The following is a 113,231-nucleotide window of genomic DNA, read 5'->3' on the forward strand; positions in this document are numbered from 1 at the left end:
AGAACCGGTCGCTCACTCAAAGCTGACAGGAATATGAATCACTTCATAAACCTGACTTACTTTAGTGTGAGACTCTTGATACTTTCGCTATCTGATCCGAGGATCAGCTCGCTGCCATCAAGCGCCCACACTTATCGGCTGTTAATTTTTAAAGAGCATTCTGCGAGGAACTTCGTGTTTCCCGGCAGCGCTGCGTTTTCAGCAGCAGAGAAGCGAGATTATCAACCGTTTTTTTAAATCCGTCAACAACTTTTTTAACTACTTCGTTGCGACGACTGCGGTTTAATTTCGTCAGCACTGGAATCGATAAAACCGACTTCAACAGCACCGCTTCCCTTCTTTCCCCGCGCTGCGTTTCCGTTAGCGCGAAAGAGGCGTGATTCTAAGCACCTGCCTCAGTTTCCGCAACCCCTTTTGTGAAATTATTTTGACATGTGGTAGCGGAGGTCGCTGAACCTTTCCTCCGCTCATATATATGCGACACGGCGGGAGCAGCCCCGGTTGCCCGTGAACCGCCCCGCCGCATCGAGCGCAATCCTCCGCCGCTCACCGCCCCACCATCGCCCTCACCACACCGTCCCGCCGAATCAGCCCGTGATACAGCGCAGCGGCAAAGTGCGCGAGGAACGTCGCGAAGAACAGATACGCCAGCACCCGGTGCGCGACCCGAAGCCACGCGAACGTCACCGGATCAGCCGACACCAGCGCCGGCAGCTGCACACCACCGCCCAGCGTCACCGGATACCCGCCCGCCGACAGCATCGCCCAGCCGATCAGCGGCATCGCGAGCATCAGCGCATACAGCACGAGATGCGAACCGTGCGCGGCAACCTTCTGCCACCACGGCAGATCCTCCGGCAGCGCCGGCGGCTTCGACAGAACCCGCACCACGATCCGCACGCACACGAGCACCAGCACGGCAATGCCCAGCGGCTTGTGAATCGCCACCAGAAGCGCATGCCGCTCGGAAACGGACGCCACCATCCCCACCCCGATGAACAGCATCGCGATGATCATCGCGGCCATCACCCAGTGCAGCACCCGCGCCGGCAAGCCAAACGTCGTCGAAGCCTTCATCACCGTCCCTCCCCACTCAATCGCGCCACGCCCGCTACCCCGGCCTCTTCACTCGTCCTGCGCAGATACGAATCCGCATAAGCCGCCGACCGCGCCGCCAGCAACGGATCCCCCGATACCTGAATCCCCTGCGGCAGCACCGTCGGGTCGTAATTCACGTCGCGGCACGGCCCGCTGTCCTGCGCCTCCACGCGGTCGAGCACGAGCGTGCCCGCATCGATCGTCGTGCGCTGCGCGGGCCAGACCTTCGTCGCGTCGTCCACCGGGTCGCCAGGCTCCGCCAGCGTGACCAGCAGCTTCCACTTCTGCGGACCGGCCGCGATGCGCTGCGTCACGTCCTGCTGCAGCACGTTCGGGTCCGCCGCCGTGGCGACGTCGCCGGCGCCGGCCGTCTGCTCCGGCACGACGCGCCACCGCACCGCCTGGCGCTTGCCCGACGCGTCGACGAAGTAGAACGCGTTCAATCCGTAATAGCTTTCGGTGACGTAGCTCGCGCTCGGCTTCGCACCCTTCACCCATTCGCGGAACGCGGCCGTCTCCGGGTGCGCGCCGAAAAACGCCTTCACCTTCGCCGGATCGGGCTTGCCCGTCTTCGGATCGGCTCGCGTCGCCACCAATTGCGCGTAGAACGCCTGCGGCGTCGCGACAGGAAACACCGGCATCGCGTTCATCCCGGTTCGCCATTGCTCACCATCGGGCGCGGTGAGCTTCAGCGCGAGGCTGCGGATCGGCACGCTGCTGTCGGGCGCATACGGATTCCCGCCCGGCAACGCGAACCGCCCGACCACCGGCGTGCGCACCGCCTGGAAGAATGGCGCAACCGAATACGCGCTCGCCGCACCGTTGCCTTCGAAGTAACCGGTCACGCACACGCCCTTCGCGTGATTGCGCCGGAAACCCGGGTGAATGCCGCCGCCGGCCGTCTGCAATGCATCGACGATCCGGTGCGGGGTCAGACGCGCCGGTGCGAACCAGCCGCCGACGTATCCGAACGCCACGGCCACGCCGGCCACCGCGCCGCCGATCGCGGCCCAGCGCCACCACCCGCGCCCAGGCTCGCGCTGCGGCGAAGAAGAGGAAGAAGATCGCTCCATATATAGGCTCCCGACCATCAGGTCATTGTCGAACCCGCGTAGGACGCCGCCCGCGCCGCTTTATTCCACGAAAAGTTTTTTCGTATGCTGGTGGAATAAGCGGCGCCGACCGGCGTCCTACGTGGCATCTCGACCCTTTCGGCAACCGGCCCGGCCATGCCCTCCACCGCCCTCGACGACGAAGCACTGCGCGAACTCATCCCCAGGCTGCGACGCTTCGCGCTCTGGCTCGCGCGCGACGTCCACGCGGCAGACGATCTCGTCCAGTCGACGCTCGAGCGCGCGCTGTCGCGCTGGTCGAGCCGCCGCGACGACGCGTCGCTGCGCAGCTGGCTCTTCACGATCCTGTACCGGCAGTTTCTCGACGGGAAACGCAGCGCGAAGCGCTATGCGTGGCTGCTTGGGCGCATTAGCGATGACGACGAAGCGCACTGGCCGTCCGCCGAACGCGAATTCGCGGCGCGCGCGACGCTCGAAGCATTCGGTCGGCTCTCCGACGAGCAGCGTAGCCTGCTGCTGCTCGTCGCGGTCGAAGGCTTCACCTATCAGGAAGTCGCCGACCTGCTCGACATTCCGATCGGCACCGTAATGTCGCGGCTCTCCCGCGCGCGCCAGGCGCTGCGCCAACTCAGCGACGGTGAACTTCCCGCTCCTTCCTTGCGGTTGATGAAAAAATGAACACGCCTCCGAACGAACATGACCTCCAGGCCTACGTCGACGGCCAGCTCGACGACGATGCGCGCGCCGCGGTCGAGCGCTATCTCGCGCTGCATCCGGCGCGCGCGGAACAGGTGAAGCAATGGCAGCAGGACGCGCAGCGGTTGCGGGCCGCGCTGGAAAGCGTACGGATGCCGGCGGACAACCCCGCGCTGGATCCAGCCGCGATTCGCGGCCGGCGGGCCGATCGCGCGCGCATGCGGTTCGCGATGGCGGCTTCGTTCGTGTTCTGCGTCGGGCTCGGGACGTTCGGCGGATGGCAGGCGCGCGGGTGGAACGCGCCGCCGCCCATCGCGCCGATGAGCGATGCGGTCAAGGCTTACCAGATGATGGTGGTCGATCGGACGGCCAAGGTCGATTACCGGCCGACCGGTGCGGGCGATTTGCAGGGATGGCTCACCAGAGGCGTGGGCGCATCGGCGAAGCTGCCGGATCTGAGCGCGGCGGGGTTCAGGCCGGTCGGTGGGCGGCTGTTCACGACAGACAGCGGGGCGACTGCCGCGATGGTGCTCTATGAGGACGAGGCCGGACGGACGCTGAGCTTCTATCTCCGGCCGGCGGAATCGAAACATCGGCTGCTGCCGGCCGGGCAACGCGTGGATGGCGCGCTGCTCGCGCGGTATGGATCGGTGAACGGGCTCAACTATGCGGTGGTCGGGCCGACGGGGAGTCTTGGCGAAAAGGCAGTCGTGCAGGCGCTCGGCCAGCAGACTTGACGTGGCAGGATGCGCGCCCGGCCGGCGGTTGGTGGCGGCCGGCAGCGCCTTTGGTGGGGCGGCCCGGCGGGCTTGAACGAGCGCCCGCTCACCATTCGCCGGCACAGCGTTTCGACTGACTTTCCCCGACTGTTATGCACATCGCGCCACGCCGGCGCCCTCACCTTTGGAATCACAGAGTTTCGAGTCGCTGCGGAACGGGATATCCACATCGATCACGGATAAGCGATCTGGCTTCCAGTGCGGGCTACGATTCTGTCCGTCCAGGTAGCGTCGCCACGGGGACCTGGCTGCCGGCAAGCATCTTGTTCGTCCGGCGCACGAACACCCAGTGCCAAACCCAGAGGAAAACCGCGACACCGCCAGCGATCGAGCCAATGGCATTGGGTATCAACGAAAGAACCTGGGCAAGACACCATCCGATGCCGCTGATCCGGCCGAACGAGCGCAACCCCGACAGAGCCGGATTGATACGAGACTCCGCTTCCAGGGACTTCGCAACGTTGGAAATAATGAAGAAGTCCTCGATGAAGTTGTAGGGCAAGAGGAACATCAGCCAGACGCTGTTGGGTTCGGCCGCACGCGATCCTCGGTTGACCGATTTCAGTGTCGTCCGGAGGTCGCTCGCGTAGGCATAGACCAGCGCCAGGAAAACCGCGATGACGACGATGCTTCCGATCGTCCCAAGCACCGCTATCTCGCCGAGAACGCCTCCGTCTTCGGAGGGATGGACAAGCGGATAGGCAAGCCCAAAGGCAATGGGGATGCTCAGAATGGCTTTGAGAATGGTCCGTGCAGTTGCGCTCATATGTATCGCGGAGGGAATCGGTGCGTTGTCACCGGCAGCATAGCGAACGGGCATCCTCGCTGTGCGACTTTGTCATGGCATATGCCGCCTTCTCTCGCGACGCTTGTCGAGTCGGTGCCTGGAGCGCGTCGGGAATCGTGGAGTCGAGTTGTATGAAAGCGCGATAGCCACGACCCGTGAAGTAACGCGAACATCCTCGCCGAATTCGCGTACCCTCACCCGTTGAATGCACAGGGTTTCGAGTGCCTTGGCTGCTCGATATCCACAAGGCACTCCATCACTGCGGATCGCGCGAGCACGCTCCACATCGCCTGCGCCATTCCGGAAAATCCCTGTCAGACAAGGCGTTCGGGCTGATTCGCATGGTCGAATGCAGGGTGCTCACCTGTCCGACGCACAGCGATTCGACTGGTTGGGCGTGCGGGTTGTCCACATACGCGCTGTCGACACGCGCACGAAACGCGATGCACGTTCCGCATGCATCCCGTGCTCAGAGCTTGCTTCTCTCCGTCCAGTCGCGTGCTCGAACATTCCGATCGGCTTGTCGAGGCCAACATTCGCCGAGATCCGCGCCCAGCTTGTGATCCGGGCAAACGCTCACCTTGTGTCGGCACAGTGTTTCGCGTCGTTTTGGGCCGCAGTTGTCCACATGTCGATTCTCACGCAACGGCGCCCGCCGCATGCCCATCACGATTGCTCCGTTGCGTTCACGTCCGCGTGTCGTCCTTGCGCAGACCGCTACGTTCCAGCACCTCTCGCAGGCACACCGGACACACGAGCTCACCGGCGTCCCACATCTGCACGAACGTGGCCCGATCACCGATGCGAAACGTCGATTCAACGATGTCGATGTCCGGCCCGAGCACCTTCCGCAAGAACGCTTCGTCAAACCAATGCGTGGCCTCATGCTCCACGCTGGCATTGGTGACCCGCACGACGTGACAATCGCGGATCACGTCGATCGACAAGATAGCGGCCTCGATATCCGGTGAGGTCCGCGTCGGCCGGATCAAGCCGTGCAACTCGCAGCGCGCGAAGCCGCGCGGCCAATTCGCATTCGCCGCGACGACGGACGTGTCGAACGCCTGCTCTTTCGTCGTCGGTTTATAGGGCACCTCGCCGGAACGCACGAGCAACTCGTCCAGGCATGCCGAACACAGACGCTCCCGCAAGCGCTCCAGCGCCGCAATCTTCGGAAACGCCGTCACGTGCGCAACGTTGTCGATAAAGGTCGCATCGACCTCGTGCTCGGCAAGTTCAGCACGCAGCATCCACATTTTCAGGCTGTATTTCCGTCGGTCGAGCGAAACCTTCACGAGCTCGCCGGACATGAACTGCCCGCGCTGCCGGATGCGCGCGGCAATGCCCTTCGATGTCGTGATCCCGTTGTCGTGTCCGTGCCGACCGCAGTGAATGGGGCCCATTACTCGCTCCGGTTGCGGGCAGCGCTCGCGTCGCCCGGGTCTTGCTTCGGTTTCATCGTGTCGGTCGTCATCATCCCCTGGAGTCGAGATCGAACTTCACGTTGAATCGCTCGCCTTTGTAGCGGCAACACAGGACATCGGCTTCCGGCATCGACACGCGTTGCTCGAACACGATGTCGCACGGGTGTTGTTGCAACCGGCGTACGACGGCATCGATCTCGGGTGCGCCTAGCCGGACCAACGAAGAATTACTCATCTGTCGTGAACCTGTGCGCCAGGCCTTCGCACCCTGAATGCCGGCGATTCTACAGACACTACGGCTCGCGCATCGTCCGATGCCCTCACAGTTTGCCGTTTCGTTTATCCGATCACTGCACGCAGTGCATATCCTGCCCGGATCACAGTCGACGGACTGTGCTTATCCAAAGGTGTTAACAGAGTTCGTATACATACGTAGTGATAGTTAACAAACCCCGTGCCTCACAGTGGATAACGTCCCTAACCTCATGAATTCTCGACGGGAAGCAGAATGCATAACCCTGGGTGAGCTACGTGAACAGCGCCGGGAAGCACAGAACAACTTTTCGTCGATTCACAGCCGCGGCGACATATCCTCAATCGTTCCACTGTGAATCCAGAGGCTTGCCGGATGGTTATCCAGAGGGCAATGTGGATAACATCACAGCGCATCGACGCGTTTTGCTGTGATGCGAACCGGTGAAGCCAACGCTCCCGGCATCACGAGGCAACATCGATCGTCGCCCCTCATGCACGCCGATTCAAAAAAATTTCACGAAGGGGCTTGTGCTCCTCAAAAACCCTCTCTATAATTCGCGGCTTCTTAGGCTCGTAGCTCAGTTGGTTAGAGCACCACCTTGACATGGTGGGGGTCGTTGGTTCGAATCCAATCGAGCCTACCAACGAACAAATGAAGGGGTCTGGCAGCACAACTTGCCTACAGGCAATGCGGCTCGCCAACATACAAACGCCACGCGGCAACATCGCGTGGCGTTTTTCTTTTTCCGGCCGAAACAACGCATGTCGCCCCGATGCGTTGTGCGATCCACGGCATCGCATCCTTCCTCACCAGCACCTCGATTCGCCATACAACGGCCACTGCGCGGCGCGTAGAATCGTGTGCGCATCGAAGCGGCCGTTCCGACCGTCGCCCGATTTCCAGCACATCAAAACAACGACGCGCGATCCGCGCGACTGAGAGCACACGACCATGTCCGACGTCACGACCGCCACATCCTCCGCGAGCAACGACGAGATCGCCGCTTACGTCGGCAAGAAGGCCGCCTGGTTCGAAAAGAAGTGGGAGATCGCCGCGTCGCGAAAGAACCGGCAGTCGTGGAACTGGGCAGCCTGTTTCCTGGGCCCGGTGTGGATGGCGTATCGCTGCATGTACTGGCAGGCGGCGGCCGTCCTTGGCGCGACGCTCGCGATCACGCTGGTCGAGCTGCTGTTCTTCCCGAAATACTTCGAATCGAGCGCGCTCGACCCGATCACCATCGGGATCGCCGTCACGCTCGGCTGGTGCGGGAACAGCCTCTACAGGACGCACGTCGTACGCCAGATCGACAAACTGCGCCCGAGCGCGACGTCCCGCGAATCGTTGCTCGCGCTGCTGGAAGCGCAGGGCGGCACGAACTGGCTCGCGGCAGCCGGTTTCGCGATCGCGACGCCGTTGCTCGGCTTCCTGATCTACATCGTGGCCGGGACATATTGATCGCAGGAGCCGGCGGCCGGTAAAGCAGGGCGGCAGGACGGAGAACAGGGCGCATCGCGGCCACGCATGCGCACGGCACGCGACGCGTGATCTCGCTGCACTCAGTGCAGATGCCTCAACTTGTCAGGATTCCGCACGACATAGATCGCGACGATTTTCCCGTCATCGATCTCGAGCGCCGTGGTCTGCAACTCGCCGTCAGATTCCAGCGTGACGAAACCCGGCAACCCGTTGATGAACCCCGCACGTACGAGCTTCGACGCATGCGTGGCGAACAGCCCGGCCAGGAATTCGTGCACCTTCATCACGCGCTCGAAGCCGAACACCGGCTTGCCGGCAGCCGTGCGTTTGCCACCACCGTCCGAATGCAGGCTCACGTCCTCGGCGAGCATCGCGCCGAGCGCGCGCATGTCGCCGCTGCGTGACGCCGCAAAAAACGCTTCCGCCAATTCGATCCCACGCTGCTTCTCGACGTGAAAGCGCGGCCGCGCTTCGCGCACATGCGTGCGGGCTCGCGCGGCGAGCTGCCGGCACGCGGCCGGGTCGCGCTGGATCGTCGTGGCCACTTCGTCGAACTCCAGGCCGAACACGTCGTGCAGCAGGAAGGCCGCGCGTTCGAGCGGCGAGAGCCGTTCGAGCGCGAGCAGCAGCGGCAGTGTGACGTCCTCTTGTTCGTCTTCCTCGACGACCGGCTCGGGCAGCCACGGGCCGATATAGGTCTCACGCTGGTGCCGCGCGGACTTCAACTGGTCGAGGCACATGCGCATCACCATGCGGCGCAGGAACGCTTCAGGAACGCGCACCTCGGTGCGGTCGACGTCCATCCAGCGGATGAACGCCTCCTGCACCATGTCCTCGGCATCCGCGACGGAACCGAGCATCCGGTACGCGACGCGGATCAGCGTGCGGCGCAGCGGGTCGAAGCTCGCCGCCGCATCGGCCCGTGCTTCGGCGCTGTCCTTGGCCGGGTCGAGGTTCGGCATCAGGCCACCATCTTCGCGGCGGCGGCCTTTGCATCGGCCGGCTCGATCCACAGCCCGAAGCCGACCGCGAGCCGGTTCCAGCCGTTGATCACGTTGATCATCAGCGTGAGTTTCACCTGTTCCTCCTGGCTGAAGTGGTCGTTCAGCGCCACGTAGGCCGCCTCGTGCGCCGCGTGGCCCTCCGACAGCCGCGTGAGTGCTTCGGTCCAGCCGAGCGCCGCGCGTTCGCGGTCGGTGTAGCAGGGCGCTTCGCGCCACGCGGACAGCAGGTAGATGCGCTGCTCGGTCTCGCCTTGCTCGCGCGCCTCGGCCGCGTGCATGTTAATGCAGTTCGCACACGCGTTGATCTGCGATGCGCGGATCTTGACCAGCTCGACCAGTGTCGGTTCGAGGCTCTGCGCGGCGGCGACCGAGACGGTCATCCAGTGCTTCATCAGGGCGGGTGCGGCAGCAAACGGATTGAGCTTCGCAGTCATGGTCCTTCTCCTTTCGTGTGGGTTCCGCCGATATGACGAGCGAGCCCCCGCGTGTGTGACATCGACGCGAAATTTTTTTCGAAGCCGGCGAGCGGATCGGCGTAGAAGGCCGCAAGGCAACGGCGGGCAGGGTGCGCGTCGTACGCAATAAGCGCAGCGAGCATGCTTCGCGCGCGCCCGTGCTGGTCAGACGATTACGCATTCACGCCATGGTGATGATCGCAGTCGCGCGGACGCCCGCGGCGTGCGTCGATCACAACGGCCGACGCATGCCCCTCCGAATACCCCTCGATACGCGCTGATGTCAGCAATTGGCAGGTGATCGATTACTTTCATTTACATTTATCTGCTGTTTCGTCCGCATCTCGGTCAGCAACATTCACATTTCTGGACCATACTGTTCTGCACGGGCAGATGAAGTGATGCCGCATCCGCGGCCCGGCGCGCGCGCCGGCTGCCCACGACGCAGCAGCAGGTCGCACGTCAGCCGCGCGCATCACGCGCAAGGCTTTCCCTTTTCCGACAACACGCAACGCAGCGAATCGCGACGTGGACGGTAAACCGATGAGCCTTCTTGCATCGCAGCTTCAGCGCCGTTACCAGGACGTGCGCGCCCATAGCGTCGCGTTGACCGCGACGCTGTCCGCCGAGGACCAGGCCGTGCAGTCGATGCCCGACGCCAGCCCGACGAAATGGCACCTCGCGCATACGACCTGGTTCTTCGAAACCGTCGTGCTGATGCGCCGCGTGCCCGGCTACGCGCCGTTCGACGCGGCCTTCCAGTTCCTCTTCAATTCCTATTACGAAGCGCTCGGCCCGCGCCATCCGCGGCCGCAACGCGGGCTGCTCACGCGCCCGTCGCTCGACGAGGTGCATGCGTACCGGCAGCACGTCGACGACGCGATGCTGCGCGCGCTGGCCGGCGCCGACGCGGCGCTGCTCGAGACGATCGCGCCCGAGGTCGAGCTCGGCCTGCATCACGAGCAGCAGCACCAGGAGTTGATCGTCACCGACATGCTGCACGCGTTCTCGTGCAACCCGCTGAAGCCGGCGTTCCGGCCGCGCAACGGAACGGACGCGGGCGCGATGGCCGCGGGCGATGCCGGCGCCCTGCACTGGCTGCACCAGCCGGGCGGGCTCGTCGAGATCGGCCACGACGGCGATGCGTTCTCGTTCGACAACGAACGGCCGCGCCATACGGCGCTCGTGCGGCCATACGAGATCGCGGACCGCCTCGTGACGAATGCGGAATTCGCGGCGTTCGTCGCCGACGGCGGCTATACGCGCCCCGAGTTCTGGCTGTCGGACGGCTGGGCCACGGTGCAGCGGGAAGGGTGGCAAGGGCCCGCGTACTGGATGCCCGACGATGACGATGTGGCCGCCACGCGCGTGCGGCGCACGTTCGGCCTGCATGGCGTCGAGCCGCTCGCACCCGACGCGCCGGTGTGTCACGTGAGCTTCTACGAAGCGGCCGCGTACGCGGAATGGGCCGGCGCGCGCCTGCCGACCGAATTCGAATGGGAAGCCGCGTTTCCAGCCGAAGGCATCCGGCAGATGCTCGGGCACGTGTGGCAATGGACGCGCTCGTCCTACGAGCCGTACCCGGGCTTTCGGCCGCTCGCCGGGGTAGCTGCCGAATACAACGGCAAGTTCATGGTCGGCCAGCAAGTCCTGCGCGGCAGCAGCATCGCGACGCCGCCGGGGCACGAACGGCCGACGTACCGCAATTTCTTTCCGCCGGCCGCGCGCTGGCAATTCACGGGAGTGCGACTTGCGCGAGACGTCTGACCAGACGGCCACGAGCGGTGGCCAGCAACCCGCCCGCGATTCGCGGCCGAGCGCGTTCGAGCGCGACCTGATCGACGGGCTGTCGCGTACGCCGCGCAGCATTCCGCCGAAATACTTTTACGATGCGGCCGGCTCCACGCTGTTCGATCGCATCTGCGAGTTGCCCGAGTATTACCCGACCCGCACCGAGCTCGGCATCCTGCGCGATCGCGCGGCCGAGATCGTGCGGCGTGTCGGCCCGCATGCGGAACTCGTCGAATTCGGCGCGGGCTCGCTCGAGAAGATCCGCGTGCTGCTCGACGCGTTCGCGGGCAACTATGCGAACGCGCCGGCACGCTACGTGCCGGTCGACATCTCGGCCGACTACCTGCACGACGCGGCCGCGCGGCTGCGTGCGGCCTATCCGTGGCTCGACGTCGCGCCGATCGCGGCCGACTACACGAAGGCCGAGCAACTGGCCGCGCTGACCGCGACACCGGCGCGGCGCATCGGCTTCTTTCCCGGCTCGACGATCGGCAATTTCTCGCCGGAAGAAGCCGATGCGTTCCTGCGCGATGCGGCGCGGCTGCTGCGCGGCGGCGGCTTGCTGGTCGGCGCCGATCTCGTGAAGGACGAGCGCACGCTGCACGACGCGTACAACGATGCGCAGGGCGTGACCGCACAGTTCAACCTGAACCTGCTCGTGCGCGCGAACGCCGAGCTCGGCGCGAATTTCAACGTCGACGCGTTCTCGCATTGCGCGTTCTACGACCGCGTGCGGCAGCGCATCGAAATGCATCTCGTCAGCGACATCGCGCAGACCGTGCACGTGCGCGGCCACGCGTTCCGCTTCGATGCCGGCGAGCGCATCCATACGGAGAACTCGCACAAGTTCACGATCGACGGCTTCCATGCGATCGCGCGCCGTGCAGGGTTCGTGCCCGATACCGTGTGGACCGACGCGGACAATCTGTTCAGCGTGCACTGGCTGCGCAGCGTCGACGACATTCGCGCGTGATGCGCGCCGCTTGCGAACCGCTCGCGTAGGGTGCGGGCGGTTCGCTTTCAACGCATTCCGATGCACGTCGGCGCGTGCCGATCGCGCGGTTTCGTGCCGAAAATCCCTTTTTACCGGTCCGATGCACCGCCGCAACGGTGTTTGGAAGGCGGCCTCTTCCTTGTCCTGCAAGGCTTTGCGGGAGTCCGTAAACGTCCGTTACCTGTCTCGCATACCCGTTTCACCTGTGTCTGTGTCCGGTGCCTAGACTCCGAACCGTATTCACATGACGCACGACACGTGCAGGGAGTTGCGAGATGAACAAGAAACTCATTCTCGGTGCAGTTCTCGGTGTAGCGGCGCTGGCAGCTTCGGGCGTCGCCTCGGCCCACGTCGACCTGTCGGTCGGCATCGGTGTACCTGCCTATGTGGCGCCCGCGCCCGTCTACGTGGCGCCGTCTCCGCCCGTCATGTACGCGCCGGTCGGCTATCGCGATGACGGTTGGCGCGGCGACGGCTGGCGTGAGCGCGAATGGCGCGAACACGAGTGGCGCCGCCGTGAATGGCGCGAGCACGAATGGCGCGATCATGGCGGCTGGCGTGGCGGCCGTTGGGATTGAGCGAAGCGGCTCGATTTGATCGCCACGAGAGGAGAATGAAAACATGATGCCCATTCGACACATCAGGCTGTGTGCCACCGCGGCCATCGTTGCGCTCGCCACGATCGGCAGCGCGCACGCGGCGGGCTGCATGAAGGGCGCGGTGGTCGGCGGTGTGGCCGGCCACTACGCGGGGCACCACGCGGTCGTCGGCGCGGTTGGCGGCTGTATCGTCGGCCATCACATGGCGAAGAAGCAGGCGCAGGAGCAGGCCGCGCAGCACAAGGCCGCTGCGCAGGGCCTGCAGCCGGCGCAGTAAGCACCGTCGTCACCGGGGCGGCGCCGTGGCGCCGCGCCCGCCTGTCCCGTTCCCCGTTCACGCACGATCCGGATTGATCTGACGAATGCGCGTCGCGCACCTCGTTACGATCATTTACAACGTCGTGTGGCGCGAATTTTTCGCGTTCATAGAATGCAGTCACACGAACGCGCTCCAGGGAGCACAAGATGAAACAGCAACGATATCTGTCTGTACTGATGGCCGCGCTGCTCGCGCTCGGCACGGTTTCCGCGTATGCCGCAGCCGGCGGCAACGGCGGTGGAAACGGTGGCGGTGGGGGTGGTCATGGCGCAGGTGGCGTGGGCGGCAATGCCGGCGGCATGTCCGCCGGCCACATGAGCGGCGAGGCGTCGAGCAACTCGAACGGCATGCACGCGGGCGACCGCGACAAGGGCCTGTCGCGCGCGGCCGACCGCTCCGACACGATAGCTGATCGCGCCGGCACGCAGCCGGGCCGTGGCCACACGCACGCCCATGCGCTCGGCCACACGACACACGCGTCGACGTCCACGCATCGTTCGCATCACCACGCGTTGAGCCGCACGCTTTAAGCGCGGCATGCAAACGTGATGGAAGGGCGCTTCGGCGCCCTTTTTTCATCGTGGCAATCCAACGCCGCTGTCGCGCGAAAACATCGTGCCGACCCGATTTGCAACCAGCCGTAACCGCGCCGCCAACGGGCGCGTGTACGGATCGCTTACACGCGGTTGACAGACAGGAAATCGGTGCAAGGCGCGCGCATCACGAGCGCGCCCGGCCGCGTCGAGAAAGGCGATGAAAAAAGGGCGGCTCATCGCCGCCCTTAGCTTTACCGCCCGGCGCCCGCCAGCGGCGCCGCAGGTTCGAACAACGCATCGGCCTGCCTGACGCGCACGAAGCGCGCCGCACCGTCGCCGTCCACCAGCGCCCGGAAATGCGCCTCGCCGCACGCGAGCTTCGCACGCTCGTGCTCGCTCGGCACGTTGCCGTCCGCATTCGGCGTATCGACGACGAAGTACAGCCGCTCGCCGCCGTCCTGTTCCGCGAGCACGGCCCAGTCCGGGTGATAACTGCCGAGCGGCGTCTGCACGCGGAACCACGCGGGCAGCTTCGCGTACAGCTTCACGCCGTCGTGCGCCTCGAGCGCATCGGCGAACGCGCGCTCCGCGTCCGTCTCGCACACGACCGCCTCGTGGATCGATTTCTGCGCATCGGGCCGCAGGTTGCGCAGGTAGCCGGTCAGCGCCTCGCTCTCGAACGATTCCAGCGCATGCACATGGCGCTCGCCGAGCTTGCGGTACGCGATGCCCGCGACGAGCGCGTGGCGCTTGCAGCGGTTGATCGCATCGGCCGCGACCGCGATGAACTGCTGCGGATTCACGCGGAAATCCTCGAGCCGGCCGCTGTCGGCCAGGATCGTCGCGAGCGAACGGCGCGTGAGCTGCGTGCGGTCCTGCAGTTCGGTGAGCAGGTCGGGCAGCGGCAGCTCGCCTTCGTCGAGCAGCACCGTGCCGGCGCCGGCCACCTCGATCGCCTCGATGCCGGCCTTGCCGATGTCGATCTCGGCCTTGCGCCACTGCAGCCGTGCGCGCGCGATGTCTGGTGCGGCGTGCAGCGCGGCCGCGCAGTCGCGCACGAGCTTCGCGTTGTCGAACTCGACGCGGTACACCGTGCGATGGCGGATGCGGTCCCACAGTGCGCGGAAATCCTCGCCGAACACGACGGCCTTGCCCGACGCATCGCGCCGCAGCGCGATCGCACGGCGCTCGTCCGCGTTGCGCACGGCAAAGCGGCCCGACAGCTTGCGCAGCGTCGCGACGATCGGCGCGCGCAGCATCTCGAACGCCTCCGGCAGCACCAGCGCGCTCTGGCGCAGCGCATCCTTCAGCCGGTCGAGCACCTTGCCCTGCGCGTCGACGTAGCCTTGCTCGTGCAGGTGGTTCCACAGCACGCGCGACAGCTCGGTGCCGAGCGCATGCGCGGGTCCGTCGCTTTCCTGCACGGGCAGCGCCGCGAACTGGTGTTCCTCGACGATCCCGAAACGGATGCCCGTATCGGCCTCGATTTCCTTCTGCAGGTTCTCCGCGAACGATTCGTAGCGCTCGGTCGCGATCACGGTGAGCGTGTTCACGCCCGGATCGCGCACGCGTTCGCCGTCCTGGTCGACGGCGAGGCGCAGCCCGCGGCCGAGCGTCTGTCGGCGCTCGCGTTCGGTCTGGATGTCGCGCAGCGTGCAGATCTGGAACACGTTCGGGTTGTCCCAGCCTTCCTTCAGCGCCGAGTGCGAGAAGATGAACTTCAGCGGCGTGTCGAACGACAGCAGTGCTTCCTTCTCGCGCATGATCAGGCCGTACGCGCGCTCCGCGTTTTCGCGGGCCGCGGCGCTGCTTTCGCTCGTGTCGGTCCAGCCGCCCTTGCGGTCGATCGAGAAGTAGCCGTTGTGTGCGCGCCCGACTTCGAGCGCGACGTCCACGCCGTCGAACAGCGCGCGATAGGCCGGCACGCGCGCCGCTCGCGCATATTCCTCTTCGAAGATCAGCGCGTAGTCGCCCTTCACGGGCATGCCGTTCTCGTCGTAGCGGCGGTAACGCTCGACCGAATCGACGAAGAACAGCGACAGCACCTTCACGCCGCGTTCGGCCAGGCGCAGCTCCTTGTCGAGATGCTCGCGAATCGTGCGACGGATCATCTCGCGCTGCACGGCGAGCGTATCGATATCGCCGAACGCCTCGCCGAGCGACAGGAACGCCTCGCCTTCAGGATGGCGCAGCTCGACGTATTCCGCGCCCTTCACCGCATGGACTTCGCCGATCCGCAGCCCCGCGTACAGCGCCCGCTTGGTCAGGCGTTCGAGATCGTCGCCGTCGGTGGCCGACACGATCTGGCGCTTCACGCCGGCCGTGGTCGCGACGTCGAGCTCGATGCGCGCGCTGATCGCGCCGCGCCGGTTCGACACGCCGACGAGCCGCACGTACGGCTTGTTGTGCGCATCCTCGACGATCGCCGACGCGATCTCGATCTGCTTGACGAGCTTGCGCTCGTACGCGTCGACCGCGTCGAGCCGGTACACCATGTGGTGACGGTCGACGTGCGTGGCCGAATAGCGCAGCGTGCAGAGCGGCGCCATCGCGGCGAGCGCTTCGCGGCCACGGCCTTCGAGCCCGCCGTCGACGCTTTGCGGCTCGTCGACGATCACGATCGGCCGCGTCGCGCGGATCAGGTCGATCGGCTTCTCGCCGCCGGTCTTCTCGCTGTCCTTGTAGAGGTTGTTGATTTCCTTCTTGTTGATCGCGGCCACCGTCATCACCATGATCTGGATCGCCGCGCTCGCCGCGAAGTGGCGCACCTGGCCGAGCTTCGCGGAGTCGTACAGGAAGTAGTCGTACGGCACGCCCGCGTACAGCGCGCGGAAGTGATCCTCGGTGATCGCGAGCGTCTTGTGCACGCCTTCCTTGATCGCGATCGACGGCACGACGATCACGAACTTCGTGAAGCCGTAGCGGCGGTTCAGCTCGAAGATCGTGCGCAGGTACACGTAGGTCTTGCCGGTGCCGGTTTCCATCTCGACGGTGAAGTCGCGCGAGCCGGGCAGGCCGGACGGCGGCAGCCCGCCGCGCAGCTGCACGTCGGCGAGATTGCGCGCGAGCGCGTCGTCGGTCAGCGACAGCCGGTTGCCGACACCCTGTTCCGACACCGCGAAGCCGAGCGAGCCTTGCGCGGCGGCGGTCGTGCCGGGGGCGGCGTTCGCGAGCACGCTGAAGTCGCCGCGATACGATTCCTGGCCGCGGAACAGGTCGCAGACGGCGTCGATCGCCTCGCGCTGGTAGTCGAGATCCGCTTCGAAATGCAGCCGCATCACAGGCTCCGCACGCGCTTCACGCCGTGCTGTTCGAGCAGCGCGGCAAGATTGAGCTTCGCGACGTCGTCGACGAAGCCGCTGTCGCGGAACAGGCACGTGACGTCGTGCGTGGTGCCGGTCGCATCGAGCAGGTCGACGATGCCGTCGGCGAGCGGGCCCGCGTCGTCGCGCGAAATGCGCGCGTCGAAGCACGCGACGATCGAGCGGCCGATCAGGTGCACGGTCTTGCCGGCCACCTGGTGATGCTCGACCGGCGTGCACAGGTCGAGGCCGAGCTTCAGCGTCAGCTCGGCGAGCAGGTCGTCCTCGGTGCGGCCGGTCTTCACGTGCTCGACGGATGCGAAGAGGGCGTGGTCGAAGTCGTCGCGGCGCGGGTCCCACTCGATCACGTTGGTCGTGTCGAGCCGGTACACGCGAAAGCCGAGGTCGCCATAGCTTTCCGGATAGTCGCGCGCGACCTGCTGCGCGGCGCGGCGCAGGCGTTCCTTCGTGATCTCGGCGAGCGTCAGCGGCTTCTTCAGCTTCGCGCAGAAATCGGCGGCAGCCGTCTGCGTCTTGTCGCGCCGGTCGAGCGCCTCGGGCAGCTGCACGAGGATGTAGCGGCGCGCGCCGCCGTCGGTCGCGTTCACCTGCATCACCGCGTGGCCGGTCGAGCCGGAGCCCGCGAAGCAGTCGAGCACGATGTCGTCGCCGCGCGTGCACCAGCCGATCACGGCGGCCGCGAAGTCGACCGGCTTCGGCAGGTCGAACGGGATGCCGAGCGTCTTCAGCAGCGCGTCGTCGGAGCCCGCGAACGGCAGCACCGACGGCACGTTCTCGTACATGTTCTCGTCGAGGTAGTAGATCCGCTGCGGCTGCGTGGTTTCATCCGGGCCGAATTCGATCTGGCCGCGCTCGAGCAGCGCCTGCATCGTCGCGGGCGGGTTGCGCCAGCCGCGCGCCGGCATCGCGCACGGCTTGCCGGTGACCGGATGGATCAGCGGCGTGAAATATTCGTCCGGCGCCTTCTTCTTGTTCGGCCAGGCCATCGACACGAGGCGGTACACGCGGCCTTCCGCCGACAGCCGGTCGTACATCACCTCGCCGCCGGACAGGTTGGTCTGCGCCTTCATCCACGCGCGGTACGCCTTCTGCGCGTCCTTCGCGTTGCCGCTGCGGTACACGGCGTCGTGCGCGGCGTCGAGCATGCGCTGCGCGTTGCGCTTCGGGCGCTTGAGCGGCGCCTGTTCGAGCAGCGTCTCGGCGTTGCGCGCGAACAGCACCAGCGATTCGTGCTGGTACGCGACGCCGCGCGCGTCGCCCTTCGGGTTGCGCTTGTCCCACACGGCCACGCCGAGCTCGTTCTCCTCGCCGAAGATCTCGCGCAGCATCAGCACGAGCGCATGCACTTCATGCTCGTCGATGTGCACGGCGATCAGCCCTTCGTCGGACAGCAGCGCGTGCGCGAGCTTCAGGCGCGGATACATCATGTTCAGCCAGTCGGTGTGGAACCGGCCGTTCGCCTCGGTGTTGGTGCTGCGCTTCACGCCACCCTGGGTCTGCCCGGTCATCGCCAGGTAGTGGCGGATGCTGTCGCTGAAATCGTCCGGATAGACGAAATCGCTGCCGGTGTTGTATGGCGGGTCGATGTAGACGAGCTTCACCTTGCCGGCGTAGCTCTTGTGCAGCAGCTTCATCACGTCGAGGTTGTCGCCCTCGATCACCAGATGGCGCGTGTCGTCCCACGCGACGCTATCGTCGGGGCAGGGCCGCAGCGTGCCCGTCGACGGCGTGAGCGCCGCCTGGCGCGCGCTGCGCTTGCCGTGCCAGTGAAAGCCGTAGCGCTCGTCGGCGTCGCCGACCGTGCGGTCGCCGACCAGCGCCTTCAGCACATCGACGTCGACCGACGCGCCGCCGGGGCCTTCGGTCACGAGTTCGGGGAACAGCGCCTTCAGGCGCGCGACGTTGTCGGCGGTGAAATCCGTCGACATCGCCTGCGGGCTGGCCGCATCGAGTTTCTGCATCGTCTTTTCCATCGGAGCCCGGCCGCGCGCGCCAGGACGTCGGGCGCGCTCGCGGCACCGGCGGCAATGGCCGCCCGGGCAAACCCGAAACGCTATCGAGTCGGTCGGCGCAGGTCAAGCACCGATGTGGGCCGAACGTGCGGGTATCGGCCGCGATCGCCCGCCGGACGGGCCGCAAGCGGCTTCAGGCGGGTTGTCGCATGGCCGGCCGGCGGGGGGGCTGGCGAGCGTCCCGGGCGCGTTCGGAAAAAGACGAAAAAAAGGGCACGGTCGGCGCCAAGCGCCGGCGTGCCCGCACGGAGAATCCCGGGTGGAGGATGCGGCGGGGCCCGTCGGGCCCCGTTTCAGGTCAGAAGCGCGTGCGGATGCCCGACGTCAGTTCCAGCTGGTTCTTCGCGCCGAACGTCGACGACACCGTGTAGCCGCCATGCAGCTTCATGTAGTCGCCGGCCAGATACACCTCGGTGCGCTTGCTCAGGTGATAGAACACCGACCCGTAGATCGTTTCCTTGAAGCCGTTGGCGACGCCGTTGGTCAGGCTGAACGCGCCGAGGTTCGCATTCGGCGTGAAGCCGTCCGCGTTGTTCGCGGCGTTCTTGATGCGCATCTGCTGGTAGCCGAGCTCGTAGTCGAGCGCACCGGGCGGCGCCACCTTCACCGACACCGTCCACGAATCGTCGTGACGCTGGCCGAGCGGGCCCTGGTCGCCGTTGTAGCGGAAGTAGCCGGCATTCAGGCGCACGATGCTGAACGTGTAGTTGCCGCCGACCGAGAACGTCTGGTTCCGGAAGCCGTTGTGGTTCACGTGGTTGTAGAAGCCCGACACGTTGAACGGGCCGCCGTTGTAGCCGAGCGCGGCCTGATACGCGGAGCCGGTCGCGAACGAGGTCGAGTTGCTGAACTGGTAGCCGGCGCTCGCGAAGATGCCGTTGCTGAACAGCTTCTTCCACGCGACGCCGTTGTTGTAGCGCGTGCCGGTCGGGCCGGCCGCGTAGAAGATCATCTGCTTGAAGTTGTTCGAGTTGGTCCAGCCGCCTTCCTCGGTCGTGAGCTTCGCGGAGCCGTACGGATCGCCGTAGATCGCCGCCGAGTCGCGCGCGATGGTGTTCTGGAAGCCGGCCGTCAGCTTGCCGAAGCGCTCGTCCTCGACGCCGACCCAAGCATCACGGTCGAAGATCTGGCCTTCGTCTTCCATCTGGCCGTTCGCGACCACGAATTCGCTTTCGAGGCGGAAGATGACCTTCGTGCCGCCGCCGATGTCCTCGGCGCCGCGCAGGCCCCAGCGGCTGCCGCTGAACCACGGCTCGCCTTCGTTGCCCATGCCGATCACGTGATTGCCGTTCGCGTCGGCGTGGGTCCGGTAGGTCGGAAAGCTCAGGTCCATCAGGCCGTAGAGCTGCACGCTCGATTGCGCATGCGCCTGGGTGCCGGCGCACAGGCCAGCCGCCGCGATGGAAAGGGCAAGGGTTTTTCGTTTCAAGATCGTCTCCTCCGAGCTGCCGCATTGGAATCTGGTCGTTGGCAGTACGCAATGTATGCCGACTCTTGCCGGCCACAGCGAGAGGGCCGACGCATAGCATCGTAGAGGGGGCAATCCTTCACGACGCTTTCCCGGAGTAAAGAATCGGATCGGTGAAAACACCGAACGCGCAACGATCACGGATCGGGCAGGCGGGCGGAAGCAGGCAAGCCGGGGGCGCCGGCATGCGTCGATGACGTTTCGTGCTACGAATCGGTATTCAGGGCTCGCACCGGAGCTTGTCAGCCCGGCGCGCTCTTCATGCGCAGGATGTAACCCAGCCCGCGCAGCGTGATGATCTCGGCCGTGCTGCCCGCGAGATGCTTGCGCAGCCGGTGGATGTAGATGTCGATCGCATCGGCGCTCGGCTCGTCGTCGAGCGCGAACACGCTGTCCATCAGGCGGGCCTTCGACACCGTCTTGTTCTGCTGCAGCATCAGCGTTTCGAGGATCGCGTGCTCGCGGCGGCGCAGCGCGAGCACCGTTTCGCCGCAGCGGAATTCGCGCGTGCCGAATGCGTAGACGAGATCGCCGCACACGAGCTGCGTCGTGCCGACGCCGGCCTGCCGGCGGATCAGCGCGCGGATCCGCGCGACCAGCTCGCGCGATTCGAATGGCTTCACGACGTAATCGTCGGCACCCGCGCCGAAGCAGTCGACCTTGTCGTCGACCGAGCCGTGCGCGGTCAGCATCAGCACCGGCACGTTGTCGTTGCGGCGCCGCAGCCGCGCGAGCACCTCCTTGCCGCTGATGCCGGGCAGGCGCATGTCGAGCAGCACCGCGTCGTAGCGTTCGGTCTTCAGCACCGTATCGGCGCGCTCGCCGTCGCCGACGGAGTCGACCGCGAAATCCTCGCCGCGCAGCAGGTTCACGATCCAGTGCGCGAGCTCGGCGTTGTCTTCGACCAGCAGGAGTTTCATGACGGCCTTCTCTTCATTCGTAGGCGGGCAGCCGTACGGTTACGACGATACCGCGATTGCCGGCGCCCGGCGCGAGCGACGCGCTGCCGCCGTGCGCCTGCGCGATCTCGCGGACGATCGCGAGCCCGAGACCCGAGCCTTCGGTATCGGCCGACACGCGGTAGAACCGCTTGAATACGTGCGGCCGCGCTTCGGCCGGGATGCCGGGGCCGTTGTCGACCACGTCGAGCACGATCGCGTCGCCGTCACGGCGGGCGCAGACCGTCACGCAGCCGCCCGGCTGCGTGTAGCGCACCGCGTTGTCGACGAGGTTCATCACCAGCGCGGTCAGCAGGCTGTCGCTGCCCGCGACGTCGAGCCGCTCGCCGAGGTCGGCCCCGAGATCGATATTGCGCCGCTGCGCGAGCACGATCGTTTCCTCGAGCACGCTCGACACCACGGCCGCGAGATCGACGCGATGGGTCAGCAGCGTCGACGGCGTCGCTTCCGCATGCGCGAGCAGCAGCAGCTTGTCGGTCACGTCGGCCATCTTGCGGCTGCTGCGCTGCATGCTGTCGAGCACCGCTGCAAGCTCCGGGTCGTCGTGCCCGCGCCGCTGCGCATACTGGATCTGCGTGTCGAGCACCGCGATCGGCGTGCGCAACTGGTGCGCGGCATCCGCGATGAAGCGGCGCTGCGTGGCCGTGTGCGTGTTGAGCCGCGCGATGCACTGGTTGATCGCGTCGACGATCGGCCGCAGCTCGTTCTGCAGCCGCTCGGGGCGGATCGGCTCCAGCTCCATCGGCCCGCGGTCGGCCACGTCGTCCTTCAGCTTCATCAGCGGGCGCATCTCGAAAGTGAGGCCGAGGTACACGAGCCCCATCGCGAGCATCAGCATCAGCGACAGGCGCACGAGCTGCGGCCGCCAGATCGTCGCGACCATCGCGCCGTACGAACGCGTCGTCTTCGCGACGACCACCGTCACCGTCTCGATCTGCCCCTCGTCGTACAGCTGGCGATCGTAGGCCACCGCACGCAGCGGCACGCCGTCGAGCGACGTGTCGTACAGCGTCGGCTCGATGCCGTGCCGCGCGGGCACGTCGAGCGCCGGCGTGCCCGCGAGCAGGCGGTCGTGGCCGTCGACCACCTTGTAGAACACCGAATCGCGCGACGGCGATTCGAAGATCTCCAGCGCGGCCGGCGGCACGTCGGCCGCCGGCCGCCCGTTGCGCCATTCGACGTCCTCGCCGATCGTGCGCGCGGACGCGACGAGCGCGCTGTCCTGCACGAGCGCGGCCGTGGTCCGCGCGGTGTCGTACGACATCGCGCCGGCGATCAGCACGAACACCGCGAGCGGCAGCAGCAGCCACCACAGCAGCCGTCCGCGCAGGCTGTGCGCCATCCTGTTGCGCTCCTTCTCCGAAATGCCGAACCGCGCCGGGAGCGCCGGCGCGGTCGGGTGTGTCATGTCAGGCGTCCGTCTGCGGCGCTCAGAACGCCGCGGGGCGCCACTTCAGCAGCCGCTTCTCGAGCCAGGTCAGCAGGTAGTCGGCGGCCAGCGCGACCACCGCCAGCACGATCATCGCCGCGAACACGCCGCTCGCGTTGAACGCGCCCTGGGCGGTGGAGATTAGCAGGCCGATGCCCTGCTTGGAACCCAGGAATTCGCCGACGACCGCGCCGACCAGCGCGAAACCGAAGCTCACGTGCAGGCTGGCGAGAATCCAGCTCAGTGCTGACGGAATCACGACCGACGTGGTGATCTGCCGGCGCGACGCACCGAGGATCTGCGCGTTCGCGATCAGGTAGCGGTCGGCTTCGCGCACGCCCTGGAACGCGTTGCCGAACACGACGAAGAACACCATCACGACGGCCAGCGCGATCTTCGACGCCATCCCGAGGCCCAGCGCGATCACGAAGATCGAGCCGAGCACGACGCGCGGAATCGAGTTCGCGATCTGGATGTACAGGCCGAACACGTCGGCCATCAGCTTGTTGCGGCCGAGCACGATCCCGCAGATCACGCCGGCCACCGAGCCGATCACGAAGCCGATGCCGGTTTCCTCGAGCGTGACCCACACCTGCGTGAGCAGCGGGCCCTGCGACGTGCCGTTCACGAACCAGTCCTGGATCTGCGCGAAGATCAGCGTCGGCTGCGAGAAGAAGAACGGATCGATCCACTTCAGCCGTGCGGCGAGTTCCCACCCGCCCAGCACGATCACGAGTACGGCGATCCGCAGGCCGATGATCAGTTGCCGGCGGCGGCGCAGGCGGGTTTGAGCGGCGCGCGACTCGTCCTCGAGCGACGTTGCCGGAATGGCGGTGGGGGGAAGCGTCATGTCGGTCATGCTCCTGTCCTTGCGGTCCTTGCCTTGAGCGTATGCGTCAGCCGATCTGCACTTCTTCGCGCAGGTCGTGCCAGATGTCCTTGGAAATTTCGATGAAGCGCGTGTCGTAGCGGATCTCCGACGTGACGCGCGGGCGCGGCAGGTCGATCTCGTACACGCGCTTGAGCGTGGCGGGCCGCGCGGTCAGCACGAACACGCGGTCGGCGAGCGCGATCGCTTCCTCGAGATCGTGCGTGACGAACACGACCGAGCCCTTGTTCGCGGACCACAGCTGCAGCAGCTCGTCCTGCATCAGCGTGCGGGTCTGCATGTCGAGTGCCGAGAACGGCTCGTCCATCAGCAGGATTTCCGGCTGGTTGATGAAGGTCTGCGCGAGCGCGACGCGCTTCCTCATCCCGCCGGACAGCTGGTGCGGGTAGTGCTTCGTGAACTTGTCGAGGCCGACCTTGCGGATCCATTCCTCGGCCTGCGTGTACGCGACGTCCTTCGAGCGGCCGCGAAACAGCGGGCCGGCCGCGACGTTGTCGATCACGTTGCGCCACGGGAACACGGCGTCGGCCTGGAACACGAAGCCGATGCGCGGGTCGATCCCGTCGACCGGACGGCCCATCACGCGCACTTCGCCCGTCGCGGGCTTGAGCAGCCCGGTGATCAGGTTCAGCGTGGTCGACTTGCCGCAGCCGGTCGGGCCGACGATCGCGATGAACTCGCCGCGCGCGACGCTCATGCTGAAGTCGCGCAGCGCGACGGTGGCCTTGCCTTCCGGCGAAATGAAGCGGCACGACACGTTGCGAAACTCGATCGCCGGTGTGCTCGGGGAGACTGCCTGGTTCATCGCATTGATCCTGCGGGTGAGGAGGGCGTCGCATCGTGGCGACGCCGGGCCGGTCAACCGGGCCGGAACGGGGAACGCACGGCGGCGGGATCGCCGCCGCCGGCGCCGCTACCGGGTTCGCTTACTTCGCGTTCACGAAATCGTTCGTGAAGGTGCGTGCCAGGTCGATGTGCTTGCCTTTCACCGACGGGTTGAATGCCGACAGCACCTTCAGCACGGTCGCCGGGCCGTCGGCCGGCATCTTGCCGTCGGCCGTGTACATCGGCAGCGACGCCTTCAGCGCGCTCACGTACAGCGCCTTGTCCTTCTGGTAGTCGGCCGGCATCTTCGCGGCGATCTCGTCGGCGCTGTGCGTGTGGATGAACTGCATCGTCTTCGCGAACGCATGCGCGAGCTTGGTCGCCTGATCCTTGTGCGAATCGGCCCAGGCCGACTGCACGTACAGGCTCGCGGCCGGGTAGGTGCCGCCGAGCGCGGCGCGCGTGCCTTCCAGCGTGCGCAGGTCGACCAGCACCTTCGCGTCACCCATCTTCTCGAGCGCGGACACCGTCGGCTCCGTCGTCATCCCGGCATCGATGCGGCCCTGCTTGATCGCGGCGATGAAGCTCGCGTCGGCGCCGACCGGCAGCATCGTGTACTGGGTCGACTGCACGCCGTGCTGCAGCGCGAGGTATTGCGTGAGGAAGCTGGTCGACGAGCCGAGGCCCGTCACGCCGAGCGTCTTGCCCTTCGCGTCGGCCATCGACTTGAAGGTCGGCGCGGCCTTGGTCGACACCATCTCGACTTCGCCCGGCACCTGGCAGAGCACGGCGATCGCCTTCACGTCCTTGCCCTTGCTCTGCAGGTCGACCGTGTGGTCGTAGAAGCCGACCACGCCCTGCACGGCGCCTGCCAGCAGTTCGTTCTCGGCGTCGACGCCGGCCGGCTGCGACAGCAGCTCGACGTCGAGCCCTTCGGCCTTGAAGTAGCCGAGCTCCTGCGTGAGGCGTGCGGGCAGGTAGATGAGCTTCGCGATCCCGCCGACCATGATCGTGATCTTGCCGCCGTCGTCGGCGAAAGCGGGTTGAGCGGCAAGCGCGCAGCTCAGGCTGGCTGCAACGGCGAGGGTGCGCAGGATGGGTCGCATCGGGTCGTCTCCGTTCGTTGTATTCGTATGGCGCGATGCTTGCTGCATCGTCACGACGAGTATAGGGAGACGAAACCTTCCGCTACCTTTCGCGGGCGGGCGATTCCTTTAGGGGTTTTCCAGCAACGCGGGGCCGGAACAGGCGGGAGAACGGGGAAGGGGGCGCTCAGCGCCAGCCGCCCAGCACGCGGCCCATCGCGTCGAGCCCCATGTCGAAAAGGTGCGCCACGAACGGCACGAGGTTCGGGATCATCAGTTGCACGAGCAACAGCCCGACGAGCATCGTCACCGGAAAGCCGACCTGGAACACGCCGATCTGCGGTGCCGCGCGATTCAGGATGCCGAGCGCGAGGTTTGCGATCAGCAGCGCCGCAACCACCGGCAGCGCGAGCAGCAGCCCCATCTCGAACACCGTCGTGCCGAACGATGCGAGCGTGCGCCAGCCGGGCGCGTGCAGCAGGTCGGCCGACACCGGCAGCGACTGGAACGACGCGGCGAGCGCGGCGAACACCTGCAGGTGGCCGTCCACCGCGAGGAACGCGAGCATCGCGACCGCGTTCAGGAAGCGGCCCATCGCGGGCGTCGCGCCGCTCGTGTGCGGATCGAAGAAGGTGGCGAAGCCAAGCCCCATCGACAGCCCGATGAAGTCGCCGGCCGCCTCGACGGCCGCGAACACGATCTGCATCGTGAAGCCCATCGCGGCGCCGATCAGGAACTGCGTGACGAGGATCCAGATGCCCTGCGCGGAGAACACGGTGACGTCCGGCATCGCGCCGAGCGTCGGCGCCACGACCAGCGCCATGAACGCGGCGATGCCGATCTTCACGCGCACGGGCACCGACGCGTGGCCGACGACGGGCGCGGTCGCGACGAGCGCGAGCATCCGCACGAACGGCCACAGGAACGCCGTGAGCCAGCCGTTGAGCTGCGCGTAGGTAACCGAGAACATCGCCGCCGGGTGGTGCGCGCGGCTCAGCCGACGCCGAGCGTCGCGACGTGCAGCAGCGTCTGCCGCAGGTAGTCGAGCATCGTCGTCATCATCCACGGGCCGGCGATCACGAGCGTCGCGGCGACCGCGAGCAGCTTCGGGATGAACGACAGCGTCGCCTCGTTGATCTGCGTCGCGGCCTGGAACAGGCTCACGACGAGGCCGACCGCGAGCGCGACCAGCAGCAGCGGGGCCGCGAGCAGCAGGCCGACCATCATCGCGTGGTGCGCGAGCGTCATGACTTGTTCGGGCGTCATCGTGCGTGTTCCTCCGCGGCTTACGTAAAGCTCTGCGCGAGCGAGCCGATCAGCAGCTGCCAGCCGTCGACCAGCACGAACAGCATCAGCTTGAACGGCAAAGACACGGTGGACGGCGACACCATCATCATCCCCATCGACATCAGCACGCTCGCGACGACCATGTCGATGATCAGGAACGGGATGAACACCGTGAAGCCGATCTGGAAGCCGGTCTTCAGCTCGCTCGTGACGAATGCCGGCACCAGCAGCGACAGCGGCACGTCCTCGGGCCCCTGCATCGGCGCGGCCTTCGAGATCTTCGCGAACAGCGCGAGATCGGTCTCGCGGGTCTGCTTCAGCATGAAGGTCTTGAACGGCGCGACGCCGCGCTGCACCGCCTGCTCCATCGGCATCGAGCCGTCGGAGAACGGTTTGTAGCCGTCGTTGTACGCACGGTCGAGCACCGGCGACATCACGAAGAAGGTGAGGAACATCGCGAGGCCGACGAGCACCTGGTTCGGCGGCGTCGTCGCGGTGCCGAGCGCCTGGCGCAGCAGCGACAGCACGATGATGATGCGCGTGAAGCTCGTCATCATCAGCAGCATCGCCGGCAGGAACGACAGCATCGTGAGCAGCAGCATCGTCTGCACGCTCAGCGAATACGTGGTGCCGCCGTGCGGGCCCGGGCTCGCGTTGAACGCGGGCAGGCCGTTCGCCTGCGCATACGCGAGCCCGGGGGCGAGGCAGAGGATCAGCACGGGCGCGAAGCGCGCCGCGCGATGCAGGAAAGCGTGTTTCATCGGAATGCGGGGTCGGAAAGAGGGCGCGGCGCCATGTCAGCGGTCCTTGCCGCGACCGAGGCGCTTCGCGGCTTCGCCCGCGAGCGCGTCGCGAAACCGCGAGCCGAACGTGCCGGGCAGGCCGCCGTCGGACGCGGTGGCGCCGGCGGGCGCGTCGGCCGAGGCCGTCGTTGCGGTGGCCACCACCGAACCGGCCGGCAGCGTGTGCAGCAATCGCACGTTGCCCGGCGCGACGCCGAGCACGAGCCAGGTGTCGCCGATCTCGACGATCGTCGCGCTTTCCTTCGCGCCGACCGCGACGCTCGATACGACCTTCAGCGGGCCGCCGCGGCGTGCATGCTGGAAGCCGAAGCGGCGTGCGAGCCACGCGCACGCGAACACGAGACCGATCACGACCGCGAGCCCGACCAGCGTCTGCAGCACCGCACCGAAGCCGAGCGACGGGGCGGCCGAACCGACCATCACGCTCGAGGCAATCGCCCCCGCGTGGTTCACCGCGTTCATGTCGGCGGCGACGGCCGGCGCGCAGGCGAGCGATGCGGCGACGGCAAGCGTCACCGCCGCAATCGCGCTGCACATGCGGCGGCCAGGCTTCACGACGTTCACCGATTCAGCTTCCGGATGCGTTCGGCCGGCGTGATGATGTCGGTCAGGCGGATGCCGAACTTGTCGTTGACGACCACGACCTCGCCCTGCGCGATCAGGCAGCCGTTCACGAGCACGTCCATCGGCTCGCCGGCCATGCCGTCCAGCTCGACGACCGACCCCTGCGCGAGCTGCAGCAGGTTGCGGATCGCGATCTTCGTGCGGCCGAGCTCCACGGTCATCTTGACCGGGATGTCGAGGATCATCTCGATGTCGTTGTGCGTCGAGTTCGCCGCGGCCTTCGACAACGGCTGGAACACGCCGGCGCCGGTCGCACCGGCCTGCACCGGCTGCTCGTTCTGCTCGGCGAGCGCGGCCGCCCAGTCGTCCATGCCCGGATCCTCTTCCGCCGCGGCCGGTGCCGCCTGCGCGGCGGCGGCCGATGCCGCGAGGGCCGCGTCGGCCATCGCTTGTGCGTCGTCCTCGGGCGTCTGGTTCAGCTCACTCATATCCACCTTCCTTCATCGAATCGCCCGCGCCGATCATCTTCTGCACGCGCAACGCATATTGACCATTGAAAATTCCGTAGCCGCATTCCATCACCGGCACGCCGTCGACCTTCGCGGTGATCGTGTCCTCGATTTCCAGCGGCAGCACGTCGCCCGCGCGCAGGTTCAGGATCTTCTCGAAGTTCGACGAGATCTCGGCCAGGTTCGCGGTGAGCTCGACCTCGGCGGCCTGCACCTGCTGCGACAGCACGCGCACCCAGCGGCGGTCGACTTCGAGCGCCTCGCCCTGGATCGGCGACGCGAGCACGTCGCGGATCGGCTCGACCATCGAGTACGGCATGCAGATGTGCAGCGTGCCGCCGGTCGGCCCGAATTCGATCGAGAACTGCGTGACGATGACGATCTCGTTCGGCGTCGCGACGTTCGCGAACTGCGTGTGCATCTCCGAGCGCACGAACTCGAACTGCAGCGGCCGCACGCTCTTCCACGCGGTCGTGTAGTGCTCGAATACGAGGTTCAGCAGCTTGCCGATGATCCGCTGCTCGGTGGCCGTGAAGTCGCGGCCCTCGACGCGCGTATGAAAGCGCCCGTCGCCGCCGAACAGGTTGTCGACGACGAAGAACACGAGGTTCGGGTCGAACACGAACAGCGACGTGCCGCGCAGCGGCTTCACGTGCACCAGGTTCAGGTTCGTCGGGATCGGCAGGTTGCGGGTGAACTCGCTGTACTTCTGCACCTTCACCTGGCTGACGGAGATTTCCGCCGTACGCCGCATGAAGTTGAAGATGCCGATCCGCAGCAGGCGCGCAAAGCGGTCGTTGATGATCTCGAGGCCGGGCATCCGGCCGCGGACGATCCGCTCCTGCGTCGCGATGTTGTAGGGGCGGACGCCCGATGTGTCGCGCTTTTCGTCGACTGAATCGGCTTCGCCCGTGACGCCCTTGAGGAGGGCATCGACCTCCTCCTGGGACATGAACTCCTGGTGACCCATACGCGCTCCTTTCTCGGCCGCGTTACTGGACGACGAACTCGGTGAACAGCACGTCGTCGACCTTCGCGCGCTGGTTGCCCGGCTGCGTCGGCTGTTCGATCAGCTCCCGCAGTTCCTTCGCGAGCGAACGTTTGCCGTCCGGCGTCGCGAGATCCTCGGGATGCTTGTTCGACAGCGCGAGCAGGATCCGGCTGCGGATCTCAGGCATCCGCGCGGTCAGTTGCTCCTGCGCCTTCGGGTCGGTGAGCTTCAGCGACAGGCCGACGCGCAGGTAGTGCTGCGCGCCGTCGTCGGACTGCAGGTTCACGGTCAGCGCGTCGAGCGGGAAGAACACCGGCGCGGCCAGCGGCGCCGGCTCGGCGGGCTTGCTCGCATGGCCGACGCCTTCCTTGCTCAGGAACACGTACATGCCGCCGGCTGCGGCGGCCGCCGCGCCCAGCGCGATGACGGCGATGAGCGCGATGCGCTTGAACTTGCCGGAAGAAGCCGGCTTGTCGGCGGTCGGGTTTGCGGTCGTGGAGGCCATGTGAATGCGTGCGTGATGTCTCGTAGCATGCATTGTTCGGCATCCGGGCCGAGGCCGATGGGCGGAAAAGAGGGGGGATTTGCGGCTATCTCAGCCGATTGTCGGCCGGGTGTCGGCCGGATGCAGGGAAAGTGGGGGCGGAAAGGGCCGCCGGGATGGCGGCCGAACCGGGCGTGGCCGGGCGTGGGCGTCGTTCCTGCCTCGCGGAGCCTGCCGCGCCGAGGGCGGCAGGAACGATCGCGCCGGGCCCGCGCCTGACGGGCGTGCGCCGCCCGGTCAGATCGGCAGCAGCGTCAGGAGCGGTGCGATCAGCACCATCGCGACGCCCGCGATCATCATCGTCAGGCTCGACACGACGCCTTCCTCGCTGCCGATCTCACGCGCCTTCGCGGTGCCCACGCCGTGGGCGGCCGCGCCGAACAGCGCGCCGCGCGCGAGCCGCGTGCGCATCGGCACCAGCGCGAGCACCAGTTCGCCGAGCAGCATCCCGCAGATGCCGGTCGCGATCACGAACAGCGCGGTGAGATCCTTCGGCGCGTGGATCTTGTCCGACACGGCGAGCGCGAACGGCGTCGACACCGAGCGCGTCATCAGCGAGCGCTGCAGCTCGGGCGACAGGTGCAGCAGCTTCGCGAGCAGCAGCGACCCGCACACGCCCGCGCAGATCCCGACCGCGACGCCGACCGACAGCGACAGCCAGTGGCGGCGGATCAGGTCGCGATAGTCGTAGATCGGCACCGCGAACGCGATCGTCGCCGGGCCGAGCAGCCACATCAGCCAGCGCGTGTCGTGAAAGTAGACCGAATACGGGATGCCGGTCAGCAGGACGAGCAGCACCAGCACGCCCGGCACGAACACGAGCGGCGAGAACAGCAGCGTCTTCTTGTACGCGTAGAGCCGCTTCGACGCGAAATACAGCACGACGGTCAGCACGAAGCAGCCGAACGAGATCGCGGTGTTCGCCTGGTCGGCGGACAGGTTCGACAATGCGGCAAGCATGGCAGGCTCCGGCTCAGTGGGCGGACGCGGCGGTGAGGCGCGTGCGGCGGCGTTCGGCGAACACGCGCTGCGCGGCGAGCCGGCGCTCGAGCTTCGCGGCGAGGTCGACCGCGACGGCCACCGCAACCATCACGAACGCGGTGCCGGCGAGCATGACCAGCGCGATGCGCCAGCCGTCCTCGCGGAACAGCCCGCCGTACTGCACGGCCGCGACGGCGGCCGGCACGAAGAACAGCAGCATGTCGGACAGCAGCCAGTTCGCACCGTCCTTCACCCATGCGGGCGCGACGCGGCCCGAGAACAGCAGCACGAGGAGCACCGCGAGGCCGATCACGCCGGACGGAATCGGCAGCCCGATCTTGCGCACGGCCCAGTCGACCGCCATCCACAGCGCGCCGAGCGCGGCGGCCTGCAGCGCGATGCGGCCCGTGTGCGCCAGGCTGGGCGAAGCAGCGGGGCGGGCGGCGGGTGCGGCGGTCGGCTTGGTCATGGCGGGCTCCCTACAGATATTCCGTTGATGGTGGGAGTATAGGGTTTCCCCTAACCATAAATAAAATGACTTGTCTCTATCCTTGTCATTCCAATCCGGAATTCCTATTGGGATCGCCGCACCATTTTGGGGAGACATCGATGGAATTGCGCGCGTTGCGGTACTTCGTCGAGGTGGTTCGCCAGCAGAGCTTCACGGCGGCCGCCGACAAGCTGTTCGTGACCCAGCCGACCATCAGCAAGATGGTGAAGGCGCTCGAGGACGAAATCGGATCGCCGCTGCTGCTGCGCGACGGCCGGCAGATGGTGCTGACCGACGCGGGGCGGATCGTGTTCCAGCGCGGCCAGGACGTGCTCGCCGCGCAGGCGCAGTTGCAGTCGGAGCTGAACGATCTCGGCACGCTCGGGCGCGGCGAGCTGACGATCGGGATCCCGCCGCTCGGCGGCTCGCTGTTCACGCCGATCATCGCCGCGTACAAGCAGCGCTACCCGAACATCGAGCTGAAGCTGTTCGAGCAAGGCGCGCGGATGATCGAGGCCGCGCTGACGTCGGGTGAGCTGGAGCTGGGCGGGCTGCTGGAGCCGGTCGATCCCGGCACTTTCGAGCGGCTGCCGATGGTGCGGGCGCCGCTGTGGCTCGTCGCGCCACGCGAGTCGCGCTGGGAGGATCACGCGACCGTGCCGCTCGCGGATCTCGCGCGCGAGTCGTTCGTGTTCTACGCGGAAAGCCTCGCGCTGCACGATGCGGTGCTCGACGCGTGCCGGCAGGCCGGCTTCACGCCGTCGATCGTGAGCCGCAGCGGCCATTGGGATTTCATGGCCGCGCTCGTGCATGCGGGGGTCGGCATCGCGCTGCTGCCCGAGCCGTATTGCAGGCGGCTCGACGCGGGCCAGTTCACGTGCCGGCCGATCGTCGAGCCCGAGATCACGTGGGCGATCGCGCTCGGCTGGCTGAAGAAGGGGTATCTGTCGCACGCGGCGCGCGCGTGGCTCGACGTGGCGCGGGCGACGCTGCCGATCGCGCCGGGTGACGATCTGGCGTTCGGCGGGTTGCGGGCGAGGGAGTGACGTCCGGCGGGCCCGGCGATCAGCGGTTGCCCTCGAACAGCGTCCGAATGACATCGCGTCCCATCGAATCGAAGTCGGCCGGGACGTGGATCTGTCCTTTCATGAAGCCGATCCGACTCCGGGGAGCAGGCTTCGGCATGTCGATCGGTACGTGGATTCGCATTGCGCCTCCCCGATCAACCGAACTCAAACGTCCGGCCGGCCCGGTTTAATCGGAAGAGGCGTGCCAACGCGCCGACCTTTCATCCCGCCACCCCTGCTTCAATGCCCCATCGCCGGCCCCGCGCCCTTCCTCGGTTTCGTGACCCACACGAGCGCCGCGAGCGCGCCGAACATGAATGCCGACAGCAGGAAGAAGTCGTTGGTCGCCATCATGAAGCCCTGCTGCGTGACGAGCTGGTTGAGCTGCGCATTGGCCGTCTGGCCGACGATCCCGAGCTGCGACAGCGCGCCCTGGTAGTCGGTCGTGCTCTGCGCATACACGCTCACCGATTCCGAGAGCCGCGCGTGATGGTAGATCGCGTCGTTCTCCCAGAACGTCGAGCTCGCCGCGGTGCCGATCGCGCCGGACAGCGTGCGCAGGAAGTTCGACAGCCCCGACGCGCTCGCAAGCCGGTCGTCGGAGATGCTCGACAGCGTGATCGTCGTCATCGGCACGAAGAAGCATGCGACGCCGATCCCCTGCACGAGCCGCGGCAGGATCACGTGGTTGAACGGCACGTCGAGCGTAAACGTCGAGTTCCAGATCGACACGCCGGCAAACACGATGAACGCGAAGCTCGCGACCATCCGCAGGTCGAGCCGGTGCATGTTGCGGCCGATCAGCGGCGACAGCACGAGCGCGAGCAGCCCGACCGGCGCGGTCGCGAGGCCGGCCTTGCCCGCCGTGTAGCCCATCACCGTCTGCAGCCACAGCGGGAAGATCACGACCGAGCCGAAGAACGCCATGAAGCCGAACGAGATGATCATCGCGCCGAGCGCGAAGTTGCGGTCCTTGAACAGCGACAGGTCGACCACCGGCTCCTTCTCGGTCGCCTCCCACACGAGCATGAACGCGAGCGACACGACCGCGATCAGCGCGAGCGCGACGATGAACGTCGAGTTGAACCAGTCGCGGTCCTTGCCGAGGTCGAGCATCATCTGCAGGCATGACACGCCGATCACGAGCAGCGCGAGGCCGATCGCGTCGATCCGCTGCTTCGACGTCTTCGTCTCGCGGCCGCGCAGCAGGAAGTACGCGCAGGTCGCCGAGAAGATGCCGATCGGCAGGTTGATGTAGAAGATCCACGGCCACGTGTAGTTGTCGCTGATCCAGCCGCCCAGCAACGGGCCGAAGATCGGCGCGACGATCACCGTCATCGCCCATAGCCCGAGCGCGAGCCCGCGCTTCGCGGGCGGGTAGCTGCGCATCAGGATCGTCTGCGACAGCGGCACCATCGGCCCCGACACGAGGCCCTGCAGCAGCCGGAACGCGATCAGCGTCTCGAAGTTGGTCGCGAGGCCGCACAGCGCCGATGCGATCGTAAACGCGAGCACCGACAACGTGAACAGCCGCACCTCGCCGACCCGCCGCGCGAGCCAGCCGGTGAGCGGCACCGCGATCGCGGACGCCACCGAGTACGACGAGATCACCCAGGTGCCTTCGCTCGTCGCGACACCGAGGCTGCCGGAAATGGTCGGCACCGCGACGTTCGCGATCGACGTGTCGAGCACTTCCATGAAGGTGCCGAGCGCGAGCCCGACGGTGAGCAGCGCGAGCGCACCGCCGGACAGCGGCGCGGGTTCGGCGGCGGGGGCGGCGGATGCCGTGGTGGCGGACATCGGAATCTCCTAGACGCGGCGCGCGCGACGCGCCGGCACAACGCACGGGTGTGCGCCGCAGCGCCGCCCGGCCGGGTGGAACGGATAAAGGGAAAAGGGGAGCGCGTGCCCTGTCATCTTCTGCCCAGACAGATAAATAAACGAGTGCTTAACCTAGACATGGGGCCTCCGCGCACATCAGCTGTCCGCTTCTTCGTCGGGTTTCGGGCAACCGGTCGCACCGGGGCCGTTGGCGATGAAACGCTGCAGCAGGCCGGTGAGCGTCACGAGCTCGTCGGCCGAGAAACCCTCGAGCTGCGCGTTGAGCGCGTTCGCGATCAGCGACGGCAGCGCCCGGGCGGCTTCGGCGCCGCGTTCGGTCAGCGTCAGCTCGATCATCCGGCGGTCCTGCTCGCTGCGCGAGCGGGCGACCAGCCCCTTGCGTTCGAGCCGGTCGAGCATCCGCGTCATCGACCCGCTGTCGTACGACATCTTGCGGGACAGCTCGAACGGCGTGCGCGCATAGCCGCGCGACAGCAGCAGGATCACGCCGATCTGCTGCGCGGTGAGGTCGTGCGGCTCGAGTGCACGGTCCATCCGCTCGACGAGCGCCTGCTTCGCCTTCGACAGGTAATAGCCGAGGCTCGTTTCCAGCGCGATGTTCTCGGGATCGTAGAGGCCGCCGGTCATGCGATTGCGCGCGCAGCAATAGTGCGTTTCGGATTTGGACGCGCCCAGTATCTTGAAAATTGATTGCATAGTCAATATTATTTGAGGCAACCAGTTACGACGTGCATGTTGCACTGCCGGAGACTATGTTCTGACCGATGCGCCCGCGCTGCGGGCACCCCGAGGATGTTCGCGATGCTGTTCCTGAAAAATGCCGCCGGCGCGCTGCGCCGCAACCTGACCGATACCGCTCATCACGCGTTTTCCGGGCCGCACCGCGGCTGGAAGATCGCGCTGTATGTGACGATGCTGGTGGTCCCGGGCGGCTCGCTCGCGGCGCTCGGGTTCGCATGGTTCGATCATCGCCGGCAGCGCAACGCGAAAGACGGCGCGCGCCGCACGGGCCAGCCGGCCGCGACGGAGCCGTCGACATGGCGATCCGCCGCCGAACCGCTCCCGCTGCCCGCGCGCTGCCACTGACCGCGCGCGTCTCCCGCCTTCCTGACTGCCCCGGCCGAGCGCCGGCCGCGCCTCGCACGGCCGGCGGCGCGCCCCCGGCTTTCCGTCAGCGAGCCGTAATGGCCGGTAAACCGGCCGCGCGCACCGGTAACACATTCCTGTCCCCGCGCACCGTACCCTTGGGGCTGCGCAGCTTTCTCGCCGTCAGTTACCATTTGTCCGCCAGCGGCACGACGACCGCATCGCGCGACGCCGCTCGCCGGACGTCGCGCCCAGACAGGAAAACCACCATGCCGTACGCCTCCCTCCCGCGCGCCGTTCGCCCGCTGAGCGCCGCCGTCGCCGTTGCGACGGCCGTGCTGCTCGCCGGCTGCGCCGTCGGGCCCGACTATCACCGGCCCGACACGTCGATCCCCGCCGCCTACAAGGAAGCGCCGGCCGGCTGGAAGGTCGCACAACCCGCGGACCGCACCGACCGCGGCGCGTGGTGGACCGTCTACAACGATCCGCAGCTCGATGCGCTGATCGGCAGGCTCAACGCGTCGAACCAGACCATCGCGCAATCGGCGGCCGCGTACCGGCAGGCGCGCGCGCTCGTCACCGAAGCGCGGGCCGCCTATTTCCCGACCGTCGGGCTGACCGCGTCGGGCTCGCGCGCCCGCACGCCGCGCACGTCGGTGTCGTCGGGTTCGTCGTCGAGCTTCGGCGGCGGCTCGTCCGGCTCGATCAACAACAGCTACAGCGTCGGCCTCGACGCGAGCTGGGAACCCGACCTGTGGGGCAAGGTGAGTCGTACCGTCAGCGCGCAGCGTGCCGGCGAAGCGGCCGCCGCCGCCGATCTCGCGAACGCGCGGCTGTCGCAGCAGGCGCTGCTCGCGCAAACCTATTTCCAGCTGCGCACGTCCGATGCGCTGCAGAAGCTGCTCGACGACACCGTAAAGTCGTACGAACAGTCGCTGAAACTCACGCAGAACCAGTACGCGCAGGGCGTCGCCGCGCGCGCGGACGTGATCCAGGCGCAGACGCAGCTGCAGAGCGCGCAGGCCGCGTCGATCGACAACGGCGTGGCCCGCGCGCAGTACGAGCACGCGATCGCGACGCTGATCGGCGAACCGGCGTCGACCTTCTCGCTGCCGCCGAATCCGCTCACGGCCGAGCCGCCGATCACGCCGGTCGACGTGCCGTCCGCGATCCTCGAGCGCCGGCCCGACGTCGCGGCGGCCGAGCGCCGTGCGGCGGCCGCGAACGAGCAGATCGGCGTCGCGATCGCCGCGTTCTTCCCGACGCTCACGCTGTCGGCCACCGGCGGCTTCCAGAGCTCGGTGTGGTCGCAGCTGTTCACGCTGCCGGCGCGCTTCTGGACGGTCGGCCCGCAGCTCGCGGCCACGCTGTTCGACGCCGGGCTGCGCGCCGCGCAGACCGACGCCGCGCGTGCGACCTACGACCAGGACGTCGCCGCATACCGCCTCGCGGTGCTCACCGCGTTCCAGGACGTCGAGGACAACCTCGCGTCGCAGCGCATCCTCGCGCAGGAAATCGACGTGCAGCGGCAGGCCGTCGACAGCGCCGAGCATTCGCTGGCGATCGTCACGAACCAGTACAAGGCCGGCACGGTCGCCTACCTGAACGTGCTGACCGCGCAGACCACCGCGTTCACCGCGCAGCAGAAGCTCGCGACGATCGCCGGGCAGCGGATGACGTCGTCGGTCGGGCTCGTGAAGGCGCTCGGCGGCGGCTGGAACGTCGCGGAGATGGCGCGCGAGAACGGCGACATGGCGGCGCCGGCGCCGGCGTCCGCGAGCAACGCGGTGACTACGCCGGTCGCACAGAAATGAAAGTTGCGCTCGGTCGAACGACTGCCATATCGCTTAGCGAAAAAATGGCGGAAATGCCGTCTTTCGTTCAAGTCCTAAAAAATGATAATGAAATTCGACAAATAATAGATAAAACTTGATTTTTATCGTCCTTCAATTATCTCAAAATAAAATCGTTGAACTTATTAAGTGCGCAGCTTACGAATTCACTGCATCAACACCATGATGCAAATTCACCCTTAATAAGGAAACGACCAAAATGATCGCAAATATCGGAGAAAAATGCCCGCAGGGTGGTACGTGGCATCCTGTTGGAAATCCGAATGACACACGCTCCATCGGTATCGGCAATATCATGCCGCCCACGCCCAACGGCGAACGGCACTGGGTTCTGAAAACGCCGACGGGCGACAAATAAGTTGCTTGGGCCGGCTTTGCCGGCCCTTCGTTTCATTATCCGGCGCCTTTATTCGAATCGATGGCGGGGCCGGCGTATTGCAACACCAAAGGCGGCGATTTCAGTAAAGATCGTTCCAGACGATCGCACATTCGCGGGCATTTGAGCGCACTGCGCGCAATCAGCGCTGCGCGTCGCCGAAGATCAGCGACACCTCGTTGTTCCCGATCGGGTGGCCGAGCAGGTTCAGCAGCCCCGCGAGGTTCGCCTGCTGCTCGGGCGCCGAGTGCGCGGTGCCGCGGAACGAGCCCTGCCCGGGGCCGAAGCTGCCGTGGCCGTCGAGGAACAGCGGGCCCTGCGTCGTCGACAGGTCGAGATCGGCGCCGGCCCCCTTCGCCTGCAGCACCGCGCGGTACGAACCGAGCGGCTTCACGCGCGAGACGCGCGAACTCATCGAATCGATCGTTACCGTCAGCTGGCCGAACGCGTTGTTGCCGATCAGGCGCCAGTCGCTCCAGCCGAGCCGCACGTCGCCCTGCAGGTCGAGCGTGTTGAACGGCGTGCCGAGCCCGGCGAGCAGCGACGCGGGTACGGCCATCGTGCCCGCCGACAGCACCGCGCCGCGCCACGTCGCATCGAGCGTGACCGAGTCGGGCATCGCCTCGGTCTGCCGCATGCGCATCTGCACGCGCCCGGTCAGCAGCGGCCAGAAGCCCGTGGTCCATTCGACCCGGCCGGGCAGCAGCGTCGCCGCGCTCTGGTCGGCTCCCGGCGCCAGCATCAGCGTGCCCGAGCCGTGCCACAGCGACCCGTCGGGATCGACGAGATTCACGTGCCCGCCGGTCGCACGCGCGAACTGAGGCGCAATCCATGCGGCCGGCGCGAGCGCGACGAGCGTTACCGCCGTCGCCAGGGCACCCGCCAGTACCCACGGCAATGCGGTGGCGAGCCGCTTCAATCCCGGCCTCATCGGCCGACCGCCACTTGCTTCATCCACTGCGTCATTTCTGCGTAGACGGTTGCATCACGGCCGTCAGGTCGACCTGGCCGTCGTCCTTCAGCGCGGTGGCATGCGCCTCGCCGACCTGCACCTTGAACTGCCGGCGCGCATCGTCGAGCCACTGCGTCCACGCCGGGAACGACACGTTCTTCATCTGGATCTGCACGCCGTTGCCGACGATCTGCACCTGCGCACCCTGCAGCCCGTGATCGGACAGCGACGCGGTCAGCGCGTCCTTCAGCGCGAGGCCGGTCGGCGCCACGCCCTGCGCGGCGGCCGTCAGCGACTTCGCCTCGTTCGCCTGCGCGGTCATCTGCGCGAGCTCGCGGCGCATCGTCGGCAGCTCGCGCTGGATCCGCGCGCGGCCTTCCTGCGCGGGCGACCACAGCACCGAATACGCGATCGCGACCGCCAGCACGGCGCCGCCCCAGCCGAGCAGCATCTTTTCGCGCTGGGAGCGCTCGCCCCAGAACTGGGCCAGCGTCTGGTTCAGTTGTTCGGTCTTCATGAGCGGCTCCGGATCGTCCATTTGCCCGTATTGCTGTCGACTTCGCCGGACAGTCCGTTACGCGCGAGGCGCTGCGTGAAATCGGGATCGACCTTGACCTCCGGCTTGAAGCCGACGTCGAGCCGACGGTCGTGATAGTCGAGCGACGCGATGCCGTTCAGCGGCAGCGCGCCCATCGAACGCGACAGCCCGCTCGCCAGCGCGAGGAAATCGTTCGGCGACAGCTCGCCGGCCGCGAGGCGCAACTGGTCGAGCTGGCGCTGCATCTGCGCGGGCGGATCGAGCACCGTCGTCGTCTTCGGGAACGCGGACAGCAGTGTCTCGGTAATCTGCGCGGACAGCGCATCGCGCTCGCGCGACAGCTTCCACCAGTGCAGGTTCATCCCGATCACCGCCACGCCGAGCGTTGCCGCGACGAGGGCGAGCGGCACGCGCAGGCGCTTCACCGTCGCGCGGTCGAAGCGCCACGGCTGCGATTCGAATTCGAACTGGCACAGGTCGAATTTCTCGGTCAGCGCGCGCCGCGCGAACGCGTCGAACGACAGCGGCGCGGCGCCTGGCAGCAGCGGGCCGCCGTCGGTGCGCCCGACCGATGCGAGCCGCGGCTCCGCGCCCGGTTCGCCGAGTTCGTACAGTTCGACGTCGCCGCCACCCGCGAGCGCGGCCAGCGTGCCGGCCGCACGCGACGCGGGCGCCGCGAAGCCTTCGCCGAGCGCACCGCGCGCGACCGCGAGTTCGAGGCGCGGCGCACCGGCTGCAGCCGGCAGCGCGCCGGCCTCGACGAGTACCGGCTCGACCGATGCCGCAAGCCCGAGCACCGCGGCCACCGTCGCCGGACGGGCGGGCGGCGCCTCGACGGCGTCGGCAGCCACCGCGGCGGCGTCGACTTCGCTGTCGGCCGGCGCGGCGGCGACGCGCGGCGCCGGCAGGCAGCGGGTCGCGGGCACCGCGCTCAGGTGCCGGTGGCCGGCCGCGGTGAACGCTTCGCAGATCGTGCGGAACCACGCGCGATCGACGACGGCCAGCACGCGGCGCCCGTCGGGCAGCGCGTCCGGATCGAGCGCGATATGGCAGCCGAGCGGATCCTGGATCAGCTGATCCTCGACGATGTTGGGCAGCGCCTGGCGCAGCTTCGGTCCTTTCAGCGGCGGCACGGTCGCGGCCAGCAGCAGCACGTCGCGCGCGGCGACGATCAGCACCGTCGCATTCGCGCGCGGCAGCAACGCCAGCGCGGCGCGGCCGGCGCGCTGCACATGGCCGGCCTTGTCGACGAGCGTGAACGGCAGCTCGGGCCACTGCCATTCCTGCAACGGCACGGCAGGCTCGCGCGGCGGCAAAGAAACAATCAACGTGCTCACAAGAGCTCCTCTCCCGATTGGCGTCGTTATAGCTGGTCGCGAATGCGCACGACCCGTGTCGAGTGCGTGGTCGGATCACGATACACGAGCGAGGTGCGATCGACCTCCGCGCGTTCGTGCTGGATCCGGCCATGCACGATGAAATAGCTCGAATTGACGTCGATGACGCTCGAGTCGAGCGTCACGTTCGGCGCACCGGCGCCGCGCAGCGCGAGCTGCACGTCGGCGACGTTGCGGAAAAACACGGTCTCGCGGCGCGACACGAGCGCCTGCGCGGACGACACGCTCATCCCCGGCATCAGCGCCGCGATCACCTCGGCCGGCGCCGTGTTCATGTTCACGGGCGTCGTGGTCGGCAGCACGGTGACGAACGGGCGCAGCCGCGCGACCATCTCGGGCGTCACGCCGTCGACGTCGAGCAGGCTGTCGACGCCCGTCATCATCAGCGGCGCGGGCCCGCGATCGCCGCCCGTCATGCCGGGATCGTCGGTGAAGCCGCCGCCGCCTTGCTGATCGGTCGTCACCGGCGCGGTGACCGGCGGCGCCGTGCCGCCACCCGGCAGCGTCGGCATCTGGAAACGCGTCGCCGAATTCAGCAGGCTCGCGCGCACCTGCAGCGCGATGCGCTTCGCGAGCGCGCCGTCGTAGCCGAGCGTCGTCAGCAGGCGCTGGAACGCCTGGACCTGCGTGACGTTCAACTGCAGCACGCCGGGCGCCGGCGACGCCACGAGGTTGCGCAGGTTGAACTTCGCCTGCGCGTCCTCGATCGAGCCGGAGATATAGGTGTCTTCGCCACCGGTGTCGTTGGGCGCACCGATCCGGCCGAGGAAGTCCGACAGTTTCGTCTTCGCGATCGGCACGCCCCAGATCCCGCCGAGATACGTAATGCCGGGCGCCGTGTCGCCTTCGGAACGCAGGATCATCCGCGTCCAGTCGAGCGCGCCGCGCGCGACCCACTGCGCCTGCGCGATCACGCGCTGGTTCTCGATCCGGCGGATCTGCACCTGCTGGCGCCACAGCATCCCCGAGACGAGAATCGCCGACAGCGCGACGACCAGCAGCGCGGTGATGATCGCCGCGCCGCGCTGGCGGCCGCGTGGCCGTGCGCGACCGGCGACACGGGCAACGAGCAATGAGCGGTGAGGGCGCGCGCGCATGGTCATTCCCCGACGAGGAAGATGCGCGTGACCGGCACGCGCAGCGACGTCGCGCCGATGCTGACCTGCAGCCCCGTCACCGCGCGTGCGGGCGGCGCGTTGCCGATCTGCGGCACCTTGAGCGCATCGTTGTTCTGCGCGAGCGCGTCGTTGGCCGTCTGCAGGTTGGTGGTCCAGCCCACGCGCGGCACGTACAGCTTCGCGTCGATTGCGCCGACGCCGCCCATCAGCGCGACCCAGCTCCAGCCTTCGACGCTGCTGTCCTTCAGCATGTTGCGCAGCCGGTTCGCGTCGTCGATCGGCGGCGATGCATAACGCACGACGCGCCCGCCGGCGATTCGGTAGCGGACCACCTGCAGTCGCGGCGCCACGCCCGGCACCTCGAGTTCGCGGACGATCTGCAGCGTATTGCCGGCCACGCCGATCGCCGGCTGGCCGGCCTCGTCGTCGGTCGCGGCAAGCCGCGCGTCGATGCGCATCTGGTCGAACATCTGCGCGAACACGCGTTCGTCTTCCATTGCGGCCGCGACCTTGTCGCGACCGCGCATGATCTGGTCGAGCCCGCGCCACGCGAGGATCGCGACCACCGCGAGGATCGCGATCGCGATCATCAGCTCGATCAGCGTGAAGCCGCGGGCGGGGCGGGCGAGCGGGCGTCGCATCGGCGCGTCAGAGCGGACGGCTGGTTTCATTCGCGACCACCGTCACCATTTGCGCGAGCACGCCGATGTGCCCGGGCATGCTCACTGAAATCCGCACGCGCCGGAACACCGGGTTGGGTGTGGTGCTCACGCGCTGCGTGCAGACGAGCTGCACGTTGCCTTGCGAGCAGTCGAAACTCTGTTCGCCGACCTCCGGCCACGCATGCGTGAGCCGCATCTGCGCGAGCGCGTTGTCGGCGCTCCAGCCGGCGAGCAGGCGGTGATGAAGGTCGGACGCGTTGTTCGCCATCGTGCCGACCGCGCGGATCGACGCGGCGAGCGCGACCGCGATGATCGCGAGTGCGACCAGCACCTCGATCATCGTGAAACCGCGCGATGAAGAAACGGAAGAGGGCAGGCGACGACGCATCGTCATTGCACCTCGTAGCGGCCGTTGCCGGTGCCGACGATCGTCGCGCTGCCGACCGCCGAATGCAGCGTCACGCGTACCGGCGTGTCGATGCTCTCGGTACCGAACACGACGCGATTCGCATGCGTGTCGGACCCCGGATAGTCGATGTCGGCGCCCGTGACGCCACCGTCCCAGTCGCGCGGGCGCAGCAGGTCGTCGCGCAGCGTGCGCCAGCCGTCGGGCGAGCTCACGTCGAAACGGAAGCCGTGCGCGGTGGGCTGCCACGCGATCGGCCGGGCACGCACCTGCGCTTCGTCGCCGGCAGTCTCGAACAGCAGCGCGATGCGCTGCGCTTCCTCGCGCAGGTCGGTGCGCGGATTGCGCGTGAGCGACAGCGACGCGAGCGACACGAGCAGCCCCGCGATCACGAGCACGACCAGCATTTCGAGCAGCGTGAAGCCGCGCGCGCGACGACGCCGCGCGCCATGCAACGCCTGCCCGCCGTCGGCACGCACCGGCGCGGACGAAGCCGCACCGCGACGCACACGGCAATCGCGGCCGCAGCGGAAGGTCGTGCGAGTGGCGAGCATGAAGAAGGGAACGAAGCGTCGGGCCGGTCAGTGAGCGCTTATTGCCACGAACCGATGTCGGTGTCGTTGCCTTCGCCGCCTTCCTTGCCGTCGGCGCCGTAGCTGAACACGTCGATCTCGCCGTGCACGCCCGGGTTCAGGTACTTGTAGCCGTTACCCCACGGATCGTTCGGCAGGCGCTCGAGATAGCCGCCGTCCTTCCAGTTGTTCGGGATCGGATCGGTGGTCGGCTTCTGGATCAGCGCGTTCAGGCCCTGATCCTGCGTCGGGTAGCGGCCGTTGTCGAGACGGTACAGCTTGAGCGCCTGCATGATCGTGCCGATGTCCTGTTTCGCGGCGATGCGGCGTGCCTCGTCCGGGCGGCTCATGATCTTCGGCACGATCAGCGCCGCCAGGATCCCGAGGATCGCGACCACCACCATGATCTCGATCAGCGTGAAACCGCGCTGACGACGCACGGCCGCGTTGCGGCGAGTGATCCACGTTTGCATGACTGACTACCTCTTTCCAAAAAATGTCGTGGGTTGAGTGACGCGCCCGGCGCACCGGACGATTGCCTGACGGCAACCTTCCGAACCCGCGGGCGCGGAGCACGCATTGTAAGGCGCGCATTGCCGAGGGCTTTCACCCAACGCAAATTTCATATACATCCGTACAATAGCGCGCATGAACGCGCTCTCGATCCGGATCCTCTCCCTAGCCCTCTTCGCGGGTTTGTGCGCGACGGCCACCTACTGGGTCGTCACGCTGTCAGCCCGCGAAGCGCCGCTGCCCGCCGCCGCCGCGCGGCTGCCGATCCGCACCGAGGACGCCGCGGCGCTCTTCGGCGGTCAGCTCGACAAGAACGCCGTGCAGGACATCCACCTGTTCGGCATCCTCGCGCTCGACCACGGCGGCGCCGCGATCATCGGTGTCGGTGGCGAACCGCCGCGTGCCGTGTCGCTCGGCGCGGACGTCACGTCCGGCGCGAAGCTCGCCGAAGTCCGCCCCCGCTCGATCATCGTCGAGCGCAACGGCGCCCGCACCGAAGTCCAGCTGCCCGCCAACACGCCGTCCCCGGCGATCTACGTGCGCTGAAGCCGAAGGCGACGGCCCGACCCGCGGTCAGGCCGTCACTGCACCATGTTGTTCAGCTCGATGATCGGCAGCATCACGGCCAGCACGATCACGAGCACGATGCCCCCCATCGCCAGGATCAGCAGCGGCTCGAGCAGGCTCGTCAGGAACATCGTGCGACGCTCGAGCTCGCGCGCTTCGCCTTCGGCCGCGCGATCCAGCATCGTCGTCACGTCGCCCGTCGCTTCACCGGAACGGATCAGGTGCACGAGCACCGGCGGAAACGTCTTCACGTTGTTCAGCGCGCGCGACAGCGCGGAGCCTTCGCGCACGCGCACGATCGCGTCGTCGATGTTCGCGCGCATCGCGCGGTTCGACAGCGTCTCGCCGGCCGCCTGCAACGCGCGCAGGATCGGCACGCCCGCCGCGGTGAGAATGCCGAGCGTGCTCGCGAAGCGCACCGTGTTGTAGCCGCGCACGAGCTTGCCCGCGAGCGGTGCGGTGAGCACCCAGCGGTCGAACGCGAGGCGCGGCCCGTCGCGCGACAGCGTCGACTTCACGAACCACACGATCAGCACGACGGCGATCAGGATCGCCCACCACCAGTGCCGCACGAAATCCGACAGCGCCATCATCACGATCGTCAGCACGGGCAGCTGCTGCTTCGTGCTCGCGAACACGTTGACGACCTGCGGCACCACGTAGCTCAGCAGGAACGTGACGATGCCGAATGCGATCAGCGTGACGATCCCCGGATACGTGAACGCCAGCAGGATCTTCTGCTTCAGCGCGTTGCTCTGCTCGATGTAGTCGGCGAGGCGCGACAGCACGATGCCGAGCTTGCCGGTGTGCTCGCCGGCCGCGACGAGCGCGCGGTAGATTTCCGGGAAGTCGCGCGGATGCTGGCCCAGCGCATTCGCGAGCGAATGACCGCCGAGCACCTCGGCGCGGATCGCGGCCATCAGTTCGCGGATGTAGTCGCGCTCGGCCTGCTCGGTCAGCACGCCGAGCGCCTCGTCGAGCGGCAGCCCGGCGATCAGCAGGCTCGCGAGCTGGCGCGTGAGGATCGCCTGTTCGCGCTGCGACAGCTTGCGGCCGAACGCGAGCCGCTGCGAACGCGCGCCGCGCGTCGCGCTGGCGGCCGGTTCGACGACGAGCGGCGTGAGTCCCTGCGTACGCAGTTGCCCGCGCGCGGCGCGTGCGCTGTCGGCATCGATGACGCCTTTCTGCGCGCGTCCCGCCGAATCGATTGCTTCGAAACGGAATGCCGGCATCGCGCTATGCGCCTCCCGTCACGCGCAGCACTTCCTCGAGCGACGTCGCACCGGACGCGAGCCAGCGCTCGGCGTCGTCGCGCAGCGTGCGCATCCCTTCCGCCCGGCCGGCGGCGAGAATCTCCGCGTCGGCCGCGTTGCGGTGAATCAGCGAGCGGATCGACTCGTCGACCAGCAGCAGCTCGTACACACCGCGCCGGCCCGAATATCCCGAGTGCCCGCACTTGTCGCAGCCGACCGGATGCCACACGGTGCGGCCTTCTTCCTGGCGTTCTTCCTTGCAGACGGGGCAGAGCTGCCGCACCAGCCGCTGCGCGAGCACGCCGAGCAGCGACGACGCGAGCAGGTAGGGCTCGACACCCATGTCGGTCAGACGCGTGACGGCCGAGGCCGCATCGTTCGTGTGCAGCGTCGCGAGCACGAGGTGGCCCGTCAGCGACGCCTGCACCGCGATCTGCGCGGTTTCGAGGTCACGGATTTCGCCGATCATGATCACGTCCGGATCCTGGCGCAGGATCGAGCGCAACGCACGGGCGAAGGTCATCCCGATCCGCTCGTTCACCTGCGTCTGGCCGATGCCGCCGAGGTCGTATTCGATCGGATCCTCGACGGTCATGATGTTCGTCGTCGCGGTTTCGAGCCGCGACATCGACGCATACAGCGTGGTCGTCTTGCCCGAACCCGTCGGGCCCGTGACGAGCACGATGCCGTGCGGGCGCGCGATCAGCTTGTCGAACTGCACGAGCGTGTCGCGGCCCATCCCGAGCGCTTCGAGGTTCAGCCGCTGCGCATCCTTTTCCAGCAGACGCAGCACCGCACGTTCGCCGTGCCCGGTCGGCAGCGTCGACACCCGCACGTCGACCGGCCGGCCGCCGACGCGCAGCGTGATGCGGCCGTCCTGCGGCAGGCGCTTCTCGGCGATGTCGAGCTGCGCCATGATCTTGATCCGCGAGATCAGCGCGCCGTGCAGCGCCTTCTTCGGGCGCACGACGTCGCGCAGCGTGCCGTCGACGCGAAAGCGCACGACCGACGCATTCTCGAACGGTTCGATGTGAATGTCCGACGCCTGTTCGCGTGCAGCTTGCGTGAGCAGCGCGTTGATCATCCGGATGATCGGCGCGTCGTCTTCCGACTCGAGCAGATCCTCGACTTCGGGAATGTCCTGCATCAGCCGCGACAGGTCGACTTCGCCTTCGACCTCGCCGACCACCTGCGCGGCGCTGCCGTCCTGGCGAGCGTACGCATGGTTGATCGCCTGCGCGAGCTCGTCGGCCGGCACGCGATGCACGGAGATCGAGCCGAAGTTGCGCGCGATTTCCGCGAGCGCGGCATCGCTCGTGCGTTCGCTGATCCACACCTCGAGCGTGTCGTCGAGCTGGTGCGCGATCAGCACCTGGCCGCTCTTCGCGAAGCCGTACGGCAACAGTCGCGCGGCGAGCGGCGACGGCGGCTGCCGTTCGCCCGGCGCGCCGTCGTGGGTGGAAGAGGCGTGCACGTCGCTCACTGCGACGCTCCCGGCGTGGCCGTCAGCGGCTGTTGCGGCACGACTTGCTGCGGCACGCTCTGCGGCTGCGCGGGCGTCGCTTCCGGCAACGGCTGGGCCGGCACCGGCGCGACCTGGCGCTGCAGCTGCTGGCGACGCATCTTGTCGAGATCGAACAGGTTGCCCGCCGGCGTGCCGCCCTGGCTCGGACCCAGCGGCATTGGCGGGACAACCGGATCGTCCTTGTCGCGCATCACGTTGTTGTCCGACTTGTACGCGCCCGTCACGCCCTGGATGTAGTCGTAGCGGTTAGCCGTGACTTGCTGCGCGACATTTCGATCGTTGATGATCACCGGGCGCAGGAACACCATCAGGTTGGTCTTCTGGCGGTTCTTGTTCTCCGAGCGGAACAGCTGGCCGATCCACGGGATGTCGCCCAGCAGCGGCACCTTGCTGTTCGACACCGCGTAGTTGTCCTGCATCAGGCCGCCGAGCACGATGATTTCGCCGTTGTCCGCGAGGATCGTCGACTGGATCGAGCGCTTGGTGAAGGTCGGACCGTTGACTGCGGTCGCAGTAGAGGTCACGACCGCCGAATCCTCCGTGTAGAGCTGCAGCTTCAGAATACCGCCATCGGTGATCTGCGGCTTCACGTGCAGCGTGAGACCGACGTCGCGGCGATCGTAGGTATTGAATGCGTTGTTCGTGTTGCCGCTCGTCAGGTTCGAATACGAACCCGTCGGAATCGGCACGTTCTGGCCGACGACGATTTTCGCTTCTTCGTTGTCAAGCGTGACGAGGTTCGGCGTCGACAGCACGTTCGCGTCACTCACGCCCGCGAAGTAATTCAGCAGCGCGCCGAGGCCCTGCACGCCGAACATGTTGTGCAGCCAACCGACGTTGAGGCCCGGCAGGAGAGTCTGCCCCAACGCGCCGAGACCCGTCGCACCGCCGGCTGCAACCGCGCCCGACACACCGAGGATGTTGCCGGTGGGTGTACCGGGAGCGCTGAAGTTCGTGCCACCGAGAAACTGGCCCTGAGCGATTTGCCACTGAATGCCGAGGTTGCCGGACGTGTTCGAGTTCAGCTCGACGATCAGCGCTTCGATATAGACCTGCGCACGCCGCGCATCGAGCTGGTCGATCACCGAGCGCAGGTTCCGGTAGACCGGATCCGATGCGGTAATGATCAGCGAATTGGTCGCCGCATCGGCCTGGATCATCCCGCCCGGCTGGTTGTCGTCGCCCTTGTCCTTGTCGCCGCCGAGCAGGCCGCCGCTGCCGAGCCCGCCGCTGCCGGACGAGCCGCCGTACGACGACGAGGAGGACGAGCCGCCGAGGCCGCCCGACGGCAGCGGCGGGGTGCCCGACGTGCCGGTCGAGAAGTTGCCGCTCGACGACGAGCCGCCGTTCTGGTTGAAGCTGTTCGCATCGTTGGACGACGCCGACGAGCCGCTGTCGCTGCCGCTGCCCTTGCCGAGCATCCCGCGCAGCGTCTTCGCGAGCTTCACCGCATCGGCGTTGCGCAGCGGCACGACGTGCATGTTGCCGGGCACCGCGCTCGGCGCATCGAGCTGCTGCACGAGGCGCTTGGCGGCCGCGAGGCGCGATGCGCTCGACGCGCGCAGCATCAGCGAGTTGGTGCGCGGGTCGGCCGTGACCGACACCTTCAGCGTCGCGTCGCTGTTGCCGATCGCGCCGGGGTCGAGCATTTTCTGCAACTGCTGGGCGAGATCGATCGCGTTCGCGTTGCGCAGCGGCACGACCTGCACCTGCGCGCCCGCGGCGCTGTCCACGCCGGCGATGATCTGCGCGATGCGCCGCACGTTGTCCGCGTAGTCGGTCACGACGATCGTGTTGTTCGCCGGGTAGGCGGTGACCGTGTTGTTCGGCGAGATCAGCGGCCGCAGCACGGGCAGCAGGTTGTTCGCCGATTCGTTGTGCAGCTCGAACACCTGCGTGATCACCTGGTCGCCGCGCGCCTGCGGCGCATTGCCGACGTAGGTCGGCACGCCCTGCAGTTTCGCGTCGGCCTCGGGCACGACCTTCAGCACGCCGTGATCCTGCACGAGTGCGAAGCCCTGCATGCGCAGCGCCGACTGCAGCGTCTTCAGCGCCTGGTCTTCCGGCACCGGCCGTTCGGCCACGAGGTTGAGCTGCCCCTTCACACGAGGGTCGACGATGATGGTCTTGCCGGTTGCGGCGCCGATCGCCTTGGCGACCTGGTCGATATCCGCGTTCACGAAATTGAGCGTGACCTGAGCGTAGGCGGCCTGCGAAACGATGATGCCGGCGACGATCAGGGTCGTGGCGACACGCCGCATAACGAAGCGATTTCTTGTCATGGATGAATGGGTCGATGCCGGCTCAGGCCACTTCCGGCGGTAGTGCTGGGATCCAAGTCCGAAAGAGGCGACATTAGCAGTTTTTCATGTCCGAAATATCACATTGATCCGAAGACTGTCTCACATACGACATGTATCCGGCGAACCGTATGCAATATGTAAGATTCAACGCTATTCTCGGCATGCGGCCATCGCCCCCGTTTCACGATGAACCGACACGGAAATGCGGTATAACCGGGCGGCCGTTTTCCTGTATGTCGCAAGCTGACGGACTGTCGGTATGATACGGGCGGCACGTTTCTCGTCGCACGAATAACAGGCACGGGTTTTCCCGACCCTCACGCATTTTCTTGTCGATTCCGCACCATGAACAGACGGTTCGTTTCGGTCGTGTTGATCGCCGCCGGCGGGTATTTCGCCAGCGCGAACGCTCGCGCGGACTGTTTCGACGAAGCCGCTAAATATCAGCAGGTCAATCCGCTGATCCTGCGCGCGATCGCGTGGCAGGAGTCGCGCAACCGGCCCGAGGCGCTGAACAAGAACACGAACGGCTCGGTCGACTACGGCCTGATGCAGATCAATTCGATTCACCTGCCGACGCTGTCGCGCTATGGAATCGGCCGCGACACGCTGATGGAGCCGTGCAAGAACGTGTACATCGCCGCATGGCATCTCAAGCAGAAGATGAACCGCTACGGCAACACGTGGCAGGCGGTCGGCGCCTATCATTCGGAAACCCCGTCGCTGCGCGACAAGTATGCACGGCAGATCGCCGGCATCCTGACGCAGTGGAAGCTGCTGCCGCCCGTGCAGTGACCCCGCGCCGCAGCGCGGCCTGACGCCGTAGCGGCCGGCCGGCGCGCGTTTGATGCACAATGCGGATCTCACGCCGCAATTTCGCCCGTCCGCGGGACGATCGCGCCCCGGAAGGGCGTCGCGGCCGCTTTTTCAATTTTTCCGTTGGTGCATATCGCTATGAATCCGGCAATGAACCAGCCGTTGCCCGTCACCGTGCTGTCCGGCTTCCTCGGCGCCGGCAAGACCACGCTGCTCAATCACATCCTCGCGAACCGCGCGGGCCTGAAAGTCGCCGTGATCGTCAACGATCTCGCGGCGGTCAACATCGATGCGTCGCTCGTGCGCGACGCGCAGGCGCTGTCGCACGTCGAGGAACGCCTCGTCGAGATGTCGAACGGCTGCATCTGCTGCACGCTGCGCGACGACCTGCTCGTCGAGATCCGCACGCTCGCGTCGGAAGGCCGCTTCGACGCGATCATGATCGAATCGACCGGCATCGCGGAGCCGATGCCGATCGCCGAAACCTTCACGTTCGTTGACGACGACGGCACGTCGCTGTCGACGATCGCGCGGCTCGACACGCTCGTCACCGTGGTCGACGCGTACAACTTCCTGCGCGACTACGGCTCGGACGATGCGCTCGCGACGCGCGGCATCGCCGCATCGGAAGAGGACGACCGCACGCTCGTCGAGCTGCTGATCGAGCAGATCGAATTCTGCGACGTGCTGGTGATCAACAAGGCCGATCTCGTCGCCGCGGACGACCTCGCCCGCCTGCAGCACATCCTCGCGCGACTCAACCCGCGCGCACACCAGGTCGTGTCGACGTTCGGCAACGTGCCGCTCGACGAAGTGCTGAACACGGGCCGCTTCGATTTCGACGAGGCCGCGAACGCGCCGGGCTGGCTCGCGTCGCTCGATCACGATCACACGCATTGCGACGACCCGGACTGCCATGACGAACATCATGCGCACGTGCACGGCGAAGCCGACGAATTCGGCATCGGTAATTTTGTTTACCGCGCGCGCCGGCCGTTTCATCCGGCGCGACTCTGGGCGCTGCTGCATCAGGAGTGGCCGGGCGTGCTGCGCAGCAAGGGCTTCTTCTGGCTCGCGACGCGCAACGACATCGCGGGTTCGCTGTCGCAGGCGGGCGGCGTCTGCCGGCATGGCCCGGCGGGGCTTTGGTGGGCGGCGCAGGATCGCGCGGAATGGCCGGACGACGACGAACTGCTCGGTGAAATCCGCGCTGAATGGCACGGCGATCTCGACGATCGCGCAGTGGGCGATCGCCGGCAGGAACTCGTGCTGATCGGCATCGCGCTCGACGCGGATGCGTGGCGCGCGAAGCTCGATGCGTGCCTGCTGACCGATGCGGAATTCGCGCTCGGCGCGGCCGGATGGCACGCGTTCGACGATCCGTTCCCGGCGTGGGATGTCGATTCCCACGACGACGACGATCACGGCGACACGCAGATCGTGCACGCGTAACGCGTTGTAAAAACAACCGTTAAATCTTGCAAGAGGGGCGCGGACTGTGGCGAAAATGCCGCGCGCGCCCAACAAAAAACCCGCCTCTCGGCGGGTTTTTCTTGGAACAGGCGCTGGTTTAGCGCTTGTTGACGGCGTCCTTGAACGCCTTGCCAGCCGTGAACTTGACCGTCTTGGCTGCCGGGATCTTGATGGTTTCGCCCGTCTTCGGGTTGCGGCCCGTACGTGCTGCGCGCTTGCCCGAACCGAAGCTGCCGAAGCCGATCAGCTGAACCGCATCACCCTTCGACACGGCCTTCTTGATGACTTCGAGCAGCGTGTCCAGCGTTTCGCCGGTTTGAGCCTTGCTGGCGCCCGTTTGGGCGGCGACGGCGTCGATCAGTTCCTGTTTGTTCATTAAGGTTCCTTTATCAGGTTAGGTTGACACGAACAGCGCGAACGCGCCGATTATACGTGCGCGAACCGTGCCGTCGAGAGTCAGACTCCGACGACACAGCGCCGAATCCTGGCCCGCGCGACGCGCCCTCCGGTGAGCCGGTGGCCACCCCGCGGTACGGCGTTGCTATGATAGCGCAGCGCAAACCCAATAACGACAAGGGTTTCAAAGATTTTCATCGGTATTTCGCCGAATGAATCATCGACTGCCCGTTTTTTGACCAGCGCCAGCCGGACAGGATACGCAGCGCGGTCCGCCCGTGCGCCGCGCCGTTGGCTTTTTCCAACGACCGGTCGGACGGCCCCGCGCAATCCCTTGCCAGGCTTGGCTGCCACGTTTTTTGTTTCGCATGACCGACCGACTTGTTCCCGCCACGCTCGCGCTTCGCGACGACGGCACGCTCGCCTCGCCCGAGTTCGGCGATCTCCACCGCGGTGCATCCGGCGCGCTGGCGCATCGCGTGTTCGTCGCGGGCAACGGGCTGCCGGCGCGCTGGCAGGGCCGCCGCACGTTCACGATCGTGGCGACCGGATTCGGCGCGGGCGGCAGCTTTCTCGCGGCCTGGGCCGCATGGCGCGACGATCCCGCGCGCTGCGAGCGGCTGCATTTTGTCGCAGTCGAGCCGCATCCGTTCGCGCGCGACGACCTGCGCCGTGCAGCTTCCCATATCGTTGCGGACACAACCATATCGGCGGATGTCGATGCACTTGCCGACGCGTGGCCGATGCTCGTACCGGGCCTTCATCGACTCGAATTCGACAAAGGGCGCGTCGTGCTCACGCTCGCGTTCGGCGATGCAATCGACATGCTGGGGAAGATCGTCGCGCGCGCCGACGCGTTCTGTCTCGACGGCCTCGCGTCATCGAGCGACGCGGATCTTCAGTCGGCCGACGCGGTTCGCGCGCTGTCGAAAATCGCCGGGGAACACGCCACGTTTGCAGCGCATGCGAGTTCCGACGCGTTGAAACACGCGCTCGGCAAATCGGGTTTCACGTATCGCGAAGTCGACGATCTGCTCGTCGGCGAATATGCGCCGCGCTGGCGCGCGCGCCGGCACGAGCCGCCGCTCGCCCTGCCTGTTGCGACGCGCCGCGCGATCGTGATCGGCGCGGGGCTGGCGGGCTGCGCGGTCGTCGAACGTCTGGCCGCGCGCGGCTGGGAAGTCACGCTGATCGAGCGGCACGAGCGGATCGCGAGCGACGCGTCGGGCAATCCGGCAGGGGTATTCCATCCTTTGATGACACGCGACGACAACGTCGCGAGCCGGCTCACGCGCGGCGGCTTCCTGCATGCGATCGCACGCTGGCGCGCACTCGAACGTGCCGGCCACGCATTCGCGCGCAGCACGCACGGGATGATCCATCTCGCGGAATCCGCCGACGACTTCGAGCGGATGCGCGAGGCATTCGATGCGTTCGGCGCACCGCCCGACTATGTGTCGCTCCTCGGCGTCGACGCCGCGCGCGCGCATCTGAACCTGCCGGTCGCGCAGGGCGGCCTGCTGTTTCCGCACGGCGGCGCCGTCTGGCCGGCCGGCCTTTGCGCGGCCCAATACGCGGCGGCCGGCGAGCGCGTGCGCTTGCTCGCGTCCACCCGCGTTGCCAAGCTCGAACGCCGGGGCGACGCGTGGCACGCACTCGACGATGCGGGCGGCACGCTGGCAGAAGCGCCTGTCGTCGTGGTCGCGAATGCCGGCGACGCCGCGCGTCTCGCCGGGCTGCAACATGTCGCGCTGCAACCGGTGCGTGGCCAACTCACGTTGCTGCCGGCCGGCAGCACGGCACCGCTGCCGTGCCCCACGATCGGCGACGGTTACGCGGTGCCGCTCGACGACGGCACGCTGCTGATCGGCGCGACGTTCGAACCCGACGACGTCGATCCCGCGATGCGTGCGGCCGGCCACCTCGAAAACATCGAGCGCGTACGGCATCTGCTACCGGGCCTGATCGGCGACCTGCCGGATCCCGACGCACTGCGCGGCCGCGTCGCGTTCCGCTGGGTCGTCGGCGACCGCCTGCCGCTGCTCGGCCCGCTTGCCGACGAAGCAGGCGCCATCGCCAATGCTCGCGCGCTGGGCGGCGCACAGGCGCGCGACCTGCCGCGCCTGCCCGGGCTCTACGGCGCATTCGGCTTCGGCTCGCGCGGCCTCGTATGGGCGGCACTCGGCGCCGAACTGATCGCCTCGCAACTCGAAGGCGAGCCGTGGCCGCTCGAGCGCGAACTCGCCGATGCCGTCGACCCCGCACGCTTCCTGATCCGCGCATTGCGCGCGCGCCGCGTCGGCCAGGCCGGTTGACCGCTCACTCGAGCCGCTCACAGTTTCCCGACTTTTTCACGCAAGGTTATCCACTCGACGCTGTGGATAACCGCGCGAAATCCGCGCGCACTTCGTGTGTAATCACAGTGGACGTAAACTGGGCAACTCGGCACAGCTGTGAAGCGGCCCAAAAGTTGCTCAACTCAAATGTCTGTGCACGAACAGCCTGTGCAACCGGTTATGGTTTCGCCAACGCATTGATCCATCAGCGTAAACCGGAGTTATCCACAGAACTGTGGGTCCTTTGTTAACTTCTACTATGTATATATACAAGTAAACCTTTGAAACCAAAGACCTGGGGTGCCGCACAGCGCCGCGAGTCGATTCAATGGGTTCCAGACCGAAAAAGCTGTGGCACAATCGGTTTCCTTCGCGTTCATCCGGCCAGGCGCCGGACATGCTTCAATGGAACGGTCGGCACGATTTCGAATCTGAATCTTCGAGACTGCGCAGTCCGTTCACACACCAGGCCGACAATCCAGATCGGCAACCTGAACGACTTTCCGCCCTGTGGCGGAAAAGGCGGATCCCATGTCCCGCCGTCGTCGACACAACAATCACATTCGGGGCGATACCCAGCCGGCGCGCATCCATTTCTGACGCTTGACCCCGCGTCGCTGGCGGTCGCTTCCAAAGGAGAAGTCACCACGATGAAGTCGGCGTTCTCATTCCTGCCCAACTGGCCGCTTACGCCGGATGCCGTGTTCTGGGCCGGGCTCGCGTTGTTCGCGGCCGGCCTGTGTGGCGAGCTTTGCTATCGCGCATGGCGTCTGCCTCGCATCACCGGTTATGCGGTGATCGGTCTCATCGCCGGATCGTTCGGATTCGGCGTGATCGATGCCAGCACCGACGAAACCTCGCGGTTGCTGATCGACGTCGCGCTCGGCCTCTTGCTGTTCGAGCTCGGCAGCCGCCTCGACCTGCGCTGGATCCGGCGCAATCCGTGGCTCATCGCGTCGAGCCTCGCCGAAGCCACGCTGACGTTCGTGCTGGTGCTGTTCGTGATGCTCGCGCTCGGTGTGTCGGGGATGGTCGCGTTGGTGCTGTCGGCGATCGCGATCGCGACGTCGCCGTCGATGGTGATCCAGCTGAAGACCGAACTGCGCGCGGAAGGGCAGGTGTCGCAACGCCTCATCACGCTCACCGCGCTCAACAGCGTCTATGCGATCGTGCTGACCAAGCTCGTGACGAGCTGGCTCCACCAGGAAGCGTACGGCAACGTTTTCGCGACGATCCTGCAGCCGCTCTACCTGCTCGCGGGTTCGTTCATCGTCGCGTATGTCGTTGCGCGTTCGTGCAACTACCTGTTCCGCCACATGACGGCAACGATGCGCGACGAGCATTCGTTCGTTGCGTTGTTCGGGCTCGTGATGCTCGCGATCGCCGTTGCCCAGGCGCTGAAGCTGTCGACGCTGCTCACGCTGCTGCTCGCCGGCATCATCGTGAAGAACCTCGAAGCGCGTCCGCAACTGTGGCCCGAGCACTTCGGTACGGCCGGCTGGCTGCTGACGGTGACCCTGTTCGTCCTCACGCTCACGTCGTTCACGTGGGGCGACATCGCGCTCGGCGGGCTGCTCGCGATCGTGCTGATCGTCACGCGGCTCGTCGCAAAGCTGGCCGGCGTCGTCGCGTTCGCGAAGCCGAGCGGCATCGGGATGAAGCAGGGCATCGCGCTCGGCATCGCGCTCACGCCGATGTCCGCGCTGTCGTACCTGCTCGTCGACGACACCTACCAGCTCTATCCGAATTTCGACCCGCACCTGCGCGCGATCGTGATGTGCACGATCGTGATCCTGCAGCTCGTCAGCCCGTTCATCGTGTACCGCTGCCTGTCGGCGGTCGGTGAACGCAGCGACGGCAACTGATTCCGGAACCTGCCATGGCACTCGAAACCTTCGTCAATTCCGAGCCGTTTACGTTTGGCGTCGAACTGGAGATCCAGGTCGTCAACACGCACAACTACGACCTGACCAAAGCGGCCTCCGACCTGATGCGCCTGATCCAGGGCGAGACCTTCCCGGGCAACATCACGCCGGAAATCACCGAGAGCATGATCGAGCTGTCCACCGGCATCTGCCATTCGCACGAGCAGGCGGTCAGCGAGCTGCATGCGATTCGCGACGTGCTCGTGAAGGCGGCCGACCAGCTCAACGTCGGGCTGGCCGGCGGCGGCACGCATGCGTTCCAGCAATGGAGCGACCGGCAGATCTACGATGCGCCGCGCTTCCAGTACATCTCCGAGCTGTACGGCTATCTCGCGAAGCAGTTCACCGTGTTCGGCCAGCACGTGCACATCGGCTGCCCTGATCCCGACAGCGCGCTGTTCCTGCTGCACTCGATGTCGCGCTTCATTCCGCACTTCATCGCGCTGTCCGCTTCGTCGCCGTTCGTGCAGAACGTCGACACCGGCTTCCATTCGGCACGCCTGAATTCGGTGTTCGCGTTCCCGCTGTCGGGCCGCGCGCCGTTCGTGCTGACCTGGGACAGCTTCGAGGAGTACTTCACGAAGATGGTGAACACCGGCGTCGTCAACTCGATGAAGGATTTCTACTGGGACATCCGGCCCAAGCCCGGCTACGGGACGATCGAGGTGCGCGTGATGGACACGCCGCTGTCGGTCGACCGCGCGGCGGCGATCGCCTGCTACATCCAGACGCTCGCGCGCTACCTGCTGACCGACCGGCCGCTGAAGCTGTCCGAGGACGACTACCTCGTCTACACGTTCAACCGTTTCGAGGCGTGCCGCTTCGGGCTCGAGGGCACCTGCGTGAATCCTCAGACGGGTGAGCGCCGCACGATCGCCGAAGACATCCTCGACACGCTCGACCGGATCGCGCCGCATGCGGCCGCGCTCGGTTCGCGCGCGGCGCTCGACGAGATCGGCGCGCTCGCCAAGGCGCGCGTGAACGACGCATCGTGGTTGAGAACCGTTTTCAAACAGGAAAAATCGCTCAATGAGACGGTCCGCCAGCAGTGCTTACGTTGGCGCGAGTGAAAAAATGTTTTGCAGATTACGGGGTCGACCAAGTCGCGATTCACTGAACGAGTGGCGGCCCCGATTGCCGCCGAAATCGTTGCCGGTTGTCCTGAAAATCTGTGGATAACCTGATATTCCTCAGCAAAGTCAACGGTCTGTGCGCGGGATAACCCGGTGGATCATTGCGGTCGGCCCGATGGCCGATCCGAACAGGAAAATGCCCTTGCGCACCGTTCGGCGGGCGTTCGGCATAGCAGGCACAACGAAAAATTTTGGTTATCCAACGATTTTCCACAGAATGAAGGGGATAACTTAGCTGTGCGATTTTCCGCTCTCGCTTAGAATGTCGGCTTTGCGGACACCGGAACGATGCGTGTCTTACCGGTCGCCGCGAACGCGACCGCCGCGTGTGCCCTCGCGACGGCCGTGCTGACATACTCGCAAGAGCATGTCTGTTTTGAGATAGACATTCGATCTCCACACTACGGCCGCTCGGCAAACCGGGCGGCGGCAAAGCGAAAAGACTATGAGCGAAGGCGTTTACGGGAATCAGGCTTCGGGACGTGTGACCCACAGCCTGCTGCGGTTGAGTACGGCCATGCGAAGCCAGGCATGGGATTGGGCGGAAGGCGCAGGCCTCACGCCGACGCAGGGCGAGATTCTCGTGCTGCTGCTGCAGCGCAAGGGCCCGATGCGGCTCGGCGAGATCGCGCGCGAGACGCAGCTGACCGCGGCGACCACGAGCGATGCGGTGAGCACGCTCGAAACGAAGGGGCTCGTCGAGAAGCGCCGTGCGCTGGACGACGGCCGCGCGCTGGCCGTGCGCCTGTCGGCCCGTGGCCGGACGGCCGCGAAGAAGGCGCTGCAATGGCCTGAATTCCTGACGAAAGCGGTCGGCAAGCTCGGCGCGGACGAGCAGGGCGCACTGTATCGCGCGCTGCTGAAGACGCTGCGCGAACTGCAGGTGGCCGGTGCGACGCCGCCGCAGCGCATGTGCCTGACGTGCGCTCACTTCCAGCCGGGCAAGCTGTCGAAGAAGACCGTGCATCATTGCGCGGCGCTCGACATCTCGATGTCCGACAGCGATCTGCGTCTCGACTGCTCGGTGCAGGAAGAGGCCGACGCGGCGACGCAGAAGAAGACCTGGAAGATTTTCGCCGGCTGACGTCCGTCGATCGACCGGGAGGCCGATGATGAACGCTGAAGTCGTGGCGATCCGCCACGTGCATTTCGAGGATCTCGGGAGCTTCGAGCAGGTGCTCGGCGAACGGGGCCGGCGGGTGCGCTACGTCGACGTCGGGTCGTCGCGGGTCGAGGTGCTCGACGTACTCGAGCCGTCGCTCCTCGTCGTGCTCGGCGGGCCGCTCAGCGTGTACGACGATGCGCAGTATCCGACGATCGCGCCGCTCGCGGCGCTCGTGCGCCAGCGCATCGACGCCGGGTTGCCGATCCTCGGGATCTGTCTCGGTTCGCAGTTCATCGCCCGGGCACTCGGTGCGCGCGTCTATCCGGCTGCCCGGCATGAACTCGGCTGGACGCCGCTGACGCTCACCGATGCCGGTCGCGCGTCGCCGCTGCGCCATCTCGATGGTGCGGCGACGTCGATGCTGCACTGGCATGGCGACACGTTCGACCTGCCGGGCGGGGCGATTCATCTCGCATCGACCCCGGCCTGCCGTCACCAGGCATTCGCATGGGGCCGGCACGTGCTGGCACTGCAGTGCCATCCGGAAATCCGCACCGACCGTTTCGAACCGTGGCTGATCGCGAACGCCGGCGAAATCGCGGCGACGCCCGGCATCGACGCGCGTCAGTTGCGCGCCGATACCGCTCAGCACGGCCCCGCGCTCGAGGCGGCCGCGCGACGCATGTTCGCGGAGTGGCTCGACAGCGTCGGACTCTGACGCCGCCAGCGGCACCGCCGTTCGCCGCGCAGGGGTTGCCCGGCCCGCATTCGTTGCAGGCCGGCGCATCGCCGTATGCGCCGCCTTTTCTTCGTTGCCGGCAACCTGCCGCCGGTCGTACCTGACCATCCGCTTACTGCCGAGCGCGCCGTCGGCAAGCTTGCCGCCTGCATGCTACGCTCGTCCGCTCTTACCTTTCCTGGCGAGCGGCTTCCATGACTGCGCTGTTTTCCCCGTTCACGCTGCGCGGCGTGACCCTTCCGAACCGGATCGTGATCTCCCCGATGTGCCAGTATTCGGCCGAACGCGGCGAGGCGACCGACTGGCACATGATTCACCTCGGCCATCTCGCGCTGTCGGGCGCGGGGCTGCTCTGCATCGAGGCGACCGCGGTGGAACCCGACGGGCGCATCACGCATGGCGACCTCGGCCTCTGGGACGATGCGACCGAAGCCGCGTTGAAGCCGGTGCTGGCCGCGATCCGCAAGCATTCGCCGGTCCGCGTCGCGATGCAGCTGTCGCATGCGGGGCGCAAGGCGTCGAGCAACGTGCCGTGGCAGGGCGGCCAGCTCGTGTCCGTCGCCGACGGCGGCTGGTTGCCGCATGCACCGTCGGCCGTGCCGCACAAGGACGGCGAGACGCCGCCGCTCGCACTCGATGCTGCCGGCCTCAACCGGATCCGCGACGCGTTCGCGGCCGCGGCGAAGCGGGCCGCACGGCTCGGCATCGACGCGATCGAAGTGCACGCGGCGCATGGCTACCTGCTGCATCAGTTCCTGTCGCCGCTCGCGAACCAGCGCACCGACGAATACGGCGGCTCGCTCGAAAACCGCATGCGCTTTCCGCTCGAGATCTTCGAGATCGTGCGCGCGGCGTTTCCGGAGGATCGGCCGGTCGGCGTGCGCGTGTCCGCGACCGACTGGGTGGAAGGCGGCTGGGAGCTCGACGATACGATCGCGTTCGCGCACGAACTGAAGCGCCGCGGCTGCGACTGGATCGACGTGTCGTCCGGCGGCGTGTCGCCGCTGCAGAAGATTCCGCTGTCGCCCGGCTACCAGGTGCCGTTCGCGCAGGCAGTGAAGCGCGCGGTCGGCATGCCGACGATCGCCGTCGGCCTGATCAACGAGCCCGCGCATGCGAACCGGCTCATCGAGGCCGGCGATGCCGATTTCGTCGCGATGGCGCGTGCGATGCTGTACGACCCGCGCTGGCCGTGGCACGCGGCGGCCGAGCTCGGCGCGCAGGTGACGGCGCCGCCGCAATACTGGCGCTCGCAGCCGCGCGAGCACAAGGCGTTGTTCGGCGACATCGCATTCGGCCAGCGTTGAGCACCGCGCGCGCAATATTGCGCGTGATGTTGAACGAAGCAATCGTGAACGTGTAGGATGCGGGTGATTCGCCGCATGCCCCGACGCGGCACCCACCGGTGCCGCGTTTTCGTTTTGCGCGACGCCAGGCCGTGACTACGGCCGTATTCCATTCAAGTCGTCTTCACAAGGATTCGTTCGATGAGTTCACGCAGGATCGCGGTGCGCCGCTCGGGAGTACACGGCAAGGGCGTGTTCGCCGTGGCGCCGATCAAGGCCGGCGAGCGCGTAGTGGAATACAAGGGCGAACGAATTTCGTGGAAGGAGGCGCTGCGCCGCCACCCGCACGACCCGAGCGAACCGAACCATACGTTCTACTTCGCACTGGACGAGGGCGGCGTGATCGACGGCAAGATCGACGGCAACAGCGCGCGCTGGATCAACCACTCGTGCGCGCCGAACTGCGAAGCCGAGGAAGTCAAAGGCCGCGTGTACATCCACGCGCTGCGCGACATCGGCCCCGAAGAGGAACTGTTCTACGACTACGGCCTCGTGATCGACGCGAAGCTGACGAAGAAGCTCAAGCGCGAGTACGCGTGCCATTGCGGCGCGGCGTCGTGCCGCGGCACGCTGCTCGCGACGTCCGACGAGGGCGGGAAGAAGAAAAAGAAGAAGGACAAGAAGGACGGCAAGTCCGAGTCCCGGCCGAAGGACAAGAAAAGCAAGAAGTGACGCAGGGGGCGGCGCATCGTGCGCTGCCGCTGCCGCTGCCGTTCCAGCGGAAGGCGGCCGCATCGTGCAGCCGTGCTTTCCGCCTTCCTCATCCGGCGCGCGGCCCGATCAGCGGCCGCCCGCCGCGAGTTCCTCAATTCCTCAGTGCGTCGACGCGGCGGTCGGTGTTTCGCTGGCCGGCTTCTCGGTGCGCGCGACCAGCGGCACCCGCACCACGAAGCGCGAGCCGCCTTCCGATGCATCCTCGTACGAGACGGTGCCGCCGTGCATCGCGATGATGTCGTGCACGATCGCGAGGCCGAGCCCGGCGCCCGTCTCGACGCCGTTGCCGCTTTGCGCGTCGCCGCGGAAGAAGCGCTTGAACAGGTCGGCCTGCTGGTTGGCGGGCACGCCGGGGCCGTTGTCCTCGACGACGATCTCGGCGGCCGGCTGGCCGTCTTCGAGTGTGCCGCGCGCAACGTTCACCGTGATCCGTGCGCCGTCCGGCCGCGCGAGCGGCACGTACTTCAGCGCATTGTCGAGCAGGTTCGCGATCACCTCGCGCAACAGCACGGGGTTGCCGCGCACGACCAGCTTCTCGTCGTCACCCGGATCGTCGGTGCGCTGGAAGCCGAGGTCGACGTGCGACGCAAGCGCGCGCGGCACCCATTCGGCACCTGTCTCGAACGCCATCGCCGCGAGGTCGACGTCGACGAATCGCGCGGCCTGTTCGCCTGGCTCCGCGCGGGCGAGCGACAGCAACTGGTTGGACAGCCGCACCGCGCGGTCGGCGGCCGCGCGCAGTTCGCGCACCGCGGCGAAGGTCTGGTGCGGGTCGCGCGCCACGGCCGCCTGCTCGGCATGCAGCTTCACGGCCGTGAGCGGCGTGCGCAACTGGTGTGCGGCATCGGCGATGAACTTGCGCTGCGCGTCGAGCGCGGTCTTCAGGCGGCCGAGCAGCGCATTCATCGCGCTCGTCAGCGGCCGGATTTCCAGCGGCACTTCGGTTTCGTCGACCGGTTCCAGGGACGTGTGGGTCTGCCGGTTCAGCGAATCGGCCAGGTGCGTGAGCGGGCCGAGCTGCTGGTTCACGACGCGCCACACGATGCCCCAGCCCGCGAGCAGCAGCAGCAGCAGCGGCATCATGATCGCGACGAGGAATTCGGCCGCGATCCGGTAGCGGTGCCGCACCGGCTGTGCGACCTCGACGACCATCGGCTTGCCGCCCTCGACGTCGTCGACGCGCACCTGCGCAACGCGCACCGCACGGTTGTCGTACTCGGCCTCGAACACGTACGCGTGATGCATGCGGCGCACGTTGATGCCCTGCAGCGGCAGCTTGGGATCGCCGGCGAGTTCCTGTTCGCCGTCGCTGATCCGGTAGATCAGCGCTTCGGCGGGATCGGAGAACATCGCCTGCGCGAGCGGCGGCACCGTGAACGGCGCGTCGGGGCCGGCGATCTGGATCTGTTTGGAGATGGCGGTCGCGAGATCGGCGAGCGAGCGGTCGATCACGTGCTGCGTGTATTGCCACGCGAGCCAGTAGGCGATCAGGCCGCTCATCAGCGCGAGCATCGACAGCGGGGCGGCGAGGCGCCGAAGCAGCGAGCGGCGCAGGCTGGTGGTCACAGCCGGATCAGGAGACATTTCGACGGGCAAATGGATAAGCGCCGCTCACGGGGAGCGGCGCGGTCGTGCGCCGGGCGGCGACGCGAAGCAGCATGTACACGCGGGCGGCACGTGGCCGCCCGGCGTACGGTGCCGCTTAGACGCTCGCCGTCTGGCGGATTTCCTGCAGCAGGTAGCCGAAGCCGCGCACCGTGACGATTTCGACACGGCATTGCTCGAGTTTCTTGCGCACGCGGTGTACGTAGACTTCGATCGCGGTGTCGCCGAGATCGCCGCCGAAGTGCGTGAGGTGATCCTGCAACTGGGCCTTGCTGACCACGCGGCCGTGACGCAGCAGCAGCATCTCGAGCACCGCGAATTCGCGCGGCGACAGTTCGAGCGGCTTGTCGTCGTTGAAGATGCGGCGATCGACGCCCGACAGGCGGACACCGCCAAGCGACACTTCCGGACGCGGCATGTCGCTGTGCGGGCCGCTGCGGCGCATCACCGCGCGGATGCGCGCTTCGAGTTCGGCCGGCTCGAACGGCTTGAGCATGTAGTCGTCGGCGCCGGAGTTCAGGCCCTGGATCCGGTCGTTCAGCTCGTCGCGTGCGGTCAGCACGATGACGGGCGTATGGCGGTTGGTCTGGCGGAAGCGCGTGAGCAGCGTCATCCCGTCGATGCCCGGCAGGCCGAGGTCGAGGATCACGAGTTCGTGGCGGTTCTGTGCCAGCGCCTGTTCGGCAAAGATGCCGTCATGCACCATGTCGACGGTGAAGCCAGCCTGCTCGAGGCTGCTCTGGATACCGCGTGCGATGGGGCGGTCGTCTTCGATCAGAAGGAGTCGCATGAAGTTCGCTCAAGTACAATGGGTTGGCGGTTCAGGCACGCGGACAGCACGACGCCGTTTCCACAGGGGCGCCGCAACACCTGACATCAAGCATGGCGGCCAGCGAACGTTTAAATCCAAACATGTCCGATATTTCGATCAACGACCTAGAAGCCGCGATCAATTTCTGGCGCGCCCGCTCGCCGTCGAGCGGCGACGAACTCAAACTCTGCGAAGAGGCCAGCGCGCTTTCCAAGCCGTATGCGCTGCTGATTGTACAGCGCGAAAGCGCGCTGCAACTGGAAGGATTGGACCCCAAGGCGCGGAATGCGTACGAGACTTACGTGCGCCTTAAGGATGGCTTGGAAAGCTGAAGGCTTTCGCTCACTACATCCTAGAAAACGTTCATCGAAATGAAAAGTTGACGCGCCGCGCATCGAAAGACGCGCGGCGGTAGAGGAAGGCCTCAGGCGGCCGGTTGCGCGTGTGCGCCGGCACGGTCGATGAACAGCGCCAGTTCGATGTCGCGTTCGGTCAGCCCGTCGGCATCGTGGGTCGACAGCGTGACGTCGACACGGTTGTACACGTTGAACCATTCCGGATGGTGGTTCATTTCCTGCGCCTTGATCGCGACGCGCGTCATGAAGCCGAACGCTTCGTTGAAATCGGCGAAGCGCAGGCTGCGCTGGATCGCATCGCGGCCCGGGACGGCCGTCCAGAGCGGCAGGCCTTCGAGCCGGGTCTTGCGTTCTTCTGATGTGAGCTTGTGGATCATCTTGCACCTCTCGGTCGGTAACGGCGCCCGCGCGCGGCTGCGCCGCGCGGCGAAGCCGGCACCGGTCATTGTTTCATAGTTGTGGGACGGCCATCCGGGGACGGGCATCCGGGGGCGCGATCGGGAGGCCGGCAGCGGCGTTCTCCGGCGCCCTCGAACGTCACGCGTCGGCGTCGTCCGGCCAGCCTTCGCCCGTGCCGCGATGCAGCACGCGATCGGTCTCGAGCACCGCACCGGCCGCGAACTCGGGCAGCGCCGCCAGCCGGTCGGCCAGCGCACGGCCGTCGACGTCGGCGAGCGCGAACAGCTGCGCGAAATCGTCGATCACGAAGTAGGTCTTCTGGAACGTATCGATCCGGTACTTCGTGCGCATCACGCGCTCGAGGTCGAAACCGAGCCGGTTCGGCGCCGCGCTTTCGAGGCTGTACAGGCTTTCGCCCTTGCTCGACACGATCCCGGCGCCGTAGATCGACAGCCCGTTCGTGCCGCGCGGGTCGCGGATCAGCCCGAATTCCACCGTATACCAGTAGAGCCGCGCGAGGCGCGCCAGCGCCGCGTCATCGTCGGCGACCGCGAGCGCGGTGCGGCCGTATGCCTGCATGTAGTCGGCGAACACCGGGTCGATCAGCAGCGGCACGTGGCCGAACAGGTCGTGGAAGCAGTCGGGTTCCTGCAGGTAGTCGAGCTGGTCGGGGCGGCGCATCCACCAGGTAACGGGGAAGCGCCGGTTCGCGAGATGCTCGAAGAACACCCGGTCGGGCACGAGGCCCGGCACCGCGACGATCTCCCAGCCCGTCGCCGGTTTCAACTGACGGTTCACGTCGTCGAACGACGGCACGCGGTCGGCCGGCAGGTCGATCTTCCCGAGTCCCGCGACGAACGCGTCGCATGCGCGCCCGCGCAACAGCGCCGACTGGCGTGCATAGAGCTGCTTCCACACCGCATGGTCGACCTGGCCGTAACGTGCAAGCGGCTGGTCGATGGTGAAATCGGCGCGGGTTTCGAGGCCCGCATCGAACTGCTCCTGCAGTTTCGCGGTGACGACGGTGGACATGATCTGGCTCTGCACGTGGCGGTTGGAACCATGCAAGTGTAGAGCGGGCTTCGCGCGGAATGGGCGCAATATTGGCGTTGATTCGGCTGTTAATGCGATAATCGCGCATCAAATCACGAATCAATGCGGAGAATGCTCATGCTGGAACTCGATCACTTCGATCTCGCGCTGCTGGACGTGCTGCAGCGCTTCGGCCGCGCGACGCATCAGCAGCTCGGCGAGGAGGTGCCGCTGTCGCCGTCGCAGATCGGCCGGCGGCTGCAGCGGCTCGAGGCGGCCGGCGTGATCGAAGGCTACCGTGTGATGCTGCGCCCCGAAAAGCTCGGGCTCGGCGTCACCGCGTTCACGAGCCTCAAGCTCAAGCACCACGGCGATTCGATCATCGAGCAGTTCCAGCAGCAGATCGACGTGCTGCCCGAAGTGCTCGAATGCCACGCGGTGGTGGGCGATGCCGACTACCTGCTGCGGATCGTCGCGCCCGACCTGAACGCGTTGTCGCAGTTCGTGATGAAGAAGCTGATGCGCGTGCCGGGCGTCGACAGCGTGCGCTCGAACATCGTGTTGACGACCTTCAAGCGCAACGGTGCGCTGCCGCTCGCGCACCTGGCGCCCGGCGCCGCCTGACGCGGCAACCGCGCGGCGGCAGGGTTGAAGGCGGCGCGGGTTGCGCCGCCTTGGGGCAGGGCCGGATCAGGCCACTTCGTGCGGCGTGTCGGCGTTCAGCAGGTCGACGTACGCGACCGCGACGAGATCGTCCTGCGACACGCCGAGCTTCGCGAACACGTCGTGTGCTTCGGCTTCGCCGCCGGCTTCGTCGTCGTCGGGGCCGAGCACGACTTCCAGCTCGATGAAATCGCCGAGACCGTCGACACGATCGAGGTGGATGCGCGTGCGGCCCGCGAGGTACACGTGCCGTTCCTTCGTCACGATCCCGCGCGTGGTCAGCGCGGTGGCCAGCAGCGCGTGCATCGCATCGGGATTTGTCACCGGGCTGCGCGTGTAGTACGACGCCTTCGGGCCGTCGCGGTCGTCGCGCTGGTAGAAGATCAGTTCGGCCGGCGTGCCGTCCTCGAAGCGGCGCAGCTTCAGCCGGCCGCGCGGCACGTCATAGAAGAAATCCTGCTGGCGATAGAACAGCGGCGCTTCGGTCGCGAGGGTCGCCGCGCGTTCGCGCAGCCGGTCGAATTCGCGGGCGCGGGCTTTGATCTCGATGTTGCGGGCCATGCGGGTCTCCTTCAATCGGGGTCTCGCGGTGTGCGAACGCACAATCTAGCAAAAAGCCCGCGAAGGTGGCGTGACGAGCGGCGGGACGCGGCGACACGACGCGGCCGGGAGGTTCGGCCCCGTGATTGCACGGTTCACGCGCACGCGACGGCCCGCACGGTCGCCGGCTGCCGGCCGGAGACGGGGTTAGGCGTTGACGCCCGGTGCGCGGCCAGCCGACGTGCCATCAGCAGGACTCATATCGCCCACTGCGCTTCGATCAGCCGCAGCGCGGCCGCGATCGCCGGTTCGTCGCGCCGCGCGGCGAGCGTCACGAACGTCAGCTCGGTCGGCACCGTCACGGGTTCGACGATCGTCAGCGCATGCGCGTGCGCTTCGGCCAGCGCGGTCGAGTCGCGCGCGAGCGTCAACCCGATCCCCGATTTGACGAGATCGAGCATCGACTGCTCCTGATCGACCTCGGCAACCTTGAGCGGTTGCGCGCCGGCCTCCGCGAAGCGACGCGACAGCAGCCGGTGGTGCGCGGATGCCGGCGGCGTCCAGATCCACGGTAGCGTGGCAAGCGAGCGCCAGTCGTGTGCGCGCTGCACGCGCTCCTTCCAGCCGGCCGGCGCGAGCACGCGGTACTGGAAATGCGTGAGCGTGACGGTGTGGAACAGCGCACCGTCGAGCGGATCGTCCTCGCCCGGCCGGCCGATGTAGTAGCCGACGTCGAGCGCCTGCGTGCGCACCTGTTCGATCACCCAGCCCGACATCCCGTGGCGCAGTGCCGTCTCGATCTGCGGGTGGGTTTCGACGAGCGCGCGCAGGAAGCCGCCGAGTCGCAGGAAACCCGGATCGAGGATCGTGCCGATCCGCAGCCGGCCGCGCACCTCGTGCCGCAGCGCAGCAGCGGCGCGCTGCACGTCGGCGGCCGCGGCAAGCGCGCGTTCCGCATGCGGCAGCAGCGTCTGGCCGTCGCGTGTGAGCGCGAGGCCGCGCGACGTGCGCGTGAACAACGTGACGCCGAGCGTTTCCTGCAGATGCTTGATCTGCAGGCTGACCGCCGGCTGCGTCAGGTGCAGCTGCACGGCGGCGCGCGTCAGGTTGCCTTCGCGCGCGACCGTCGCGAACGCGCGGAGCAGGGTGAAATCCATCGTCGTGATATGAGCGCAGCTTATAACGCAGTTCAGCATAACTCATTGGATTGGCGGCCGGCGGCCGGAGTACGCTTCATCGGTCGTGGCGCGCGGGGTCGCAAGCGCGGCTCGCGACGCACTATGCTGAAAATGACGCGCGGCGTTGCGCCGCGTGACAGGAGACAAATCGTGACTGCCCAACGCACGCTAGAAGGCGAATTCGATTACGTGATCGTCGGCGCGGGCACCGCGGGCTGCGTGCTCGCGAACCGCCTGACCGAGGATCCCGACATCCGCGTGCTGCTGCTCGAAGCCGGTGGCAAGGACGACTATCACTGGATCCATATCCCGGTCGGCTATCTGTATTGCATCGGCAACCCCCGCACCGACTGGCTGTACAAGACGCAACCCGAAGCCGCGCTCAACGGCCGTGCGCTGTCGTATCCGCGCGGCCGTGTGCTCGGCGGCTGCTCGTCGATCAACGGGATGATCTACATGCGCGGCCAGCGCGAGGATTACGACAGCTGGGCGCAGGAAACCGGCGACGCCGGCTGGTCGTGGGACAGCGTGCTGCCGATCTTCAAGCGCAGCGAGGATCATCATGCGGGCGCGAGCGACGCGCACGGCGCGGGTGGCTACTGGCGTGTCGAGAAGCAGCGGCTGCGCTGGGAGATCCTCGAATCGTTCGCGCAGGCCGCGCAGCAGACAGGCATCCCGGCAACCGACGATTTCAACCGTGGCGACAATTCCGGGGTCGGCTATTTCGAGGTGAACCAGAAGCGCGGCGTGCGGTGGAATACGTCGAAGGCGTTCCTGCGGCCCGCGATGGCGCGCCCGAACCTGACCGTGATCACCGGCGCGCACGCGCAGCGCGTGATCTTCGACGGGCGGCGCGCGGTCGGTGTCGAATACCACGGTGGCGGCACGGATTACGTCGCGCGGGCCCGCGCGGAGGTGCTGCTGACGTCCGGCGCGGTGAATTCGCCGCAGCTGCTCGAACTGTCGGGTATCGGCGATGGCCGGCGGCTGCAGGCGCTCGGCATCGACGTCGTGCAGGATCTGCCGGGCGTCGGCGAAAACCTGCAGGATCACCTGCAATTGCGGATGGCGTTTCGCGTCGAAGGCGTGCGCACGCTCAACACGCTGTCCGCGCACTGGTGGGGCAAGCTGATGATCGGCGCCGAATATGCGCTGCTGCAGCGTGGGCCGATGTCGATGGCGCCGTCGCAGCTCGGCGCGTTCGCGAAATCCGATTCCGAAGATCCCGCGCTCACGCGCCCCGATCTCGAATACCACGTGCAGCCGTTGTCGCTCGAGCGCTTCGGCGAGCCGCTGCACAGCTTCAACGCGTTTACGGCGTCTGTATGCCATCTGCGGCCGACGTCGCGCGGCAGCGTGCATATCGCGAGCGCCGATCCGGGCGCGGCACCCGCGATCGCACCGAACTATCTGTCGACCGACCACGATCGCCGCGTTGCCGCGAACGCGCTGCGCCTCACGCGCCGGATCGCGTCCGCGCCGGCGCTCGCGCGCTATCGTCCCGAGGAAATCCTGCCGGGCCTGCAATACCGGAGCGAAGCGGAGCTGATCGAGGCGGCCGGCGCGGTCGGCACGACGATCTTCCATCCGGTCGGCACGTGCCGGATGGGGCGTGCCGACGATGAGCGCGCGGTGGTCGACAGCCGGCTGCGCGTGCGCGGCGTCGCCGGGCTGCGAATCGTCGATGCATCGGTGATGCCGTTCATTACATCGGGCAACACCAATTCGCCGACGCTGATGATCGCCGAGCGCGCGAGCGACATGATTCGTGCCGATCGCCGCGCGGCGCGCGAAGCGACGCCGGTGCGCACGGAGCCGGCGGTGACGGCCGCGTGACGGCACGCTGACACGCACGACAGCGGGCCGTCATGATGACGCCCGCTGATTCGCTATGCGAAACAAGCTGCTGCCGTTGCAGCGGCGGTGCCGATGGTTTCGAATAACGCCGGTGCGTCCGGCAAGATCCATGCAAGCCGTGCAGCCGCACGGCTTTTTTGTTGCGTGCGTGCGGGGCCGTGCGGATGGTCAACGCACGATGATGCACGTGTCAAAAAAACGGCGTGAAAAACCGTGCACAGCCGCATGCGACATGGCGGCCACCCCTATAAGTGCAAATCCCGATGATTGCACTGCACCAACGGCGAGACAATGTGGCGCAGTGTGCATACGCGTCGGCGCGGGAGACCACCCTCGAGGCGTAACACGGCGCCCGGGGCAGCCCGCTCATCCGCTGACCTGTTTCGCGGACGCTTCTCGCGAATCTTCCCGGTGCATCGCCTGACTTCGTACGGAAGGGAACATGATTCTCGGCGACACGATTCTGGAAACACGCGGACTGACGAAGGAATTCAGGGGTTTCACGGCCGTCAACGGCGTGAACCTGCGTGTGCGTCGGGGTGCGATCCATGCGCTGATCGGACCGAACGGCGCGGGCAAGACGACCTGCTTCAACCTCCTCACCAAATTCCTGACGCCGACGGCCGGCCAGATCGTCTTCAACGGCATCGACATCACCGACGAGCGGCCCGCGCAGGTGGCCCGCCGCGGCATCATCCGCTCGTTCCAGATCTCGGCTGTCTTCCCGCACCTGACCGCGCTGCAGAACGTGCGCATCGGGCTGCAGCGCGCGCTCGGCACCGAATTCCATTTCTGGCGCAGCGAACGCACGCTGAAGCGGCTCGACGACCGCGCGATGGACCTGCTCACGCAGGTCGGCCTCACCGATTTCGCGCAGGTGCCGACCGTCGAGCTCGCATACGGCCGCAAGCGCGCGCTGGAGATCGCGACCACGCTCGCGATGGAGCCCGAACTGATGCTGCTCGACGAGCCCACGCAGGGGATGGGCCACGAGGACGTCGATCGCGTGACCGCGCTGATCAAGAAGGTCGCGAGCGGCCGCACGATCCTGATGGTCGAGCACAACATGAACGTGATCGCGGGTATCTCCGACACGATCACCGTCCTGCAACGCGGCGAGGTGCTGGCCGAAGGCTCGTATGCGGAAGTGTCGAAGAATCCGCTCGTCATCGAGGCCTACATGGGCAGCGCCGACGCGGCGCTCGCGGGGGCGCACGCATGAAGCACAGCGAACGGGAGGAACGCGAATTGAGCGGCGTCGAAAGCGGTACGCCCGCGCTGGAGATCACGGGCCTGGAGGCCTGGTACGGAGAATCCCACATATTGCACGGTGTCGACCTGACGGTGCATCGCGGTGAGGTCGTCACGCTGCTCGGCCGCAACGGCGCGGGCCGCACGACGACGCTGCGCGCGATCATGGGCCTGACGGGCCGCCGCAGCGGGTCGATCAAGGTCGCGGGCAACGAGACGATCGGCCTCGCGACGCACCGCATCGCGCATTACGGCATCGGCTACTGCCCGGAGGAGCGCGGGATCTTCTCGAGCCTGTCGTGCGAGGAGAACCTGATGCTGCCGCCGCTGATCGGGCCGCGCGAGCACGCGATGCCGATCGACGAGATCTACGCGATGTTCCCGAACCTCGCGTCGCGCCGGCAGAGCCAGGGCACGCGGCTGTCCGGCGGCGAGCAGCAGATGCTCGCGGTCGCGCGGATCCTGCGCACCGGCGCGAACCTGCTGCTGCTCGACGAGATTTCCGAAGGCCTCGCACCGGTAATCGTGCAGGCGCTGGCGCGGATGATCGTCGCGCTGAAGGCGCGCGGCTACACGATCGTGATGGTCGAACAGAATTTCCGCTTCGCCGCGCCGCTTGCCGACCGGTTCTACGTGATGGAGCACGGCAGCATCGTCGAACATTTCCAGGCGGCCGAACTGGAAAGCAAGATGCCGACCCTGCACGACCTGCTCGGGGTGTGACGCCGCCCCGTTTGCCTTGCCGCTAGCCGTGGCGGCCCTCGAACAACCACAACGCATCAGAACAACAGGAGACGTCAATGAAAATGAAGACCCTCGCACAGGCCTGCCTCGCGCTCGCGAGCGCCGCGTTCACCGCCGGCGCAGCACATGCGGCGGATACCGTGAAGATCGGCTTCATCACCGACATGTCGGGGCTTTACGCGGATATCGACGGGCAGGGGGGCCTCGAGGCGATCCGCATGGCAGTGGCCGACTTCGGCGGCAAGGTGCTCGGCAAGCCGATCGAGGTTGTTTACGCGGATCACCAGAACAAGGCCGACATCGCCGCGTCGAAGGCGCGCGAATGGATGGACCGCGGCGGCCTCGACCTGCTGGTCGGCGGCACGAACTCGGCCACCGCGCTGTCGATGAACCAGGTCGCGGCCGAGAAGAAGAAGGTCTACATCAACATCGGCGCGGGCGCCGACACGCTGACCAACGAGCAGTGCACGCCGTACACGGTCCACTACGCGTACGACACGATGGCGCTCGCGAAGGGTACCGGTTCGGCGGTGGTGAAGCAGGGCGGCAAGTCGTGGTTCTTCCTGACGGCCGACTACGCGTTCGGCAAGGCGCTCGAGAAGAACACGTCGGACGTCGTGAAGGCGAATGGCGGCCAGGTGCTCGGCGCGGTGCGCCACCCGCTGTCGGCATCGGATTTCTCGTCGTTCCTGCTGCAGGCGCAATCATCGAAGGCGCAGATCCTCGGCCTCGCGAACGCGGGCGGCGACACGATCAACTCGATCAAGGCAGCGAAGGAATTCGGCATCACGAAGACGATGAAGCTCGCCGCGCTGCTGATGTTCATCGACGACGTGCACAGCCTCGGCCTCGAGACGACGCAGGGCCTGGTGCTGACCGACAGCTGGTACTGGAACCGCGATGCGGCGTCGCGCCAGTGGGCGCAGCGCTACTTCGGCAAGATGAAGAAGATGCCGTCGAGCCTGCAGGCGGCCGACTACTCGTCGGTGACGACCTACCTGAAGGCGGTCCAGGCCGCCGGCACGACCGACTCCGACAAGGTGATGGCCGAGCTGAAGAAGATCAAGATCAACGACTTCTACGCGAAGGGCTACATCCGCACGGACGGCAGCATGATCCACGACATGTACCTGATGGAAGTGAAGAAGCCGTCGGAATCGAAGGAGCCGTGGGACTACTACAAGGTGCTCGCGACGATTCCGGGCGAGCAGGCGTTCGGGACCAAGCAGGAAACGCGCTGCGCGTTGTGGAAGTAGGCAGGGCGTAGCGGCGCGCGCGGGCGCGCCGCTCGGTGGCGGCTGCGGCGATGTGCCCGCTGCGCCGCCCGCGCGTGCGACGCTTGAAAGTTGCGCACGCAACGACACTCATTCTGACGGCTAAGTCGATGGAAATCTTTGGCATTCCGTTGCCGGCGATGCTGAGCCAGTTGCTGCTCGGGCTCGTCAACGGCTCGTTCTACGCGATCCTGAGCCTCGGGCTCGCGGTGATCTTCGGGCTGCTCAACGTGATCAACTTCGCGCACGGCGCGCTGTTCATGCTGGGCGCGATGCTCGCGTGGATGGGCCTGTCGTACTTCGGGCTGCCGTACTGGGCGATGCTCGTGATCGCGCCGCTGGTGGTCGGCGCATTCGGGATCCTGATCGAGCGCTCGATGCTGCGCTGGCTGTACAAGCTCGATCACCTGTACGGGCTGCTGCTCACGTTCGGGCTCACGCTGGTCGTCGAAGGCGTGTTCCGGTCGATCTACGGCTCGTCGGGCCAGCCGTACGACGTGCCGTCGCAGCTGTCCGGCGCCACCAACCTCGGCTTCATGTTCCTGCCGAACTACCGCGCGTGGGTCGTCGTCGCATCGCTGGCGGTGTGTCTCGCGACGTGGTTCGTGATCGAGAAGACGCGCCTCGGCGCGTACCTGCGTGCGGGCACCGAGAACCCGAAGCTCGTCGAGGCGTTCGGCGTGAACGTGCCGATGATGATCACGCTCACCTACGGCTTCGGCGTCGCGCTCGCCGCGTTCGCTGGCGTGCTGGCCGCGCCGGTGATCCAGGTCTCGCCGCTGATGGGCCAGCCGATGATCATCACCGTGTTCGCGGTGGTCGTGATCGGCGGGATGGGCTCGATCCTCGGCTCGATCGTCACGGGCCTGCTGCTCGGCGTGATCGAGGGTTTCACGCGCGTGTTCTACCCCGAAGCGTCGGCCACCGTCGTGTTCGTGATCATGGCGATCGTGCTGCTGTTCCGCCCGGCAGGCCTCTTCGGCAAGGAAAAATGATGCAGAGAAAAGTGCTCTACGGCGTGCTGCTCGCCTCACTGCTCGCCGCTCCGTTCATCGGCGCATACCCGGTGTTCGTGATGAAGGTGCTCACGTTCGCGCTGTTCGCGGCCGCGTTCAACCTGCTGATCGGCTATACGGGGCTGCTGTCGTTCGGCCATGCGATGTTCCTCGCGACCGCCGGCTATGCGACCGGTTATTCGATGCAGACGCTCGGTTTCACGCCCGAGCTCGGCGTGCTGGTCGGTACCGTTGCCGCGACTTTGCTCGGGCTCGTCGTCGGGCTGTTCGCGATCCGGCGGCAGGGCATCTACTTCGCGATGATCACGCTCGCGTTCGCGCAGATGGTCTACTTCATCTACCTGCAGGCGCCGTTCACGCATGGCGAGGACGGGCTGCAGGGCGTGCCGCGCGGCCACCTGTTCGGGCTGCTCGACCTGTCGAACGACGTCGCGCTGTACTACGTCGTGCTCGCGGTGGTGGTCGCTGCGTGCGCGTTCATCGTGCGGGTCGTGCATTCGCCGTTCGGCCAGGTGCTCGTCGCGATCAAGGAGAACGAAGCGCGCGCGATCTCGCTCGGTTACGACACCGACCGCTTCAAGCTGCTCGCATTCATCCTGTCGGCGGGCATCGCGGGGCTGGCCGGCTCGCTGAAGGTGCTGGTGCTCGGTTTCGAGACGCTGTCGGACGCGTACTGGACGATGTCGGGCCTCGTCGTGCTGATGACGCTCGTCGGCGGGATGGGCACGCTGTTCGGGCCGCTGCTGGGCGCGGCACTGATCGTCGCACTGGAAGACCGGCTCGGCGACATCGGCGAATGGCTCGCATCGACGACGGGCGTCGCGTGGTTCCATTCGCTCGGCGAATCGGCGACGATCGTCACGGGGCTGATCTTCATCGCGTGCGTGTTGGCGTTCCGGCGCGGCATCGTCGGCGAGATGGTCGCGCGGATCAAGCCGCTCAGGGCGTCCTGAATGTGTGCTGCGCGCGTCACCGGGCGTTGATGCGAAGCACCATCCTGCATGCTCCGGAAGGGCGCAGGAGCGGGCTCGGGCCGGTGCCGTGAGGCAGACTAGTGCCCCATTTCCGTGCGGCGATGCACCATAGGGGTAAATGCTAAGTTGCCGTGGTGCTTAAGCCTCTTTAAGATTCACTCTAGTTCTGATGCACCGCGAAACGAATTTGCAGGTGGAGAACGAGGAGACAATCGAGGCACAAAGTGCCCGGACCCCAAAGCGCTGTTGGACGGAATCCAACAGCGCTTTTTCATTTGCGTGCACGGATTTCCCTCGATGGTGCACCGGCCTGCGCGATCATCCTGTCGTGCGCCTGCATTCGCACCGCCTCTCTTCCGCGCTTCGCGCCGTCCCTTCGTTTTTTCCTGTTCCGGTTGTTCGTTCGCGGACAGCGCGCTGTTGCGCGCATGCCGTCCGGGCTTACCCGGTTGGCGTGCGCGAAACGCGTCCGTTACACTCAGCTTTCGCCGACCGTGCGGTCGGGAAAACGGTCGGCAGTTCTCCTACAAGCAGAATGCAGAGGAGGGAGTACGGTTGGATGAGCAGCGCAGGACGATGGTTCGGGGCAGGAGAGGCGGCGGGTGCCGTTCGTTCGCCGTGGGGAAGGGGGCAGGTCGTCGCGGCTTTCCCGAGCTGTTCCGCGGCCTGTATGCCCGTTCCGGCGCCATCGCAGGTCGTTGCGTTCGCATCCATACCCGCTGCCTCATGAGCCGCCGGCTTCCCGACGTTTCGCCGCTTGTCCATCCGGTCGCATCAGGCCGGATCGGCGTGCGTTCCCGCTATCGTTGCGCGCGCATCGATCTCCCGCCCGATCCTGCATTTCTTCGCCTTCTTCATCACGACGACATTGCTGTTGCGCATCGTGACGGTCGAACGACCGTTGCGGCCGGCATGCGGCGCATGGGTGCGGCATTTCACGGGAAAACGAGCATGGGCGTGGCCGGGCGGGATAATTAAGATATTAACTTGTTTGGGGACCGGGAGCCGCCGAGCGACCCGTGGTTTTTTCGAGCAGCGTTTGGAGACAACGTAAATGAAGATGAATCGATGGATGGAGGCGCTGCTTGCCGCGGGCCTCGTGTGCGCGGCGGCAACGGCGTCGGCGCAGGTGAAGATCGGCGTGACGCTGTCGGCCACCGGGCCGGCCGCATCGCTCGGGATTCCGGAGAAGAACACGATCGCGCTGCTGCCGAAGGAAATCGCCGGCAAGAGCGTGCAGTACATCGTGCTCGACGACGCATCCGACACGAGCCGCGCGGTACAGAACGTGCGCAAGCTGATCGATGAAGATCACGTCGACGCGATCATCGGCTCGTCCGTCACCCCGAACTCGCTCGCAATGCTCGACCCCGTATCGCAGGGCAAGACGCCGACGATCTCGCTCGCGGCGAGCGCCCAGATCATCTCGCCGATGGACGCGAAACGCGCATGGATGTTCAAGGTGCCGCAGAACGACCAGCTGATGGCCGACGCGATCGCCGGCTACATGGCGAAGCACGGCGTGAAGACGGTCGGCTTCATCGGTTTCGCCGATGCGTACGGTGACAGCTGGTACAAGACGTTCGATGCGGCAGCCGCGAAGAACGGGCTGAAGCTGGTGTCGAACGAGCGCTTCAACCGGACCGACGCGTCGGTGATGGGGCAGGTGCTGAAGCTGATGGGCTCGAATCCGGATGCGGTGCTGATCGCCGGTTCGGGCACGCCGGCGGCGCTGCCGGCGAAGACGCTGAAGGAGCGCGGCTACAAGGGCAAGGTGTACCAGACGCACGGCGTCGCGAACAACGACTTCCTGCGCGTGTGCGGCAAGGATTGCGAAGGCGAGATCCTGCCGGCCGGCCCGGTGCTCGTGACCGACCAGCTGCCCGATTCGAACCCGGTGAAGAAGCCGGCGCTCGGCTACAAGGCCGCGTACGAGAAGGCGTACGGCGCGGGTTCGCTGGCGACGTTCGGCGGCCACGCGTGGGATGCGGGGCTGCTGCTGCAGCGTGCGATTCCGGAAGCGCTGAAGAAGGGCCAGCCGGGCACCGAGGCGTTCCGCGAGGCGCTGCGTGCGTCGATCGAGAACGTGAAGGACCTGCCCGTATCGCACGGCGTGATCAACATGACGCCGACCGACCACAACGGCTTCGACACGCGTGCGCGCGTGATGGTGCAGATCGTCGACGGCAAGTGGAAGCTGCAGGCCGAATAAGCGTCACGTGAAACCGGCGTGCGCGGCGCGAACGGCGCCGTGCATGCCGTCGGCAAGGCGCCGGACCCGACCGGCCCGCGACCGTGCCCATGTCGTATGGAACCATCGGGGCTCGCTGCGTGGCGCGCGACGCGCCGATCTTGCGGTGCGTGCGCCCCGGCTGTTCCTGTCTTTCGTTTCTCCGCAGCATTCTCGATACACGAAACGTATGGATCTCTCGATTGCAGCGATCCTCGCGCAAGACGGCATCACGACCGGCGCCATATATGCATTGCTGTCGCTGGCGCTCGTACTGGTGTTTTCCGTCACGCGGGTGATCTTCATTCCCCAGGGCGAATTCGTCGCCTATGGTGCGCTGACGCTTGCCGCGTTGCAGGCGCAGAAATTTCCCGCCACCTGCTGGCTGCTGTTCGTGATGGGCATCGCGTGCTTCCTGCTCGAGGTCGGCGGCCTGATCCGGCATCGCGAACGGCGCCATCAGCTCGGCCGCACGGTCGCGACACTCGGCAGCCGCTACATCCTGCTGCCGCTCGCAGTGTTCGCGATCACGCGCAGCTTCGCCGCGCAGCCGCTGCCGATGCTCGCGCAGATCGCGCTGACGCTCGCGATCGTCGTGCCGATGGGGCCGTTCGTCTACCGGCTCGTCTACCAGCCGATCGCCGAAGGCACGACGCTGCTGCTGCTGATCGTGTCGGTCGCCGTCCACTTCGCGATGGTCGGCCTCGGGCTCGTGATGTTCGGCGCGGAAGGTTCGCGCACCAACGGCTTCTCGGATGCGTCGCTGTCGATCGGCGGCATGACCGTGTCGGTGCAGAGCATCCTGGTCGTCGTGACGGCGCTCGTGCTGATCGGCGCGCTCTACGTGTACTTCGGCCGCACGATCGCCGGCAAGGCGCTGCGCGCGACCTCGGTGAACCGGCTCGGCGCGCGGCTCGTCGGCATCGGCACGACCGAGGCGGGGCGGCTCGCGTTCACGTTCGCGGCGGGGCTCGGTGTGCTGTCCGGGATCCTCGTCGGCCCGCTGACGACGATCTACTACGACTCGGGCTTCCTGATCGGCCTGAAGGGTTTCGTCGGCGCGATCATCGGCGGGCTCGTCAGCTATCCGCTCGCGGCTGCCGGCTCGCTGCTCGTCGGCGTGCTCGAATCGTATTCGTCGTTCTGGGCGAGCGCCTACAAGGAGGTCATCGTGTTCACGCTGATCATTCCGGTGCTGCTGTGGCGGAGCTTCGCGACGCCGCACGCGGAAGAGGAAGAGGAGTGATGCGATGAAGACGATGGTACGCAACAAGACCTTCTGGGTATTTCTCGTGGTGCTGTTCGCGCTGCCGGTACTGCCCGGCGCGCTACAGGTGCCTGAATACTGGATCACGCTGCTGAACTACATCGGCCTCTACGCGATCGTCGCGATCGGGCTCGTGCTGCTCACGGGCGTCGGCGGGATGACGAGCTTCGGGCAGGCCGCGTTCGTCGGCATCGGCGCCTACGCGACCGCGTTCCTGACGACGCGCTATGGCGTGTCGCCGTGGCTCGCGCTGATCGTCGGCGTCGTGCTGACGGCGCTCGTCGCGCTCGTGCTCGGGGCGGTCACGATGCGGCTGTCCGGCCACTTCCTGCCGCTCGGCACGATCGCGTGGGGCCTCGCGCTGTTCTACCTGTTCGGCAATCTCGAACTGCTCGGCAAGTACGACGGGATCAACGGTATTCCGGCGCTGAACCTGTTCGGCATCACGCTCGAAAGCGGCCGCAGCCTGTATTTCCTGATCTGGGCCGTCGTGCTGGCTGCAATCGTGTCAGTGCAGAACCTGCTGAACAGCCGCCCGGGCCGTGCGATCCGTGCGCTGCGCGGCGGCGGCGTGATGGCCGAGGCGATGGGCGTGAACACCGCGTGGATGCGCGTCGTGATCTTCGTCTATGCGGCCGTGCTCGCGGCCGTATCGGGCTTCCTGTACGCGCACCTGCAGCGTGCGGTGAACCCGACGCCGTTCGGGCTGAATCACGGGATCGAGTTCCTGTTCATGGCCGTGGTCGGCGGGGTGTCGCACGTGTGGGGCGCGGTGCTCGGCGCGGCGATCCTGACCGTGCTGCAGGACTACCTGCAGACGCTGCTGCCGAAGCTGCTCGGCTCGGAGGGCAACTTCGAGATCATCGTGTTCGGCGTGTTGATGGTGCTGCTGCTGCAGTACGCGCGCCAGGGCGTGTGGCCGTTCGTCGCCAGGCTGTTCCCGCGCGGGCCGCGTGCGCATGTGCCCGTGCACGCCGATCCGTTGCCGCAACGCGCGAAGCCGGCGGCCGGCGAGCCGCTGCTCGTCGTCGACAACGCGCGCAAGCAGTTCGGCGGGCTCGTGGCCGTCAACGATGTCAGCTTCGACGTGAAAGCGGGGCAGATCATCGGGCTGATCGGCCCGAACGGCGCCGGCAAGTCGACCACGTTCAACCTCGTGACGGGCGTGCTGAAGCCGACGGGCGGCACGATCACGTTCCGTGGCGAGCGCGTCGATGGGCTCACATCGCGCCAGATCGTCCGCCGCGGCATCGGCCGGACGTTCCAGCACGTGAAGCTGTTGCCGGCGATGACGGTGCTCGAGAACGTCGCGATCGGCGCGCACCTTCGTGGCCATACGGGCGTGTGGCGCAGCGTCGCGCGGCTCAATGCCCATGAGGAAGCGCAATTGCTGGCCGAGGCCGCACAGCAGATCCGCCGCGTCGGGCTCGAGAAGCACATGTACGACGAAGCAGGCAGCCTCGCGCTGGGCCAGCAGCGGATTCTCGAAATCGCGCGCGCGCTGTGCTGCGACCCGACACTGCTGCTGCTCGACGAGCCGGCCGCCGGGCTGCGTTACCAGGAGAAGCAGCAACTCGCCGACCTGCTGCGCCGGCTGAAGGCGGAAGGCATGAGCGTGTTGCTCGTGGAACACGACATGGATTTCGTGATGAATCTCACCGACCGGCTGGTGGTGATGGAGTTCGGCACGCGGATCGCGGAAGGGCTGCCGCAGGACGTGCAGCAGGATCCGGCGGTGCTCGAAGCGTATCTGGGCGGGGTGGAGTGATGACGGACACGACGATACCGATTCTCGAAGTGCGCGGGCTGGCGGTCCGGTACGGGAAGGTGGAGGCGCTGCACGGCGCGGCGATCAAGGTCGGTGCGGGGCAGATTGTCAGCGTGATCGGACCGAACGGAGCCGGCAAGTCGACGCTGCTGAACGCGGTCATGGGCGCACTGCCGGTGAACGGGCATGCGTCGGGCGCGGTCGTGTATCGCGGTCACGACGTCGGTGCGTTGCCGGTCGAGCAGCGCGTCGCGCGCGGGATGTGCCTCGTGCCGGAAAAGCGTGAGCTGTTCAGCACGATGACGGTTGAGGACAACCTCGTGCTGGGCGCGTATCGGCGCAAGCTGGCCGGTGAAGCGAACTTCCTCGACCAGCTCGATCACGTGTTCGCGTTGTTTCCTCGGCTGAGGGAGCGACGCAGGCAGGCGGCCGGCACGCTGTCCGGCGGCGAGCGGCAGATGCTCGCGGTTGGCCGCGCGCTGATGGGCAAGCCCGACCTGCTGATGCTCGACGAGCCGAGCCTCGGCCTGGCGCCCCTGATCGTGAAGGAGATCTTCCATATCATCAGCGCGTTGCGCGGGACGGGTGTGGCGACGCTGCTGATCGAGCAGAACGCGCGGGCTGCGCTACAGATCTCCGACTACGGCTATGTGCTGGAGACGGGCGAGTTTGCGCTGGAAGGGCCGGCGGCGGAACTCGCGCAGAATCCGCGCGTGATCGAAACCTACCTCGGGTTGGCGAAGAAAACGGCTTGATCGGTGGCGCGGTTGGCGGGAAATGGGCGGCGTGTTTCACGTGAAACACGCCGCTTTTGTTTTCGGGGCGAGATGTGATGTCGATGCATCGACGGTTAATAACCAGGGGATAAGTACCGGAGGAACCATCAAAAAGCTCTGTGCAGCGGCGGCGGGTCGCGAGATATCCACAGTGCAGATGGCGATCCTGGTTGTCGTTCGGAGTTGATCGGTCGTTCCGCTGGCCGACGATGTACGGCGTCACTGGGGATAAGTGCCCAGCGAATCGACGGAAATTCTGTGCGGAAGGGGGCGGATGGTTTGCACAGGGTATTTCGTCAGGGTGTTGGGGGGGGCGGGGCACAGGCCTCGAACGTGTTGTGTGTTCCACGTGAAATTTCCCGCCAAATGGATCGCTGCACAGGCGCAGCGATGTGCGGAGGGCGGGCCGGAGGCTTCGCAGCCGTGGGCGCTGAACCACAGATTCGTCGGTTCGCCACCAAAAAATCGCCGAAATGCACAGACCCTACCATTCGGACGGCATTCGGGCGAAAAGCGAACCCGCTATAATTCGCCCCATACATTTCTCAGATAGGTTCGTGCGCAGTCCTGCGGACGGAATCCACCATGCTTTTTCCCACAGAATTTGACGTCATCGTCGTCGGTGGCGGTCATGCCGGCACCGAAGCCGCGCTGGCGTCCGCCCGCATGGGCGCAAAGACACTGCTGCTGACCCACAACATCGAAACGCTTGGGCAGATGAGTTGCAATCCGTCGATCGGCGGTATTGGCAAGGGCCATCTGGTCAAGGAAGTCGATGCGCTGGGCGGCGCAATGGCCGCCGCGACGGACGAGAGCGGTATTCAGTTCCGGATCCTCAATTCGTCGAAGGGCCCGGCTGTGCGCGCGACGCGTGCGCAGGCCGATCGCATCCTGTACAAGGCCGCGATCCGTCACCGGCTCGAGAACCAGCCGAATCTCTGGCTGTTCCAGCAGGCCGTCGACGACCTGATGGTCGAAGGCGATCGCGTGGTGGGCGCCGTTACGCAGATCGGCATCCGCTTCCGCGCCCGTGCGGTCGTGCTGACCGCCGGTACGTTCCTCGACGGCAAGATCCACGTCGGCCTGAACAACTACACGGGCGGTCGCGCGGGCGATCCGGCGGCCGTGTCGCTGTCGTCGCGCCTGAAGGAGCTGAAGCTGCCGCAGGGCCGCCTGAAGACCGGTACGCCGCCGCGTATCGATGGCCGCTCGATCGATTTCTCGCAGCTGACCGAACAACCGGGCGATCTCGATCCGATCCCGGTCTTCTCGTTCCTCGGCCGAGCGGAGCAGCATCCGCAGCAGCTGCCGTGCTGGGTGACGCACACGAACGAGCGCACGCACGACATCATTCGTGGCGGTCTCGACCGTTCGCCTATGTATACAGGCGTGATCGAAGGCGTCGGGCCGCGCTATTGCCCGTCGATCGAGGACAAGATTCACCGGTTCGCGTCGAAGGAGTCGCACCAGATCTTCCTGGAGCCGGAAGGGCTGACGACCAACGAGTTCTATCCGAACGGGATCTCGACGAGCCTGCCGTTCGATGTCCAGCTCGAGCTCGTGCATTCGATGCGCGGCCTCGAGAACGCCCATATCCTGCGCCCCGGCTACGCGATCGAGTACGACTACTTCGACCCGCGTGCGCTGAAGGCGTCGCTCGAGACGAAGGCGATCAACGGGCTGTTCTTTGCGGGCCAGATCAATGGGACGACCGGCTATGAAGAAGCGGCCGCGCAGGGTCTGCTGGCCGGCCTCAATGCGGGCCGCTACGTGCAGGAGAAGGACGCCTGGTGCCCGCGCCGTGACCAGGCCTACCTTGGCGTGCTGGTCGACGATCTCGTGACGCGTGGCGTGGCCGAGCCATACCGGATGTTCACGAGCCGCGCCGAGTATCGCCTGAGCCTGCGTGAAGACAATGCCGACATGCGCCTGACCGAGATCGGCCGCGAACTGGGGCTCGTCGACGACGCGCGCTGGGACGCATTCAGCCGGAAGCGCGACGCTGTTTCACGTGAAACCGAACGCCTGAAGTCGACGTGGGTCACGCCGAAGACGTTGCCGGCGGAAGAGGCGACCGCGCTCCTCGGCAAGGCGATCGACCACGAATACAGCCTCGCCGAGTTGCTGCGCCGCCCGGGGATCAGCTACGACGGCGTGTGTGGACTGAAGGGCGGCGAATGCGGCCCTGCTGAGCCGCTGGCCGACGATCCGGTGATGCTCGAGCAGATCAAGGAGCAGGTCGAGATCGGCATCAAGTATCAGGGCTATATCGAGCGCCAGGCCTCCGAGATCGAACGCAACGACGCGAACGAGAACACGCGCCTGCCGGACGGTATCGATTACCGCGAAGTCCGCGGCCTGTCGTTCGAGGTGAGCCAGAAGCTCAACGAGTTCCGGCCGGAAACGATCGGGCAGGCGTCGCGCATCTCGGGCGTCACGCCGGCAGCGATCTCGCTGCTGATGGTGCACCTGAAGCGCCGCGGCCTGGGGCGCCGTAATGGCACTGCCATAGAGGCAACGGAGCAGGGGGACGGCGCCGTCCCGACGCAACAATGACGGCGCGTCGCGCGCCGGCGGTTAATCGGGACGTACTGGAACAGATGCTCGTCGAAGGCACGACGGCGCTCGACCTCGCATTGACGGATGCACAGCGCAACCAGCTGCTCGACTATGTCGCGCTGCTCGGCAAGTGGAACGCGGTCTACAACCTGACCGCGATCCGCGACCCGAAGCAGATGCTGATCCAGCACATTCTCGATTCGCTCTCCATCGTCCCGCATCTGCGTGGCCCTGCATCGGCCCGCGTGCTCGACGTTGGCTCGGGCGGCGGGTTGCCGGGTATCGTGCTGGCGATCGTCGAGCCCGACTGGTTGATCACGCTGAACGATATCGTGCATAAGAAGTCTGCATTCCAGACTCAGATGCGTGCGGAGCTGAAGCTCGCGAACCTGTCGGTGGTCACCGGTCGGGTCGAATCGCTTCAGCCGGGCGTCGAAGTGCCGGAAAAATTCGACATGATCGTATCCCGCGCTTTCGCGGATCTATCCGACTTCGTTAAACTTGCTCGACATCTGGTCGCGCCGGGCGGATCGATCTGGGCGATGAAGGGCGTCCATCCGGACGACGAGATTGCGCGATTGCCGGAAGGCAGCCGCGTGAAGCAGACGATACGGCTGGCGGTTCCGATGCTCGATGCCGAACGGCATCTGATCGAAGTGGCCGTCGACGAAGCGAATTGAAGGGCCGGCGCGCAGTAGCGCGCCGTTTGTTTGAAGGTAAAGGGAACACACCAACGATGGCAAAGATCTTCTGCGTTGCGAACCAGAAGGGGGGCGTCGGCAAGACGACGACATCGGTCAATCTCGCCGCAAGCCTTGCAGCGCAGGAGCAACGAGTCCTGCTGATCGATCTCGACCCGCAGGGTAACGCGACGATGGGCAGCGGAATCGACAAGGCTGCCTGCGAAGCGACCGTGTACGAGGTGCTGGTCGACGGCGTGTCGGTGACCGACGCGCGCATCCGCCCGGACGGCGTCACCTACGATGTGCTGCCTGCGAACCGCGAGCTGTCCGGTGCCGAGATCGAGCTGATCAGCATCGACAACCGCGAGCGCCGGCTGAAAGCTGCGCTCGAGCGCGTGGCCGACGACTACGACTTCGTGCTGATCGACTGTCCGCCGACACTGTCGCTGCTGACGCTGAACGGGCTGTGCGCGGCGCACGGCGTCGTGATTCCGATGCAGTGCGAGTACTTCGCACTGGAAGGGTTGTCGGACCTCGTCAACACGATCAAGCAGGTTCACGCGAACATGAACCGCGACCTGAAGATCATCGGCTTGCTGCGCGTGATGTTCGATCCGCGCATCACGCTGCAGCAGCAAGTCTCCGATCAACTGAAAGCGCACTTCGGCGACAAGGTGTTCGACGCGGTGATTCCGCGTAACGTTCGCCTGGCGGAAGCGCCGAGTTACGGGCTGCCGGGCGTCGTGTTCGACCGCAGCTCGCGTGGTGCGCAAGCGTATCTCCAGTTCGGTGCCGAAATGATCGACCGCGTTCGCGCGTTCGAGGTGTCGTGATCCGGACATGAGCGAAGCGAGGAAGAAAGACATGAACGCGGTACCAAAGAAGAAGGGCTTGGGACGTGGCCTCGAAGCGCTGCTCGGCGGCAGTGCCGATATCACCGAAGCGGTGAAGATCGAAGGGGCACCGAACACGCTCGCGCTCGGCAAGCTGCAGGCAGGCAAGTACCAGCCGCGTACGCGGATGGACGAGGGCAGCCTTCAGGAGCTCGCGGCAAGCATTCGCGCGCAGGGCGTGATGCAGCCGATCCTGGTACGGCCCATTTCGTCAGACAAATACGAGATCATCGCGGGTGAGCGCCGTTTCCGTGCGGCGCGCCTGGCCGGTCTCGATGAAGTGCCGGTGCTCGTGAAGGACGTATCGGATCAGGCCGCCGCGGCGATGGCGCTGATCGAGAACATCCAGCGCGAGGATCTGAACCCGCTTGAAGAAGCCCACGGTATCCAGCGTCTGCTCGACGAGTTCGGTTTCACGCACGAACAGGCGGCCGAATCGGTCGGCCGTTCGCGCAGCGCGGTATCGAACCTGCTGCGCCTGCTGAACCTGGCTTCGCCGGTGCAGACGATGCTGCTGGCCGGTGATCTCGACATGGGGCATGCGCGCGCGCTGCTCGCCGTCGATGCGGCCACGCAGATCACGCTTGCCCATCAGGTCGTCAACAAGCGCATGTCGGTGCGTGAGACCGAGAAGCTCGTCACGCACACGACGAAGGAAGTGCCGGCCGTGAAGGCGCGCGCGAAGGACGATGGCGGTCGCGATACGCGCCGTCTCGAGGAAGAGTTGTCCGACCTGCTTGCGTCAACGGTGAAGATCAAGCTCGGCCGCCGCGGGCGAGGGCAGGTGACGATCGACTTCGGCAACCTCGACGCGCTCGAAGGCATTCTCGCGCGACTGCGCGGCAACGTCGCAACCGAAGAATAAAGGGCGGCGCATGGAGGAGACGGGCGCACCGGCGCCGCGCCGGTGGTTGGGGTGGCTTGCGCAGGAGCCCGTGCTATCGGTGCTCGTGCTTGGGTTGATTGTGCTGCAATGGGTGCGTCCGCAACCATTTTCCGTATTGGCCGATCGCGTCGACTGGCAGACGGTTGCGACGCTTGCGGGCCTGCTGATGCTGACCAAGGCGCTCGAATTGTCCGGCTGCCTGATGTGGCTTGCACACCGCATCGTGCATCACGTGCACTCCGAGCGTGGGCTCGCGATGCTGCTTGTCGGGTTCGCCGCGTTGCTGTCGATGTGGCTCACCAACGACGTCGCGCTGTTCGTCGTCGTGCCGCTGATGGTGTCGTTGCGCGCGCTGACGCCACTGCCGTTCCGGCGGCTCGTGATCGTCGTCGCGCTGGCCGTCAACGCGGGATCCGTCGCGACGCCGCTCGGCAATCCTCAGAATCTCTTCCTGTGGCAATTGAGCGGCGTGTCGTTCGGCCGTTTCGTGGTCACGCTCGGCCCGCTCGCGCTCGCGCTGATGGCGCTGCTGCTCGTGCTGACCGCGTGCGCGTTTCGTGCGAAACCGCTCGACCTGTCCGGCGACGTCGTCGCCGTTCCCGTACAACGCATGCACGCGCTGATCGCGGCAGTGCTGTTCGCGGCATTCGTGCTGCTCGCCGATGCGCACCATCCGCTGCCCGGCCTGCTTGCCGTCGCAATCGTGCTGCTCGTCGTCAAACGTGACGCAGTCCTGAAGATCGACTGGCTGCTGCTGCTGATCTTCGTGCTGATGTTCGTCGTGCTGCGCAGCGCGGCGGCGCTGCCCGTCATCCATGACGCGATTGCGCACGCGAATCTCGATTCACCGCTGCGCATCTTTGCGGCCGGTGCCGTGCTGTCGCAGGGCATCAGCAACGTGCCGGCCGCGATCCTGCTGTCGGAGTTCACGCATGACTGGCGTGCGCTCGCGTTCGGCGTATCGGTCGGCGGATTCGGTTTCGCGATCGGCTCGCTTGCGAACCTGATCGCGGTGCGTCTCGCGAAGGAGCCGCGCATGTGGCTGCCGTTCCACCTGGTCTCGATTCCATTCGCGCTCGCCAGCGCGGCACTTGGCGCGTGGCTGCTCGTTCACGGTTGAGTGATGCCGGTGCGCGTGGCACAGGCGTGCCATTCGGGTGGCGGGGAAGGTGCACAGCATTTGCGCTGGTGCGGGGCTGTTGATAAGTGCCGCAATCCACAGTCGCTCGACTGTGGTGGCACGACAACTGATTGGATAATGCGCTGCGTCAGCGTCGGTCCGGATGTCATGCATCCGGCGTGGCCGGGTGGTCACAGTGTTTCGTCTGCTTGGGGCTTCGTGCTGAGCCCGAGCCTGGAGCCGCGTCACAGCGCGGGTTCTGGGCGGCGGTCGTGACGCCCCGCCGGCGCCCGCGCCGGGCATCGTTTCCTCGCGATTCCCCCGTCGCGGCAATTTTTCGGGCAAGAAATACCGGTGCAAAAAAGCGACCTTACAACTGTCATCGTACGTCGTCGAATCGCAGCTTTTTTCACATGATGAGGCGTCGTTTTACGCAGGTTTTTGTCGCGTCTAAAGCCTTGAATCACTTGCAACTATCGCTTACAATCGCCCGGATTTGTTAGCTAGGCACCCCTGAAAGCTTTCAGAAAGCTTGGGGCCGGGTTCAAGGATTTTGCGGAAGATTGCGATGGCGGGTCAGGCGCCGGACGACAGGCACGATGATCAGCGCACGCAACGCACCGCTTCAGCGGCCGGCGAGCGGCGCGAATTCGATGATGACTGGGATGCCGAGCAGCAAGATAACAACATCGTTCCGCTCACACGGGCAGAAGCCGAAAAGCTGTTCGGCCCGAACGTGAGCAAGCCCTCGCGCGTGACCCCTCATAAGGTGGTATTCGCGCAAGTGGTTCTGTCCCTGGTTGCAACGCTGGCGTGGTGGCTGTTTTCGAAGTCGCCGGGCGCCGCTGCGCAATCCGCGTTTCTGGGCGGAGCGATTGGCTGGGTGCCCAGTGCGGTATTCGTGGCACGACTGAAGGCAGGTGGCTCGGCCACCGTGATGAGCTGGGTGATGGGCGAAGCCCTGAAACTCGCTCTGACGATCGGGATGTTCGCAGCAGTGGCGTTCGGCTGGTCCGGCGTGCACTGGGTGCCGTTCCTCGTCACGTACCTCGTCGTGCTGAAAACGTACTGGATCGCGCTGGCCTGGCGGTAAGGAACAAGCAGCGTGCGGTTTCGACAACGAACCGCACCGGCCCGTTCCCGCAATAGCGTGTTGCGGAACTGGCAAAACGATTTTCGACAATTTGGGTGGCATTAACGATATGGCAGCTAGCGAAGGCACGCGCGGTCCGGATCCGTCCGAGTACATTGCGCACCACTTGCAGAATTTCTCCACCTCGCATCAGACGTCGATTTTCGACATCCACGTCTGGAATCTCGACACGCTGTTCTGGTCGATCGTTTGCGGCATCGTGACGATCCTCCTGCTGCGTCTGGCTGCCCGCAAGGCGACGTCGGGCGTGCCGGGCCGTTTCCAGTGCGCGATCGAGATGCTCGTCGAGATGGTCGAAGACCAATCGAAGGCCATCGTTCACGGCAATCGTACCTTCATCGCTCCGCTCGCGCTCACGGTGTTCGTGTGGGTCGCGCTGATGAACTCCCTCGACTTCCTCCCCGTCGACCTGCCGGGCCGCGTGATCGGCCTGCTCGGTCTGTCGGACGTGATTTCCCACCATCGCATCGTCCCGACGGCCGACCTGAACGGCACGCTCGGCATCGCGCTCGGCGTGTTCGTCCTGATGATCTACTACAGCATCAAGATCAAGGGCGCGGGCGGCTTTGTGCATGAGCTGCTGTCGGCACCGTTTGGCGCCCACCCGCTGCTGTGGATCCCGAACCTCGCGCTCAACATCGTCGAATACCTCGCGAAGACCGTCTCCCTCGGTATGCGGTTGTTCGGCAACATGTACGCGGGTGAGCTGTTGTTCCTGTTGATCGCCCTGCTCGGCAGCATGTGGAGCTTCGGTGGCGACGCAACGTTCCTCGGCTTCGTTGGTCACGTGATCGCGGGTAGCGTCTGGGCAATCTTCCACATCCTGATTGTTCTGTTGCAGGCATTCATTTTCATGATGCTGACGCTGGTGTATCTCGGCCAAGCGCACGACAAGCACTAAGCGCGGCGTGCAAGAAAGAGTTTCCGTTTTAGTTTTTTAAATCTCAGTTCCAAGTCTTTTCACAAAGGAGTGATCATGCAAGCTTACATCGCCAACATCCAAGGTCTGACCGCCATCGGTATCGGCATCATCATCGGCCTGGGTGCAATCGGCGCCTGTATCGGTATCGCGCTGATGGGTGGTAAGTACATCGAAGCCTGCGCACGTCAGCCGGAACTCATCAACCCGCTGCAAACGAAGATGTTCCTGCTGGCTGGTCTGATCGACGCGGCATTCCTGATCGGCGTGGGTGTTGCAATGCTGTTCGCGTTCGCGAACCCGCTCCTGTCGAAGCTCGCAGGCTAAGGTTCCTCGGAAATTTGCGTCCGGCGCAAGCCGGCGCAGGGCGGAACGGAGACTTGGGGCGCTGATCGAATGCAACTCGATGAGCGCCTTACCGTTTCATTTTTCCGGAATAGCAGATAAGGAAACACCGTGAATCTCAACGCAACTCTGTTTGCGCAAATGGTCGTGTTCCTGGTCCTCGCGTGGTTCACGATGAAATTCGTGTGGCCGCCGTTGATCAACGCCCTCGACGAACGTTCGAAGAAGATCGCCGACGGCCTCGCCGCCGCCGAGAAGGGCAAGGCAGAACTCGACGCAGCGCACAAGCGCGTGGACCAGGAACTCGCGCAGGCCCGCAATGACGGCCAGCAGCGCATCGCCGACGCTGAAAAGCGTGCCCAGGCGGTCGCCGAGGAAATCAAGGCCAACGCCCAGGCTGAAGCCGCCCGCATCATCGCCCAGGCGAAGGCGGAAGCAGAACAGCAAATCGTGAAGGCGCGCGAAGCGCTGCGTGGCGAAGTCGCTACGCTGGCCGTGAAGGGCGCCGAGCAGATCCTGAAGCGCGAAGTCGATCAAACGGCCCACGCCCAACTGCTGAATCAACTGAAAGCCGAGCTCTGATCATGGCCGAACTTGCAACCATCGCCCGCCCTTACGCAGAAGCGCTGTTCCGCGTGGCCGAGGGCGGTGACATCGCCGCCTGGTCCACGCTCGTGCAAGAGCTGGCCCAGGTTGCGCGTCTGCCGGAAGTCCTGTCGGTCGCGTCGAGCCCGAAGGTGACGCGCACGCAAGTAGCCGAGTTGCTGCTTGCTGCGGTGAAGTCGCCGCTCGGAGCTGGCGCCGAAGCGAAGAACTTCGTGCAGATGCTGGTCGACAATCATCGCATCGCGCTGCTGCCGGAAATTGCCGAGCAGTTCGAGGCGCTCAAGAACGAACGTGAAGGTGCAGCCGACGCCGAGATCGTGAGCGCGTTCCCGCTGAACGGCGCGGATCTCGAGAGTCTCGTCTCGGGCCTCGAACGCAAGTTCAAGCGCAAGCTGAAACCGACGGTCGCAGTCGATTCGTCGCTGATCGGCGGCGTGCGCGTGACGGTCGGCGACGAAGTGCTCGACACCTCGGTTCGCGCGCGCCTCGCATCGATGCAGGCTGCGTTGACCGCCTGAGCGCCACGCCGGCACGCAACAGAATTGACTATCAGGAGCGAATAATGCAACTCAATCCCTCTGAGATCAGCGAGCTGATCAAGAGCCGGATCCAGGGCCTTGAAGCGAGCGCAGACGTTCGCAACCAGGGCACCGTGATCTCCGTGACCGACGGTATCGTGCGTATCCACGGCCTGTCGGACGTGATGCAGGGCGAAATGCTCGAGTTTCCGGGCAACACGTTCGGCCTCGCGCTGAACCTCGAGCGCGACTCGGTCGGCGCGGTGATTCTCGGCGAATACGAACACATCTCGGAAGGCGACATCGTCAAGACGACGGGTCGCATTCTCGAAGTCCCGGTTGGCCCGGAACTCGTCGGCCGCGTGGTCGACGCGCTCGGCAACCCGATCGACGGCAAGGGCCCGGTCAACGCGAAGCTGACCGACGCGATCGAAAAGATCGCCCCGGGCGTGATCTGGCGTAAGTCGGTGTCGCAGCCGGTGCAGACGGGCATCAAGTCGATCGACGCAATGGTGCCGATCGGCCGTGGCCAGCGTGAGCTGATCATCGGCGACCGTCAGTGCGGCAAGACCGCGGTGGCGCTCGACGCGATCATCAACCAGAAGGGCAAGGACCTGATCTGTATCTACGTCGCGATCGGCCAGAAGGCTTCGTCGATCATGAACGTGGTTCGCAAGCTCGAAGAAACGGGCGCGATGGAATACACGATCGTCGTCGCCGCTTCGGCTTCGGATTCGGCCGCGATGCAGTACCTCGCACCGTACGCCGGCTGCACGATGGGCGAATACTTCCGCGACCGCGGTCAAGATGCGCTGATCATCTATGACGACTTGACCAAGCAAGCGTGGGCATACCGTCAGATCTCGCTGCTGCTGCGCCGCCCGCCGGGCCGTGAAGCGTACCCGGGTGACGTGTTCTATCTCCACTCGCGTCTGCTCGAGCGTGCTGCTCGCGTGTCGGAAGAGTACGTCGAGAAGTTCACGAACGGCGAAGTGAAGGGCAAGAGCGGTTCGCTGACGGCACTGCCGGTCATCGAAACGCAGGCGGGCGACGTGACCGCGTTCGTTCCGACGAACGTGATCTCGATTACCGACGGCCAGATCTTCCTGGAAACCGACCTGTTCAACGCAGGCATCCGCCCGGCAATCAACGCCGGCGTGTCGGTGTCGCGAGTCGGTGGCGCCGCTCAGACGAAGGTCGTGAAGAAGCTGTCGGGCGGTATCCGTACCGACCTCGCGCAGTACCGTGAACTGGCCGCATTCGCGCAGTTCGCATCGGACCTCGACGAAGCGACCCGCAAGCAGCTCGAGCGCGGCCGCCGCGTGACGGAACTGCTGAAGCAGCCGCAGTACCAGCCGCTGCAGGTGTGGGAACTGGCCGTGTCGCTGTACGCCGCAAACAACGGCTACCTCGACGACCTCGACGTCAAGCAAGTGCTGTCGTTCGAGAAGGGCCTGCGCGAAAACCTGAAGACCAGCCACGCTGACCTCATCAAGCGCATCGAAGACACCAAGGATCTCTCGAAGGACGACGAAGGCGCACTGCGCTCGGCGATCGAATCCTTCAAGAAGTCCGGTGCCTATTGATCCGCGAGTGACACACTGAGGCCGCGCGGGTGCTGATGCGCCCGCGCTGCTTCGGTCAAGGAGCAAGCTATGGCTGGAATGAAGGAAATTCGCGGCAAGATCAAGAGCGTGCAGAACACGCGCAAGATCACGAAGGCGATGGAGATGGTGGCCGCATCGAAGATGCGCCGCGCGCAGGAACGCATGCGCGCCGCTCGTCCGTATGCGGACAAGGTCCGTGCCATCGCCGCGCACATGAGCCGCGCGAACCCCGAGTACCGCCACCCGTTCATGGTGGCGAACGAAGGCGCGCAGACGGCCGGCATCATCCTCGTCACGACGGACAAGGGGCTGTGCGGCGGTCTGAACACCAACGTGCTGCGTGCGACGGTGCAGAAGTTCAAGGAGCTGGAAGAGAAGGGCCAGAAGGTCGAAGCCACCGCGATCGGTAGCAAGGGCCTCGGGTTCCTGAACCGCTTCGGCGCGAAGGTGATGTCGCAGGTCGTGCACCTCGGCGACACCCCGCACCTGGACAAGCTGATCGGCGCCGTGAAGACGCAGCTCGATCTGTACTCGGAAGGCAAGCTGTCGGCGGTTTATATCGCTTACACGCGCTTCGTCAACACGATGAAGCAGGAAGCCGTGATCGAGCAGTTGCTGCCGCTGTCGTCGGAACACTTCGAAGCCGATGACGGTACGCCGGCCACGTCGTGGGACTACATCTACGAGCCGGACGCGCAGGCAGTCGTCGACGAACTGCTCGTGCGTTACGTCGAGGCGCTGGTGTACCAGGCCGTCGCGGAAAACATGGCGTCCGAGCAATCGGCGCGCATGGTCGCGATGAAGGCCGCGTCCGACAACGCGAAGACGGTGATCAGCGAACTGCAGCTCGTGTACAACAAGAGCCGTCAGGCCGCGATCACGAAAGAACTGTCGGAGATCGTCGGCGGCGCAGCCGCTGTTTAAGCGCGCGCCCGGGACGACAACTGCGCCTTTGCGCGAGTAAAGAATCAGGTATTTAAAGGAAAAGCGATGAGTACTGCTGCTTTGGTAGAAGGCAAGATCGTACAGTGCATCGGCGCCGTTATCGACGTGGAATTCCCGCGCGACAGCATGCCGAAGATCTACGACGCGCTTATTCTCGATGGCTCGGAACTGACGCTCGAAGTCCAGCAACAGCTGGGCGACGGCGTGGTCCGTACCATTTGTCTGGGTGCATCCGACGGCCTGCGCCGCGGCCTGACCGTGAAAAACACGGCAAAGCCGATCTCGGTGCCGGTCGGCAAGCCGACCCTCGGCCGAATCATGGACGTGCTCGGCCGTCCGATCGACGAAGCCGGCCCGATCGAAAGCGAAACGACGCGTTCGATCCACCAGAAGGCTCCGGCGTTCGACGAACTGTCGCCGTCGACCGAACTGCTCGAAACGGGTATCAAGGTCATCGACCTGATCTGCCCGTTCGCAAAGGGCGGCAAGGTTGGCCTGTTCGGCGGTGCTGGCGTGGGCAAGACCGTCAACATGATGGAGCTCATCAACAACATCGCGAAGGAACACGGCGGTTACTCCGTGTTCGCGGGCGTGGGCGAGCGTACCCGTGAAGGGAACGACTTCTACCACGAAATGAAGGACTCGAACGTTCTCGACAAGGTCGCGCTGGTGTACGGCCAGATGAACGAGCCGCCGGGCAACCGTCTGCGCGTCGCGCTGACCGGCCTGACGATGGCCGAGCACTTCCGTGACGAAGGCCTCGACGTGCTGTTCTTCGTCGACAACATCTACCGTTTCACGCTGGCCGGTACCGAAGTGTCGGCACTGCTTGGCCGTATGCCGTCGGCAGTGGGCTATCAGCCGACGCTGGCTGAAGAAATGGGCAAGCTGCAAGAGCGCATCACGTCGACCAAGAAGGGCTCGATTACGTCGGTCCAGGCCGTGTACGTCCCTGCGGACGACTTGACCGACCCGTCGCCGGCTACGACCTTCGGCCACCTGGACGCAACCGTCGTTCTGTCGCGTGACATCGCTTCGCTGGGTATCTACCCGGCGGTCGACCCGCTCGACTCGACGTCGCGCCAGATCGACCCGAACGTGATCGGTGAAGAGCACTACTCGATCACCCGTCGCGTTCAGCAGACGCTGCAGCGCTACAAGGAACTGCGCGACATCATCGCGATTCTGGGTATGGACGAACTGTCGCCGGAAGACAAGCTGTCGGTCGCGCGCGCTCGTAAGATCCAGCGTTTCCTGTCGCAGCCGTTCCACGTTGCTGAAGTGTTCACGGGCTCGCCGGGCAAGTACGTGCCGCTGAAGGAAACGATCCGCGGCTTCAAGATGATCGTCGACGGCGAGTGCGACCACCTGCCGGAACAGGCGTTCTACATGGTCGGCACGATCGACGAGGCCTTCGAAAAGGCCAAGAAGATCTCGTAAGGATCGGGTGAGTCGCACGGCGCGTTCTAGTCGGGATTGGCAGTCGGACTGACAATCCCGGCCGGTCGCGCCGACCGCAACACGCTCAATCCGCCGTGCATGGGATCGGCGCAGGCGCGCAAGTGCCCGCTCCGATCGACAGGAGTCGATATGGCAACCATCAAAGTAGACGTCGTCAGCGCGGAAGAGCAGATCTTCTCGGGCGAGGCGAAATTCGTCGCGCTGCCGGGCGAAACGGGTGAGCTGGGCATTCTGCCGGGCCACACGCCGCTGATCACGCGGATTCGTCCGGGTGCGGTGCGCATCGAAGTCGAGGGCGGCAACGACGAATTCGTGTTCGTCGCGGGCGGCATTCTCGAAGTGCAGCCGGGCGCCGTGACGGTGCTCGCCGATACCGCGATCCGCGGCAAGGACCTCGACGCGGCGAAAGCCGAGGAAGCACGCAAGCGTGCCGAGGAAACGCTGCAGAACGCGAAGTCGGATCTCGACCTCGCGAAGGCGCAATCCGAGCTCGCGACCGCGATGGCGCAGCTCGAGGCGATCCAGCGTCTGGCGAAGATCCGCAGCCGGCACTGAGCCGCGCCGCGTATCCCGCGAAAGAAAGCAGCCTTCGGGCTGCTTTTTTTTCGCCCTCCGCTTTCGTCTGTTTTTTTGCGGGCCGGATCATTTCGTCCGGTCGTGCTATTTCATCCGTCCGCCGCGATTTGCTGTCAGAGTATCGTCAGCCGCGCGCGTCATCATCCGTGTCGAGGCCGTCCGTCGCGAATGCGCGGCGGAGGCGGGCGCCGCAAGCGCGCAGGCCGACCAGACAAAAAAGGACGGAGACATTCATGGCAGCAGACCTTGGCGTGGGCGCGCTGATCTCGCCCGAAAACGGCTTGTCGTACGTACGTGGCACAACCGACGTGCCGCTCTCCGAAGCGACGATCGGCCGGTTCCTGCTCGACACGGCCGGGCGCTTTCCCGATCGCCCGGCCGTCGTGTTCCGCGAGCAGCGGGTGCGCTGGACCTGGCGCGAGTTCGCGAACGAAGTCGACGTGCTCGCGTCCGGCCTGGCTTCGCTCGGCATCGTGAAGGGCGATCGCGTCGGCATCTGGTCGCCGAACCGCAGCGAATGGCTGCTCACGCAGTTCGCGACCGCGCGGATCGGCGCGGTGCTCGTCAACATCAATCCGGCCTACCGGCTGTCGGAACTCGAATACGCGCTGAACAAGGTCGGTTGCAAGGCGGTGATCGCCGCCGAACGCTTCAAGACGTCCGCGTATGTCGAGATGCTGCAGACCATCGCGCCGGAACTCGCGACCGCGACGCCGGGCGACCTGCATGCGGCTCGCGTGCCGAGCCTGCGCACGGTCGTGTCGATGGGCGACGTCGCGCCGGCCGGCATGTTCCGCTTCGCGGACCTGATGGCGCGCGGCCGCCAGGCCGTCGATCCCGCATTGCTCGATGCGCTCGGCGCGACGCTCGAGGCCAACGAGCCGATCAACATCCAGTTCACGAGCGGCACGACGGGCAGCCCGAAGGGCGCGACGCTCACGCACCGCAACGTCGTCAACAACGGGCGCTCGATCGCGACGGCGATGCGTTTCACCGAGCACGACACGTTGTGCATTCCGGTGCCGCTGTATCACTGCTTCGGGATGGTGCTCGCCGTGCTCGCGTGCGTGTCGAAGGGCGCGGCGATGGTGTTCCCCGGCGAAGCGTTCGACCCGGTCGCCACGCTCGCGGCGGTGGCGGAGGAGCGCTGCACCGCGCTGCATGGCGTGCCGACGATGTTCATCGCCGAGCTCGATCACCCCGAGTTCGCGAAATTCGACCTGTCGACGCTGCGCACCGGGATCATGGCCGGCTCGCCGTGCCCGATCGAGACGATGAAGCGCGTCGTGTCGCAGATGCACCTGTCGGAGATCACGATCGCGTACGGGATGACGGAAACGAGCCCGGTTTCGTTCCAGAGTTCGACCGACGATCCGCTCGAGAAGCGTACGACGACGGTCGGGCGCATTCAGCCGCACCTGGAAGTGAAGATCGTCGATCCGAGCGGCGGCATCGTGCCGGTCGGCACGACGGGCGAGCTGTGCACGAAGGGCTATTCGGTGATGCTCGGCTACTGGGACGACGATGCGAAGACGCGCGAGGTGCTGGTGGACGGCTGGATGCATACGGGCGACCTCGCGACGCTCGATGCGGACGGCTACTGCAACATCGTCGGCCGGCTCAAGGACATGGTGATTCGCGGCGGCGAGAACGTCTATCCGCGCGAGATTGAGGAATTCCTGTTTCGGCATCCGAAGATCCAGAGCGCGCAGGTATTCGGCGTGCCCGATGCGAAGTACGGCGAGGAGCTGTGCGCGTGGATCGTGCTGCGCGCGGACGAGCAGATGACCGAAGACGACGTGCGCGCGTTCTGCAACGGGCAGATCGCGCACTACAAGATCCCGCGCTACATCCGCTTCGTCGACGAGCTGCCGATGACGGTGACGGGCAAGGTGCAGAAGTTCGTGATGCGCGACCGGATGATCGAGGAGCTGAAGCTCGACGTGCAGAAGACCGCGTAGCGCGGCGTGAAGGCGGGAAAAACGCGGCGGCCTGCGGGCCGTTGCGTTTTCGATGGACGAAAAAAAGCGGGCTTATTAGCCCGCTAAAAACCACACGCTACGGGGTTAGCGCGAGGAGACCAAAGATGAAACCGAGTCCGGCGGGGGGCCGGAAACGACTCCAACAGGGATGCCCCTCGGAAGGGCTTCGGTACGTGACCGACTGGCTCGCAGCGCTTCGCGTCCGCTCACACTTGGCACACGAGACCGCATCCGTGTTGAAACCGTTGAGGCCATTGTGGGCGAATTAATGACCCCTCGCGGTAACAAAGTGTTTCAGGTTGTAACGCCCGCCAGATAAGGCTTTCCGGGATTTTTTGCTGTTTTTGAGGGCCTGAAAAAGGTCATTTTTACCCATATTTTCCGCAGCGTTTTCAGCGCATGCGCGCAATGCGTTTTTCATGCGTATCAGGCTCGACGAATTGCCGATTTGCACGCGAGAAAATGCGTCTTTCGGCCGATACCACGCATGACGATTCATTCGTCAGAAAGATTTTGAAACGTGATTGGCATGCGCGGAAGTCGGCCGTTCGGCCAATTCGTTCGCGTCGGGCCAATTTCCCGGGTGTCGGCGCGCGGCACCGAAGTGTAACGACGGTGATCGGGCCACCGCCGCGCAGCGACTTTTGCGGGCAGCGGATGCGGGGTCGGTGCCCGCTACCGGCCGCCACGCACGAGCCTGCTTACTTCAGCCACTTATCCGAAATCGCCTGGTATTCGCCGGTCGACAGCGCGAGATGCAGCCACTGATCGACGTACTGCTGGAACGCGACGTCGCCGCGCGGCACCATGTACGCCTTCTCGCCGAACTGGAACGGCTTGTCCGGATGCACCGAGCACAGGCCCGGATTCAGCTTTTGCTGCAGCAGCGTCTCGGACGCATCCGTCACCATCACGTCCGCCTTGCCGGCGAGGATCTGCTTGAAGATCGTTACGTTGTCCGGATAGACGGTGAGGTTCGCGTGCGTGAAATACTGCTTCGCGAAACGCTCGTTGGTGCCGCCCGGGTTCACGATCACGCGCGTTTCCGGCCGGTCGATCTGCGTGACGCTCTGGTATTTGTCGGCGTCCGCGCAGCGCACGATCGGCGTCTTGCCGTCGACCACGTACGGCTGCGTGAAGAACACGCGCTTCTGGCGCTCGAGCGTCGTCGATACGCCGCCCACCGCGATGTCGCATTTCGCGACGAAATCGCCGGTCAGGTTCGGCCAGCTCGTCTTCACGTAGTCGGTCTTCACGCCGAGCGACTTCGCGAGCGATTCGGCCATGTCGATGTCGATGCCCTCGAAGCGGCCGTCCGCGCGGTAGTACGAATACGGCTTGTAGTCGCCCGTCGTGCACACGCGCAGCGTGCCGCGCGCGAGCACGTCGTCGAGCCGCGAGCCGGCGCCCGGTGCGGTAGCAGCAGCGCCCGCGCCGGTCTGCGCGTGCGCGGCGGCGCAGCAAAGCAATGCGGTGGCGGCGAGCGTGGCGAATGTCTTCATCGGTCTCCTCCTTCGTTTCGTTCGATATGAGCGTCCGATCATAACGGAGCCATCGCGCGCGTCATATGGCCGCCATCGCGTCGGCATGCGCAGCCCGACGGCGGCTGTCCGGTAAAATGCCGCTTTGCTCTCGCATCGTCGCTCCTACCGTGGCCCATACCCTGCTCAACGACACCTTCCTGCGTGCGCTTCTGCGCGAGCCGACCGACTACACGCCGATCTGGCTGATGCGCCAGGCCGGCCGCTACCTGCCCGAATACAATGCGACGCGCGCACGCGCCGGCAGCTTCCTCGGTCTCGCGAAGAATCCCGACTACGCGACCGAAGTGACGCTGCAGCCGCTCGAGCGCTTTCCGCTCGACGCCGCGATCCTGTTCTCGGACATCCTGACGATTCCCGATGCGATGGGGCTCGGCCTCGACTTCCAGGTCGGCGAAGGGCCGAAGTTCGCGCATCCGGTGCGCACCGAGGCCGACGTCGCGAAGCTCGCGGTGCCGGACATCGAAGCAACGCTCGGCTACGTGACGGGCGCCGTGCGCGAAATCCGTCGCGCGCTCACCGACGGCCAGGGCCGCCAGCGCGTGCCGCTGATCGGCTTTTCGGGCAGCCCGTGGACGCTCGCGTGCTACATGGTCGAAGGCGGCGGGTCGGACGATTTCCGCACGGTGAAGTCGATGGCGTATTCGCGCCCCGACCTGATGCACCGGATCCTCGACGTGAACGCGCAGGCGGTGGCCGCGTACCTGAACGCGCAGATCGAAGCGGGCGCCCAGGCCGTGATGATCTTCGATACATGGGGCGGCGCGCTGGCGGACGGCGCGTACCAGCGCTTCTCGTTGGACTACATCCGCCGCGTGGTGTCGCAGCTCAAGCGCGAGCACGACGGCGAGCGCGTGCCGGTGATCACGTTCACGAAGGGCGGCGGGCTGTGGCTCGAGGAGATCGCGGCAACCGGCGTCGATGCGGTCGGGCTCGACTGGACGGTCAACCTCGGCAAGGCACGCGAGCGCGTCGCGGGCAAGGTCGCGCTGCAGGGCAACCTCGACCCGACGATCCTGTTTGCGCCGCCGGCCGCGGTGCGTGAGCAGGCGCGCGCGGTGCTCGACAGCTATGGCAACCATCCGGGCCACGTGTTCAACCTCGGGCACGGTATTTCGCAATTCACGTCGCCCGATCACGTTGCCGAACTCGTCGACGAAGTGCATAGCCACAGCCGCGCGATCCGTAGCGCAGCCGCCGGCTGAACGCAAGCGCTGTCATGCTGCACTGCGGCGTGACTGCGTTTCGTTACCGGCACTAAACAGGGCGCAACCCCGCACCGGTTGCCGATTCAGTGCTTGTCAAGACTTGACTTATACACATTTTCCACGTTGCAGCGCGGTAGAGCCCTGTATCGGTCAATTTGTCTCGCTATGGTTCGGTAATTTGAATAGCAGCCTTATGGAATAAGGCTCCGCGGGGCACCGCTACAAGCGGCGAAAATCAGCGCAAAGCGCGGCCCCGCGCGCGTTGCGGCCATCGAGCGGCGAGTTCTCAACAAAGTTATCCACAGGCTGGCCAGGGTATACGGCGATTCCTAATGCGAATCCAAAACTTAGCGCCGAATCTGAAGTTTTACTTTAAGTTCGCTGCCCCGATGCGGGCGCGGATGTCGGCCGTCCAGGCCCATGCGGCGCACGCCGCCGCCGGAGCGTGGGGATGAGCGGCACCTATCTGCGCGTCGCGCTCGACCATCCGCTCGCCACCCTGTTCGACTACCGCTGCGACGCGCAACCGGCGCCCGGGCCCGGCACGCTCGTGCAGGTGCCGTTCGGCAAGCGGCAGGCCGTCGGGCTCGTCTGCGAAGTGACGACTCACACCGACGTGCCACCGTCGCGGCTGCGCGCGATCGACGCGATCTGCACCGACCTGCCGCCGTTGTCGCCGGACTGGCTCGCGCTCGTATCGTTCGCCGCGGATTACTACCAGCGCGGGCGTGGCGAGGTCGCGCTGCCGGCGCTGCCGCAGGCGCTGCGCGATGCCGGGCGCTGGGGGCGGCTGCTCGCGCCCGAGGTGCGTTACCGGCCGACGGAAACCGGCCGCGCGGCGCTGCCCGACGCGTTGCCCGCGCGCGGGGCCGCGCTGCGGCGGCTCGCGCAGGCGCTGGTCGACACCGGCTCGCTGGCGCTGCCCGACGCGCGCGCGCTGCACCCGAAGGCGGCGGCCACGCTCGACGACTGGGCGGCGCGCGGCTGGGTCGACGTCGAGGAGATCGGCTGGGCCGATGCGCCTGTGCCCAAAGCTGTGGATAACCTGTTGGCAGCCGGTGGACGAACTGTGCCGCCGGCGCTCACGGACCAGCAGGCCGAGGCGCTCGACGCGATCCGCGCCGCGCAGGGCTTCGCGCCGTTCCTGCTGCACGGCGTGACGGGCAGCGGCAAGACCGAGGTCTATCTGCACGCGCTCGCGTCGCTGCTCGACGCGCGGCCGGATGCGCAGGCGCTCGTGCTCGTTCCCGAAATCAACCTGACGCCGCAGTTCGAAGCCGCGTTTCGCGCGCGTTTCGCGGGGGCGCTCCCCGACGACGCGATCGTCACGCTGCACAGCGGGCTCGCGGAGGGCGAGCGGGCGCGCAACTGGCTCGCCGCGCATACGGGCCGCGCGCGGATCGTGCTCGGCACGCGCCTCGCGGTGCTCGCGTCGATGCCGACGCTCGCGCTGATCGTCGTCGACGAGGAGCACGAGCCCGCTTACAAGCAGCAGGAAGGGCTGCGCTATTCGGCGCGCGATCTCGCCGTGTGGCGCGCGAAGCAGCTCGGCATCACGGTCGTGCTCGGCTCGGCGACGCCGTCGCTCGAAAGCTGGTGGCAGGCCGAGCAGGGCCGCTACACGCGGCTCACGCTGTCGCGTCGCGCGGTGGCCGACGCGACGCTGCCGACCGTGCGGCTGATCGACCTCGAAGAGGAGCGGCGCCGCGGGCGCGCGTCGATGGGCGGGCTGTCGGGGCCGCTCGTCGCGGCGCTGAAGGCGCGGCTCGAGCGCGGCGAACAGAGCCTCGTGTTCCTGAACCGGCGCGGTTATGCGCCGCAGCTCGCGTGCGACGCGTGCGGCTGGGTCGCCGGCTGCCCGCGCTGCAGCGCGTACGTCGTGCTGCACAAGCCCGAGCATGCGTTGCGCTGCCATCACTGCGGCTGGGAATCGCGCATTCCGCGGTCGTGCCCCGAGTGCGGCAACGTCGACATCGCGCCGCTCGGGCGCGGCACGCAACGGATCGAGGAAGCGCTCGCCGAAGCCGTGCCGGGCGCGCGCGTGCTGCGCATCGACGCGGACAGCACGCGCCGCAAGGGCAGCGCCCAGGCGCTCTTTTCCGACGTGCATGCGGGTGAGGTCGATATCCTCGTCGGCACGCAGATGATCGCGAAGGGGCACGACTTCCAGCGCGTGTCGCTCGTCGGCGTGCTCAATGCCGACACCGCGCTGTTCTCGCACGACTTCCGCGCGAGCGAACGGCTGTTCGCGCAGCTGATGCAGGTGAGCGGCCGCGCGGGCCGCGCCGGGCTGCCGGGCGAAGTGCTCGTGCAGACACGTTACCCGCGTCACGCGCTGTACCACGCGCTCGGGCGGCAGGATTACGTCGGCTTCGCGAATTCGACGCTCGGCGAGCGCCGCGACGCGCACCTGCCGCCATTCGTCTACCAGGCGTTGCTGCGCGCCGAAGGGCGCACGCTCGACGCCGCGCTCGCGTTCCTGCTGCAAGCCGCGGCCGCGTTGCCGGGGCTGCCGGGCGCCGATCGCGTGACGGTCTACGACGCGGTGCCGATGACGATCGTCAAGGTCGCGAACGTGCATCGCGCGCAGTTGCTGCTCGAAAGCGCATCGCGGGCGGCGCTGCAGCATGCGCTGCGCGCATGGCAGCCTGAGCTGCGCGCGCTGAAGGGCGTGCTGCGATGGAGCGTCGAGGTCGATCCGCTGGATATCTGAGCTGAGCGGCGGCGCGGCATGCGGCCACCGTGCTGCTTGCCGCTGCGTTGCACCCCCGGCCGCCGGGCCGGGTACCCGCGAACCATCTCTTGCCGCCCGGCCGCGCCCGGGCGCCGCACCGTCCCCCATACCCAGTGCAACCCGTTTTCGTCCGCCGCGACGCGCGCGGAAGGTTGCGCACGCATGTCAAAGCAGCCCGATCAGGGAAAACACCGAGCCTCCGACCACGGGCAACTCCTAGGTTGCAACCGCATAAGTGGCTGATTATATTGAGTAACCTAAGGGTGCAACCCATCTCGTAATTCGGTTGCACCTTTTTATTGCGTGCCGTAGGATTTCGCGCATCCTCTCACACCACATTGCCGGGCTCGCACCGGCGCACGAACCCACCATGGCAAGCACGACTCTCGGCGTCAAAGTCGACGACCTTCTCCGCTCGCGCCTCAAGGACGCCGCCGCGCGTCTCGAGCGCACCCCCCACTGGCTGATCAAGCAGGCGATCTTCGCGTATCTCGAACGGATCGAGCACGGCCAGTTGCCGCCCGAGCTGTCGGGCCACAGCGGCGTGACGGAGCTCGCCGACGGTCAGTCCGCGGACGGCGACGACGACAACTCGCCGCATCCGTTCCTCGAGTTCGCGCAGAACGTGCAACCGCAATCGGTGCTGCGCGCGGCGATCACAGCGGCGTACCGCCGCCCCGAGCCGGAATGCGTGCCGTTCCTGCTCGGCCAGGCGCGCCTGCCCGCGAACCTGCAGGCGGACGTGCAGGCGCTCGCGACGAAGCTCGTCGAGGCGCTGCGCGAGAAGAGCTCCGGCGGTGGCGTCGAAGGGCTGATCCACGAGTTCTCGCTGTCGAGCCAGGAAGGCGTCGCGCTGATGTGCCTCGCCGAAGCGCTGCTGCGCATTCCCGATCGCGCGACCCGCGATGCGCTGATCCGCGACAAGATCAGCAAGGGCGACTGGCGCTCGCACGTCGGCCACGCGCCGTCGCTGTTCGTGAACGCGGCCACGTGGGGGCTGATGATCACCGGCAAGCTCGTGACGACCAACAGCGAAGCCGGGCTGTCGTCGGCGCTCACGCGCCTGATCGGCCGCGGCGGCGAGCCGCTGATCCGCAAGGGCGTCGACATGGCGATGCGCCTGATGGGCGAGCAGTTCGTCACCGGCGAGACGATTTCCGAAGCACTGGCGAACAGCCGCAAGTACGAAGCGCGCGGCTTCCGCTACTCGTACGACATGCTCGGCGAAGCGGCAACGACCGAAGAGGACGCGCAGCGCTACTACGCGTCGTACGAACAGGCGATCCATGCGATCGGCAAGGCGGCCGGCGGCCGCGGGATCTATGAAGGCCCGGGCATCTCGATCAAGCTGTCGGCGCTGCACGCGCGCTACTCGCGCTCGCAGCAGGACCGCACGATGAGCGAGCTGCTGCCGCGCGTGCGCGCGCTCGCGCTGCTCGCGCGCCGCTACGACATCGGCCTGAACATCGATGCCGAAGAAGCCGACCGCCTCGAACTGTCGCTCGACCTGCTCGAGGCGCTGTGCTTCGATCCGGATCTCGCGGGCTGGAACGGCATCGGCTTCGTCGTGCAGGGTTACCAGAAGCGCTGCCCGTTCGTGATCGACTACCTGATCGATCTCGCGCGCCGCAGCCGTCACCGCCTGATGATCCGCCTCGTGAAGGGCGCGTACTGGGATACCGAGATCAAGCGCGCGCAGGTCGACGGCCTCGAAGGCTATCCGGTCTACACGCGCAAGATCTACACGGACGTGTCGTACCTCGCGTGCGCGAAGAAGCTGCTCGCGGCGCCGGACGCCGTGTATCCGCAGTTCGCGACGCACAACGCGTACACGCTGGCCGCGATCTACCAGCTCGCGGGCCAGAACTACTACCCGGGCCAGTACGAATTCCAGTGCCTGCACGGGATGGGCGAGCCGCTGTACGAGGAAGTCACCGGCCGCGACAAGCTGAACCGCCCGTGCCGCGTGTACGCGCCGGTCGGCACGCACGAGACGCTGCTCGCGTACCTGGTGCGCCGGCTGCTCGAGAACGGCGCGAACACGTCGTTCGTGAACCGCATCGCGGATAAATCGGTGTCGGTGAAGGAGCTGGTTGCCGATCCGGTCGACGAGGCATCGAAGGTCGTGCCGCTCGGCGCGCCGCACGCGAAGATCCCGCTGCCGCGCAACCTGTACGGCGACGAGCGCCCCAACTCGATGGGCCTCGACCTGTCGAACGAACACCGTCTCGCGTCGCTGTCGTCGGCGCTGCTCGCAAGTGCGCATTTCCCGTGGCGTGCGGCGCCGATGCTCGCCGACGACACGCTCGCCGACGCGCCGCCCCGCGACGTGCGCAACCCGGCCGATCAGCGCGATCTGGTCGGCACGGTCAGCGAAGCGACGGCCGAACACGTGAGCGCGGCGCTCGCGCACGCGGTGGCCGCCGCGCCGATCTGGCAGGCGACGCCGGTCGATGCCCGCGCCGATTGCCTGGTGCGCGCGGCCGACCTGCTCGAAGCGCAGATGCACACGCTGATGGGCCTGATCGTGCGCGAAGCCGGCAAATCGCTGCCGAACGCGATCGCCGAAATCCGCGAAGCGGTCGACTTCCTGCGCTACTACGCCGCACAGATCCGCGACGAGTTCTCGAACGACACGCACCGTCCGCTCGGCCCCGTGGTCTGTATCAGCCCGTGGAACTTCCCGCTCGCGATCTTCATGGGCCAGGTGGCCGCGGCACTGGCCGCCGGCAACACGGTGCTCGCGAAGCCGGCCGAACAGACGCCGCTGATCGCTGCGCAAGCCGTGCGCCTGCTGCGCGAGGCCGGCGTGCCGGCCGGTGCGGTGCAGCTGCTGCCGGGCACCGGCGAGACCGTCGGCGCGGCGCTGGTGGCCGACGCGCGTACCCGCGCGGTGATGTTCACCGGTTCGACCGAAGTCGCGCGGCTGATCAACAAGACGCTCGCCGCGCGCCTCGACCCGGACGGCAAGCCGATTCCGCTGATCGCTGAAACGGGCGGCCAGAACGCGATGATCGTCGACTCGTCGGCGCTCGCGGAGCAGGTCGTCGCGGACGTGATGCAGTCGTCGTTCGACTCGGCCGGTCAACGGTGTTCGGCGCTGCGCGTTCTGTGTCTGCAGGACGACGTTGCGGACCGCACGCTGACGATGCTCAAGGGCGCGATGCACGAGCTGGCGCTCGGCAACCCCGACCGGCTGTCGACCGACGTCGGCCCGGTGATCGATGCCGAAGCGAAGCAGACGATCGACACGCACGTCGCGGCGATGAAGGACAAGGGCCACGCGGTCACGCAACTGCCTGCGCCGGAAGCCTGCGCGCACGGCACGTTCGTGCCGCCGACGCTGATCGAGATCGGCAGCATCGACGAGTTGAAGCGCGAAGTGTTCGGCCCCGTGCTGCACGTGGTGCGCTACCGCCGCAGCCAGCTCGACAAACTGCTCGAGCAGATCCGCGCGACCGGCTACGGGCTGACGCTCGGCATCCACACGCGGATCGACGAGACGATCGCGCACGTGATCTCGAATGCACACGTCGGCAACATCTACGTGAACCGCAACGTGATCGGCGCGGTGGTCGGCGTGCAGCCGTTCGGCGGCGAAGGGCTGTCGGGCACGGGCCCGAAGGCCGGCGGCGCGCTGTACCTGCAGCGCCTGCTCGCGACGCGGCCGTCGGGCCTGCCGCGTTCGCTCGCGCAGATGCTGATCGCGGACGGTGCGGTGGAGGGCGACGCACGCGGCAACCCGGCGGCGGCGCTCACGACGCTGCGCGACTGGCTGATCGAGCAGCGCGAGCCGGCACTGGCGGCACGTTGCGACGGCTACCTGGCGCAGGTGCCGGCCGGCGCAACCGCGGTGCTGACCGGTCCGACGGGCGAGCGAAACACGTATACACTCGGCCCGCGCGGCACGGTGTTGTGTGTCGCGGCGACGCCGGGCGGTGCGCGCGCGCAGTTCGCGGCGGTGCTGGCGACCGGTAACCGCGCGCTGTTCGCGGGTGCGGCCGGCGAGGCGCTGGTTGCCGCGCTGCCGGCCTCGCTGAAGGCTCACGCGACCGTGCGCAAGCAGGCCGACGCGCCGTTCGACGCGGTGCTGTTCGAAGGCGACAGCGACGAACTGCAGACGCTCGTGAAGGACGTCGCGCAGCGGCCGGGCCCGATCGTGTCGGTGCAGGGCGTGTCGGTGGGCGCGTTCGAGAACGGCGATGCGGAAGATTACGCGCTGGAACGGCTGCTGACGGAGCGCTCGGTGAGCGTGAACACGGCCGCGGCGGGTGGCAATGCGAATTTGATGACGATCGGCTGATCATCCTTGCCGTTCGGATCAAACAAAGGAAGCGGCTAGGCGATCCCGAAGCCGCTCCATTTACCCTGGTACCAAGGAGATGCTATGCAACACACGATGAAAAAGCTGGCAGGCGCGACGTTCGTCGCGGTCATGTCGCTGGCGGGGACGGCCCATGCGGATGACGTGAAGATCGGTTACGCAGGGCCGATGACGGGCGCGCAGGCGCACTACGGCAAGGATATGCAGAACGGGATCGCGCTCGCGATCGAGGATTTCAACGCGACGAGCCCGAAGATCGGCGGCAAGCCGGTGAAGTTCGTGCTCGACACGCAGGACGACCAGGCTGACCCGCGCACCGGCACGACGGTCGCGCAGAAGCTCGTCGACGACGGCATCAAGGGCATGCTCGGCCACTTCAATTCGGGCACGACGATCCCGGCTTCGCGCATCTACGCGAACGCGGGCATTCCGCAGATCGCGATGGCGACCGCACCGGAATACACGCAGCAGGGCTACAAGACGACCTTCCGCATGATGACGTCCGACACGCAGCAGGGCTCGGTGGCCGGCACGTTCGCATCGAAGGATCTCGGCATGAAGAAGATCGCGATCGTCGACGACCGCACGGCCTACGGCCAGGGTCTCGCCGACCAGTTCGAGAAGGCCGCGAAGGCCGGCGGCGCGACGATCGTCGACCGTGAATTCACGAACGACAAGGCTGTTGACTTCAAGGCGATCCTGACCAAGCTGAAGGCGGCGAAGCCGGATCTCGTCTACTACGGCGGCGCGGATTCGCAGGCGGCACCGATGGTCAAGCAGATGAAGACGCTCGGCATCACCGCCCCGCTGATGAGCGGCGAAATGGTGAAGACGCCGACGTTCCTGAAGATCGCGGGCACCGCGGCGGACGGCACGATCGCTTCGCTGGCAGGCCTGCCGCTGGAAGAAATGCCGGGCGGCAAGACGTACGCCGACAAGTACAAGAAGCGCTTCGGCGAAGACGTGCAGACGTACTCGCCGTATGCGTACGACGGTGCGATGGCGCTGTTCAACGCGATGAAGAAGGCCGATTCGACCGATCCGGCGAAGTACCTGCCGGTGCTCGCGAAGACTGACATGGCCGGCGTGACGTCGACGCACGTCGCGTATGACGCGAAGGGCGACCTGAAGAACGGCGGCATCACGATGTACAAGGTCGAGAAGGGCGAGTGGAAGCCGCTGAAGAGCATCGGTGGCAAGTAAGCAGCCTTTGATGTGACGCGCAGGCGGCGGCGCATGGCGCCGCCCCGTCGATCATGCGAAAAAGCCACCGGGCCGTCGGGCCGGGTGGCTTTTTCTTTGGTGGTGCACGGCCAGGTAGTACATACGGCTCTTGCCGGCGATGATTCAACGGTTTAGGTATTTTCCGACGGGTGCGCCGCGTGTGTACGTCAATGCCTCATCGATGCGACCGGCGGCAGTGCGAGGTTACTTATCTTCACAGCACTTGTTGGGGCAATCGGGCAGGAAGGAAATTTCCACACGCCGCCCATTATCCACGTCCCCATGCGAATAGACGCGGGCGCTCGTCTTAATGGTTCCGCGTAGAAAACCGAATTGCTTCAGCAGCGCATACGCGGATTGCATTCGCGATTGTGCAAGGGGCAGTGCGCTTTGTTCACTTTCCTCGGCATGGCCGCTAATCAGCGTTGTTTCCTTGTTTACATGACGTGCGTAGGCGATTTTCTGGTCTGCTGTCCAGTTTGCAGTGCGGACGATTTCAGAATTCGATACATATGAACTGTTTTTCGGAAAATGGATATCGAAATTTTCGCTTGCGACACACGCAGATGCGTGACTAGACGCGACGACGCATAGGCCAGCAATTAATTTCATAGTTTATTATTTGGTGAGTTTTGTTGTCGACGAGACGCCGGAGCGTCGCATAAATTTCCACATCCATTTTTGCAGAAAGGCAGAAGACTCACGCCGAGCTGCAAGTATCCTCCATGGCCGGTGCTATCGATTGGGTATGTAATTCGATTGACGTGCGTGTCGACATAGATATATTGAGGCTTGATGCCGAGCTGTATCAGGAAGTCTTTCAGCTGGTCACCTCTTGACTTTGCCAGATTCAAGGAGTTGCGTTCGCCGACATATGCGCTGGCGATAATTTGCGCCTGCACTTCAACATCGGGCCATTGCCGCGCAGCCAAAACCATATCCACCATCTTTATTCGATATGCATTTGGAATACCGGGATAATTCAGGGGCACGCTTTCGAGCATGTGTTCCGATATCGTACAAGCGCTTGCGTGTTGAATAAAAGCGGTACCAGCAAGCGCAGCAACGGGAATCAGAAATTTTATCATTCAATCACCAAATATTCTTTTTTAAGAATTCACTTATGTCATCAAAGTGCGCGATGTAGCATGCAATGCTGTCTGCATTTCTATCTGCACCTTCTGGATTTGCTTGTGCCCAATATCCGATCCCTCGAGCAAACCCATAGTTGACGTCGTCCGAATCGAATGTGTCAATGTAATGGGAACATTCGTGAATGAGAATTTTCAATTTGCAGTTTCCGGCAACGTAAACATCCTCGACAGTGCAGAAATGCGGGTAGATCGCGATTATTCGACGTGCCGAATCGGGCTTGCATACAGCCGCGTCATTTGCGCCAGTATCAGGGGCCACTGAGCATGTAAGTTGCCGCTGGCTTTGTTCGTCCCATCTGATGATCTTCTCGGGCTGCAGTTCGCACATAGCCGCAGCGAGCCTAGGGAGGCCGAAACTTAGTTTTTGACGTATCGCTTCGTCGCTTCGGCCAAACCAGAATTGCACTCTATCTCGGGCAATTTTATCCCATCGCGCCAGATCCGATATGCGCTCCTCAATTAAGATCACCGCGGTGTCCCGTAGTCGCATTATTAGGGATCTGAATGCCTTGTTACTCATGTTGGGGCAAATTGGCATCGTGTTGATTGATATATAGACCATGGACCCCGGATTGGTGTTGGTGACGGCCCCCGAATGGACGAGGACCCATTCTTCGCTTTCCTGAACTTCGAAGTCGTATTTATTTCTCGAAAAACCGCTCATCGCGTCAATGCCCCTTCGTATAGATTTTCAGAGATGCTGCGGCGTCGGTGGCAATTCGATGTGTTTGCCCGGCCGCGTCCGTGGTGCCTGCGAAGATCTGGCCGGTGTCGGTGACGATTCGATAGCGAACGTTGACGAGCGGGCGGTGCGCATCATCGAGCAACGTAAATTGCTCGTCATGTACGGCATCCGATGAGGCAAACGGCAGATGGGCTGCATCAGGTTGGCGCCCAGTCAGCGTCGCAGTCTCTCCTGCAGTAAAAGTCATCCGCATGCCGCGCTCAGCGTAGAAGATCGGCGGTGGGTTGCATCCGCAGACATTGATATCCCCGCTCAATGCCCACTGTTTGCCATTCGGGCCGGTACCGGGCCAGCGTGGCCCTTGCGGTGCGATGTATCCTTCGCGCTTGCAGGCCGAGCAGTAGGTCTTCATGTCGAGTGTGGCGATATGAACCGTCGGTGGCGGATTGGAACAGGTCACGCCGTCGAGGCCTTCGACAATGACCGCTTCCCCGGCGCGGTCGCCTTTGGCAAGAAAGTAGCGAATCATGGACGCTACCTCAGCGAGGCATGGACGAGCGGGTGACGACGCCAAATACAACGGACGACGCTACGCCTTGTCGCTCGGGACTATCGGTGATCGTGTCGCCGTTATCGAGTTCGCTGCCAACGAATGCGAGCGGCGCGAAGTCGGGCCCGTCGGTCAAACCCAGACCGGTCGTAACGCGCGCGGTTGAACCGTCCGGATAATGGATCAGGTCGCCCACCGTGGCAGCTTTGCCCAGGTGCGGCGCTACTTCCCATGTGCCGGACGGCTCGCGCAATGCACCGCCGCGCGCTGTTGTCGCGCCACGTACCGCCAATCTATAGGCAGGCGGTGCGGGTGGCGGCACATAGGTGGGATCGAACAGGCCCGCAACGCTTTGCCCCTCCCGCACGTGAATGCCCCATGAGGTGCGCAGCGTTTCGGTAATTCGGTCACCGTTGCTCAACCGGCTGCCGACCAGCGCGAACGGCTTGCCTCCGCTATGGTTGTTTCCCGCGCCGTCGATAATCGCGGCCTCGCTGCCGTCGTCATAGCTCACTACGTCGCCGACGCAGGCGACTTCTAATCCTGCCAGGTTCAGGCCGCTGGTTGCGGTGGTGACGCGTCCACCGCGTTCCGTGAGTGCGCCAACGGTGGCGAAAAGATGGGTCGGTCCTTTGGGTTCGTTTTTCATCCGGCTTCCCTGTCTCAGTAAATGGAATGGCTGCCTAGAGACGCTATTCCAGATAAGAAACGTCGATCAATCGGACGAATATGATTTAGAGCTGGCAACTTCTATTACTTGTTCCGTTCTGCCTGTTGCATTGACCGCGCGTGCGCGAATGCGCTAGCTCAATCGCGGATACTCAGTCCCTGCGCACGCGCAGCAGGAACTTCTGCAGCTTGCCCGTCGGCGTGCGCGGCAGCGCCTGCGCGAACGTGAATTCGCGCGGGATCTTGTACGCGGCGAGGCGCTCGCCGCAGAACGCGCGCAGCGCATCCGCGTCGGGCACGGTGCCCGCGCGCAGCACCACGTGCGCGACGACCGTCTCGCCCCACTCGGGATGCGGGACGCCGACGACGGCCGCCTCGGCGATGTCCGGGTGCGCGCCGAGCACGTCTTCCACTTCCTTCGAATAGACGTTCTCGCCGCCGGTCACGATCATGTCCTTCAGCCGGTCGACGATGAACAGGTAGCCATCCTGATCGATTCGCGCGATATCGCCGGTGCGATACCAGCCGTGCGGCGCGAACGCGGCGCGCGTTGCGGCCGCATCGTCGAGATAGCCGAGCATCATGCTGTCGGTCTTCAGCCAGATCTCGCCGGTCTCGCCCGGGTGCGCGTCGAGGCCGTCGATCCGCACGACGCGCAGGTCGACACCCGGGCCGCCGGTGCGGCCGATCGAACCGGCCTTCGCGATCTGCTCGTCCGGATACAGCGTCGTGCCGGCCGGGCCTGCTTCGGTCATGCCGTACACCTGGAAGAACGCATCGCTGCGATACGCACGCACGAGACGTTCGGCCTGCGCGGGGCCGATCGGGCCGCCGCCGTACAGCCAGGCGCGCACGCTCGACAGGTCGAACGCCGCGAAGCCGTCGACCGTGTCGAGCGGCAGCAGGTACGACACCGGCGCACCGAAATACAGCGTCACGCGCTCGCGCTCGATAGTCTGCAGGAAGCGCAGCGGATGGTATTCGCGCAGCAGCACGACGGTGCCGCCCGCGTACAACGTGCCGCCGAACCAGTTGTTGAGCGGCGACGAATGCCAGATCGGCATCGCCATCAGCGTGCGCTCGTGGCGGCCGATGCCGGTCGCGAGCGCCGCCTGCATCGCCGCGAGCGTCACGGTGCGGTGGCAGTGCACGCAGCCCTTCGGGTGGCCGGTCGTGCCCGACGTATAGAGAATCTGCGCGATGTCGCCGTCGGCCGGCTCGATGCCCGCGAGGCCGTCCATCGTCGCGCACAGCGTGTCGAAGCACGGCACGCCGTCGAGTTCGCCTTCGGTCACGAGCCGCCGCGCGGGATGCACGAGGCGTTCGACCACCGGCGCGAGCGCGACGTCGAACAGCAGCGCCTTGCTGCGGCTGTGTTCGAGCACGTAGTCGACTTCCGGCGCCTGCAGCTTGTGGTTGACCGGCACGAACGTCGCGCCGAGCCGCCACGCGCCGAACATCAGGTCGACGAACGCCGGCGTGTTGAAGCACATCGCGGCGACACGGTCGCCGGCCGCGACGCCGAGCGCGCTCAGCACGGCTGCCGCGCGGTGCGAGCGCTCGCGCGCGGCGGCATAGGTGATCGTCGCGGATTCGCTGACGAGGAACGGCTGGTCGGGCGTCGCACGGGCGGCGCGATCAAGGGCGGCGACGAGGTTCATCGGAACTCCGGGCGGGCGATCGAAGGCG

Annotated in this window: 107 protein-coding genes, 1 tRNA gene and 1 pseudogene; 56 read left to right on the forward strand and 53 right to left on the reverse strand. The window is 66.0% G+C overall.

The genetic code is table 11. From position 1 onward, the window contains the following. Positions 1–237 (forward strand): hypothetical protein (locus FFS49_RS42380; RefSeq protein WP_212746059.1); only part of this gene is annotated, 237 nt, incomplete at its 5' end. Positions 238–546: 309 nt separating this feature from the next. Here FFS49_RS42380 and FFS49_RS16100 read toward each other — a convergent pair. Together FFS49_RS16100 and FFS49_RS16105 are read right to left on the reverse strand one after the other, a co-directional pair. Then, entirely contained in the window at positions 547–1,077 is a 531-nt protein-coding gene (locus tag FFS49_RS16100; protein ID WP_171026769.1) for a cytochrome b, read from the reverse strand. Continuing rightward, the gene (locus FFS49_RS16105; protein ID WP_105815427.1) at positions 1,077–2,171 is read right to left on the reverse strand and encodes a catalase family peroxidase; all 1,095 of its coding nucleotides are present in this window, start codon (positions 2,169–2,171) and stop codon (positions 1,077–1,079) included. The genes FFS49_RS16100 and FFS49_RS16105 overlap by 1 nt, the downstream gene beginning before the upstream one ends. 156 nt (positions 2,172–2,327) lie before the next feature. Here FFS49_RS16105 and FFS49_RS16110 point away from each other — a divergent pair, with 156 nt between their 5' ends. Continuing rightward, positions 2,328–2,849 (forward strand): sigma-70 family RNA polymerase sigma factor, encoded by a 522-nt coding sequence (locus tag FFS49_RS16110; RefSeq protein WP_039362528.1) that lies wholly within the window; start codon positions 2,328–2,330, stop codon positions 2,847–2,849. Beyond that, entirely contained in the window at positions 2,846–3,604 is a 759-nt protein-coding gene (locus FFS49_RS16115) for an anti-sigma factor (RefSeq protein ID WP_105815428.1), read from the forward strand. The genes FFS49_RS16110 and FFS49_RS16115 overlap by 4 nt, the downstream gene beginning before the upstream one ends. Before the next feature lie 247 nt (positions 3,605–3,851). Here FFS49_RS16115 and FFS49_RS16120 read toward each other — a convergent pair whose 3' ends face one another. From FFS49_RS16120 to FFS49_RS16130, 3 genes are all read right to left on the reverse strand, one after another. Beyond that, the gene (locus FFS49_RS16120) at positions 3,852–4,412 is read right to left on the reverse strand and encodes a hypothetical protein (RefSeq protein WP_105815429.1); all 561 of its coding nucleotides are present in this window, start codon (positions 4,410–4,412) and stop codon (positions 3,852–3,854) included. A 707-nt stretch (positions 4,413–5,119) separates the two neighbouring features. After that, complete coding sequence (locus tag FFS49_RS16125) at positions 5,120–5,836, reverse strand: hypothetical protein (RefSeq protein ID WP_105815430.1); 717 nt, start codon at positions 5,834–5,836, stop codon at positions 5,120–5,122. A 70-nt stretch (positions 5,837–5,906) separates the two neighbouring features. Then, positions 5,907–6,092 (reverse strand): hypothetical protein, encoded by a 186-nt coding sequence (locus FFS49_RS16130; protein ID WP_105815431.1) that lies wholly within the window; start codon positions 6,090–6,092, stop codon positions 5,907–5,909. 587 nt (positions 6,093–6,679) lie between these two features. On the opposite strand from FFS49_RS16130, the gene FFS49_RS16135 reads away from it, so the two are divergent. Both FFS49_RS16135 and FFS49_RS16140 read left to right on the forward strand, forming a co-directional pair. After that, positions 6,680–6,756, forward strand: a tRNA-Val gene (locus FFS49_RS16135). Positions 6,757–7,064: 308 nt separating this feature from the next. Further along, the gene (locus FFS49_RS16140; RefSeq protein WP_105815432.1) at positions 7,065–7,568 is read left to right on the forward strand and encodes a DUF2628 domain-containing protein; all 504 of its coding nucleotides are present in this window, start codon (positions 7,065–7,067) and stop codon (positions 7,566–7,568) included. A 101-nt stretch (positions 7,569–7,669) separates the two neighbouring features. Here the strand turns inward: FFS49_RS16140 and FFS49_RS16145 are convergent, their stop codons facing one another. Further along, positions 7,670–8,551, reverse strand: coding sequence for a sigma-70 family RNA polymerase sigma factor (locus tag FFS49_RS16145; protein ID WP_105815433.1), 882 nt, complete (start codon positions 8,549–8,551; stop codon positions 7,670–7,672). Then, positions 8,551–9,027: a carboxymuconolactone decarboxylase family protein gene (locus FFS49_RS16150; protein WP_105815434.1), complete on the reverse strand. Its 477-nt coding sequence runs from the start codon at positions 9,025–9,027 to the stop codon at positions 8,551–8,553. The genes FFS49_RS16145 and FFS49_RS16150 overlap by 1 nt, the downstream gene beginning before the upstream one ends. Before the next feature lie 564 nt (positions 9,028–9,591). On the opposite strand from FFS49_RS16150, the gene egtB reads away from it, so the two are divergent. The 5 genes from egtB to FFS49_RS16175 all read left to right on the forward strand — a co-directional run bounded on the left by egtB (position 9,592) and on the right by FFS49_RS16175 (position 13,281). Then, positions 9,592–10,815 (forward strand): ergothioneine biosynthesis protein EgtB, encoded by a 1,224-nt coding sequence (gene egtB, locus FFS49_RS16155; RefSeq protein ID WP_105815435.1) that lies wholly within the window; start codon positions 9,592–9,594, stop codon positions 10,813–10,815. Next, the gene (gene egtD, locus FFS49_RS16160) at positions 10,799–11,812 is read left to right on the forward strand and encodes an L-histidine N(alpha)-methyltransferase (protein WP_105815436.1); all 1,014 of its coding nucleotides are present in this window, start codon (positions 10,799–10,801) and stop codon (positions 11,810–11,812) included. Before egtB ends, egtD begins: the two co-directional genes overlap by 17 nt. A gap of 296 nt (positions 11,813–12,108) precedes the next feature. Continuing rightward, the gene (locus FFS49_RS16165) at positions 12,109–12,411 is read left to right on the forward strand and encodes a PXPV repeat protein (RefSeq protein WP_071335421.1); all 303 of its coding nucleotides are present in this window, start codon (positions 12,109–12,111) and stop codon (positions 12,409–12,411) included. Between the two features lie 43 nt (positions 12,412–12,454). Beyond that, complete coding sequence (locus FFS49_RS16170) at positions 12,455–12,709, forward strand: glycine zipper 2TM domain protein (RefSeq protein ID WP_039351984.1); 255 nt, start codon at positions 12,455–12,457, stop codon at positions 12,707–12,709. Positions 12,710–12,897: 188 nt separating this feature from the next. After that, entirely contained in the window at positions 12,898–13,281 is a 384-nt protein-coding gene (locus FFS49_RS16175) for a hypothetical protein (protein ID WP_071335420.1), read from the forward strand. Between the two features lie 257 nt (positions 13,282–13,538). Here the strand turns inward: FFS49_RS16175 and FFS49_RS16180 are convergent, their stop codons facing one another. The 17 genes from FFS49_RS16180 to FFS49_RS16260 form a co-directional block, all read right to left on the reverse strand. Next, complete coding sequence (locus FFS49_RS16180) at positions 13,539–16,565, reverse strand: DEAD/DEAH box helicase family protein (protein ID WP_039351981.1); 3,027 nt, start codon at positions 16,563–16,565, stop codon at positions 13,539–13,541. Then, positions 16,565–18,583 carry a site-specific DNA-methyltransferase gene (locus FFS49_RS16185; protein WP_039351978.1) on the reverse strand — a complete coding sequence of 673 codons (2,019 nt, stop codon included), beginning with the start codon at positions 18,581–18,583 and terminating at the stop codon, positions 16,565–16,567. Before FFS49_RS16185 ends, FFS49_RS16180 begins: the two co-directional genes overlap by 1 nt. 337 nt (positions 18,584–18,920) lie before the next feature. Next, positions 18,921–20,051, reverse strand: coding sequence for a porin (locus FFS49_RS16190; RefSeq protein WP_071335417.1), 1,131 nt, complete (start codon positions 20,049–20,051; stop codon positions 18,921–18,923). Positions 20,052–20,332: 281 nt separating this feature from the next. After that, positions 20,333–21,010, reverse strand: a complete 678-nt coding sequence (locus FFS49_RS16195; RefSeq protein WP_071335416.1) for a response regulator — start codon at positions 21,008–21,010, stop codon at positions 20,333–20,335. 13 nt (positions 21,011–21,023) lie between these two features. Next, positions 21,024–22,391 (reverse strand): sensor histidine kinase, encoded by a 1,368-nt coding sequence (locus FFS49_RS16200; RefSeq protein WP_039352229.1) that lies wholly within the window; start codon positions 22,389–22,391, stop codon positions 21,024–21,026. 88 nt (positions 22,392–22,479) lie between these two features. Further along, on the reverse strand, positions 22,480–23,337 hold the full coding sequence (locus FFS49_RS16205; RefSeq protein ID WP_089438879.1) for an ABC transporter permease: 858 nt from the start codon (positions 23,335–23,337) through the stop codon (positions 22,480–22,482). Positions 23,338–23,374: 37 nt separating this feature from the next. Then, positions 23,375–24,172: an ABC transporter ATP-binding protein gene (locus FFS49_RS16210; protein ID WP_039351969.1), complete on the reverse strand. Its 798-nt coding sequence runs from the start codon at positions 24,170–24,172 to the stop codon at positions 23,375–23,377. 121 nt (positions 24,173–24,293) lie between these two features. Further along, the gene (locus FFS49_RS16215) at positions 24,294–25,298 is read right to left on the reverse strand and encodes an ABC transporter substrate-binding protein (protein WP_039351966.1); all 1,005 of its coding nucleotides are present in this window, start codon (positions 25,296–25,298) and stop codon (positions 24,294–24,296) included. A gap of 166 nt (positions 25,299–25,464) precedes the next feature. After that, positions 25,465–26,247: a flagellar biosynthetic protein FliR gene (gene fliR, locus FFS49_RS16220; protein WP_039351963.1), complete on the reverse strand. Its 783-nt coding sequence runs from the start codon at positions 26,245–26,247 to the stop codon at positions 25,465–25,467. 23 nt (positions 26,248–26,270) lie between these two features. Beyond that, complete coding sequence (gene fliQ, locus FFS49_RS16225) at positions 26,271–26,543, reverse strand: flagellar biosynthesis protein FliQ (RefSeq protein ID WP_039351961.1); 273 nt, start codon at positions 26,541–26,543, stop codon at positions 26,271–26,273. Between the two features lie 20 nt (positions 26,544–26,563). Further along, the gene (gene fliP, locus FFS49_RS16230) at positions 26,564–27,325 is read right to left on the reverse strand and encodes a flagellar type III secretion system pore protein FliP (RefSeq protein ID WP_105815437.1); all 762 of its coding nucleotides are present in this window, start codon (positions 27,323–27,325) and stop codon (positions 26,564–26,566) included. Positions 27,326–27,361: 36 nt separating this feature from the next. Further along, entirely contained in the window at positions 27,362–27,931 is a 570-nt protein-coding gene (fliO, locus tag FFS49_RS16235; protein ID WP_105815438.1) for a flagellar biosynthetic protein FliO, read from the reverse strand. After that, positions 27,928–28,419, reverse strand: coding sequence for a flagellar motor switch protein FliN (gene fliN, locus FFS49_RS16240; RefSeq protein ID WP_039351952.1), 492 nt, complete (start codon positions 28,417–28,419; stop codon positions 27,928–27,930). Before fliN ends, fliO begins: the two co-directional genes overlap by 4 nt. Further along, on the reverse strand, positions 28,412–29,410 hold the full coding sequence (gene fliM / locus FFS49_RS16245; RefSeq protein ID WP_039351949.1) for a flagellar motor switch protein FliM: 999 nt from the start codon (positions 29,408–29,410) through the stop codon (positions 28,412–28,414). Before fliM ends, fliN begins: the two co-directional genes overlap by 8 nt. A 22-nt stretch (positions 29,411–29,432) precedes the next feature. Continuing rightward, positions 29,433–29,969, reverse strand: coding sequence for a flagellar basal body-associated protein FliL (fliL, locus tag FFS49_RS16250; RefSeq protein ID WP_046196266.1), 537 nt, complete (start codon positions 29,967–29,969; stop codon positions 29,433–29,435). Between the two features lie 243 nt (positions 29,970–30,212). After that, positions 30,213–30,935, reverse strand: coding sequence for an LrgB family protein (locus tag FFS49_RS16255; protein WP_039351943.1), 723 nt, complete (start codon positions 30,933–30,935; stop codon positions 30,213–30,215). Positions 30,936–30,948: 13 nt separating this feature from the next. Further along, positions 30,949–31,425, reverse strand: a complete 477-nt coding sequence (locus FFS49_RS16260; RefSeq protein ID WP_039351940.1) for a CidA/LrgA family protein — start codon at positions 31,423–31,425, stop codon at positions 30,949–30,951. A 140-nt stretch (positions 31,426–31,565) separates the two neighbouring features. On the opposite strand from FFS49_RS16260, the gene FFS49_RS16265 reads away from it, so the two are divergent. Then, complete coding sequence (locus tag FFS49_RS16265; protein ID WP_046550047.1) at positions 31,566–32,492, forward strand: LysR family transcriptional regulator; 927 nt, start codon at positions 31,566–31,568, stop codon at positions 32,490–32,492. Positions 32,493–32,511: 19 nt separating this feature from the next. On the opposite strand, the pseudogene FFS49_RS42585 reads toward FFS49_RS16265, so the two are convergent. From FFS49_RS42585 to FFS49_RS16280, 3 genes and pseudogenes are all read right to left on the reverse strand, one after another. After that, positions 32,512–32,643 (reverse strand): annotated as a pseudogene (locus tag FFS49_RS42585) (prevent-host-death protein); the annotation flags it as partial. A 110-nt stretch (positions 32,644–32,753) separates the two neighbouring features. Continuing rightward, positions 32,754–34,313 carry a DHA2 family efflux MFS transporter permease subunit gene (locus FFS49_RS16275; RefSeq protein WP_089438886.1) on the reverse strand — a complete coding sequence of 520 codons (1,560 nt, stop codon included), beginning with the start codon at positions 34,311–34,313 and terminating at the stop codon, positions 32,754–32,756. A gap of 177 nt (positions 34,314–34,490) precedes the next feature. Continuing rightward, the gene (locus tag FFS49_RS16280) at positions 34,491–34,982 is read right to left on the reverse strand and encodes a MarR family transcriptional regulator (RefSeq protein WP_039351931.1); all 492 of its coding nucleotides are present in this window, start codon (positions 34,980–34,982) and stop codon (positions 34,491–34,493) included. Positions 34,983–35,156: 174 nt separating this feature from the next. Between FFS49_RS16280 and FFS49_RS16285 the strand changes: the two genes are divergently transcribed. From FFS49_RS16285 to FFS49_RS41985, 3 genes are all read left to right on the forward strand, one after another. Then, complete coding sequence (locus tag FFS49_RS16285) at positions 35,157–35,441, forward strand: multidrug ABC transporter ATPase (RefSeq protein ID WP_011350474.1); 285 nt, start codon at positions 35,157–35,159, stop codon at positions 35,439–35,441. A gap of 269 nt (positions 35,442–35,710) precedes the next feature. Next, positions 35,711–37,255, forward strand: a complete 1,545-nt coding sequence (locus tag FFS49_RS16290) for an efflux transporter outer membrane subunit (RefSeq protein WP_105815439.1) — start codon at positions 35,711–35,713, stop codon at positions 37,253–37,255. Positions 37,256–37,493: 238 nt separating this feature from the next. Beyond that, positions 37,494–37,652 carry a hypothetical protein gene (locus FFS49_RS41985; protein WP_166741970.1) on the forward strand — a complete coding sequence of 53 codons (159 nt, stop codon included), beginning with the start codon at positions 37,494–37,496 and terminating at the stop codon, positions 37,650–37,652. 160 nt (positions 37,653–37,812) lie between these two features. On the opposite strand, the gene FFS49_RS16295 is transcribed toward FFS49_RS41985, so the two are convergent. From FFS49_RS16295 to gspG, 8 genes are read right to left on the reverse strand one after another with little or no spacing between them, the layout of a single operon-like run. After that, on the reverse strand, positions 37,813–38,601 hold the full coding sequence (locus FFS49_RS16295) for a type II secretion system protein N (RefSeq protein WP_105815440.1): 789 nt from the start codon (positions 38,599–38,601) through the stop codon (positions 37,813–37,815). A 31-nt stretch (positions 38,602–38,632) separates the two neighbouring features. Further along, a complete protein-coding gene (locus tag FFS49_RS16300) occupies positions 38,633–39,139 on the reverse strand; it encodes a type II secretion system protein M (protein WP_069249188.1) in 507 nt (168 codons plus the stop codon). Further along, on the reverse strand, positions 39,136–40,497 hold the full coding sequence (gspL, locus tag FFS49_RS16305) for a type II secretion system protein GspL (protein WP_071335408.1): 1,362 nt from the start codon (positions 40,495–40,497) through the stop codon (positions 39,136–39,138). Before gspL ends, FFS49_RS16300 begins: the two co-directional genes overlap by 4 nt. 26 nt (positions 40,498–40,523) lie before the next feature. After that, the gene (gene gspK, locus FFS49_RS16310) at positions 40,524–41,654 is read right to left on the reverse strand and encodes a type II secretion system minor pseudopilin GspK (RefSeq protein ID WP_105815441.1); all 1,131 of its coding nucleotides are present in this window, start codon (positions 41,652–41,654) and stop codon (positions 40,524–40,526) included. A 2-nt stretch (positions 41,655–41,656) separates the two neighbouring features. Further along, positions 41,657–42,346 (reverse strand): prepilin-type N-terminal cleavage/methylation domain-containing protein, encoded by a 690-nt coding sequence (locus tag FFS49_RS16315; RefSeq protein ID WP_081421161.1) that lies wholly within the window; start codon positions 42,344–42,346, stop codon positions 41,657–41,659. Next, positions 42,324–42,725 (reverse strand): type II secretion system minor pseudopilin GspI, encoded by a 402-nt coding sequence (gspI, locus tag FFS49_RS16320; RefSeq protein WP_105815494.1) that lies wholly within the window; start codon positions 42,723–42,725, stop codon positions 42,324–42,326. Before gspI ends, FFS49_RS16315 begins: the two co-directional genes overlap by 23 nt. A 2-nt stretch (positions 42,726–42,727) precedes the next feature. After that, positions 42,728–43,297, reverse strand: coding sequence for a GspH/FimT family pseudopilin (locus tag FFS49_RS16325; protein WP_105815442.1), 570 nt, complete (start codon positions 43,295–43,297; stop codon positions 42,728–42,730). 38 nt (positions 43,298–43,335) lie between these two features. Further along, positions 43,336–43,788, reverse strand: coding sequence for a type II secretion system major pseudopilin GspG (gene gspG, locus FFS49_RS16330; RefSeq protein WP_039351904.1), 453 nt, complete (start codon positions 43,786–43,788; stop codon positions 43,336–43,338). Positions 43,789–43,963: 175 nt separating this feature from the next. On the opposite strand from gspG, the gene FFS49_RS16335 reads away from it, so the two are divergent. Further along, a complete protein-coding gene (locus tag FFS49_RS16335) occupies positions 43,964–44,374 on the forward strand; it encodes a type II secretion system protein N (RefSeq protein ID WP_039351532.1) in 411 nt (136 codons plus the stop codon). A gap of 35 nt (positions 44,375–44,409) precedes the next feature. Here the strand turns inward: FFS49_RS16335 and gspF are convergent, their stop codons facing one another. From gspF to gspD, 3 genes are read right to left on the reverse strand one after another with little or no spacing between them, the layout of a single operon-like run. Continuing rightward, a complete protein-coding gene (gene gspF, locus FFS49_RS16340; protein ID WP_039351519.1) occupies positions 44,410–45,627 on the reverse strand; it encodes a type II secretion system inner membrane protein GspF in 1,218 nt (405 codons plus the stop codon). Positions 45,628–45,631: 4 nt separating this feature from the next. Further along, positions 45,632–47,131, reverse strand: coding sequence for a type II secretion system ATPase GspE (gspE, locus tag FFS49_RS16345; protein WP_039351516.1), 1,500 nt, complete (start codon positions 47,129–47,131; stop codon positions 45,632–45,634). Further along, positions 47,128–49,455: a type II secretion system secretin GspD gene (gspD, locus tag FFS49_RS16350; RefSeq protein WP_105815444.1), complete on the reverse strand. Its 2,328-nt coding sequence runs from the start codon at positions 49,453–49,455 to the stop codon at positions 47,128–47,130. Before gspD ends, gspE begins: the two co-directional genes overlap by 4 nt. Before the next feature lie 366 nt (positions 49,456–49,821). Here gspD and FFS49_RS16355 point away from each other — a divergent pair, with 366 nt between their 5' ends. Both FFS49_RS16355 and FFS49_RS16360 read left to right on the forward strand, forming a co-directional pair. Beyond that, complete coding sequence (locus tag FFS49_RS16355; RefSeq protein WP_105815445.1) at positions 49,822–50,271, forward strand: lytic transglycosylase domain-containing protein; 450 nt, start codon at positions 49,822–49,824, stop codon at positions 50,269–50,271. Between the two features lie 159 nt (positions 50,272–50,430). Then, positions 50,431–51,744 carry a GTP-binding protein gene (locus FFS49_RS16360; RefSeq protein ID WP_071335404.1) on the forward strand — a complete coding sequence of 438 codons (1,314 nt, stop codon included), beginning with the start codon at positions 50,431–50,433 and terminating at the stop codon, positions 51,742–51,744. Positions 51,745–51,862: 118 nt separating this feature from the next. Here the strand turns inward: FFS49_RS16360 and FFS49_RS16365 are convergent, their stop codons facing one another. Further along, positions 51,863–52,141, reverse strand: a complete 279-nt coding sequence (locus FFS49_RS16365) for an HU family DNA-binding protein (RefSeq protein ID WP_006401505.1) — start codon at positions 52,139–52,141, stop codon at positions 51,863–51,865. Positions 52,142–52,529: 388 nt separating this feature from the next. Here FFS49_RS16365 and mnmC point away from each other — a divergent pair, with 388 nt between their 5' ends. The 7 genes from mnmC to FFS49_RS16405 all read left to right on the forward strand — a co-directional run bounded on the left by mnmC (position 52,530) and on the right by FFS49_RS16405 (position 61,417). Beyond that, positions 52,530–54,476, forward strand: a complete 1,947-nt coding sequence (gene mnmC, locus FFS49_RS16370; protein WP_105815446.1) for a bifunctional tRNA (5-methylaminomethyl-2-thiouridine)(34)-methyltransferase MnmD/FAD-dependent 5-carboxymethylaminomethyl-2-thiouridine(34) oxidoreductase MnmC — start codon at positions 52,530–52,532, stop codon at positions 54,474–54,476. 671 nt (positions 54,477–55,147) lie between these two features. Beyond that, positions 55,148–56,362 carry a cation:proton antiporter gene (locus FFS49_RS16380; protein WP_039351502.1) on the forward strand — a complete coding sequence of 405 codons (1,215 nt, stop codon included), beginning with the start codon at positions 55,148–55,150 and terminating at the stop codon, positions 56,360–56,362. 14 nt (positions 56,363–56,376) lie between these two features. Continuing rightward, on the forward strand, positions 56,377–57,492 hold the full coding sequence (locus tag FFS49_RS16385) for a YbdK family carboxylate-amine ligase (RefSeq protein WP_006490006.1): 1,116 nt from the start codon (positions 56,377–56,379) through the stop codon (positions 57,490–57,492). 508 nt (positions 57,493–58,000) lie between these two features. Further along, positions 58,001–58,639: a MarR family winged helix-turn-helix transcriptional regulator gene (locus FFS49_RS16390; RefSeq protein WP_027788730.1), complete on the forward strand. Its 639-nt coding sequence runs from the start codon at positions 58,001–58,003 to the stop codon at positions 58,637–58,639. Positions 58,640–58,667: 28 nt separating this feature from the next. Beyond that, complete coding sequence (locus FFS49_RS16395; protein ID WP_039352211.1) at positions 58,668–59,378, forward strand: glutamine amidotransferase; 711 nt, start codon at positions 58,668–58,670, stop codon at positions 59,376–59,378. Between the two features lie 215 nt (positions 59,379–59,593). Further along, positions 59,594–60,706, forward strand: coding sequence for an NADH:flavin oxidoreductase/NADH oxidase (locus tag FFS49_RS16400; RefSeq protein ID WP_071335402.1), 1,113 nt, complete (start codon positions 59,594–59,596; stop codon positions 60,704–60,706). A 180-nt stretch (positions 60,707–60,886) separates the two neighbouring features. Then, a complete protein-coding gene (locus FFS49_RS16405; RefSeq protein WP_039351492.1) occupies positions 60,887–61,417 on the forward strand; it encodes an SET domain-containing protein-lysine N-methyltransferase in 531 nt (176 codons plus the stop codon). 141 nt (positions 61,418–61,558) lie between these two features. On the opposite strand, the gene FFS49_RS16410 is transcribed toward FFS49_RS16405, so the two are convergent. Beyond that, on the reverse strand, positions 61,559–63,043 hold the full coding sequence (locus FFS49_RS16410) for a sensor histidine kinase (RefSeq protein WP_039351489.1): 1,485 nt from the start codon (positions 63,041–63,043) through the stop codon (positions 61,559–61,561). 118 nt (positions 63,044–63,161) lie between these two features. Beyond that, the gene (locus tag FFS49_RS16415) at positions 63,162–63,854 is read right to left on the reverse strand and encodes a response regulator transcription factor (RefSeq protein WP_006401494.1); all 693 of its coding nucleotides are present in this window, start codon (positions 63,852–63,854) and stop codon (positions 63,162–63,164) included. A 122-nt stretch (positions 63,855–63,976) separates the two neighbouring features. Between FFS49_RS16415 and FFS49_RS16420 the strand changes: the two genes are divergently transcribed. Then, complete coding sequence (locus FFS49_RS16420; RefSeq protein WP_039351485.1) at positions 63,977–64,207, forward strand: DUF3717 domain-containing protein; 231 nt, start codon at positions 63,977–63,979, stop codon at positions 64,205–64,207. A 92-nt stretch (positions 64,208–64,299) separates the two neighbouring features. Here FFS49_RS16420 and FFS49_RS16425 read toward each other — a convergent pair whose 3' ends face one another. Both FFS49_RS16425 and phhA read right to left on the reverse strand, forming a co-directional pair. Then, complete coding sequence (locus FFS49_RS16425; RefSeq protein WP_039352208.1) at positions 64,300–64,608, reverse strand: 4a-hydroxytetrahydrobiopterin dehydratase; 309 nt, start codon at positions 64,606–64,608, stop codon at positions 64,300–64,302. Positions 64,609–64,768: 160 nt separating this feature from the next. Continuing rightward, positions 64,769–65,662 (reverse strand): phenylalanine 4-monooxygenase, encoded by an 894-nt coding sequence (gene phhA / locus FFS49_RS16430; RefSeq protein ID WP_219847373.1) that lies wholly within the window; start codon positions 65,660–65,662, stop codon positions 64,769–64,771. A 138-nt stretch (positions 65,663–65,800) separates the two neighbouring features. Here phhA and FFS49_RS16435 point away from each other — a divergent pair, with 138 nt between their 5' ends. Further along, positions 65,801–66,286 (forward strand): Lrp/AsnC family transcriptional regulator, encoded by a 486-nt coding sequence (locus FFS49_RS16435; protein ID WP_006408082.1) that lies wholly within the window; start codon positions 65,801–65,803, stop codon positions 66,284–66,286. A 66-nt stretch (positions 66,287–66,352) separates the two neighbouring features. Here FFS49_RS16435 and FFS49_RS16440 read toward each other — a convergent pair whose 3' ends face one another. Next, positions 66,353–66,886: a class IV adenylate cyclase gene (locus FFS49_RS16440; protein ID WP_039351482.1), complete on the reverse strand. Its 534-nt coding sequence runs from the start codon at positions 66,884–66,886 to the stop codon at positions 66,353–66,355. A 236-nt stretch (positions 66,887–67,122) separates the two neighbouring features. After that, a complete protein-coding gene (locus FFS49_RS16445) occupies positions 67,123–68,022 on the reverse strand; it encodes a LysR family transcriptional regulator (RefSeq protein WP_105815448.1) in 900 nt (299 codons plus the stop codon). A gap of 171 nt (positions 68,023–68,193) precedes the next feature. Between FFS49_RS16445 and FFS49_RS16450 the strand changes: the two genes are divergently transcribed. From FFS49_RS16450 to FFS49_RS16575, 26 genes are all read left to right on the forward strand, one after another. After that, positions 68,194–69,879, forward strand: coding sequence for a choline dehydrogenase (locus FFS49_RS16450; protein WP_105815449.1), 1,686 nt, complete (start codon positions 68,194–68,196; stop codon positions 69,877–69,879). 463 nt (positions 69,880–70,342) lie between these two features. Then, positions 70,343–71,122: an ABC transporter ATP-binding protein gene (locus FFS49_RS16455; protein ID WP_021160426.1), complete on the forward strand. Its 780-nt coding sequence runs from the start codon at positions 70,343–70,345 to the stop codon at positions 71,120–71,122. Then, complete coding sequence (locus FFS49_RS16460; protein WP_039351472.1) at positions 71,119–71,874, forward strand: ABC transporter ATP-binding protein; 756 nt, start codon at positions 71,119–71,121, stop codon at positions 71,872–71,874. Before FFS49_RS16455 ends, FFS49_RS16460 begins: the two co-directional genes overlap by 4 nt. A gap of 77 nt (positions 71,875–71,951) precedes the next feature. Next, positions 71,952–73,151: an ABC transporter substrate-binding protein gene (locus FFS49_RS16465; protein ID WP_039351470.1), complete on the forward strand. Its 1,200-nt coding sequence runs from the start codon at positions 71,952–71,954 to the stop codon at positions 73,149–73,151. Positions 73,152–73,279: 128 nt separating this feature from the next. Continuing rightward, on the forward strand, positions 73,280–74,164 hold the full coding sequence (locus FFS49_RS16470; RefSeq protein ID WP_011350508.1) for a branched-chain amino acid ABC transporter permease: 885 nt from the start codon (positions 73,280–73,282) through the stop codon (positions 74,162–74,164). Continuing rightward, positions 74,164–75,138 carry a branched-chain amino acid ABC transporter permease gene (locus tag FFS49_RS16475; RefSeq protein WP_171026770.1) on the forward strand — a complete coding sequence of 325 codons (975 nt, stop codon included), beginning with the start codon at positions 74,164–74,166 and terminating at the stop codon, positions 75,136–75,138. The genes FFS49_RS16470 and FFS49_RS16475 overlap by 1 nt, the downstream gene beginning before the upstream one ends. Before the next feature lie 576 nt (positions 75,139–75,714). Beyond that, the gene (locus FFS49_RS41990; RefSeq protein ID WP_171026771.1) at positions 75,715–76,137 is read left to right on the forward strand and encodes a hypothetical protein; all 423 of its coding nucleotides are present in this window, start codon (positions 75,715–75,717) and stop codon (positions 76,135–76,137) included. Positions 76,138–76,213: 76 nt separating this feature from the next. Continuing rightward, entirely contained in the window at positions 76,214–77,371 is a 1,158-nt protein-coding gene (locus tag FFS49_RS16485; protein ID WP_039351464.1) for an ABC transporter substrate-binding protein, read from the forward strand. Positions 77,372–77,579: 208 nt separating this feature from the next. Continuing rightward, positions 77,580–78,635, forward strand: coding sequence for a branched-chain amino acid ABC transporter permease (locus tag FFS49_RS16490; RefSeq protein WP_105815451.1), 1,056 nt, complete (start codon positions 77,580–77,582; stop codon positions 78,633–78,635). A 4-nt stretch (positions 78,636–78,639) separates the two neighbouring features. Then, positions 78,640–80,424 carry a branched-chain amino acid ABC transporter ATP-binding protein/permease gene (locus FFS49_RS16495; protein WP_105815452.1) on the forward strand — a complete coding sequence of 595 codons (1,785 nt, stop codon included), beginning with the start codon at positions 78,640–78,642 and terminating at the stop codon, positions 80,422–80,424. Further along, positions 80,424–81,179 carry an ABC transporter ATP-binding protein gene (locus FFS49_RS16500; RefSeq protein ID WP_105815453.1) on the forward strand — a complete coding sequence of 252 codons (756 nt, stop codon included), beginning with the start codon at positions 80,424–80,426 and terminating at the stop codon, positions 81,177–81,179. Before FFS49_RS16495 ends, FFS49_RS16500 begins: the two co-directional genes overlap by 1 nt. A gap of 606 nt (positions 81,180–81,785) precedes the next feature. Further along, on the forward strand, positions 81,786–83,756 hold the full coding sequence (gene mnmG / locus FFS49_RS16505; protein ID WP_039351456.1) for a tRNA uridine-5-carboxymethylaminomethyl(34) synthesis enzyme MnmG: 1,971 nt from the start codon (positions 81,786–81,788) through the stop codon (positions 83,754–83,756). Further along, the gene (gene rsmG, locus FFS49_RS16510; RefSeq protein WP_039351453.1) at positions 83,753–84,439 is read left to right on the forward strand and encodes a 16S rRNA (guanine(527)-N(7))-methyltransferase RsmG; all 687 of its coding nucleotides are present in this window, start codon (positions 83,753–83,755) and stop codon (positions 84,437–84,439) included. Before mnmG ends, rsmG begins: the two co-directional genes overlap by 4 nt. Positions 84,440–84,495: 56 nt before the next feature. Next, the gene (locus FFS49_RS16515; RefSeq protein WP_039351450.1) at positions 84,496–85,275 is read left to right on the forward strand and encodes an AAA family ATPase; all 780 of its coding nucleotides are present in this window, start codon (positions 84,496–84,498) and stop codon (positions 85,273–85,275) included. 31 nt (positions 85,276–85,306) lie between these two features. Next, positions 85,307–86,200 carry a ParB/RepB/Spo0J family partition protein gene (locus FFS49_RS16520; protein ID WP_039351447.1) on the forward strand — a complete coding sequence of 298 codons (894 nt, stop codon included), beginning with the start codon at positions 85,307–85,309 and terminating at the stop codon, positions 86,198–86,200. A gap of 10 nt (positions 86,201–86,210) precedes the next feature. Next, complete coding sequence (locus FFS49_RS16525) at positions 86,211–87,341, forward strand: SLC13 family permease (RefSeq protein ID WP_039351445.1); 1,131 nt, start codon at positions 86,211–86,213, stop codon at positions 87,339–87,341. A gap of 568 nt (positions 87,342–87,909) precedes the next feature. Continuing rightward, positions 87,910–88,434 (forward strand): ATP synthase subunit I, encoded by a 525-nt coding sequence (locus tag FFS49_RS16530; RefSeq protein WP_105815454.1) that lies wholly within the window; start codon positions 87,910–87,912, stop codon positions 88,432–88,434. 109 nt (positions 88,435–88,543) lie between these two features. Further along, positions 88,544–89,395 carry a F0F1 ATP synthase subunit A gene (atpB, locus tag FFS49_RS16535; protein WP_039351439.1) on the forward strand — a complete coding sequence of 284 codons (852 nt, stop codon included), beginning with the start codon at positions 88,544–88,546 and terminating at the stop codon, positions 89,393–89,395. Between the two features lie 75 nt (positions 89,396–89,470). After that, entirely contained in the window at positions 89,471–89,740 is a 270-nt protein-coding gene (gene atpE, locus FFS49_RS16540) for a F0F1 ATP synthase subunit C (RefSeq protein ID WP_006482730.1), read from the forward strand. 129 nt (positions 89,741–89,869) lie between these two features. Continuing rightward, a complete protein-coding gene (locus tag FFS49_RS16545) occupies positions 89,870–90,340 on the forward strand; it encodes a F0F1 ATP synthase subunit B (RefSeq protein ID WP_039351436.1) in 471 nt (156 codons plus the stop codon). Between the two features lie 2 nt (positions 90,341–90,342). Then, positions 90,343–90,882, forward strand: a complete 540-nt coding sequence (locus FFS49_RS16550) for a F0F1 ATP synthase subunit delta (RefSeq protein ID WP_011350524.1) — start codon at positions 90,343–90,345, stop codon at positions 90,880–90,882. A gap of 44 nt (positions 90,883–90,926) precedes the next feature. Further along, positions 90,927–92,468 (forward strand): F0F1 ATP synthase subunit alpha, encoded by a 1,542-nt coding sequence (atpA, locus tag FFS49_RS16555; RefSeq protein WP_021160444.1) that lies wholly within the window; start codon positions 90,927–90,929, stop codon positions 92,466–92,468. 69 nt (positions 92,469–92,537) lie between these two features. Next, complete coding sequence (gene atpG / locus FFS49_RS16560; RefSeq protein ID WP_039351431.1) at positions 92,538–93,413, forward strand: F0F1 ATP synthase subunit gamma; 876 nt, start codon at positions 92,538–92,540, stop codon at positions 93,411–93,413. A 66-nt stretch (positions 93,414–93,479) separates the two neighbouring features. Then, a complete protein-coding gene (atpD, locus tag FFS49_RS16565; RefSeq protein ID WP_011350527.1) occupies positions 93,480–94,874 on the forward strand; it encodes a F0F1 ATP synthase subunit beta in 1,395 nt (464 codons plus the stop codon). A gap of 150 nt (positions 94,875–95,024) precedes the next feature. Further along, positions 95,025–95,450, forward strand: coding sequence for a F0F1 ATP synthase subunit epsilon (locus tag FFS49_RS16570; protein WP_006477288.1), 426 nt, complete (start codon positions 95,025–95,027; stop codon positions 95,448–95,450). Between the two features lie 254 nt (positions 95,451–95,704). After that, positions 95,705–97,432 (forward strand): AMP-binding protein, encoded by a 1,728-nt coding sequence (locus FFS49_RS16575; protein WP_105815455.1) that lies wholly within the window; start codon positions 95,705–95,707, stop codon positions 97,430–97,432. Between the two features lie 286 nt (positions 97,433–97,718). On the opposite strand, the gene FFS49_RS41995 is transcribed toward FFS49_RS16575, so the two are convergent. After that, entirely contained in the window at positions 97,719–97,874 is a 156-nt protein-coding gene (locus FFS49_RS41995) for a hypothetical protein (protein WP_171026772.1), read from the reverse strand. Between the two features lie 280 nt (positions 97,875–98,154). Continuing rightward, positions 98,155–98,955, reverse strand: a complete 801-nt coding sequence (locus tag FFS49_RS16590) for a transporter substrate-binding domain-containing protein (RefSeq protein WP_105815457.1) — start codon at positions 98,953–98,955, stop codon at positions 98,155–98,157. A gap of 149 nt (positions 98,956–99,104) precedes the next feature. Here FFS49_RS16590 and hemE point away from each other — a divergent pair, with 149 nt between their 5' ends. From hemE to FFS49_RS16610, 4 genes are all read left to right on the forward strand, one after another. Continuing rightward, on the forward strand, positions 99,105–100,199 hold the full coding sequence (gene hemE, locus FFS49_RS16595; RefSeq protein ID WP_279608507.1) for a uroporphyrinogen decarboxylase: 1,095 nt from the start codon (positions 99,105–99,107) through the stop codon (positions 100,197–100,199). A gap of 454 nt (positions 100,200–100,653) precedes the next feature. Next, positions 100,654–102,915: a primosomal protein N' gene (locus FFS49_RS16600; protein WP_039351420.1), complete on the forward strand. Its 2,262-nt coding sequence runs from the start codon at positions 100,654–100,656 to the stop codon at positions 102,913–102,915. Positions 102,916–103,306: 391 nt separating this feature from the next. Then, a complete protein-coding gene (gene putA, locus FFS49_RS16605) occupies positions 103,307–107,239 on the forward strand; it encodes a trifunctional transcriptional regulator/proline dehydrogenase/L-glutamate gamma-semialdehyde dehydrogenase (protein ID WP_039351417.1) in 3,933 nt (1,310 codons plus the stop codon). 84 nt (positions 107,240–107,323) lie between these two features. Then, positions 107,324–108,463 carry a branched-chain amino acid ABC transporter substrate-binding protein gene (locus FFS49_RS16610; RefSeq protein ID WP_039351413.1) on the forward strand — a complete coding sequence of 380 codons (1,140 nt, stop codon included), beginning with the start codon at positions 107,324–107,326 and terminating at the stop codon, positions 108,461–108,463. A gap of 225 nt (positions 108,464–108,688) precedes the next feature. Here FFS49_RS16610 and FFS49_RS16615 read toward each other — a convergent pair whose 3' ends face one another. The 6 genes from FFS49_RS16615 to FFS49_RS16640 form a co-directional block, all read right to left on the reverse strand. Then, complete coding sequence (locus tag FFS49_RS16615) at positions 108,689–109,096, reverse strand: hypothetical protein (RefSeq protein WP_105815459.1); 408 nt, start codon at positions 109,094–109,096, stop codon at positions 108,689–108,691. Then, positions 109,093–109,572 (reverse strand): hypothetical protein, encoded by a 480-nt coding sequence (locus FFS49_RS16620; protein WP_137910032.1) that lies wholly within the window; start codon positions 109,570–109,572, stop codon positions 109,093–109,095. The genes FFS49_RS16615 and FFS49_RS16620 overlap by 4 nt, the downstream gene beginning before the upstream one ends. Before the next feature lie 4 nt (positions 109,573–109,576). Then, on the reverse strand, positions 109,577–110,302 hold the full coding sequence (locus FFS49_RS16625; RefSeq protein WP_105815460.1) for a M35 family metallo-endopeptidase: 726 nt from the start codon (positions 110,300–110,302) through the stop codon (positions 109,577–109,579). A gap of 4 nt (positions 110,303–110,306) precedes the next feature. Then, positions 110,307–110,852, reverse strand: coding sequence for a hypothetical protein (locus tag FFS49_RS16630; RefSeq protein WP_105815461.1), 546 nt, complete (start codon positions 110,850–110,852; stop codon positions 110,307–110,309). 10 nt (positions 110,853–110,862) lie between these two features. Next, positions 110,863–111,522 (reverse strand): PAAR domain-containing protein, encoded by a 660-nt coding sequence (locus tag FFS49_RS16635; protein WP_046547500.1) that lies wholly within the window; start codon positions 111,520–111,522, stop codon positions 110,863–110,865. Between the two features lie 172 nt (positions 111,523–111,694). Continuing rightward, on the reverse strand, positions 111,695–113,203 hold the full coding sequence (locus tag FFS49_RS16640) for an AMP-binding protein (protein ID WP_105815462.1): 1,509 nt from the start codon (positions 113,201–113,203) through the stop codon (positions 111,695–111,697). Positions 113,204–113,231 lie beyond the last annotated feature (28 nt).

The organism is Burkholderia sp. 4NA327C6 (genome assembly GCF_005502655.1).
In the GTDB taxonomy this organism is placed as follows: Bacteria; Pseudomonadota; Gammaproteobacteria; order Burkholderiales; family Burkholderiaceae; genus Burkholderia; species Burkholderia contaminans.

What these genes read in the sequence shown, in the direction of transcription:
- FFS49_RS16100 (WP_171026769.1), bottom strand. Translation starts at nt 1,077, where the DNA reads ATGAAGGCTTCGACGACGTTTGGCTTGCCGGCGCGGGTGCTGCACTGG.
- FFS49_RS16105 (WP_105815427.1), bottom strand. Translation starts at nt 2,171, where the DNA reads ATGGAGCGATCTTCTTCCTCTTCTTCGCCGCAGCGCGAGCCTGGGCGC.
- FFS49_RS16110 (WP_039362528.1), top strand. Translation starts at nt 2,328, where the DNA reads ATGCCCTCCACCGCCCTCGACGACGAAGCACTGCGCGAACTCATCCCC.
- FFS49_RS16115 (WP_105815428.1), top strand. Translation starts at nt 2,846, where the DNA reads ATGAACACGCCTCCGAACGAACATGACCTCCAGGCCTACGTCGACGGC.
- FFS49_RS16120 (WP_105815429.1), bottom strand. Translation starts at nt 4,412, where the DNA reads ATGAGCGCAACTGCACGGACCATTCTCAAAGCCATTCTGAGCATCCCC.
- FFS49_RS16125 (WP_105815430.1), bottom strand. Translation starts at nt 5,836, where the DNA reads ATGGGCCCCATTCACTGCGGTCGGCACGGACACGACAACGGGATCACG.
- FFS49_RS16130 (WP_105815431.1), bottom strand. Translation starts at nt 6,092, where the DNA reads ATGAGTAATTCTTCGTTGGTCCGGCTAGGCGCACCCGAGATCGATGCC.
- FFS49_RS16140 (WP_105815432.1), top strand. Translation starts at nt 7,065, where the DNA reads ATGTCCGACGTCACGACCGCCACATCCTCCGCGAGCAACGACGAGATC.
- FFS49_RS16145 (WP_105815433.1), bottom strand. Translation starts at nt 8,551, where the DNA reads ATGCCGAACCTCGACCCGGCCAAGGACAGCGCCGAAGCACGGGCCGAT.
- FFS49_RS16150 (WP_105815434.1), bottom strand. Translation starts at nt 9,027, where the DNA reads ATGACTGCGAAGCTCAATCCGTTTGCTGCCGCACCCGCCCTGATGAAG.
- egtB (WP_105815435.1), top strand. Translation starts at nt 9,592, where the DNA reads ATGAGCCTTCTTGCATCGCAGCTTCAGCGCCGTTACCAGGACGTGCGC.
- FFS49_RS16165 (WP_071335421.1), top strand. Translation starts at nt 12,109, where the DNA reads ATGAACAAGAAACTCATTCTCGGTGCAGTTCTCGGTGTAGCGGCGCTG.
- FFS49_RS16170 (WP_039351984.1), top strand. Translation starts at nt 12,455, where the DNA reads ATGATGCCCATTCGACACATCAGGCTGTGTGCCACCGCGGCCATCGTT.
- FFS49_RS16175 (WP_071335420.1), top strand. Translation starts at nt 12,898, where the DNA reads ATGAAACAGCAACGATATCTGTCTGTACTGATGGCCGCGCTGCTCGCG.
- FFS49_RS16180 (WP_039351981.1), bottom strand. Translation starts at nt 16,565, where the DNA reads ATGCGGCTGCATTTCGAAGCGGATCTCGACTACCAGCGCGAGGCGATC.
- FFS49_RS16185 (WP_039351978.1), bottom strand. Translation starts at nt 18,583, where the DNA reads ATGGAAAAGACGATGCAGAAACTCGATGCGGCCAGCCCGCAGGCGATG.
- FFS49_RS16195 (WP_071335416.1), bottom strand. Translation starts at nt 21,010, where the DNA reads ATGAAACTCCTGCTGGTCGAAGACAACGCCGAGCTCGCGCACTGGATC.
- FFS49_RS16200 (WP_039352229.1), bottom strand. Translation starts at nt 22,391, where the DNA reads ATGGCGCACAGCCTGCGCGGACGGCTGCTGTGGTGGCTGCTGCTGCCG.
- FFS49_RS16205 (WP_089438879.1), bottom strand. Translation starts at nt 23,337, where the DNA reads ATGACCGACATGACGCTTCCCCCCACCGCCATTCCGGCAACGTCGCTC.
- FFS49_RS16210 (WP_039351969.1), bottom strand. Translation starts at nt 24,172, where the DNA reads ATGAACCAGGCAGTCTCCCCGAGCACACCGGCGATCGAGTTTCGCAAC.
- FFS49_RS16215 (WP_039351966.1), bottom strand. Translation starts at nt 25,298, where the DNA reads ATGCGACCCATCCTGCGCACCCTCGCCGTTGCAGCCAGCCTGAGCTGC.
- fliR (WP_039351963.1), bottom strand. Translation starts at nt 26,247, where the DNA reads ATGTTCTCGGTTACCTACGCGCAGCTCAACGGCTGGCTCACGGCGTTC.
- fliQ (WP_039351961.1), bottom strand. Translation starts at nt 26,543, where the DNA reads ATGACGCCCGAACAAGTCATGACGCTCGCGCACCACGCGATGATGGTC.
- fliP (WP_105815437.1), bottom strand. Translation starts at nt 27,325, where the DNA reads ATGAAACACGCTTTCCTGCATCGCGCGGCGCGCTTCGCGCCCGTGCTG.
- fliN (WP_039351952.1), bottom strand. Translation starts at nt 28,419, where the DNA reads ATGAGTGAGCTGAACCAGACGCCCGAGGACGACGCACAAGCGATGGCC.
- fliM (WP_039351949.1), bottom strand. Translation starts at nt 29,410, where the DNA reads ATGGGTCACCAGGAGTTCATGTCCCAGGAGGAGGTCGATGCCCTCCTC.
- fliL (WP_046196266.1), bottom strand. Translation starts at nt 29,969, where the DNA reads ATGCATGCTACGAGACATCACGCACGCATTCACATGGCCTCCACGACC.
- FFS49_RS16255 (WP_039351943.1), bottom strand. Translation starts at nt 30,935, where the DNA reads ATGCTTGCCGCATTGTCGAACCTGTCCGCCGACCAGGCGAACACCGCG.
- FFS49_RS16260 (WP_039351940.1), bottom strand. Translation starts at nt 31,425, where the DNA reads ATGACCAAGCCGACCGCCGCACCCGCCGCCCGCCCCGCTGCTTCGCCC.
- FFS49_RS16265 (WP_046550047.1), top strand. Translation starts at nt 31,566, where the DNA reads ATGGAATTGCGCGCGTTGCGGTACTTCGTCGAGGTGGTTCGCCAGCAG.
- FFS49_RS16275 (WP_089438886.1), bottom strand. Translation starts at nt 34,313, where the DNA reads ATGTCCGCCACCACGGCATCCGCCGCCCCCGCCGCCGAACCCGCGCCG.
- FFS49_RS16280 (WP_039351931.1), bottom strand. Translation starts at nt 34,982, where the DNA reads ATGACCGGCGGCCTCTACGATCCCGAGAACATCGCGCTGGAAACGAGC.
- FFS49_RS16285 (WP_011350474.1), top strand. Translation starts at nt 35,157, where the DNA reads ATGCTGTTCCTGAAAAATGCCGCCGGCGCGCTGCGCCGCAACCTGACC.
- FFS49_RS16290 (WP_105815439.1), top strand. Translation starts at nt 35,711, where the DNA reads ATGCCGTACGCCTCCCTCCCGCGCGCCGTTCGCCCGCTGAGCGCCGCC.
- FFS49_RS41985 (WP_166741970.1), top strand. Translation starts at nt 37,494, where the DNA reads ATGATCGCAAATATCGGAGAAAAATGCCCGCAGGGTGGTACGTGGCAT.
- FFS49_RS16295 (WP_105815440.1), bottom strand. Translation starts at nt 38,601, where the DNA reads ATGAGGCCGGGATTGAAGCGGCTCGCCACCGCATTGCCGTGGGTACTG.
- FFS49_RS16300 (WP_069249188.1), bottom strand. Translation starts at nt 39,139, where the DNA reads ATGAAGACCGAACAACTGAACCAGACGCTGGCCCAGTTCTGGGGCGAG.
- gspK (WP_105815441.1), bottom strand. Translation starts at nt 41,654, where the DNA reads ATGCGCGCGCGCCCTCACCGCTCATTGCTCGTTGCCCGTGTCGCCGGT.
- FFS49_RS16315 (WP_081421161.1), bottom strand. Translation starts at nt 42,346, where the DNA reads ATGAAACCAGCCGTCCGCTCTGACGCGCCGATGCGACGCCCGCTCGCC.
- gspI (WP_105815494.1), bottom strand. Translation starts at nt 42,725, where the DNA reads ATGCGTCGTCGCCTGCCCTCTTCCGTTTCTTCATCGCGCGGTTTCACG.
- FFS49_RS16325 (WP_105815442.1), bottom strand. Translation starts at nt 43,297, where the DNA reads ATGCTCGCCACTCGCACGACCTTCCGCTGCGGCCGCGATTGCCGTGTG.
- gspG (WP_039351904.1), bottom strand. Translation starts at nt 43,788, where the DNA reads ATGCAAACGTGGATCACTCGCCGCAACGCGGCCGTGCGTCGTCAGCGC.
- FFS49_RS16335 (WP_039351532.1), top strand. Translation starts at nt 43,964, where the DNA reads ATGAACGCGCTCTCGATCCGGATCCTCTCCCTAGCCCTCTTCGCGGGT.
- gspF (WP_039351519.1), bottom strand. Translation starts at nt 45,627, where the DNA reads ATGCCGGCATTCCGTTTCGAAGCAATCGATTCGGCGGGACGCGCGCAG.
- gspD (WP_105815444.1), bottom strand. Translation starts at nt 49,455, where the DNA reads ATGACAAGAAATCGCTTCGTTATGCGGCGTGTCGCCACGACCCTGATC.
- FFS49_RS16355 (WP_105815445.1), top strand. Translation starts at nt 49,822, where the DNA reads ATGAACAGACGGTTCGTTTCGGTCGTGTTGATCGCCGCCGGCGGGTAT.
- FFS49_RS16360 (WP_071335404.1), top strand. Translation starts at nt 50,431, where the DNA reads ATGAATCCGGCAATGAACCAGCCGTTGCCCGTCACCGTGCTGTCCGGC.
- FFS49_RS16365 (WP_006401505.1), bottom strand. Translation starts at nt 52,141, where the DNA reads ATGAACAAACAGGAACTGATCGACGCCGTCGCCGCCCAAACGGGCGCC.
- mnmC (WP_105815446.1), top strand. Translation starts at nt 52,530, where the DNA reads ATGACCGACCGACTTGTTCCCGCCACGCTCGCGCTTCGCGACGACGGC.
- FFS49_RS16380 (WP_039351502.1), top strand. Translation starts at nt 55,148, where the DNA reads ATGAAGTCGGCGTTCTCATTCCTGCCCAACTGGCCGCTTACGCCGGAT.
- FFS49_RS16385 (WP_006490006.1), top strand. Translation starts at nt 56,377, where the DNA reads ATGGCACTCGAAACCTTCGTCAATTCCGAGCCGTTTACGTTTGGCGTC.
- FFS49_RS16390 (WP_027788730.1), top strand. Translation starts at nt 58,001, where the DNA reads ATGAGCGAAGGCGTTTACGGGAATCAGGCTTCGGGACGTGTGACCCAC.
- FFS49_RS16395 (WP_039352211.1), top strand. Translation starts at nt 58,668, where the DNA reads ATGAACGCTGAAGTCGTGGCGATCCGCCACGTGCATTTCGAGGATCTC.
- FFS49_RS16400 (WP_071335402.1), top strand. Translation starts at nt 59,594, where the DNA reads ATGACTGCGCTGTTTTCCCCGTTCACGCTGCGCGGCGTGACCCTTCCG.
- FFS49_RS16405 (WP_039351492.1), top strand. Translation starts at nt 60,887, where the DNA reads ATGAGTTCACGCAGGATCGCGGTGCGCCGCTCGGGAGTACACGGCAAG.
- FFS49_RS16410 (WP_039351489.1), bottom strand. Translation starts at nt 63,043, where the DNA reads ATGTCTCCTGATCCGGCTGTGACCACCAGCCTGCGCCGCTCGCTGCTT.
- FFS49_RS16415 (WP_006401494.1), bottom strand. Translation starts at nt 63,854, where the DNA reads ATGCGACTCCTTCTGATCGAAGACGACCGCCCCATCGCACGCGGTATC.
- FFS49_RS16420 (WP_039351485.1), top strand. Translation starts at nt 63,977, where the DNA reads ATGTCCGATATTTCGATCAACGACCTAGAAGCCGCGATCAATTTCTGG.
- FFS49_RS16425 (WP_039352208.1), bottom strand. Translation starts at nt 64,608, where the DNA reads ATGATCCACAAGCTCACATCAGAAGAACGCAAGACCCGGCTCGAAGGC.
- phhA (WP_219847373.1), bottom strand. Translation starts at nt 65,662, where the DNA reads ATGTCCACCGTCGTCACCGCGAAACTGCAGGAGCAGTTCGATGCGGGC.
- FFS49_RS16435 (WP_006408082.1), top strand. Translation starts at nt 65,801, where the DNA reads ATGCTGGAACTCGATCACTTCGATCTCGCGCTGCTGGACGTGCTGCAG.
- FFS49_RS16440 (WP_039351482.1), bottom strand. Translation starts at nt 66,886, where the DNA reads ATGGCCCGCAACATCGAGATCAAAGCCCGCGCCCGCGAATTCGACCGG.
- FFS49_RS16445 (WP_105815448.1), bottom strand. Translation starts at nt 68,022, where the DNA reads ATGGATTTCACCCTGCTCCGCGCGTTCGCGACGGTCGCGCGCGAAGGC.
- FFS49_RS16455 (WP_021160426.1), top strand. Translation starts at nt 70,343, where the DNA reads ATGATTCTCGGCGACACGATTCTGGAAACACGCGGACTGACGAAGGAA.
- FFS49_RS16460 (WP_039351472.1), top strand. Translation starts at nt 71,119, where the DNA reads ATGAAGCACAGCGAACGGGAGGAACGCGAATTGAGCGGCGTCGAAAGC.
- FFS49_RS16465 (WP_039351470.1), top strand. Translation starts at nt 71,952, where the DNA reads ATGAAAATGAAGACCCTCGCACAGGCCTGCCTCGCGCTCGCGAGCGCC.
- FFS49_RS16470 (WP_011350508.1), top strand. Translation starts at nt 73,280, where the DNA reads ATGGAAATCTTTGGCATTCCGTTGCCGGCGATGCTGAGCCAGTTGCTG.
- FFS49_RS16475 (WP_171026770.1), top strand. Translation starts at nt 74,164, where the DNA reads ATGCAGAGAAAAGTGCTCTACGGCGTGCTGCTCGCCTCACTGCTCGCC.
- FFS49_RS16485 (WP_039351464.1), top strand. Translation starts at nt 76,214, where the DNA reads ATGAAGATGAATCGATGGATGGAGGCGCTGCTTGCCGCGGGCCTCGTG.
- FFS49_RS16490 (WP_105815451.1), top strand. Translation starts at nt 77,580, where the DNA reads ATGGATCTCTCGATTGCAGCGATCCTCGCGCAAGACGGCATCACGACC.
- FFS49_RS16495 (WP_105815452.1), top strand. Translation starts at nt 78,640, where the DNA reads ATGAAGACGATGGTACGCAACAAGACCTTCTGGGTATTTCTCGTGGTG.
- FFS49_RS16500 (WP_105815453.1), top strand. Translation starts at nt 80,424, where the DNA reads ATGACGGACACGACGATACCGATTCTCGAAGTGCGCGGGCTGGCGGTC.
- mnmG (WP_039351456.1), top strand. Translation starts at nt 81,786, where the DNA reads ATGCTTTTTCCCACAGAATTTGACGTCATCGTCGTCGGTGGCGGTCAT.
- rsmG (WP_039351453.1), top strand. Translation starts at nt 83,753, where the DNA reads ATGACGGCGCGTCGCGCGCCGGCGGTTAATCGGGACGTACTGGAACAG.
- FFS49_RS16515 (WP_039351450.1), top strand. Translation starts at nt 84,496, where the DNA reads ATGGCAAAGATCTTCTGCGTTGCGAACCAGAAGGGGGGCGTCGGCAAG.
- FFS49_RS16520 (WP_039351447.1), top strand. Translation starts at nt 85,307, where the DNA reads ATGAACGCGGTACCAAAGAAGAAGGGCTTGGGACGTGGCCTCGAAGCG.
- FFS49_RS16525 (WP_039351445.1), top strand. Translation starts at nt 86,211, where the DNA reads ATGGAGGAGACGGGCGCACCGGCGCCGCGCCGGTGGTTGGGGTGGCTT.
- FFS49_RS16530 (WP_105815454.1), top strand. Translation starts at nt 87,910, where the DNA reads ATGGCGGGTCAGGCGCCGGACGACAGGCACGATGATCAGCGCACGCAA.
- atpB (WP_039351439.1), top strand. Translation starts at nt 88,544, where the DNA reads ATGGCAGCTAGCGAAGGCACGCGCGGTCCGGATCCGTCCGAGTACATT.
- atpE (WP_006482730.1), top strand. Translation starts at nt 89,471, where the DNA reads ATGCAAGCTTACATCGCCAACATCCAAGGTCTGACCGCCATCGGTATC.
- FFS49_RS16550 (WP_011350524.1), top strand. Translation starts at nt 90,343, where the DNA reads ATGGCCGAACTTGCAACCATCGCCCGCCCTTACGCAGAAGCGCTGTTC.
- atpA (WP_021160444.1), top strand. Translation starts at nt 90,927, where the DNA reads ATGCAACTCAATCCCTCTGAGATCAGCGAGCTGATCAAGAGCCGGATC.
- atpG (WP_039351431.1), top strand. Translation starts at nt 92,538, where the DNA reads ATGGCTGGAATGAAGGAAATTCGCGGCAAGATCAAGAGCGTGCAGAAC.
- atpD (WP_011350527.1), top strand. Translation starts at nt 93,480, where the DNA reads ATGAGTACTGCTGCTTTGGTAGAAGGCAAGATCGTACAGTGCATCGGC.
- FFS49_RS16570 (WP_006477288.1), top strand. Translation starts at nt 95,025, where the DNA reads ATGGCAACCATCAAAGTAGACGTCGTCAGCGCGGAAGAGCAGATCTTC.
- FFS49_RS16575 (WP_105815455.1), top strand. Translation starts at nt 95,705, where the DNA reads ATGGCAGCAGACCTTGGCGTGGGCGCGCTGATCTCGCCCGAAAACGGC.
- FFS49_RS41995 (WP_171026772.1), bottom strand. Translation starts at nt 97,874, where the DNA reads ATGAAAAACGCATTGCGCGCATGCGCTGAAAACGCTGCGGAAAATATG.
- FFS49_RS16590 (WP_105815457.1), bottom strand. Translation starts at nt 98,955, where the DNA reads ATGAAGACATTCGCCACGCTCGCCGCCACCGCATTGCTTTGCTGCGCC.
- FFS49_RS16600 (WP_039351420.1), top strand. Translation starts at nt 100,654, where the DNA reads ATGAGCGGCACCTATCTGCGCGTCGCGCTCGACCATCCGCTCGCCACC.
- putA (WP_039351417.1), top strand. Translation starts at nt 103,307, where the DNA reads ATGGCAAGCACGACTCTCGGCGTCAAAGTCGACGACCTTCTCCGCTCG.
- FFS49_RS16610 (WP_039351413.1), top strand. Translation starts at nt 107,324, where the DNA reads ATGCAACACACGATGAAAAAGCTGGCAGGCGCGACGTTCGTCGCGGTC.
- FFS49_RS16615 (WP_105815459.1), bottom strand. Translation starts at nt 109,096, where the DNA reads ATGAAATTAATTGCTGGCCTATGCGTCGTCGCGTCTAGTCACGCATCT.
- FFS49_RS16620 (WP_137910032.1), bottom strand. Translation starts at nt 109,572, where the DNA reads ATGATAAAATTTCTGATTCCCGTTGCTGCGCTTGCTGGTACCGCTTTT.
- FFS49_RS16625 (WP_105815460.1), bottom strand. Translation starts at nt 110,302, where the DNA reads ATGAGCGGTTTTTCGAGAAATAAATACGACTTCGAAGTTCAGGAAAGC.
- FFS49_RS16630 (WP_105815461.1), bottom strand. Translation starts at nt 110,852, where the DNA reads ATGATTCGCTACTTTCTTGCCAAAGGCGACCGCGCCGGGGAAGCGGTC.
- FFS49_RS16635 (WP_046547500.1), bottom strand. Translation starts at nt 111,522, where the DNA reads ATGAAAAACGAACCCAAAGGACCGACCCATCTTTTCGCCACCGTTGGC.
- FFS49_RS16640 (WP_105815462.1), bottom strand. Translation starts at nt 113,203, where the DNA reads ATGAACCTCGTCGCCGCCCTTGATCGCGCCGCCCGTGCGACGCCCGAC.